Annotated in this window: 105 protein-coding genes, 3 tRNA genes and 13 pseudogenes (2 of these 121 only partly in view); 56 read left to right on the top strand and 65 right to left on the bottom strand. The window is 70.1% G+C overall.

What is annotated here, in order from left to right:
* Positions 1–302, bottom strand: partial view of an IS1634 family transposase gene (locus MTP03_RS21910; protein ID WP_248492090.1) — the start only. 1,156 nt of this gene lie to the left of the window's left edge; only the first 302 of its 1,458 coding nucleotides appear in the window; the start codon lies at positions 300–302; the stop codon falls past the left edge of the window.
* Positions 303–1,145: 843 nt separating this feature from the next.
* Between MTP03_RS21910 and MTP03_RS21905 the strand changes: the two genes are divergently transcribed.
* Positions 1,146–2,311, top strand: a protein-coding gene (locus MTP03_RS21905; RefSeq protein WP_248489951.1) for an IS3 family transposase whose coding sequence is annotated in 2 segments (ribosomal slippage) — positions 1,146–1,430 and positions 1,433–2,311 — 1,164 coding nt in all. Because the reading frame shifts where the segments join, the coding sequence is not laid out codon by codon here.
* Between the two features lie 337 nt (positions 2,312–2,648).
* Here the strand turns inward: MTP03_RS21905 and MTP03_RS21900 are convergent.
* The 5 genes and pseudogenes from MTP03_RS21900 to MTP03_RS21880 all read right to left on the bottom strand — a co-directional run bounded on the left by MTP03_RS21900 (position 2,649) and on the right by MTP03_RS21880 (position 6,926).
* Positions 2,649–3,434, bottom strand: a complete 786-nt coding sequence (locus MTP03_RS21900; protein WP_248489950.1) for a cytochrome c biogenesis CcdA family protein — start codon at positions 3,432–3,434, stop codon at positions 2,649–2,651.
* On the bottom strand, positions 3,434–4,018 hold the full coding sequence (locus tag MTP03_RS21895) for a TlpA disulfide reductase family protein (protein ID WP_248489949.1): 585 nt from the start codon (positions 4,016–4,018) through the stop codon (positions 3,434–3,436). Before MTP03_RS21895 ends, MTP03_RS21900 begins: the two co-directional genes overlap by 1 nt.
* Before the next feature lie 2 nt (positions 4,019–4,020).
* Positions 4,021–6,215 (bottom strand): annotated as a pseudogene (locus tag MTP03_RS21890) (heavy metal translocating P-type ATPase).
* Entirely contained in the window at positions 6,208–6,597 is a 390-nt protein-coding gene (locus MTP03_RS21885; protein WP_248492331.1) for a DUF3703 domain-containing protein, read from the bottom strand. The pseudogene MTP03_RS21890 and the gene MTP03_RS21885 overlap by 8 nt, the downstream one beginning before the upstream one ends.
* Positions 6,597–6,926 carry a helix-turn-helix transcriptional regulator gene (locus MTP03_RS21880; RefSeq protein ID WP_248489948.1) on the bottom strand — a complete coding sequence of 110 codons (330 nt, stop codon included), beginning with the start codon at positions 6,924–6,926 and terminating at the stop codon, positions 6,597–6,599. The genes MTP03_RS21885 and MTP03_RS21880 overlap by 1 nt, the downstream gene beginning before the upstream one ends.
* Before the next feature lie 96 nt (positions 6,927–7,022).
* Here MTP03_RS21880 and MTP03_RS21875 point away from each other — a divergent pair, with 96 nt between their 5' ends.
* On the top strand, positions 7,023–7,682 hold the full coding sequence (locus MTP03_RS21875) for a DsbA family protein (protein ID WP_371820826.1): 660 nt from the start codon (positions 7,023–7,025) through the stop codon (positions 7,680–7,682).
* A complete protein-coding gene (locus tag MTP03_RS21870) occupies positions 7,669–8,292 on the top strand; it encodes a vitamin K epoxide reductase family protein (protein WP_248489946.1) in 624 nt (207 codons plus the stop codon). Before MTP03_RS21875 ends, MTP03_RS21870 begins: the two co-directional genes overlap by 14 nt.
* 256 nt (positions 8,293–8,548) lie before the next feature.
* On the opposite strand, the pseudogene MTP03_RS21865 reads toward MTP03_RS21870, so the two are convergent.
* Positions 8,549–9,432 (bottom strand): annotated as a pseudogene (locus MTP03_RS21865) (cytochrome c oxidase assembly protein).
* A gap of 68 nt (positions 9,433–9,500) precedes the next feature.
* Here MTP03_RS21865 and MTP03_RS21860 point away from each other — a divergent pair.
* The 3 genes from MTP03_RS21860 (at position 9,501) to MTP03_RS21850 (ending at position 13,462) form a co-directional block, all read left to right on the top strand.
* A complete protein-coding gene (locus tag MTP03_RS21860; RefSeq protein WP_248489945.1) occupies positions 9,501–10,190 on the top strand; it encodes a response regulator transcription factor in 690 nt (229 codons plus the stop codon).
* A 20-nt stretch (positions 10,191–10,210) separates the two neighbouring features.
* Entirely contained in the window at positions 10,211–11,242 is a 1,032-nt protein-coding gene (locus tag MTP03_RS21855) for an ATP-binding protein (protein WP_248489944.1), read from the top strand.
* A 69-nt stretch (positions 11,243–11,311) separates the two neighbouring features.
* The gene (locus tag MTP03_RS21850) at positions 11,312–13,462 is read left to right on the top strand and encodes a bifunctional SulP family inorganic anion transporter/carbonic anhydrase (protein ID WP_248489943.1); all 2,151 of its coding nucleotides are present in this window, start codon (positions 11,312–11,314) and stop codon (positions 13,460–13,462) included.
* 232 nt (positions 13,463–13,694) lie between these two features.
* Here the strand turns inward: MTP03_RS21850 and MTP03_RS21845 are convergent, their stop codons facing one another.
* Positions 13,695–14,945: an Ig-like domain-containing protein gene (locus tag MTP03_RS21845; protein WP_371821007.1), complete on the bottom strand. Its 1,251-nt coding sequence runs from the start codon at positions 14,943–14,945 to the stop codon at positions 13,695–13,697.
* A gap of 177 nt (positions 14,946–15,122) precedes the next feature.
* On the opposite strand from MTP03_RS21845, the gene MTP03_RS23030 reads away from it, so the two are divergent.
* From MTP03_RS23030 to MTP03_RS21830, 4 genes are all read left to right on the top strand, one after another.
* A complete protein-coding gene (locus MTP03_RS23030) occupies positions 15,123–15,251 on the top strand; it encodes a hypothetical protein (RefSeq protein ID WP_256465192.1) in 129 nt (42 codons plus the stop codon).
* A 7-nt stretch (positions 15,252–15,258) separates the two neighbouring features.
* Positions 15,259–15,459: a hypothetical protein gene (locus tag MTP03_RS21840; RefSeq protein ID WP_248489942.1), complete on the top strand. Its 201-nt coding sequence runs from the start codon at positions 15,259–15,261 to the stop codon at positions 15,457–15,459.
* A 174-nt stretch (positions 15,460–15,633) separates the two neighbouring features.
* The gene (locus MTP03_RS21835) at positions 15,634–16,560 is read left to right on the top strand and encodes a cation diffusion facilitator family transporter (RefSeq protein WP_248489941.1); all 927 of its coding nucleotides are present in this window, start codon (positions 15,634–15,636) and stop codon (positions 16,558–16,560) included.
* 586 nt (positions 16,561–17,146) lie between these two features.
* A complete protein-coding gene (locus tag MTP03_RS21830) occupies positions 17,147–18,178 on the top strand; it encodes an Abi-alpha family protein (protein ID WP_248489940.1) in 1,032 nt (343 codons plus the stop codon).
* Between the two features lie 40 nt (positions 18,179–18,218).
* Here MTP03_RS21830 and MTP03_RS21825 read toward each other — a convergent pair whose 3' ends face one another.
* Both MTP03_RS21825 and helR read right to left on the bottom strand, forming a co-directional pair.
* Entirely contained in the window at positions 18,219–19,571 is a 1,353-nt protein-coding gene (locus MTP03_RS21825; protein WP_371821006.1) for a hypothetical protein, read from the bottom strand.
* A gap of 191 nt (positions 19,572–19,762) precedes the next feature.
* Positions 19,763–21,935 (bottom strand): annotated as a pseudogene (helR, locus tag MTP03_RS21820) (RNA polymerase recycling motor ATPase HelR).
* Between the two features lie 229 nt (positions 21,936–22,164).
* On the opposite strand from helR, the gene MTP03_RS21815 reads away from it, so the two are divergent.
* The 9 genes and pseudogenes from MTP03_RS21815 (at position 22,165) to MTP03_RS21775 (ending at position 30,788) form a co-directional block, all read left to right on the top strand.
* A complete protein-coding gene (locus tag MTP03_RS21815) occupies positions 22,165–22,809 on the top strand; it encodes an ABC transporter permease (protein WP_248489938.1) in 645 nt (214 codons plus the stop codon).
* 20 nt (positions 22,810–22,829) lie between these two features.
* On the top strand, positions 22,830–23,999 hold the full coding sequence (locus MTP03_RS21810; protein ID WP_248489937.1) for an ABC transporter ATP-binding protein: 1,170 nt from the start codon (positions 22,830–22,832) through the stop codon (positions 23,997–23,999).
* Positions 23,996–24,805 (top strand): ABC transporter permease, encoded by an 810-nt coding sequence (locus MTP03_RS21805; RefSeq protein ID WP_371820825.1) that lies wholly within the window; start codon positions 23,996–23,998, stop codon positions 24,803–24,805. The genes MTP03_RS21810 and MTP03_RS21805 overlap by 4 nt, the downstream gene beginning before the upstream one ends.
* The gene (locus tag MTP03_RS21800; protein WP_248489936.1) at positions 24,802–25,758 is read left to right on the top strand and encodes a glycine betaine ABC transporter substrate-binding protein; all 957 of its coding nucleotides are present in this window, start codon (positions 24,802–24,804) and stop codon (positions 25,756–25,758) included. The genes MTP03_RS21805 and MTP03_RS21800 overlap by 4 nt, the downstream gene beginning before the upstream one ends.
* 62 nt (positions 25,759–25,820) lie before the next feature.
* Positions 25,821–26,323, top strand: a pseudogene (locus tag MTP03_RS21795) (cysteine dioxygenase); the annotation flags it as partial.
* A 61-nt stretch (positions 26,324–26,384) separates the two neighbouring features.
* Complete coding sequence (locus MTP03_RS21790; RefSeq protein ID WP_371821005.1) at positions 26,385–26,702, top strand: rhodanese-like domain-containing protein; 318 nt, start codon at positions 26,385–26,387, stop codon at positions 26,700–26,702.
* 26 nt (positions 26,703–26,728) lie between these two features.
* On the top strand, positions 26,729–27,409 hold the full coding sequence (locus tag MTP03_RS21785; RefSeq protein WP_248492327.1) for a TIGR00266 family protein: 681 nt from the start codon (positions 26,729–26,731) through the stop codon (positions 27,407–27,409).
* Between the two features lie 113 nt (positions 27,410–27,522).
* Complete coding sequence (locus tag MTP03_RS21780) at positions 27,523–29,286, top strand: BCCT family transporter (protein WP_248489935.1); 1,764 nt, start codon at positions 27,523–27,525, stop codon at positions 29,284–29,286.
* 20 nt (positions 29,287–29,306) lie between these two features.
* Positions 29,307–30,788, top strand: a complete 1,482-nt coding sequence (locus tag MTP03_RS21775; RefSeq protein WP_248489934.1) for a carboxylesterase/lipase family protein — start codon at positions 29,307–29,309, stop codon at positions 30,786–30,788.
* Positions 30,789–30,836: 48 nt separating this feature from the next.
* On the opposite strand, the gene MTP03_RS23025 is transcribed toward MTP03_RS21775, so the two are convergent.
* The 8 genes and pseudogenes from MTP03_RS23025 to MTP03_RS21740 form a co-directional block, all read right to left on the bottom strand.
* A complete protein-coding gene (locus MTP03_RS23025) occupies positions 30,837–31,889 on the bottom strand; it encodes an arabinosyltransferase C-terminal domain-containing protein (RefSeq protein ID WP_256465191.1) in 1,053 nt (350 codons plus the stop codon).
* A pseudogene (locus tag MTP03_RS23020) lies at positions 31,832–34,062 on the bottom strand (arabinosyltransferase domain-containing protein); the annotation flags it as partial. The gene MTP03_RS23025 and the pseudogene MTP03_RS23020, both read right to left, overlap by 58 nt.
* A 30-nt stretch (positions 34,063–34,092) precedes the next feature.
* Positions 34,093–35,228, bottom strand: a pseudogene (locus MTP03_RS21760) (arabinosyltransferase C-terminal domain-containing protein).
* A gap of 259 nt (positions 35,229–35,487) precedes the next feature.
* A pseudogene (locus MTP03_RS21755) lies at positions 35,488–37,245 on the bottom strand (arabinosyltransferase domain-containing protein); the annotation flags it as partial.
* Positions 37,246–37,493: 248 nt separating this feature from the next.
* A pseudogene (locus tag MTP03_RS24120) lies at positions 37,494–39,333 on the bottom strand (arabinosyltransferase C-terminal domain-containing protein).
* A gap of 38 nt (positions 39,334–39,371) precedes the next feature.
* A complete protein-coding gene (locus MTP03_RS23010) occupies positions 39,372–40,061 on the bottom strand; it encodes an arabinosyltransferase domain-containing protein (protein ID WP_256465299.1) in 690 nt (229 codons plus the stop codon).
* Positions 40,062–40,184: 123 nt separating this feature from the next.
* A pseudogene (locus MTP03_RS23005) lies at positions 40,185–40,576 on the bottom strand (arabinosyltransferase); the annotation flags it as partial.
* Positions 40,577–41,122: 546 nt separating this feature from the next.
* Complete coding sequence (locus MTP03_RS21740; protein ID WP_248489931.1) at positions 41,123–41,527, bottom strand: transcriptional regulator; 405 nt, start codon at positions 41,525–41,527, stop codon at positions 41,123–41,125.
* Positions 41,528–41,646: 119 nt separating this feature from the next.
* Here MTP03_RS21740 and aroQ point away from each other — a divergent pair, with 119 nt between their 5' ends.
* A complete protein-coding gene (gene aroQ, locus MTP03_RS21735; RefSeq protein WP_248489930.1) occupies positions 41,647–42,093 on the top strand; it encodes a type II 3-dehydroquinate dehydratase in 447 nt (148 codons plus the stop codon).
* Positions 42,094–42,144: 51 nt separating this feature from the next.
* Here the strand turns inward: aroQ and MTP03_RS21730 are convergent, their stop codons facing one another.
* On the bottom strand, positions 42,145–42,720 hold the full coding sequence (locus MTP03_RS21730; RefSeq protein WP_248489929.1) for a TetR/AcrR family transcriptional regulator C-terminal domain-containing protein: 576 nt from the start codon (positions 42,718–42,720) through the stop codon (positions 42,145–42,147).
* 93 nt (positions 42,721–42,813) lie between these two features.
* Here MTP03_RS21730 and MTP03_RS21725 point away from each other — a divergent pair, with 93 nt between their 5' ends.
* Genes MTP03_RS21725 through MTP03_RS21715 form a run of 3 tightly spaced genes read left to right on the top strand, consistent with a single transcriptional unit; the run spans position 42,814 to position 44,587 of the window.
* Positions 42,814–43,320, top strand: coding sequence for a biotin transporter BioY (locus MTP03_RS21725; protein WP_248489928.1), 507 nt, complete (start codon positions 42,814–42,816; stop codon positions 43,318–43,320).
* Positions 43,317–44,012 carry an energy-coupling factor ABC transporter ATP-binding protein gene (locus tag MTP03_RS21720; RefSeq protein ID WP_248489927.1) on the top strand — a complete coding sequence of 232 codons (696 nt, stop codon included), beginning with the start codon at positions 43,317–43,319 and terminating at the stop codon, positions 44,010–44,012. Before MTP03_RS21725 ends, MTP03_RS21720 begins: the two co-directional genes overlap by 4 nt.
* Positions 44,012–44,587: an energy-coupling factor transporter transmembrane protein EcfT gene (locus MTP03_RS21715; protein ID WP_248489926.1), complete on the top strand. Its 576-nt coding sequence runs from the start codon at positions 44,012–44,014 to the stop codon at positions 44,585–44,587. The genes MTP03_RS21720 and MTP03_RS21715 overlap by 1 nt, the downstream gene beginning before the upstream one ends.
* Positions 44,588–44,618: 31 nt before the next feature.
* Here the strand turns inward: MTP03_RS21715 and MTP03_RS21710 are convergent, their stop codons facing one another.
* The 7 genes from MTP03_RS21710 to MTP03_RS21680 all read right to left on the bottom strand — a co-directional run bounded on the left by MTP03_RS21710 (position 44,619) and on the right by MTP03_RS21680 (position 52,691).
* Positions 44,619–46,088 carry a TIGR03767 family metallophosphoesterase gene (locus MTP03_RS21710; RefSeq protein WP_248489925.1) on the bottom strand — a complete coding sequence of 490 codons (1,470 nt, stop codon included), beginning with the start codon at positions 46,086–46,088 and terminating at the stop codon, positions 44,619–44,621.
* Positions 46,089–46,369: 281 nt separating this feature from the next.
* The gene (locus MTP03_RS21705; protein WP_248489924.1) at positions 46,370–47,389 is read right to left on the bottom strand and encodes an ABC transporter substrate-binding protein; all 1,020 of its coding nucleotides are present in this window, start codon (positions 47,387–47,389) and stop codon (positions 46,370–46,372) included.
* Between the two features lie 50 nt (positions 47,390–47,439).
* A complete protein-coding gene (locus MTP03_RS21700; RefSeq protein ID WP_248489923.1) occupies positions 47,440–48,267 on the bottom strand; it encodes an SDR family NAD(P)-dependent oxidoreductase in 828 nt (275 codons plus the stop codon).
* Between the two features lie 2 nt (positions 48,268–48,269).
* Entirely contained in the window at positions 48,270–50,150 is a 1,881-nt protein-coding gene (locus tag MTP03_RS21695) for an arabinofuranosyltransferase (protein ID WP_248489922.1), read from the bottom strand.
* A gap of 45 nt (positions 50,151–50,195) precedes the next feature.
* Positions 50,196–50,957: a decaprenylphospho-beta-D-erythro-pentofuranosid-2-ulose 2-reductase gene (locus MTP03_RS21690; RefSeq protein ID WP_248489921.1), complete on the bottom strand. Its 762-nt coding sequence runs from the start codon at positions 50,955–50,957 to the stop codon at positions 50,196–50,198.
* A 27-nt stretch (positions 50,958–50,984) separates the two neighbouring features.
* Positions 50,985–52,415 carry an FAD-binding oxidoreductase gene (locus MTP03_RS21685; protein WP_248489920.1) on the bottom strand — a complete coding sequence of 477 codons (1,431 nt, stop codon included), beginning with the start codon at positions 52,413–52,415 and terminating at the stop codon, positions 50,985–50,987.
* A 72-nt stretch (positions 52,416–52,487) separates the two neighbouring features.
* A complete protein-coding gene (locus tag MTP03_RS21680; protein WP_248489919.1) occupies positions 52,488–52,691 on the bottom strand; it encodes a sigma factor-like helix-turn-helix DNA-binding protein in 204 nt (67 codons plus the stop codon).
* Between the two features lie 125 nt (positions 52,692–52,816).
* Between MTP03_RS21680 and doeB2 the strand changes: the two genes are divergently transcribed.
* The 4 genes and pseudogenes from doeB2 (at position 52,817) to MTP03_RS21655 (ending at position 57,848) form a co-directional block, all read left to right on the top strand.
* Positions 52,817–53,965, top strand: coding sequence for a N(2)-acetyl-L-2,4-diaminobutanoate deacetylase DoeB2 (gene doeB2, locus MTP03_RS21675; protein WP_248489918.1), 1,149 nt, complete (start codon positions 52,817–52,819; stop codon positions 53,963–53,965).
* A gap of 40 nt (positions 53,966–54,005) precedes the next feature.
* Complete coding sequence (locus MTP03_RS21670; RefSeq protein WP_248489917.1) at positions 54,006–55,268, top strand: aspartate aminotransferase family protein; 1,263 nt, start codon at positions 54,006–54,008, stop codon at positions 55,266–55,268.
* The gene (gene doeA / locus MTP03_RS21665) at positions 55,265–56,473 is read left to right on the top strand and encodes an ectoine hydrolase (RefSeq protein WP_248489916.1); all 1,209 of its coding nucleotides are present in this window, start codon (positions 55,265–55,267) and stop codon (positions 56,471–56,473) included. Before MTP03_RS21670 ends, doeA begins: the two co-directional genes overlap by 4 nt.
* Positions 56,470–57,848: pseudogene (locus MTP03_RS21655) on the top strand (NAD-dependent succinate-semialdehyde dehydrogenase). The gene doeA and the pseudogene MTP03_RS21655 overlap by 4 nt, the downstream one beginning before the upstream one ends.
* On the opposite strand, the gene glmS reads toward MTP03_RS21655, so the two are convergent.
* Positions 57,849–59,669, bottom strand: coding sequence for a glutamine--fructose-6-phosphate transaminase (isomerizing) (glmS, locus tag MTP03_RS21650; protein ID WP_248489914.1), 1,821 nt, complete (start codon positions 59,667–59,669; stop codon positions 57,849–57,851). It abuts the pseudogene before it with no gap.
* A 15-nt stretch (positions 59,670–59,684) separates the two neighbouring features.
* The gene (locus MTP03_RS21645) at positions 59,685–59,945 is read right to left on the bottom strand and encodes a hypothetical protein (RefSeq protein WP_248489913.1); all 261 of its coding nucleotides are present in this window, start codon (positions 59,943–59,945) and stop codon (positions 59,685–59,687) included.
* A gap of 149 nt (positions 59,946–60,094) precedes the next feature.
* On the opposite strand from MTP03_RS21645, the gene MTP03_RS21640 reads away from it, so the two are divergent.
* The 7 genes from MTP03_RS21640 to MTP03_RS21610 all read left to right on the top strand — a co-directional run bounded on the left by MTP03_RS21640 (position 60,095) and on the right by MTP03_RS21610 (position 65,750).
* Complete coding sequence (locus tag MTP03_RS21640; RefSeq protein WP_248489912.1) at positions 60,095–60,310, top strand: helix-turn-helix transcriptional regulator; 216 nt, start codon at positions 60,095–60,097, stop codon at positions 60,308–60,310.
* Positions 60,300–60,824, top strand: a complete 525-nt coding sequence (locus MTP03_RS21635) for a hypothetical protein (protein WP_248489911.1) — start codon at positions 60,300–60,302, stop codon at positions 60,822–60,824. Before MTP03_RS21640 ends, MTP03_RS21635 begins: the two co-directional genes overlap by 11 nt.
* Entirely contained in the window at positions 60,821–61,258 is a 438-nt protein-coding gene (locus MTP03_RS21630) for a GtrA family protein (protein WP_305852774.1), read from the top strand. The genes MTP03_RS21635 and MTP03_RS21630 overlap by 4 nt, the downstream gene beginning before the upstream one ends.
* Positions 61,258–62,538, top strand: coding sequence for a hypothetical protein (locus tag MTP03_RS21625; RefSeq protein WP_248489910.1), 1,281 nt, complete (start codon positions 61,258–61,260; stop codon positions 62,536–62,538). Before MTP03_RS21630 ends, MTP03_RS21625 begins: the two co-directional genes overlap by 1 nt.
* Positions 62,502–62,891, top strand: coding sequence for a hypothetical protein (locus MTP03_RS21620; RefSeq protein ID WP_248489909.1), 390 nt, complete (start codon positions 62,502–62,504; stop codon positions 62,889–62,891). Before MTP03_RS21625 ends, MTP03_RS21620 begins: the two co-directional genes overlap by 37 nt.
* A 182-nt stretch (positions 62,892–63,073) precedes the next feature.
* Positions 63,074–64,543, top strand: a complete 1,470-nt coding sequence (locus MTP03_RS21615; protein ID WP_248489908.1) for an FAD/NAD(P)-binding protein — start codon at positions 63,074–63,076, stop codon at positions 64,541–64,543.
* Positions 64,536–65,750, top strand: a complete 1,215-nt coding sequence (locus tag MTP03_RS21610) for an MFS transporter (RefSeq protein ID WP_248489907.1) — start codon at positions 64,536–64,538, stop codon at positions 65,748–65,750. Before MTP03_RS21615 ends, MTP03_RS21610 begins: the two co-directional genes overlap by 8 nt.
* Before the next feature lie 25 nt (positions 65,751–65,775).
* On the opposite strand, the gene MTP03_RS21605 is transcribed toward MTP03_RS21610, so the two are convergent.
* The 5 genes from MTP03_RS21605 to MTP03_RS21585 form a co-directional block, all read right to left on the bottom strand.
* Positions 65,776–67,416, bottom strand: coding sequence for an acyl-CoA synthetase (locus MTP03_RS21605; RefSeq protein ID WP_248489906.1), 1,641 nt, complete (start codon positions 67,414–67,416; stop codon positions 65,776–65,778).
* A gap of 64 nt (positions 67,417–67,480) precedes the next feature.
* Positions 67,481–68,428, bottom strand: coding sequence for a glycosyltransferase (locus MTP03_RS21600; RefSeq protein WP_248489905.1), 948 nt, complete (start codon positions 68,426–68,428; stop codon positions 67,481–67,483).
* Positions 68,421–69,215, bottom strand: coding sequence for an ABC transporter ATP-binding protein (locus tag MTP03_RS21595; protein WP_248489904.1), 795 nt, complete (start codon positions 69,213–69,215; stop codon positions 68,421–68,423). Before MTP03_RS21595 ends, MTP03_RS21600 begins: the two co-directional genes overlap by 8 nt.
* 1 nt (position 69,216) lies before the next feature.
* Positions 69,217–70,074 carry an ABC transporter permease gene (locus MTP03_RS21590; protein ID WP_248489903.1) on the bottom strand — a complete coding sequence of 286 codons (858 nt, stop codon included), beginning with the start codon at positions 70,072–70,074 and terminating at the stop codon, positions 69,217–69,219.
* 101 nt (positions 70,075–70,175) lie between these two features.
* Positions 70,176–70,718, bottom strand: a complete 543-nt coding sequence (locus MTP03_RS21585) for a bacterial proteasome activator family protein (protein WP_371820824.1) — start codon at positions 70,716–70,718, stop codon at positions 70,176–70,178.
* A 94-nt stretch (positions 70,719–70,812) separates the two neighbouring features.
* Here MTP03_RS21585 and MTP03_RS21580 point away from each other — a divergent pair, with 94 nt between their 5' ends.
* Positions 70,813–72,045: a cysteine desulfurase-like protein gene (locus MTP03_RS21580; protein ID WP_248492324.1), complete on the top strand. Its 1,233-nt coding sequence runs from the start codon at positions 70,813–70,815 to the stop codon at positions 72,043–72,045.
* Positions 72,046–72,048: 3 nt separating this feature from the next.
* Positions 72,049–72,729: a LysE family transporter gene (locus MTP03_RS21575; RefSeq protein ID WP_248489902.1), complete on the top strand. Its 681-nt coding sequence runs from the start codon at positions 72,049–72,051 to the stop codon at positions 72,727–72,729.
* Between the two features lie 3 nt (positions 72,730–72,732).
* Here the strand turns inward: MTP03_RS21575 and MTP03_RS21570 are convergent, their stop codons facing one another.
* The 3 genes from MTP03_RS21570 to MTP03_RS21560 are packed head-to-tail and all read right to left on the bottom strand — an operon-like array spanning position 72,733 to position 75,466.
* The gene (locus MTP03_RS21570) at positions 72,733–73,515 is read right to left on the bottom strand and encodes a hypothetical protein (protein ID WP_248489901.1); all 783 of its coding nucleotides are present in this window, start codon (positions 73,513–73,515) and stop codon (positions 72,733–72,735) included.
* On the bottom strand, positions 73,512–74,507 hold the full coding sequence (locus tag MTP03_RS21565) for a hypothetical protein (protein WP_248489900.1): 996 nt from the start codon (positions 74,505–74,507) through the stop codon (positions 73,512–73,514). Before MTP03_RS21565 ends, MTP03_RS21570 begins: the two co-directional genes overlap by 4 nt.
* On the bottom strand, positions 74,504–75,466 hold the full coding sequence (locus MTP03_RS21560) for an NAD(P)H-quinone oxidoreductase (RefSeq protein WP_248489899.1): 963 nt from the start codon (positions 75,464–75,466) through the stop codon (positions 74,504–74,506). The genes MTP03_RS21565 and MTP03_RS21560 overlap by 4 nt, the downstream gene beginning before the upstream one ends.
* A gap of 78 nt (positions 75,467–75,544) precedes the next feature.
* Here MTP03_RS21560 and MTP03_RS21555 point away from each other — a divergent pair.
* The 3 genes from MTP03_RS21555 to MTP03_RS21545 all read left to right on the top strand — a co-directional run bounded on the left by MTP03_RS21555 (position 75,545) and on the right by MTP03_RS21545 (position 76,346).
* A tRNA-Ser gene (locus tag MTP03_RS21555) sits at positions 75,545–75,629 on the top strand.
* Between the two features lie 191 nt (positions 75,630–75,820).
* Complete coding sequence (locus MTP03_RS21550; RefSeq protein WP_248489898.1) at positions 75,821–76,117, top strand: hypothetical protein; 297 nt, start codon at positions 75,821–75,823, stop codon at positions 76,115–76,117.
* A gap of 31 nt (positions 76,118–76,148) precedes the next feature.
* A complete protein-coding gene (locus MTP03_RS21545; RefSeq protein WP_248489897.1) occupies positions 76,149–76,346 on the top strand; it encodes a hypothetical protein in 198 nt (65 codons plus the stop codon).
* 79 nt (positions 76,347–76,425) lie between these two features.
* Here the strand turns inward: MTP03_RS21545 and MTP03_RS21540 are convergent, their stop codons facing one another.
* On the bottom strand, positions 76,426–77,370 hold the full coding sequence (locus MTP03_RS21540) for an acyl-ACP desaturase (RefSeq protein WP_248489896.1): 945 nt from the start codon (positions 77,368–77,370) through the stop codon (positions 76,426–76,428).
* A 195-nt stretch (positions 77,371–77,565) separates the two neighbouring features.
* Here MTP03_RS21540 and MTP03_RS21535 point away from each other — a divergent pair, with 195 nt between their 5' ends.
* On the top strand, positions 77,566–78,213 hold the full coding sequence (locus tag MTP03_RS21535; RefSeq protein ID WP_248489895.1) for a response regulator transcription factor: 648 nt from the start codon (positions 77,566–77,568) through the stop codon (positions 78,211–78,213).
* A gap of 5 nt (positions 78,214–78,218) precedes the next feature.
* Here the strand turns inward: MTP03_RS21535 and MTP03_RS21530 are convergent, their stop codons facing one another.
* A complete protein-coding gene (locus MTP03_RS21530) occupies positions 78,219–78,467 on the bottom strand; it encodes a hypothetical protein (RefSeq protein ID WP_126195774.1) in 249 nt (82 codons plus the stop codon).
* 83 nt (positions 78,468–78,550) lie between these two features.
* Between MTP03_RS21530 and MTP03_RS21525 the strand changes: the two genes are divergently transcribed.
* Positions 78,551–79,717, top strand: coding sequence for a GAF domain-containing sensor histidine kinase (locus MTP03_RS21525; protein WP_248489894.1), 1,167 nt, complete (start codon positions 78,551–78,553; stop codon positions 79,715–79,717).
* A 37-nt stretch (positions 79,718–79,754) separates the two neighbouring features.
* On the opposite strand, the pseudogene ctaD reads toward MTP03_RS21525, so the two are convergent.
* From ctaD to MTP03_RS21455, 16 genes and pseudogenes are all read right to left on the bottom strand, one after another.
* A pseudogene (gene ctaD, locus MTP03_RS21520) lies at positions 79,755–81,468 on the bottom strand (cytochrome c oxidase subunit I).
* A 68-nt stretch (positions 81,469–81,536) separates the two neighbouring features.
* Positions 81,537–81,950 (bottom strand): pyridoxamine 5'-phosphate oxidase family protein, encoded by a 414-nt coding sequence (locus MTP03_RS21515; RefSeq protein ID WP_248489893.1) that lies wholly within the window; start codon positions 81,948–81,950, stop codon positions 81,537–81,539.
* A gap of 336 nt (positions 81,951–82,286) precedes the next feature.
* Positions 82,287–82,403: a helix-turn-helix domain-containing protein gene (locus tag MTP03_RS21510; RefSeq protein ID WP_248489892.1), complete on the bottom strand. Its 117-nt coding sequence runs from the start codon at positions 82,401–82,403 to the stop codon at positions 82,287–82,289.
* A 392-nt stretch (positions 82,404–82,795) separates the two neighbouring features.
* The gene (locus tag MTP03_RS21505) at positions 82,796–83,923 is read right to left on the bottom strand and encodes a CaiB/BaiF CoA-transferase family protein (RefSeq protein ID WP_248489891.1); all 1,128 of its coding nucleotides are present in this window, start codon (positions 83,921–83,923) and stop codon (positions 82,796–82,798) included.
* Positions 83,920–84,252, bottom strand: a complete 333-nt coding sequence (locus tag MTP03_RS23000; protein ID WP_256465189.1) for an SDR family oxidoreductase — start codon at positions 84,250–84,252, stop codon at positions 83,920–83,922. Before MTP03_RS23000 ends, MTP03_RS21505 begins: the two co-directional genes overlap by 4 nt.
* Complete coding sequence (locus tag MTP03_RS22995; RefSeq protein WP_256465188.1) at positions 84,249–84,752, bottom strand: SDR family NAD(P)-dependent oxidoreductase; 504 nt, start codon at positions 84,750–84,752, stop codon at positions 84,249–84,251. The genes MTP03_RS23000 and MTP03_RS22995 overlap by 4 nt, the downstream gene beginning before the upstream one ends.
* A complete protein-coding gene (locus MTP03_RS21495) occupies positions 84,745–85,890 on the bottom strand; it encodes an acyl-CoA dehydrogenase family protein (protein WP_248489890.1) in 1,146 nt (381 codons plus the stop codon). The genes MTP03_RS22995 and MTP03_RS21495 overlap by 8 nt, the downstream gene beginning before the upstream one ends.
* Positions 85,887–86,126 carry a hypothetical protein gene (locus tag MTP03_RS21490; protein ID WP_248489889.1) on the bottom strand — a complete coding sequence of 80 codons (240 nt, stop codon included), beginning with the start codon at positions 86,124–86,126 and terminating at the stop codon, positions 85,887–85,889. Before MTP03_RS21490 ends, MTP03_RS21495 begins: the two co-directional genes overlap by 4 nt.
* Positions 86,127–86,203: 77 nt before the next feature.
* Positions 86,204–87,196, bottom strand: coding sequence for an acyclic terpene utilization AtuA family protein (locus MTP03_RS21485; protein WP_256465298.1), 993 nt, complete (start codon positions 87,194–87,196; stop codon positions 86,204–86,206).
* Entirely contained in the window at positions 87,142–87,645 is a 504-nt protein-coding gene (locus MTP03_RS22990; RefSeq protein ID WP_256465187.1) for an acyclic terpene utilization AtuA family protein, read from the bottom strand. The genes MTP03_RS21485 and MTP03_RS22990 overlap by 55 nt, the downstream gene beginning before the upstream one ends.
* On the bottom strand, positions 87,642–87,776 hold the full coding sequence (locus tag MTP03_RS21480) for a biotin/lipoyl-containing protein (RefSeq protein WP_248489888.1): 135 nt from the start codon (positions 87,774–87,776) through the stop codon (positions 87,642–87,644). Before MTP03_RS21480 ends, MTP03_RS22990 begins: the two co-directional genes overlap by 4 nt.
* Positions 87,761–89,539: an acetyl/propionyl/methylcrotonyl-CoA carboxylase subunit alpha gene (locus tag MTP03_RS21475; RefSeq protein WP_248489887.1), complete on the bottom strand. Its 1,779-nt coding sequence runs from the start codon at positions 89,537–89,539 to the stop codon at positions 87,761–87,763. Before MTP03_RS21475 ends, MTP03_RS21480 begins: the two co-directional genes overlap by 16 nt.
* A complete protein-coding gene (locus MTP03_RS21470) occupies positions 89,536–90,300 on the bottom strand; it encodes an enoyl-CoA hydratase/isomerase family protein (RefSeq protein WP_248492323.1) in 765 nt (254 codons plus the stop codon). The genes MTP03_RS21475 and MTP03_RS21470 overlap by 4 nt, the downstream gene beginning before the upstream one ends.
* Before the next feature lie 96 nt (positions 90,301–90,396).
* Positions 90,397–92,028, bottom strand: a complete 1,632-nt coding sequence (locus tag MTP03_RS21465) for an acyl-CoA carboxylase subunit beta (protein ID WP_248489886.1) — start codon at positions 92,026–92,028, stop codon at positions 90,397–90,399.
* A 40-nt stretch (positions 92,029–92,068) separates the two neighbouring features.
* On the bottom strand, positions 92,069–93,652 hold the full coding sequence (locus MTP03_RS21460; protein WP_371820823.1) for a long-chain-fatty-acid--CoA ligase: 1,584 nt from the start codon (positions 93,650–93,652) through the stop codon (positions 92,069–92,071).
* On the bottom strand, positions 93,649–94,215 hold the full coding sequence (locus MTP03_RS21455) for a hypothetical protein (protein WP_248489885.1): 567 nt from the start codon (positions 94,213–94,215) through the stop codon (positions 93,649–93,651). The genes MTP03_RS21460 and MTP03_RS21455 overlap by 4 nt, the downstream gene beginning before the upstream one ends.
* A gap of 179 nt (positions 94,216–94,394) precedes the next feature.
* Here MTP03_RS21455 and MTP03_RS21450 point away from each other — a divergent pair, with 179 nt between their 5' ends.
* Positions 94,395–94,856, top strand: coding sequence for a CdaR family transcriptional regulator (locus MTP03_RS21450; protein WP_248489884.1), 462 nt, complete (start codon positions 94,395–94,397; stop codon positions 94,854–94,856).
* Between the two features lie 117 nt (positions 94,857–94,973).
* On the opposite strand, the gene MTP03_RS21445 is transcribed toward MTP03_RS21450, so the two are convergent.
* Both MTP03_RS21445 and MTP03_RS21440 read right to left on the bottom strand, forming a co-directional pair.
* Positions 94,974–95,981, bottom strand: coding sequence for an MFS transporter (locus tag MTP03_RS21445; protein ID WP_371820822.1), 1,008 nt, complete (start codon positions 95,979–95,981; stop codon positions 94,974–94,976).
* 495 nt (positions 95,982–96,476) lie between these two features.
* Positions 96,477–97,025, bottom strand: coding sequence for a MaoC family dehydratase N-terminal domain-containing protein (locus tag MTP03_RS21440; RefSeq protein WP_248489883.1), 549 nt, complete (start codon positions 97,023–97,025; stop codon positions 96,477–96,479).
* A gap of 74 nt (positions 97,026–97,099) precedes the next feature.
* Here MTP03_RS21440 and MTP03_RS21435 point away from each other — a divergent pair, with 74 nt between their 5' ends.
* Both MTP03_RS21435 and MTP03_RS21430 read left to right on the top strand, forming a co-directional pair.
* Positions 97,100–97,888 (top strand): TSUP family transporter, encoded by a 789-nt coding sequence (locus tag MTP03_RS21435; protein ID WP_248489882.1) that lies wholly within the window; start codon positions 97,100–97,102, stop codon positions 97,886–97,888.
* Positions 97,889–97,930: 42 nt separating this feature from the next.
* Complete coding sequence (locus MTP03_RS21430; protein ID WP_248489881.1) at positions 97,931–98,632, top strand: hypothetical protein; 702 nt, start codon at positions 97,931–97,933, stop codon at positions 98,630–98,632.
* Positions 98,633–98,719: 87 nt separating this feature from the next.
* On the opposite strand, the pseudogene MTP03_RS21425 reads toward MTP03_RS21430, so the two are convergent.
* Positions 98,720–99,902, bottom strand: a pseudogene (locus MTP03_RS21425) (MFS transporter); the annotation flags it as partial.
* Positions 99,903–100,009: 107 nt separating this feature from the next.
* Here MTP03_RS21425 and MTP03_RS21420 point away from each other — a divergent pair.
* The 3 genes from MTP03_RS21420 to MTP03_RS21410 are packed head-to-tail and all read left to right on the top strand — an operon-like array spanning position 100,010 to position 103,335.
* Complete coding sequence (locus tag MTP03_RS21420; RefSeq protein WP_248489880.1) at positions 100,010–100,975, top strand: GlxA family transcriptional regulator; 966 nt, start codon at positions 100,010–100,012, stop codon at positions 100,973–100,975.
* The gene (locus tag MTP03_RS21415; RefSeq protein ID WP_371821004.1) at positions 100,972–102,159 is read left to right on the top strand and encodes an acyltransferase family protein; all 1,188 of its coding nucleotides are present in this window, start codon (positions 100,972–100,974) and stop codon (positions 102,157–102,159) included. The genes MTP03_RS21420 and MTP03_RS21415 overlap by 4 nt, the downstream gene beginning before the upstream one ends.
* Before the next feature lie 3 nt (positions 102,160–102,162).
* Entirely contained in the window at positions 102,163–103,335 is a 1,173-nt protein-coding gene (locus tag MTP03_RS21410; RefSeq protein ID WP_248489878.1) for a hypothetical protein, read from the top strand.
* Here the strand turns inward: MTP03_RS21410 and MTP03_RS21405 are convergent.
* The 7 genes and pseudogenes from MTP03_RS21405 to MTP03_RS21375 all read right to left on the bottom strand — a co-directional run bounded on the left by MTP03_RS21405 (position 103,308) and on the right by MTP03_RS21375 (position 107,668).
* Entirely contained in the window at positions 103,308–103,742 is a 435-nt protein-coding gene (locus MTP03_RS21405) for a thioesterase family protein (protein WP_248489877.1), read from the bottom strand. The genes MTP03_RS21410 and MTP03_RS21405 overlap by 28 nt on opposite strands.
* Positions 103,739–104,818 (bottom strand): histidinol-phosphate transaminase, encoded by a 1,080-nt coding sequence (gene hisC / locus MTP03_RS21400; protein WP_248489876.1) that lies wholly within the window; start codon positions 104,816–104,818, stop codon positions 103,739–103,741. The genes MTP03_RS21405 and hisC overlap by 4 nt, the downstream gene beginning before the upstream one ends.
* A 281-nt stretch (positions 104,819–105,099) precedes the next feature.
* Positions 105,100–105,309, bottom strand: a complete 210-nt coding sequence (locus MTP03_RS21395) for a CsbD family protein (protein ID WP_248489875.1) — start codon at positions 105,307–105,309, stop codon at positions 105,100–105,102.
* Between the two features lie 588 nt (positions 105,310–105,897).
* Entirely contained in the window at positions 105,898–106,695 is a 798-nt protein-coding gene (locus MTP03_RS21390; RefSeq protein ID WP_248489874.1) for a hypothetical protein, read from the bottom strand.
* Positions 106,696–106,697: 2 nt separating this feature from the next.
* Entirely contained in the window at positions 106,698–106,883 is a 186-nt protein-coding gene (locus tag MTP03_RS21385; RefSeq protein WP_248489873.1) for a DUF2273 domain-containing protein, read from the bottom strand.
* A pseudogene (locus MTP03_RS21380) lies at positions 106,883–107,195 on the bottom strand (hypothetical protein). The gene MTP03_RS21385 and the pseudogene MTP03_RS21380 overlap by 1 nt, the downstream one beginning before the upstream one ends.
* A complete protein-coding gene (locus MTP03_RS21375; protein WP_248489872.1) occupies positions 107,192–107,668 on the bottom strand; it encodes an Asp23/Gls24 family envelope stress response protein in 477 nt (158 codons plus the stop codon). Before MTP03_RS21375 ends, MTP03_RS21380 begins: the two are co-directional and overlap by 4 nt.
* Before the next feature lie 114 nt (positions 107,669–107,782).
* Between MTP03_RS21375 and MTP03_RS21370 the strand changes: the two genes are divergently transcribed.
* From MTP03_RS21370 to MTP03_RS21330, 9 genes are all read left to right on the top strand, one after another.
* Complete coding sequence (locus MTP03_RS21370; RefSeq protein WP_248489871.1) at positions 107,783–108,343, top strand: RNA polymerase sigma factor; 561 nt, start codon at positions 107,783–107,785, stop codon at positions 108,341–108,343.
* A gap of 304 nt (positions 108,344–108,647) precedes the next feature.
* Positions 108,648–108,935, top strand: coding sequence for a hypothetical protein (locus tag MTP03_RS21365; protein WP_248489870.1), 288 nt, complete (start codon positions 108,648–108,650; stop codon positions 108,933–108,935).
* Between the two features lie 116 nt (positions 108,936–109,051).
* Positions 109,052–109,143, top strand: a tRNA-Ser gene (locus MTP03_RS21360).
* Positions 109,144–109,181: 38 nt separating this feature from the next.
* Positions 109,182–109,254 (top strand) — tRNA-Arg (locus MTP03_RS21355).
* Positions 109,255–109,682: 428 nt separating this feature from the next.
* A complete protein-coding gene (locus MTP03_RS21350; protein WP_248489869.1) occupies positions 109,683–110,048 on the top strand; it encodes a DUF779 domain-containing protein in 366 nt (121 codons plus the stop codon).
* A 55-nt stretch (positions 110,049–110,103) separates the two neighbouring features.
* Entirely contained in the window at positions 110,104–110,991 is an 888-nt protein-coding gene (locus tag MTP03_RS21345; RefSeq protein WP_248489868.1) for an arylamine N-acetyltransferase, read from the top strand.
* Positions 110,992–111,016: 25 nt separating this feature from the next.
* Complete coding sequence (locus tag MTP03_RS21340) at positions 111,017–111,709, top strand: hypothetical protein (protein ID WP_248489867.1); 693 nt, start codon at positions 111,017–111,019, stop codon at positions 111,707–111,709.
* Between the two features lie 113 nt (positions 111,710–111,822).
* Positions 111,823–112,068 carry an AbrB/MazE/SpoVT family DNA-binding domain-containing protein gene (locus tag MTP03_RS21335; RefSeq protein ID WP_248489866.1) on the top strand — a complete coding sequence of 82 codons (246 nt, stop codon included), beginning with the start codon at positions 111,823–111,825 and terminating at the stop codon, positions 112,066–112,068.
* The gene (locus MTP03_RS21330) at positions 112,065–112,472 is read left to right on the top strand and encodes a type II toxin-antitoxin system VapC family toxin (protein ID WP_248489865.1); all 408 of its coding nucleotides are present in this window, start codon (positions 112,065–112,067) and stop codon (positions 112,470–112,472) included. The genes MTP03_RS21335 and MTP03_RS21330 overlap by 4 nt, the downstream gene beginning before the upstream one ends.
* 316 nt (positions 112,473–112,788) lie before the next feature.
* On the opposite strand, the gene MTP03_RS21325 is transcribed toward MTP03_RS21330, so the two are convergent.
* Positions 112,789–113,199, bottom strand: the final stretch of a protein-coding gene (locus MTP03_RS21325) for an aldehyde dehydrogenase family protein (RefSeq protein ID WP_248489864.1). Its footprint extends 1,113 nt past the window's final position; the window shows 411 of its 1,524 coding nt (coding positions 1,114–1,524); its start codon lies off the right edge, out of view; the stop codon is at positions 112,789–112,791.

Genomic DNA, 113,199 nt, shown 5'->3' with positions numbered 1-113,199 from the left:
GGTTCGATGATCCGGGCGAGCACCAGATCCCGGAACACAGCATCGCCGCCGGTCGCGGTATCGAATCCGAGCCGCCGGTAGGCGCCGTCGAGGGCATCCCACAGGACGGCCATCCGCGAGGCGGTGATCGGCAACGGACCCACCTGCGGCGCCTCGCCGATACCCAGATCCAACATGGTCTGACCTGCTGCGATCTTCTCCTCACCAGCAGCGCGCAGCGCGGCGAGCTGCTGCTCGTCATGCGCGGACCCCAGATGTTCAATCTTGCGGGACCCGCGGGTCGAGGACCAGACGATCTGCACCGCCGTCGCCCCCGACGCGGTCTTCACCGTCCTCACGTACGCCACCCCAGCAGCCTACGAACCCCACAATTTAGTGCGCAGATCCGCACCAACACGACACGATCACCGCAGCTCACCGCGGTGCATGCACGCGCATGTCCGAATCGTGTCCTAAGTCAGGTTCGCTCGTTACCAATGACGATAGAACTGAACTCGGCTACATGACCGCCGTCGGCGTTGAGCCTCTTTATGTCTGCCTCGCAGAGCGTGGACTGCTTCCCGATTGTCAGGCAGAGGGGTGGGACGATTTCTGGAGTATTTCCTCGTCTGACTTTGGCGAGGAGTCGGATGAAAGCACGTAGCGGCAAGAGACCTGGTCCAGTTGCCCAGGCTGTGGCGCGGCGATGGCGCGACTCGTGTGTATGGCGGCACGGTCGCAGCCGACATCGTAGAGGGCGGGGTGGTCAACGTTGGTTTGCGTGGTCGTCGTCCTCGTCCGCTTGCTGATCGTCCGCTCGTGATTAGCGAGGATTGGTCGGCTGCGCACGAAGCCTGGTGATATATGAGTTCACGCCTCGAGGTGGGGCTCCTCTAGGTGCGCTGAGAGGCGCCTGAAGAGCGCTCTAGCCTGTCGTGCCGCAGGAGGTGTGGGACGCCGGACCTCGGCCCTGCCAGTGTTGTGAGACATATGACTTATAGGTCCTTATAACTAGGGGCGACCTATAAAGACCTATACAGTCACCGCTCGTCTGCTAGTCCCGGCCGAAGGCCAGACGTTCAGTCGCAGGTACGGAAGGGGCTGCTGCACGGATAGGTGACACCCGATCTGTGGTGCCGTAAGGGCACCGCTGGAAGGATGTCAACATGCCCAAGCCTTATCCCCGTGAGTTCCGTGACGATGTCGTCGGTGCCGCGCGTCGTCGGGAGGACGGTGTGACGATCAAGCAGATCGCCGCCGACTTCGGTGTCAGCGAGACCTGTCTGCAGAACTGGCTGCGTGCCGCTGATGTTGAGGACGGTAACCGGCCGGGGGTGACCGCCTCGGAGTCCGCCGAACTGCGCGAGCTGCGGAAACGAAACCGGTTGCTGGAGCAGGAGAATGAGATTCTTCGGCGGGCTGCGGCGTATCTGTCGCAGGCGAACCTGCCGGGAAAATGATGTACCCGCTCGTGAAAGAGCTCGCCGCGGACGGGATCCCCGTCACGGTGACGTGCCGGGTTCTTAAGCTCGCTCGCCAGCCTTACTACCGCTGGCTCAAGGACGCTGTGACCGCTGCCGATCGGGTCGCGGCCGAGCGCGCCAACGCCTTGTTCGACGCGCACCACGATGATCCGGAGTTCGGGTACCGGTTCCTGGCCGATGAAGCTGAAGCTGCAGGTCAGAGGATGAGTGCACGGACGGCGTGGCGGATCTGCTGCACCAACGGCTGGTGGTCGAGCTTCGGTAAGAAGCGCGGCCGCAATGGGAAGAAGCCGGGGCCGCCGGTGCATGATGACCTGGTCGAACGCGTCTTCACCGCCGACGCACTCGATGAGCTGTGGCTCACGGACATCACCGAGCACTGGACCGACGAGGGCAAGCTCTACCTGTGCGCGATCAAGGACGCCTGCTCCGGGCGGATCGTCGGCTACAGCATCGACGCCCGCATGCAATCGCGGCTGGCGGTGAATGCACTCAACAATGCGGTCGCCCGCCGAGACGCAGACGTATCCGGTTGTATTATTCACTCGGACAGGGGTTCTCAGTTCCGGTCACGGAAGTTCGTGTCCGCGTTGAACCAGCACGGCCTGGTCGGATCGATGGGCCGGGTCGGCGCCGCTGGCGACAACGCTGCGATGGAATCCTTCTTCTCGCTGCTGCAACGCAACGTCCTCGACCGGCAACGCTGGGCCACCCGCGAGGAGCTACGAATCGCGATCGTCACCTGGATCGAAAGGACCTACCACCGCCGACGCCGGCAAGCGGGCCTCGGCCGCTTGACCCCGATCGAATACGAGGCCATCATCAACACGGCCGCACCAGCGGCGTAACACTCCACCTGTCACCTATCCGTGCAGCAGGCCCGGTGCTGATGCCGGCCGTCGATTACCAGGCGCGGCGGTCCGCCGCTCAGACAAGCCAGATCAGATGGCACCTATCGGTACAGCAGCCCCATCAGTGCAGCAGTCCCCAGCGGTCCCCTCGAGTGGTGGCAGAGCGGTGACTGCTCCTTGCCATGGACGACCTGGCTGACCAACCGCGCGCTACCTATCGGAGAGTGATCCCGACGACCTGTCGCTGTGCTGTCCGCCGGTGTCGGGCGCGGTCCGGGTCGGCTTCACCATTTGTGGCTGCCCTATGCGGATTCGCTGACCTCCGCGGGCGTGGTTAGATCGGCATCACCGTGTTGGAGACGAACAGGCGGCGCACCAGGTCGATGAACTCGGCCCAGTACCCGGTGACCAGCGCGACGCCGACGACGATCATCAGCACACCGCCGACGACCTGGATGCGGCGCGAGTTGCGGCGCAGCCACCCGACGGCGCGGACGGCCACCGTCGACCCGAGGGCCAGGACGATGAAGGGCAGGCCGAGCCCCGCGCAGTAGGCGACGATGAGGATCGCGCCGCGTGCGGGCTCGGCGTCGGTGCCGACCACGATGGACAGGATCCCGGCGAGCGTGGGGCCGATGCACGGGGTCCAGCCGAGGGCGAAGACGCCGCCGAGCAGGGGTGCGCCGGCGAGGGTGGTCCACTGCCGCGGCGCGAACCGGACGTCGCGCTCGAGCATCGGCACCAGCCCGATGAAGGCGAGCCCCATGACGATGGTGACGACACCACCGATCCGCATGAGGGTCTCGGCGTTGAGCCGGATCGACGTGGCGAGCCCGAAGACCGACATCGTCATCAGCAGGAAAACGGCGGTGAACCCGGCGACGAAGAGGACCGCCGCCCCCATGACGCGCCAGCGCCCGGCGCGCGCGCCCGCCCGCGCCTCGTCGACGGTGGCGGCGGGCGCCTCGGCGCCGACGAGCCCGGCCAGGTACGACAGGTAACCCGGTACGAGCGGGACGATGCACGGCGAAGCGAAGGAGACGAGCCCGGCGAGCAGGCACGCGCCGAGCGCGAGCAGCAGCGGGCCCGAGACCGCGGCGTTGGCGAAGGCGTCCCCCATCAGCCCTCCCCCAGGACCTTCTCGATCGTGGAGCTCAGTTCCTTCTCACCGACGGTCGTGAGGTAGGAGGCGGCCACGCGGTGCTGCCGGTCGAGCACGAAGGTCATCGGCACCACGGTGGTCGGGTACTGCGCGCCGATGGCCAGCAGGGTCTTGCCCGGCGGGTCGTAGATCGACGGGTAGGTCAGGCCCTGCGAGCCGATGAAGTCGCGGGCGGCGTCGTCGCCGGCGGTCTCGCGCACGTTGATGCCGAGGAACTGCACGCCCCGGTCCTTGGTGGCGAGGAAGGTGCGCTCCAGCTCGGGGGATTCGATACGGCACGGCGCGCACCAGCTGCCCCAGACGTTGATGACGACGACCTTGCCGGCGTAATCGGCGAGCCGGATCGTGGTCTTCTCGTCGGTCACGCTGCGCCCGGACAGGTTCTCGACGGTGCTGCGCTGCCCGGGCTCGTAGAACTGCCGGACCTTGCCGCCGGGCGCGATGACGCCGCCCTTGCTGGCCTGGTCGGTCAACTGAACGCAGCCGGTGGTCGCCAGGAGCGTCACGAGGACGAGCAGCGTCAGCTGTGCGTAACGGCGCACCGCTACTGCTTGGACGAGGGTCGGCCGGCGGCAACGCTCTCCCCAGCGGGGTGCTCGTCGTTGCAGCACTCGCAGTCCGACTCACTCGCGTCGTTCGTTCCTGAGGGGGCGATCGTCAGGAGGTTCAGTCCCGTCGTGCCACCGTTCGAGCCCCGCGGAGTGGGCGTGCCGCTGTCGCGGCGGTCCGGTGTGGGGGCGCAGCAGGCGTCGTCGGGTGTGTGCGTTTCGGCGACGGTGACGTGGTGGCGGTCCCCGGCCTGGACTGTGGTGGTGGACAGGCCCGGGAGGGTGACGGTGCGGGCGGCGCGGATCGCATTGAGGATCACGAGGACTTCGGCGGCTTCGTGGATCAGTACGACGGTGGCGAGACCGAGAACACCGGTGGCGGCGAGCGGGATCAGGATGCCGATGATGAGCATCGCGAGGACGATGTTCTGCAGCATGATCCTGCGGGCTCGGCGGGCGTGCGCGAGAACCTGGGGCAGGTGGCGCAGGTCTTCGCCCATCAGCGCGACGTCGGCGGTTTCGATGGCGACGTCGGTGCCCATGGCGCCCATGGCGATTCCGATGTCGGCGGTCGCCAGCGCGGGGGCGTCGTTGACGCCGTCGCCGACCATGGCGATCGGACGCCCCGCGGCGATGCGGGTGACCAAGGTGGCCTTGTCCTCGGGGAGCAATTCCGCGTGGATCTTGGTGATCCCGGCCTGCTGTCCGAGGGCGGTCGCGGTCGCGGCGTTGTCGCCGGTGAGCATGACGGTGTCGATACCCAGCCGAGCGAGCCGGTCGATCGTCTCCGGTGCCTCGGGCCGCAGCTCGTCGCGGACTGCGACCGCGCCGATGACGACGCCATCGCGTTCGACCAGAACGACGGTGGCCCCGTCTGATTGCAGCGCGGTGACGCGGGAGGTGAGGGCGGTCGGGTCGATCCAGCCGGGCTTGCCCAGGCGCAGTTGGTGGCCGTCGAGGCTGCCGGTCAGTCCGTGGCCGGGGACCGCGGTGACATCGTCCGCGACGGAGCTCGGATCGGGTGCGGTGTCGAGGATCGCTCGTGCGAGGGGTGCTCGCTGCGTGCTTCCAGCGCCGCAGCTGCAGCGAGGACCTCGTCCTCACTCCGGTCGGGGGCGGTGAGGATCGCGATGACCTGCGGTGTGTTGCGGGTCAGGGTGCCGGTCTTGTCGAGCGCGACGACCCGGATCCGTCCGAGTTGCTCGAGGGCGGCGCCGCCCTTGACGAGCGCCCCTTGCCGGCTGGCAGCTCCGATTGCGGCGACCACGGTCAGCGGGACGGCTATGGCCAGGGCGCAGGGGGAGGCGGCGACGAGGACGACGAAGGCGCGTTCGATCCACACCATGGGATCCCCGAGGAGTGCACCGATGCCTGCGACGGCGGCGGCGAGCACCATGATCGCCGGGACCAGCGGCCGGGCGATCTTGTCGGCGAGCCGCTGGGCGGTGCCCTTGCGGTCCTGTGCTTCTTCGACGATGTGCACGATCCGGGCCAGGGAGCTGTCGGAGGCGGGTGTGGTGACCTCGACCTCGATCGCGCCGCCGCCGTTGATCGCGCCCGCATGCACCTGATCGCCCGGTCCTGCTTCCACGGGGACGGACTCGCCGGTGATCGCGGACAGGTCGAGGCTCGTGCGGCCGGCGCGGATCGTCCCGTCGGTGGCGGCGCGCTCACCGGGCCGTAGCACCATCACATCACCCACGCGCAGCTCATCCGGTGCCAGCGTGACCTCGGTACCGCTACGGAGGACCGTCGCGGTCGGTGGCACCAGCGCCAGCAGGGCCCGCAGGCCGCGGCGGGTCTTGACCACCGCGTAATGCTCAAGGCCCTCGGCGATGGAGAACAGGATCCCCAGCATCGCGGCCTCGGCGAACTGCCCCAGCGCGAGGGCGCCGATCGCCGCGATCGTCATCAGGGTGCCGACCCCGATGTGACGGTGGCGAAGCAGGTTGGTCACTGCCGACGGGACGAACGACAATCCTGCTACGACGGCGGCCGCAACCTCCAATCCGACCGACAGCGCCTCCTGCCCGGCGCGGCCGAGCAACCAGCCCACGGTCAGCAGCACGATCGCGATCGCCGCGTACTGCAACTCGCGGACCTGCCACAAACGCCCACCGCCCTCGGCGGTCTCGTGCTCGTCCGTCTTGCCCGCAGGGTCGGACTGCGGTCCGCAGCATGCGTCAGCCATGAGTGCCCTCCAGATGTTCGGTCAGTTCGTCGGTACCGGTGATCGCCGCGCGCAGATCGTCCGGGATGGGCATTCGCCGGCGCAGTCCCACCGACGCCCGCCCGGTGTTGCCCTCCGGGTAGCGCCCGGTCAGTGAGCCCGGGGCGGCCAGGACGATCCGAACGACCTGACCGAGCGCTTCACCCCGGTTGCGCTCCCGCACCGCGAGCACGAACATCGCGACGTGATTGCCCGTGTGCAGCCACGGATCGGGCTGCGAGAGAATGTGCGCCCGCTCCAGATGCCGCCACTTCACCGCGCCAGCCGGCGCAGCGTGCGCAGCTGCCATCTCCACGCGATACAGGTCCCGGACCGTGTCGCTCAACCGCGTCCCGGACCACATCAGCAGCACTCATCCGTCGACGCGGCCGCGCAGCAAGCGGGATCGACCGCAAGAACCAAACCCAGAAGATCGTCGAGCGCGCGACCGATCCGCGGATCGGCCAACTCGTACCGGCTTCTCCGTCCCTCCGGTACTGCGACGACCAGTCCGCATCCACGCAGGCATGCGAGGTGATTGGACAGGATCTGCCGCGAAACCCCGATCTCCTCGGCCAGCTCGGCGGGATACCCCGGCTGCTCCCGCAGGGCAAGGAGGATCTTCGTTCGGGTCGAATCCGACAACGCGTGTCCGAACCTGGTCAGAGCGTCACGACTGAGTGCAACATCCACGCACCGTACTGTACAGTGTGGGCTGTATTCACGGAAGACTGAACTATACGGTTCAGGTGGTTACGGCCTGACGGCCCTGGGAAGGTGGCTCTTCGAGTGACTCGTGCGACACAGGTGTCCGTCGGGCTGATCGTGGTCTTCGTGATCGGGCTGGGCACCGCGCTCTGGCTGAACACTCCCGACGACCGTTCCACCAGTTCCCCGGGCGCCGGCGTGGACGGGGCGAGCAGCGTGTTGGTGCGCCCGGACAGTCATCGCCTCTCATCCGTGCCCGACGGCAAAGTCACCTTCGTCGAGTTCCTCGACTTCGAGTGCGAGGCCTGCGGTGCCGCGTTCCCGTCGATCGAGCGCCTGCGCGCCCAGTACGGGGATCGCGTCAGTTTCGTCGTCCGCTACTTCCCGATTCCATCACACTTCAACGCACAACGCGCCGCCCGAGCTGTCGAATCCGCTGCCAGGCAAGGCCGATTCGAGCAGATGTACAAGAAGATGTACGAAACACAGACCCAGTGGGGCGAGCAACGCACACCCAAAGACGAGCTTTTCCGTTCCTTCGCCACCGAGCTCGGCCTCGACCTCGCCCGCTACGACCGCGACTACAACGATCCGGCGACAGCGGCGCGCATTCAAGCCGATGTCGATGACGGCAAGACACTGGGCGTTCAAGGCACCCCCACCTTCTTCGTCAACGGGAAGCAGCTGACCCCCAACAGCTACGACGATCTCACTCGTGCCCTCGACGATGCCCTCGCCTGACTCATCTACACAGGCACCGCCCGAAGGGCCTGGTACGTTTCCCCGGCTGCTGCCCTGGCTGCTGCTCCTCGGCGGCATCGCCGGAGCACTGGCTTCTCTGGTCCTGACGATCGAGAAGCTGCAACTCGCCGCCGACACGACCTACGTCCCCTCGTGCAGCCTGAACCCCGTGCTCAACTGCGGCTCCGTGATGACCACACCCCAGGCCGCCGTCCTCGGATTCCCCAACTCCCTGATCGGCATCGCCGGGTTCACCGCCATCAGCACCATCGGCGCCGCACTCCTCGCCGGAGCCCGGTTCCGCCGCTGGTTCTGGCTCTGCCTCCAGATCGGCCTCACCGCAGCCCTGGGATTCGTGCACTGGCTCATCACTCAGAGCCTCTACACCATCAACGCGCTCTGCCCGTACTGCATGATCGTCTGGGCCGCCACGGGGCCGATCTTCTGGTACGTGACCCTCGCCAACCTCACCCGCTTCGCGCCGGTCCGCTCACCCGCCGTCAACACGCTCCTCAAGTACCACTCCGTGCCGCCGACGATCTGGTTCCTCACGATCATCACTCTGATCGTCGAACGGTTCTGGTGGTACTGGTCATCGCTCCTACCCTGACCCGGGACCGCTGAGTGGCTGAGACAATGAACCGCAGTACAAGACCTGCGGTGTAGAGCTTCCGCGCCCGGCGATCCGGGCTTACCGTCTCGTCGCCAGCGAGTCGTCCTGCTGCGCGACTCTTGTTTTTCTTGGCTTCACCAGCGAAATAGAGCCGCCTTCGGCCGAGGTGGCAGATTGGGGCGGTAGCGATGACGATCACTGTGCTGCTCGTGCCTGCCAATAGGATGAGTTGGGTGCGGCGCATGGCCTTGCGCTATCGAGAGCGGAGTTCGCGCAGGTAGGCGTTGTACGCCTCGCGTTCGTCCTCTTCCCGACGGTCCGCGCCCGCCCGTTCGGCGTCGCGCCGCTCGGACCGGCGCCAGCGCAGCGCGAACAGACAGGTGGTGATCATGGCGATCGGCTCGCCGTAGGACCATGCGAGGGCGCCAGCGATGGACTGGTCGCGCAGCGGGTCGATCCCCCACGACGCCGGTGGTGCGGAGAAGAGCGTGACCATTGGCGTGGTCGCCATCATGAGGATCACGCCGATGAAGACGTGCAGCGGCATCTCGATGAAGATGTCGAAGAAGCGCATGAGCCAGGAGTCGCGGCCGGGGAGCGGCCCGATCGACAGAATGGGAATGATGAACAGCAGCCCCGCGCCGAGGAAGAAGACCTGCAGCGCGGTGTGGCCGAGCCAGGTTCCGCCGATCGCGTCGACGACGCCGCCGAGGTAGACGCCGTAGTAGCTCATCAGGAACAGCGGGATGGTGAAGCCGGAGTGCAGCACGATCCGCGGCAATCGGCTGCGCAGGAGCCCGAGCGCCGCGGCCAGCACGACGCGGCCGGGGCCGCGGTGCGGTGTTGCTCGCAGTAGCAGCACGCCGGGCGCTCCGCCGACGAGCAGCGGCGGTACCAGGATCGACAGCGTGAGCTGCTGGAACATGAACGCGCTGAACAGGTGCCAGGAGTAGGCCTCGATCCGTAGGCCGGTGACTCCCGCGAGAACGAGGCAGCCGAGCAGGAAGCTCACGACGCGCGCGGCCGGCCACCGTCGCCCTTTCCGGCGCACGGTCCGCACTCCCAGCAGGTACAGTGCGGCCGCGATCGCCGCCGCCAGTGGTAGCACCGGAAGCGGGGTGGGGCCCAGCCGAGCATGCCCAGGATCGACGGTGCGTCGACCGGCGGAGCAGTAGTGAGCACATGCGCATATTACTATATAGTTCATGGACTCTCACAAGGTGCTGGTGATCGAGGACGAACCCGCCCTCGCTCGGCTCGCGCAGGAGTACCTCACCCGTGACGGATTCGAGGTGACGACCGCCGCCGACGGCGAGCGCGGATTGGCCCTCGCGCGCGAGATCGAGCCGGCGGTGATCCTGCTCGACATCGGCCTGCCGCGCCTTGACGGATTGGAGGTCTGCCGTGCCGTGCGCTCCTTCAGCGATGCGTACGTCATCATGCTCACCGCGCGCGGCGACGAGCTGGACAAGATCGTCGGTCTCTCGGTTGGCGCGGACGACTACCTCGTCAAGCCGTTCAGCCCGCGTGAGGTGGTGGCGCGGGTCCGGGCGATGCTGCGCCGTCCGCGCAGCCTGCCCGACGGCGCCGGCGCGGCCCGCCGGTTCGGTGAGCTCACCGTCGATCCGCTCGGGCGCGAGGTCCGGGTGGGGAGCCGGGTCGTCGAGCTGACGGCCACGGAGTTCGACGTGCTCGCCACCCTCGCGCGCAGCCCGAACGTCGCCTTCTCCCGCGCGCAGCTGATCGAATCCATCTGGGGCGCGGGTTGGGTCGGCGACGAGCGGCTCGTCGACGTGCACGTAGGCCGCGTGCGACGCAAGCTCGGCGACGATGCCGGCGACCCGCGGTACGTGCGCACGGTGCGTGGCGTGGGCTACCGGATGGGCCCCGGATGAGGCGGGTGTACGACATCGGGATGGGCGGACGCATGGGCGGCATGCTCATGGCGGTCTCGCTCGGCACGCTCGGCGTGACTGCGGTGGTCGACTTCGTGGTGTGGCCGCTGATCCTGGGGCGCACGGGCATGGTGTCGGTGAACGTGCTTGCCGTGGTCCTCGGATTCGGCTGCGCGGTAGTCTTCTCCGTCGTGGCGAGCGTCTTCATCGCGCGCCGGCTGGGGCGCACGATGGCGAAGTTGGAGGGGGCCGCGCGGCAAGTGGCCGACGGTCGTTCGGGGGTGCGGGTCGCGCCGGTCGCGCTGGGGCCGGAGGCGGACGGCCTGGTGTCGGCGTTCAACGAGATGGCGGTGCAGCTGGAGTCCAGCGATCAGTCGAGGCGCCGGCTGCTCGCCGACCTCGCCCACGAGATCCGCACGCCGGTAAGTGTTCTCGACGGCTATCTGGAGGGCATCGCCGACGGTGTCGTCGAGCCTAATGCCGCGACCCTCGCCATGCTGCGCACGCAGACCACGCGCCTCGCCCGGCTCACGGACGACGTGCTGTCCGTCTCCCACGCCGAGGAGGGCGCGTTGAATCTGCGGCCCAGCCCGGTCGACGTCGTGGAGGTACTCGAGGCTGCCGCCGCGGCGGCGGGGCGGGCGTACGCGGACAAGGGGGTCCGGCTGCACGTGCGGATCGGCCCGGGAGCCCGCCGGAGGATCCAGGCCGACCGCCAGCGGCTCGACCAGGTGCTCGCGAATCTGCTGTCGAACGCGGTGCGGCACAGCGACGCGGGTGGATCCGTCGAACTGGAGGCGGATGTGCAGCCGCACCGGCGGATCCGGATCGCGGTGGTCGATCATGGTGACGGTATCGCCGCTGAGCACCTGCCGTGGATCTTCGAGCGCTTCTACCGCACCGACGTCGCCCGGGATCGCGATCACGGCGGCAGCGGGGTGGGACTGACCATCAGCCGCGCGATCATCTCCGCCCACGACGGGCACATGTGGGTGGAGTCCGAGGGGCCCGGCCGCGGCGCCGCCTTCGCGTTCACGCTTCCGACGCCCTGACCGCCGGCTTCACGGAACCTTCACGTCCTCGCGGTGGATCGTCCACACCGAACCCCCACAGTGGTGGGCATGCAGGAGAAACTCAGAGACATAGCGCGTTTCGACGGGCCCTCGTCGATCGTCGTCTTCCTCGTCGCGTTGCCGCTGTCTCTCGGGATCGCGTTGGCCTCGGGCGCGCCGCTCATGGCGGGGCTCATCGCGGGCGTGGTCGGCGGCATCGTCGGCGGCCTGATGGGCGGTTCGCCGCTGCTCGTCAGTGGCCCGGCCGCGGGCCTGACGGTGGTGGTCGCCGAGCTCATCGCGACTTTCGGTTGGAAGGTGACCACCGCGATCACCGTGGCCGCCGGCCTGGTGCAGATCGGCCTGGGGCTCAGCCGGATCGCGCGTGCGGCGCTGGCGATCTCGCCGGTCGTGGTGCACGCGATGCTGGCCGGTATCGGCGTGACGATCGTGATCCAGCAGGTCCACGTCCTGCTCGGCGGCTCCTCGCGCAGCTCGGTGCTGCAGAACCTCGCGGAGTTGCCCTCGCGGATCGGCGCTCTGCACTGGCCGGACCTCGCCGTCGGTCTCGTGGTGATCGTCGTGATGGTCGTGTGGCCGAAGCTGCCCGCGGCTTGGCGGCGCGTCCCCGGCGCGCTCGTCGCGGTGACGGCGGCGACGATCCTGTCCCTCGTCGTTCCGATGAACGTCGAGCGGATCCGCTTGAACGGCTCGATCATCGACGCCATCGGCCTGCCGGCCATGCCGACCGGCAACTGGGGCGCCGTCGCTCTCGGCGTCCTCACCGTCGCGCTCATCGCCAGCGTCGAATCCCTGCTCTCCGCGGTCGCCATCGACCGCATGCACGACGGCACGAAGACGAACCTCGACCGCGAGCTCGTCGGTCAGGGCGCCGCCAACACCGTCTCCGGCCTACTGGGCGGCCTGCCCGTCACCGGTGTCATCGTGCGCAGCGCCACCAATGTGGCAGCCGGGGCCCGCACCCGCTGGTCCGCGGTGCTGCACGGGGTATGGCTGCTCCTGTTCTCCGTCGCGCTGTCGGGTCTCGTCGAGAAGATCCCCACCTCCGCGCTCGCCGGCCTGCTCATCGTGATCGGCGTGCAGCTGGTGAAGATCTCCCACATCCGCACCGCCCGCCGCACCGGCGACCTGCTCGTCTACGCCGTCACCATCGGCGGCGTCCTGTTCCTCAACCTCCTCGAGGGCGTGCTCGCCGGGCTGGTCGTCGCGCTGGTCCTCGTCCTGTGGCGCGTCGCCCGGGCCCACATCGAGACCGCGGTCGACGGTGCCGGACGCTGGCACGTCACCATCGACGGGACGCTGTCCTTCTTCTCACTGCCGCGCCTGACGCGGGTGCTGGCCACGGTCCCGCCGGGGCAGGACGTCGCGATCGAGCTGACCGTCGACTTCCTCGACCACGCCGCGGCCGAGGAGATCCAGGAGTGGGCCCGGCGCTACCGGGCCGCGGGCGGCACCGTCACCGTCGACGACCTCGGCGGCGCGGCGCTTGACGCGGCCGCGACCGTCACGCCGCGTCGGGCCACCGAGCGCCCGGCCGAGCGCGGCCTGCTGCCCTGGCGCGCGCACGCCCGCGGCGGCCTCGCCGACGGCATCGCCAGGTATCACCGGCGGCACGCGGCCCTCCTCAGCGACGACTTCGACCAACTCAGCGGCGGCCAGAAGCCCGAGGCCCTGTTCCTCACCTGCGCGGACTCGCGGGTGGTGCCGAACGTCATCACCGGCAGCGGCCCGGGCGACCTGTTCACCGTCCGCAACGTGGGCAACCTGGTCCCGCCCGCCGGCACGGACCCGTCGATCGAGGCCTCGCTCGCCTACGCCGTCGACCAGCTCGCGGTGCGCCAGATCATCGTGTGCGGGCACTCGGCGTGCGGGGCGATGGGCGTCGCGCTCACCTCGCCCGCGGTGCCCCCGACGATCGAGCGGTGGATCGAGCACGCGGCACCGTCGACCACGGCCTTCCGCGCCGGGCATCCGGTCCGCGCCGCGGCGGCGGACCTGGGATTCGGCACTGCTGATCAGCTCTCGCTGGTCAACGTCGCCGTGCAGGTAGCGGCGGTCGCCGAGCATCCACTCGTGCGGGACGCGGTCGCCGCGGGGCGGGTCGAGGTCATCGGCCTGTTCTTCGACATCGCCTCGGGGCGGGTGCTGCGCGTGACGGACTCGGCGGTCGTGGAGGCGGACACCCTCACCCACGCCTGAACGGCGCGCCGGCGCGGCGCTGCGGAGCTCACCCCCGCAGCGCCGCGCATTGTCCGCGGAACTGACGACACTCGCGCTTCACATCGCTGTGAACCACCGCAAAACCATCACTAGCTAGTCCCCGCAGGACCTGAATGTGAAGGCGATGATCGATCCCGCAACGGGAGATGACCTTTCACTCACCGCGAAGTAACGCAGCTCGGGCATGCTCCTGGGCAACGCCCCACACATGTCAGTTGTCATCTGGGAGCGCGCTGCCAGCTACCCAGGACTCCCACGGGACTGACCAATCGCCGTTCTGCCATTGCTCAAGCGACGGCCCGCCGGTGTTGCGGACTTCCACGACGTCGCCCGGCTGGCTGATACCGAAGAACCACTGTGCATTGTCGGGGCTGAGGTTGAGGCAGCCATGGGATTCGTTGCGCACGCCCTGGGCGGCGATGTTGTCCAGGGCGTGCAGATAGATGCCGTCGTTACTGATCCGGGTGGCCCAGCCAATGGTCTGCCTGTATCCGAGCCGTGAGTTGATCGGCAGCCCGTAGGTCGACGAATCCATGACAACCGGGTTGGCCTTGTCGAGCACGGTGTAGATGCCGCGCTGGGTCCAGAAGTGCAGGGTCTTACCGTTGACCGTCTCAGTCCCGCCCTGCCCCATGGACGTGGGCATGGAGCGTACAACCTGGCCGTTGATGTACACTAGGACCTGTTTGGTGGCGTCGTCGGCGATCGAGATGTGCGACTCTCCGATGCTGAATGAGAGCGCGGTGTCCTGCTGCCCCCAGAGTCCTGGGCTGACTTCTTTGCCGAAGACGTTTGCCTCGATCGTGACTTTCGTGCCCGACGGATAATACCGCTTGGGGCGCCAGGCCACGGTCTTGTTGGTGGTCCAGCTCCACGCGCCCTCTATGGGTGGGTCCGTGGTGATGTTCAGTGTCCTCTGGGCGGCAGCGCGATCGGTGATTGGCTCATCGAAGTGGACGACGGCGACCTGACCGACGCCGTAGACGGCGTTGTCGTTCAGTGCGAGCCCTCCGGTGCTCTCGAAGTAGGGCAGAGTCATGTTCTGCGGGGTGATCGTGGTGAAACTGCTGCTGGCCTCCCGCTCTTGCCCGAGAGCCTCGTACTTGACTATTACGGTGTAGGCGGTGGCATAGGAGAGGGGATTCTTGGCCTTCCAGGTGAGTCCATCCGGCGAAGGCGCCAGAGTGCCTTCGATCGGTTCGCCGCTCGCGTCGGTCAGTGTCACGGCCCGCGGAGCGGCGTTGATCGCCTTAACAGAGACCTCCGTGGTGGGGGCGACGCCTTGATCGGTATCCGCCGGAGTAAAGATGATCTGCGCAGGCCCCGGCGGACCGCTGTCGATAGGTTTGGTCGATGACGCCGCCGGGTCACCCGAGACCGTCGTGCTGGCACCGCATGCGGCGACGACCAGCGGCACGGCCCCGACAGCCCCGATCAGCGCGATTCGTCGGCTGCAGCACAGCGCACCCGATTCGCGACCCCACTGGTCTCGGATTGCCACGCAAACACTCCTTTGTCGTCGATGTCTGCCCAAGGTCCGTGGGCAACGAGGCCCTCTTCCGACCCCGTATTCTCATTGTAATATTCGCATATCACCATGCCTTCGATAGAGCCGCCGACCGCACCTGGAATGCTCCGGATGGCTACCGCCGTGCACGTCGTCGGACGATCATGGGCAGGGCAGGCGGTGATACAGCTGATCTTCCTGGTGTCCGGCAGCTGGTTCGTGCTGCCGATCATGTCCCGTGGGGCCACGCCGATGCGATAGTCGGCTGATGCGGTTCTCCGACGCCTTCATCGGGATGTCCCGGCACGTCTTCGTGGGGATGATCGTGATGGTGCCACAACCCTATGGTCGCTACAGCGCCGTGGACGTGTTGAGGCCTGTCGAGGGCCAAACGATTGCAGGCGCCGCGGCCTGGTCGTCCGGCGAGCCAATCGCAGTGGTGGCGATCTGCGCGTTCGCCCTGCGATGAGGCGAAGCGGAGCGGTGAGATGCCAACCTGCGGGCGCAAACCGGCGGGAGGAAGAGGAACGCGCCTCCTGCAACGCTGCTTACCTCGAGCAACTCCGTAGCTGAGAGCATTGATTAATGCGAATATATGCATGTATTGTTGAGTCGCCGAAGACGCGAACGAGGAGGCCTCACGATGGGCGCAGGACACAGTCACGGTTCGACACACGCGGAGGATCACCGACGGAAGCTGGCAATAGCGTTCGCCATCACTGCTTCCATCGTCATCGCTCAAGCAGTGGGATCATGGATCACGGGCAGCCTGGCTCTACTCACCGACACCGCGCACGCGTTCACTGACGCAGCCGGGTTGGCAGTCGCGCTGATCGCCGGCACGCTCGTCCTACGCCCGTCGTCACCGAAACACACCTGGGGATACCGACGCCTTGAGGTCATCGCGGCCCTCGGGCAGGCGACGCTCCTACTCATCGTCGGTGCGTACGCGGCCGTCGAAGGTGTCGGCCGGCTGTTCGAACCCCCCACGATGCCGGCAGGAGAGTTGCTGATCTTCGGAGTCATCGGCTTGGTGGCAAACCTGATCGCGATCGGGATCCTCGCATCGAACCGCGCCGCAAACTTCAACATGCGTGCCGCTTTCCTTGAAGTTCTCAATGATGCCTTAGGATCCATCGGCGTTATTGTCGCGGCCATCACGATCGCGACAACAGGCTTCCAGCAGGCGGATGCTATCGCAGGTCTCTTCATCGCCGCACTGATCGTGCCCCGAGCGGTCAAACTGATCCGAGAGACACTTCACGTACTGATGGAGTTCACCCCGCGCGAGCTCGATCTTGCCGCCGTGCGCGCCCATATCCTCGAGAATCAACACGTCCAAGACGTCCACGACCTACACGCGTCGACCGTCGCCACCGGGCTGCCCGTGTTGACCGCACACGTAGTCGTCGCTGACGAGTGCTTCACCGACGGCCGTGCAGCAACTCTCCTTGATGAGATCAAACAATGTGTGGCAGAACATTTTTCGATATCCATCCACCACACAACCATCCAGATCGAGAACGAGACTACCCGGCTGCACGAATCAGATATCGGGAGTACCCACTAGCCGAAGGACCAGCCCGAAGAACCCGAGTCACTTGACGATGGTTACCACGCCGCGCCAATCCGCTCGAGGGGGGTGCGCTCGCCGGACCGGTCCTCGTGCTGTGGCGCGTGGCTCTCTCCTCGCTGACCGCATCGTGGACAGTCGCCGGCAGTGGACGACTCAGATCTTGATGCGGGGCCAAGTGCCTGATCGCACATACTCGTTCAGGGTGCACAGACTTCGACGATGTGTACGTGGCGCGGTCCTGCCCGTCGGGGGTGCATAGAACATGCATTGTCACAGTGACGAAGGATGGCGGCGTCCCTGGAGATCGGCATCAGATACGTAGGTCTAGGAGGCTCTCGAATCAAGAGCGTTGTAGGAAATGCCATGTCTGTGAGACTGGCGAGTGGACAAGTCCGTGAGACAACTTGCATCGCCGCAGGTCAGAAGACTGTGAGATGTCATGCAGCGTGAGACCCTACAACCGCGGCGGCGCGCGCGAGCGGGTCAGACCGGGGCGTGAACGCTCTGTGCGCTGATCGCGCCACGTCAGTGCTGCAGATGGATAGGCTGGACCCGTCGGGTCGTCGACGATCGGAGCGCCATGTCGGGCAAGAACAAGAAGCACAAGAAGGGCAAGTCCGCGGAGCCGGACGAGCCGCGTCGGCCGCAGCGCGGCGGTGGCTTCGGGATCCCCCTGTTCGATCAGCTCGCGGAGAACCTCACCGCCCCCATCGAGCAGCTGACGGGTGGGCTCGGCACCGTCGGGCAGCACAAGGGCGAGGACGACGAATCCCGCACGCGCGGGGAGGGACTGGGGCTGCCCGTAGTCGACGAGTTGCTGAGCGCGTCACCGCTCGGCGCGCCGGTCGCGAAGCTGTCGGAGACGGCCGGGCCCGTCCTGGAGCCGGTCCTCGGACCGGTCGGCGAGATGGCCACCGCCGCCGCGGCGCCGCTGGAGCAGAGCGCGTCGTCGTTCGGGCTCGGTTCCGTCGCCGGCAGTGTCACGGGTCTGCTCGGCGGCGGTCTACTCGGCGGCATCGGGTCGAAGCAGCGGTCCTCGTCCGCGGGGCTGCGTAAGCGCGGCATGGCGCTGATCAGGTTGTCGCAGCGTCAGGTCCCGGTCCTCGATGACCTGCATCCGTCGTACGGCCGCATCGTGGACGAACTGCTGCCGGACGAGGCGCGCATCCTGCGCTTCCTGGGACGGGCCGGGACGCAGCCGCTCCTGGACGTCCGCACCAAGACGCTGTTCATGGTGGGCTCCGAGCTCCTGGCCGGCGACGTGTCGATGGTGGCGCTGCAGGCGGGTTGCGCGCACCCGGACCAGGACCGGGCGTACTTCGCGAACCTGCACCGCCTCGGCCTGGTGGAGCTGAGCGACGAGCCGGTGGACGACTACCGCCGCTACGCGCTGCTCGAGGTGCAGCCGGAGGCGATCCACGCGATCGAGAGCGTCAAGAAGGCGCACACCGTGTTCCGCAGCGTCCGCGTCACGGCGTTCGGCGCCCGGTTCATCGAGATGGCGTTCGATATCGACGGCTACGACGCGGGCGGGTGGGCCGACGACGGCCGCAATGACAAGTACATCGGCAAGCGCGGCCCGCACGGCAAGAAGCTCGCCAAGGCGGGGTGACCGCGTACCGTCGGTTCGGCCGGCGGTGCCGGGCGTACCGTCAGGCCCCGAACAGGAAGACGTGGGCCGCGCCCACGATGATCCCGAGCAGGCCGCCGTGCGCGTACAGCAGCCAGGCGTCCTGCTCGATTGCGGCGTAGAGCATCTCGCTGAACTCCGACGGCTTGAGCTCGCGGAACTTCTTCGTGGAGAACGCGGCGATCTTCTTCGCCTTCTCCTCGTTGAACTCCTTGTCGTAGAAGACTTCCGGCGTGAGGTCGACGATCTCGGCGCTGACCTTCCGCTCCAGGGCGTCCAGGTCGGCGACGCCCAGGGTCCGGCCCACGGTGGTCGCGACGGGGGTGAAGATCCGGTCCAGCTCCTCGGAGATGACTTCCGCGATGTAGGCGGCCGTCTTGTCGCCGCTGGCGCCGAACAGCAGCTCGTGCGTGAAGTTGGAGACGGTGAGCACCTTCTCGGACATCATGTCGGCGACCTGTGCGGCGGCCTCGTGCTGGCGCTTGGGGAAGATGCCCTGCTTCCACAGGTACTTGTACCGGGGCTGCGGATCGCCGGGTTCGAAGACCACCTTGATCGCGAGGATGTTGACGACGATGCCGATGAGCGCCGAGCCGACGAGCACCACGAGCCACCCGGGGATCGCGCTGAGGACGGGCGGGTGCGCCAGGTGCACCCAGCCCAGGTACAGGGCGAGCGGGATGCCGAAGAAGAACCCGGCGGCGCCGATCTTGACCATGAACCGCAGCTCGGGCTTGCCCATGCCCTGGAAGATCTCGCTCAGCACCGCGGGGTTGCGGCGCAGATGGTTGACGGTCATCAGCTTCACGTCGAGCAACTCGTCGATGTGGTCGCCGACCTTGGCGAACGCGCGCTGCGAGATCTCCGGGACGCGGTCGTCGATCGTCGAGATGATGCCGTCCTGCACGCCGGACGGCATGGTGTCCCACAGCCACTTGTACTGCGTGTCGATGGCGTCGACCGCGATGCGACGCACGTGCGGCCTGGCCTCGCGGGCCATGAACTCCGCCATCTTGTCGGGCTCGAGCTCCTGGTAGAACGTGGCGACGCTGCCGATCCGCGCGATCGACATGTCTACGAGCAGGCTGGCCATCTTCTCGGCGCGACAGGGGATGAAGCCCTGGAAGCCGAGGATGCCGCCGGGCGCGAAGATCGGCAGGATCTGGATCTTGCGCGGCAGCAGTCGGAACAGGGCCGCGAGGCCGGGCACGTAGAAGCCCGTGAAGTTGCTCGGCGAGAACAGCATGATGACGCCGGTCCAGTTGGTGATGAGGCCGGCGATCGCGGCGAACACGGGGACGCTGATCAGGTCGATGATGAACTTCGACTGGCCCGTCAGGGACTCCCAGTCGATGATCCCCGACACAGCTATCATCTCTGTCTGCACCGTGCCAACTCCCGCCTGACCACGTTCCGAAGTGCGAAGGCCGTGCTAGTCGCGCCGCTGCGCACCCGATCCGACTTGAGTGCGAATGCCTGCCAACTCAGAAGTTAGCCGTGGGACGCGGCCGGTGTCCGGCCTTTCGCCGAAGCGGCCCGTGGAGCGGGACGTTTCACCCGTCCCCGTCAGGACGCCGCGACGGGGCTTTCGAGCCCGGCCAGACACTCCGGCAGCGGCGCGCGGTGCAGCACGCCGAGCCGCTGCGTCGCACGGGTGAGCGCCACGTAGAGCTCGGCCGCGCCGCGCTCGCCGTCGGCGAGGATCTCCTGCGGGTCGACCACCAGCACCGCGTCGAACTCGAGCCCCTTGGTCTCGGACGGCGGGACCGCGCCCGGCGTACCGTCGGGCCCGATGACGACGCACGTGCCCTCCCGGCCCGCCTCGTCCTCGGCGAACTCCTCGATCGCGTCGGCGAGCCCCTCGTCGGTCACCCGCCGCGCCCACGGCCGGAGGCCGGAGGCGCGCACCGACTCGGGCGGCACGGTGCCCGGTGCGAACTCGGCGAGCACGTCCGCGGCCACCGCCATGATCTCCGACGGGGTGCGGTAGTTCACCGTGAGCGCGGTGTACGCCCACCGGTCGGCGACGTACGGGTCCAGCATCTCGGCCCATGAGCGCGCGCCCGCGGGGCGCTGCGCTGGGTGAGGTCGCCGACCACCGTGAACGACCGGGACGGGCAGCGCCGCATCAGGACCCGCCAGTCCATCGCCGAGAGCTCCTGCGCCTCGTCGACCACCACGTGCCGGTACACCCACGTCCGGTCCGTCGCGGCGCGCTCCACCAGGTCGCGGGTGTCCCGCTCCTCGAACCGTCCCGCCAGGTCGTCGGCGTAGAGCAGGTCGGTGGCGAACAGGTGGTCCTCGTCGTCCATCGAATCCTGCCGCGAGACCAGTGAATCCAGCACGCCCTCCGCGAACTCCGCCTGTTCCTTCCGGGCCGCGGCGGCGGCCGCGTCGTCGGGCGCCTCGTGCGGGCCGAGGAGCTCGGCGAGCTCGTCCAGCAGGGGCACGTCCGAGACGGTCCAGGCGGCACCGTCGGGCCGCAACAGCGAAGGGTCCGCGCCCGCCGCGACCAGCCGCGCGGGCGAGCTCAGCAGGTCCGCGAGCAGGGTTTCGGGGAGAGCACGGGCCACAACCGATCGACGGTGCGCCGGAAGGTCCCGTCCACCGCGAGGTCGGCGAGCATGCTGCCGCGCATCTCCTCCCACGCCCGCGTGTCCTCGCGGCGCAGCCACTGCTTCCCGATCCGGCCCAGCGCCCGCTCGGTGATCGCCCAGGTCAGCACGTCGAGGAAGACGGCTCGCGCCTGGTTGTGCGGCTGCTCGCTGTCGCGCGCCTCGTTGCGGGCCCAGCCGACCACGTCGGCCTCGATCCGCACTTCGGTGTCGCCCAGCCCGATGGAGACGGGCGTCTCCGGCAGAGTCCGACGGTCCGCCACCGCGGCGGCGAGCACGTCGGCCATCGCGGCCGCGCCCTTGATCCGCGCCACCGCCGGCGTGTCCTCCGCGCGGGCCGTGACGCCCGGGTACAGCGTCGCCGGGGTAGCGAACACCACGTCCGACTCGCCGAGCGAGGGCAGCACCCGTCCGATGTGCTGCAGGAACGACGTGTTCGGGCCCACCACCAGCACTCCGTGCCGCTCGAACCGCGCCCGCTGCGTGTACAGCAGATACGCCACCCGGTGCAGCGCCACCACGGTCTTGCCCGTGCCGGGCCCGCCCTCGATCACCGTGACGCCGGGGTTGTCGGACCGGATGATCCGGTCCTGGTCGGCCTGGATGGTCGCGACGATGTCGCGCATCGAATCGCCGCGCGGCGCGTTCACCGCCGCCAGCAGCGCCGCGTCGCCGCGGGCGTCGGCGCCCGGCCGGCCCAGCATCTCGTCGGTGAACGCGGTCAGCTCCCGACCGTCACTGAGGAACTGCCGCCGCCGGTGCACGCCCTCGGGATGCGCCCCGGTGGCCGTGTAGAAGGGCCGCGACGCCGGCGCCCGCCAGTCCAGGAGGAGCTCCTTCTCCTCGTCGAAGAGCCCGAGCCGGCCCACGTACCGCGTGCCGACGGTGCCGCCCGGCTCACCGTCGAGCCTGCCGAACGCGAGGCCCTCCTCGGCGACGCTCAGTCGCCGCACCTCCCGCGCGGAGGTCATCACGTCGCCCTCCCGGTCCACCGCCCGGCCCTCATGGTCGCGCAGGGCGTCCGTGTAGCGTCGCCGCGCCCGGTCCCGCTCCGCGTCCAGGCGCGCGTACAACCCCGCCACGTACTCGCGCTCCGACCCCAGGTCGTTCTCGTACTCAGTCATGCACCCTCGCCTCGCTCGAAACCCGATCCGGCCAGCGAGTATGCGCCTACTACGGGCCTTGCGGCAAGCCCCGGGGTGCGTTATAAGTTGGAGTGGGAAGGAAACGTCGCCGGCGATCTCGCTCGAGAGTCCGGGCGGGCGATGACCCGGGTTCGCCCGCGATGGCGAAGTTTCAGTCCATCTGACGCGAACCGCGCGCATCTGCTCGAACATATGTAGGTTCGGACGAGTGGACCTCCGAAGATTTCTCGACGGTCGTTCCGGTCAGCTCGCCTTCCTCACGTATCAACACGCCTCGCTCGTGATCCAGTGCGTGCTGGCGGGCGTGGTGATCGCCCTGGTCGTCGCGGCGCTCGTGTACCGCTCCCGGGCCGGGGCCGCGTTCGCCACGGCCATCGCGTCCGTGGGTATGACGGTGCCGTCCCTCGCCCTCCTCGCACTGTTGCTCATCGTGTTCGGGCTGGGGGTCACCCCGTCCGTCACGATGCTCGCGTTCTACGCCACGCTGCCCATCCTGACCAGCGCGATCGTGGGGCTGCAGGCCGTGCCCGCGGCGCTGGTCGAGGCGGCGCGCGGCCTGGGGATGCCGCGCTGGCGAGTGCTGGCCACCGTCGAACTGCCCAACGCGTGGCCGGTGATCCTGACCGGCATCCGGGTGAGCACGCAGCTGGTCGTCGGCGTCGCCACCGTGGTGGCGTACGTGCTCGGCCCCGGCCTGGGCTCGCTGATCTTCGCCGGTCTCGCCCGCCTCGGGGGCGCGGGCGCGCTCGAATCCGCGCTGGTGGGTACCGCTCTGGTGGTGGTCATCGCGCTCGTACTCGACGGTCTGCTGGTGCTGCTCGGCCGTTTCACCGTCTCGAAGGGACTGCGATGAGACCGAATCCGGAGGATCGAATGTCAGAGACGACAGGCGTATCGATCGAGCTCGAGAAGGTGGTCAAGCGGTACCGCGGGCAGGACAGGCCCGCGGTCAAGGAGCTGTCCATAGCGATCGAGGCGGGGGAGACGGTGGCGATCGTCGGGCCGTCGGGCTGCGGCAAGACCACGACGCTCAAGATGATCAACCGGCTGATCGAACCCACCTCGGGCACGGTGCTGATCGGCGGCACCGATGCCACCGCGGCCGACGCCGACGACCTGCGCCAGGGCATCGGCTACGTGGTGCAGGCGGGCGGGCTGTTCCCGCACTGGACCGTGGAGCGGAACGTGGCCGCGGTGCCCGGGCTCCTCGGCTGGGACAAGGAGCGCACCCGTGACCGCGTGACGGAGCTGCTGGAACTGGTCGGTCTCGACCCCGAGCAGTTCCGCGGCCGCTACCCCAAGGAGATGTCCGGCGGCCAGCAGCAGCGCGTGGGCGTGGCCCGCGCGCTCGCGGCCGACCCGCCGGTGCTGCTGATGGACGAGCCGTTCGGCGCCGTCGATCCGATCACCCGGGTGCGCCTGCAGGACCAGTTGCTCGCGATCCAAGAGGAACTGCACAAGACGATCGTGATCGTCACGCACGACGTGGACGAGGCGATCAAGCTGGCCGATCGGGTGCTGATCCTGTCCGAGGGCGGACAGGTGGAACAGTACGGGACCCCGGAGGAGATCCTCGCCGCGCCGGCGAACGAGTTCGTCGAGGAGTTCGTGGGATCCGGTGCCACGCTGCGACACCTGTCGCTGACCACGGTCAGCGACATCCCCAGCGCCCCGGTTGTGCTTGCCCGCCCCGGCGATCCCTCCGACGAGGTGGCCGCCCGCGCCCGCGAGTCCGGACTCAACTGGGTGGTGGTCGTGGACGCGGACGACCGGCCGCGCGCCTGGCCGTCGGTGTCCGAGGTACTGAGCAAGCCCGTCGTCTCGGACTACGTCGACCAGCGGCTGCCGGTGGCCGAGCGCACCGCGACGCTGGCCGACGCGCTGGACGTGATGCTCGCCGCCAGCCAGGGCGGCGTGCTGGTCACGCAGCGCGGCAAGGTGATCGGATCGCTCACCATCGAGCAGGTGGCCAACCGGATCCGCGAGCGGCAGGCGCTCGCGAACCCGGAGCAGGCCGCCGACACCTACCGGGCGGCGCCGTGACGGCCGCGAGCCGGCAGCCCGGTGCGGCGCGCAGGCCGGCGAGGGCGGAGCCCACGCCGCGGTTCGCGGGCGGCGTGCCGGTGGACCTGATCATCGAGCCGCTGCTGGTGGTGGTCGGGTTCGTGGGCTACCTGATCTGGCACGCCTCGCAGACCTTCTCGGAGGTCGAGGCGGTCCAGTTGCAGTGGTCCGCCCTGAGCGAGTCCGTGTGGCAGCACGTGTGGCTGACGGTGGTCTCCGCCGTGATCGTGCTGGTGATCGCGATACCGCTGGGGATCCTGGTGACCCGCAAGCGGTTCGCGCGGATCTCGCCGGTGGTGGTGGCCCTGGCGAACGTGGGACAGGCCGCACCCGTCATGGGCATGGTGGTGCTGTTCGCGATGTGGCTGGGCACCGGGCGGTGGACGGCGGTCGCGGCGCTGGTGGTGTACGCCGTCCTCCCGATCCTGCAGAACACCGTGACCGGCCTGCGCCAGGTGGACGACCGGGTGATCGAAGCCGCGCGCGGTCAGGGCTTCTCGACGGTGACCACGCTGGTGCGGGTGGAGCTTCCGCTGTCGATTCCGGTGATCCTGCACGGCGTGCGCACCGCGCTCGTGATCCTGGTGGGCACCGCCACCCTGGGCACCTTCATCGGCGCGGGCGGCCTCGGCGTGCTGATCACCACCGGCGTCACGCTGTACCTGCCGAAACTCCTGTTCTCCGGCGCGCTGCTCGTGGCCCTCCTCGCTCTCGGAATCGACTGGCTGGCGCGCCTCGCCGAGTACCTGCTCGCGCCGCGCGGCCTGAGGGGAGTGACCGCATGAGGCGTGCGCTGATCCCCCTCCTGACGGTGCTGGCGTTGGTGCTCGGCGGTTGCGGGTTGGAGAGCAGCTCCGGCCATTTCGTGCACGCCGAGCCCGCCGACGGCGAGCGCCCCCTGGCGGGTGCGAAGATCTCCGTGACGTCGAAATCGTTCTCCGAGGGCATCCTCCTGGGCAAGATCACCACCACGATGTTGCAGGCCGCCGGTGCCGACATCACCGACATCACCAACGCGCCGGGCTCGATGTCGTCGCGGCAGGCGATGACGAGCGGCGCCGCCGACGTCTCGTGGGAGTACACCGGCACGATCTGGGTGAGCTACCTCGGGCAGACGGAGACGATCAGCGATTCGAAGCAGCTGTGGGATCGCGTGCGGGAAGCCGAGCGTGCCAACGGGATCGAGGTGCTCACCCCGGCGCCCTTCAACAACACGTACGCGTTCGCGGTGACGCCGCAGCAGAAGGCGCAGCGGAACTTGCGCACCCTGAGCGATCTGTTCGCCCTGCCGCCGGCCGAGCGCAAGCTGTGCGTGGACCCCGAGTTCCAATCCCGCCCCGACGGATTGGGCCGGTTGCTGGAGAAGTACCAGGTGCCTCTCGGCAGTGGTACCCCGCCGGACTCCGTGATCACCATGGACGCGGGTGTGGTCTACTCGGCGATCTCGGGTGGCACCTGCCTCGCCGGCGACGTGTACGCCACGGACGGGCGCATCCGCAAGCTGGGGCTCGAGCTGCTCGAGGACGACCGGAAGTTCTTCCTGCCCTACGACGGTGTGCCCGAGGTGCGCTCGGACGCGCTGAAGAAGTACCCGCAGATCGCCGACGTGCTGGCGAAGGTGAGCCGACTGCTCACCAACGAGACGATGCAGGAGCTCAACGGGCAGATCGACATCGAGGGGCGCGACCCCGCTGACGTGGCCGCGACGTGGCTGAAGAAGGTCGGCCTGGTGCGCTGACGTTCGGTTCGTCCTGAGCGCAACGCTTCCGGCGGCGGTCCGCCCGGGCGAACACTGGCCGTATGACCGAGAACGTGCCGGACCTGTTGGCCCTCACCGCCACCGAGGCGGCGCGGGTGCGTGCGGGCGAGTACTCACACCTGACTCCGGAGTCCTGGCCCACCGACGAGCGGTGGGCGGCCCGGTTGTGGGGCGACGACGAGGTGGACGTCTGGCTCATCAGCTGGGTCCCCGAGCGGTCGACGGAGCTGCACGACCACGCCGGGTCGCTCGGCGCGCTCACCGTGGTCGACGGTGCCCTGTCCGAACTCCGTTGGGACGGCGGGGCATTGCGTGAGCGGAGGATCGGCCCCGGTGGGCAGGCCGCGTTCGACCGAGGCTGGGTGCACGACGTGACCCGGCACGCGGACGCGCACGACGCCGCCTCGGGTGAGACGGCGACGCCCACGCTCTCCGTGCACGCCTACTCGCCGCCGCTCACCGCGATGTCGTACTACGAGGTCAGTCCCGAGGGCGGCTGCGCCGGACCCGCAGCGAAGTGACGGACGTGCCCGAGGCACCGTCGAACCGGGTGACCGAGCGGGGTATCGACGCGCTCGGCGGCGGCTCGGGCGCGGATCGAGCGTGTGCCCGCCGCGGCGGTCGGGGACGAGCTCGCGGCGGGCGCGCGCCTCGTGGACATCCGCCCGGCGGCGCAGCGCGCCGCGGAGGGCGAGGTGCCGGGCGCGCTGGTGATCGAGCGGAACGTGCTGGAGTGGCGGCTCGACCCCACGTCGGACGCACGGATCCCGCAGGCCCGAGACTGGGACGTGCGGTGGCTGGTGATCTGCTCCGAGGGGTACACGAGCTCGCTCGCGGCGGCCGCACTGCGCGACATCGGGCTGCGCCGCGCGGCGGACGTCGAGGGCGGCTACCAGGCCCTGAAAGCTGCGCTGGTCGGCTGACCGAATCCTCGGTTACGCTCGGTCCCATGCAGGTACAGCTCCGTCACAACCCGTCGTTCACGATGGCCCGGTGCCAGCTGGCGCCGAATGAACCGATGACCGTGGAGTCGGGCGCGATGGTCGCGCACTCCGCCGGCATGAACCTCCAGTCGCAGGCGCAGGGCGGCATCATGCAGGGCCTCAAGCGGAGCCTGCTCTCCGGCGAGTCGTTCTTCGTCTCCACGTTCACCGCCCCGCCGCAGGGCGGTTGGGTCGACGTCGCCGGCACCCTGCCGGGCGATATCGCCGTGCTGCAGATCCAGCCGGACCGGCCGTACTACATCACCCGCGGCGGGTGGCTCGCCAGCTCCTACGGGGTGCAGACGGCCACGCAGTTCGGTGGCGCCAAGACCTTCTTCGGCGGCGAGGGCGCGTTCGGCCTGCAGGTCTCGGGCCAGGGCGAGGTGCTGGTCGCGGTGTACGGCGCGATCGACGTGATCGACCTGCAGCCGGGCGAGCAGGTGGTGATCGACACCGGCCACGTGGTGGCGTACGACCTGAACATGCAGTTCTCGATGCGCCGCGCGGTGCAGGGCAAGTGGATCCAGTCGATGAAATCCGGCGAGGGAATGGTGTTCGAGTTCACCGGCCCCGGGCGGGTGCTGTTGCAGACCCGCAACCCCCGTGGCCTGGAGGGATGGATCCGATCCGTGGCGCCGTCGGCCTGATCCACTGCCGCCGTGGACCCGGCGGCGAGGCAGTCTAGTTCGCGCCCGGGAACCCCGGAGGGGTTCCCGGGAGATTTGACCAGTGCCATGACCACTGTGATCTAGTGGGGATCATGGCTACTGTAACTAAACCGACAGGAGACCATCGCCGGACCGACTGGATCGTGTTCGGCGTGACGGGCGTCGCGGTTGTCGCGTTCGTCCTCTGGGGTTTCCTGGATCCGGATGGGTTGAAGACGACGACCTCCGGTGTACTTGACTGGATCATCACTGATTTGGGCTGGCTGTTCCTGATCGCAGCCAGCTTCTTCGTGCTCTTCGCGGCCTTCCTGGCCTTCTCCCGCTTCGGTCGCATCCCCCTGGGGCGCGACGGCGAAAAGCCCGAGTACAAGACCGTGTCGTGGATCGCGATGATGTTCAGCGCGGGCATGGGCATCGGCCTGATGTTCTTCGGCGCGGCGGAACCGATCTACCACTTCGTGGGTGCGCCGCCCGGCATGTCCAGTCACGACGTCGCGGTGGCCATGGCCACCACCATGTTCCACTGGGGATTCCACCCGTGGGCCATCTACGCCGTCGTGGGCCTGGCCATCGCCTACAGCACCTACCGGTGCGGGCGCAGCCAGCTGATCAGCTCCGTGTTCGCCCCGATCTTCAACAAGACGGGCGGGCAGGGCGTGGGCGGCCGCGTCATCGACATCCTCGCGATCTTCGCCACGCTGTTCGGCACGACCGCCTCGCTCGGCCTCGGTGCCGCGCAGGTGGGTGCGGGACTCGAGCGGCTCGGCTGGGCCGAGGACGGATCGAGCAAGCTGCTCCTCGTGGCGATCATCGCCGTGCTCACGCTGTGCTTCGTGGCATCCGCGGTCTCGGGCGTGGCGAAGGGTATTCAGTGGCTCTCGAACACCAACATGGTGCTGGCGCTGGTGCTCGCGGTGTTCGTGTTCGTGGTGGGTCCCACCGTGTTCATCCTGAACCTGCTGCCCACCTCGATGGGCGCGTACGCGGCGGACTTCATGGACATGTCGGCCCGTTCCGCGGCCAACGAGCCCGAGGCCGGCAAGTGGCTGTCCACCTGGACCATCTTCTACTGGGCCTGGTGGGTCAGCTGGACGCCGTTCGTGGGCCTGTTCCTGGCGAAGATCTCGAAGGGCCGCACCATCCGCGAGTTCGTGATCGGCGTGATGGCCGTGCCGACTCTGGTGTCGCTGGTGTGGTTCGCCGTGTTCGGCGGTACCGCGATCAACCAGGAGCAGGCGGGCATGGGCGTCAGCAAGGCGGAGAACGAGGAGGTCATGCTGTTCGACGTCCTCGGCAACCTGCCGTGGCCCACGATCACCGCGTTCCTCGTGGTGCTGCTGGTGGGGATCTTCTTCGTCTCCGGCGCGGACTCGGCCTCCATCGTGATGGGGACGCTCTCCCAGCGCGGCGCGGAGGAGCCGAACCGCCTGATCACCATCTTCTGGGGTGTCCTCACGGGAACAGTTGCAGCCCTACTGCTCTCGGTCAGCGGAGACGACGCGCTCACCGGCATCAAACAGATGGCGATCATCGCGGCCGCGCCGTTCCTGGTGGTGATGATCGGGATGTGCGTGGGCCTCATGATGGACCTCTGGCACGACCCGCTGATCGTGGCGGAGCGCACGCACCGCGAGGAGCTCGGCGAGCGCATGCGCTGGCACGCCAACACCCTCGCCGTCACCGACGACACGTCCGACGTGCTCCCGTCGGACGACGTGCCGGTGTACTCCGACGGCACCGTGCCCGAGGACCTCTACCACCCGCCGGTCACCGGCGAGCTGGTGACGGTCGAGGCGTACGACGCCGACCACTCGGGGCCGATCGAGATCGTCGTGAAGCCCGGCGCGAAGGAGTAGCCGGACGGTAGACAGGAGGCATGAGCGCCTCCGTCACCGTCGACACCCCGTCCGGCCGCGTGCGCGGCACCGTCGAGCGGGGCGTGGCCCGGTTCCTGGGCCTGCCCTACGCCGCCCCGCTCGACGGTGCCGGCTGGTTCCTGCCCGCCGAACCCGTCGTGCCGTGGACCGGTGAGCGCGACGCCACCGGCTACGGCCCGACGGTGCCCAAGCCGGGCTATCAGGGGCCCGTCGCCGAGCTGCTCGCGGACGAGCCCGACTTCCCCGGACCCGAGTGCCTCAACGTCAACGTCTGGTCGCCGGGCGTCGACGGCGCGGCGCCCGTCGTGGTCTGGATCCACGGGGGCGCGTTCCGCAACGGCAGCAACCGGTCCGGCACCTACGACGGTGCCGCCTTCGCACGCGACGGCGTGGTGTTCGTGGGCGTCAACTACCGGCTCGGCGCCCTGGGCTTCCTGGACACCGGAGACGAGCACACGAACCTGGGGCTGCGCGATCAGCTCGCCGCCCTGCAGTGGGTGCGCGAGAACATCGCGGCGTTCGGCGGGGACCCGTCGCGGGTCACCGTGATGGGTGAGTCCGCCGGCGCGATGAGCGTGGCATGCCTGCTCTCCTCGCCGCTGTCGGCCGGGCTGTTCTCCCAGGCCGTGATGCAGAGCGGCGCAGGACATCACGCGCTGCGCCGCACTACCGCGCAGACCGTCGCGCGGGAGCTCGCCGCCCGCCTCGGGATCGAGCCCACCCGGGAGGCCTTCGCGGGCGTGCCGATCGCGCGGGTGATCGCCGAATCCCAGGCGATCGACCTCGAGGTGCGCAGCGCGCCGGACCCGAAGTGGGGCGAGATCGCGCTCAACACCATGGTCTTCGAGCCGGTGGTCGGCGACGACGTGTTGCCCGCGCTGCCGATCGACTCGATCCGGGCGGGCGCGGGCGCCGATGTGCGCGTGCTGATCGGCCGCAACGCCGACGAGGGGCGATTCTTCATCGTGCCCGGCGGGGTGATCGACCAGATCCCCGAGCCGATGGCGCTGGGGATCGCGGCGGCCTACGGCTTCGCCGATCCCGCCGCGACGGTCGCGGCCTACCGGGGGAGCGAGAACCTGTCCGCGGGTGAGGTGTTCACCGCACTCCTCGCGGACTACACCTTCACGCTGCCGGCCCTGCGGCTGGCGGAGGCGCGGGACGGTGCACCGTCGGATACCTACGTGTACCGGTTCGACCAGCCCTCCACGGCCTTGGACGGGCGGCTCGGCGCGACGCACGCGGTGGAGATCGCGTTCGTCTTCGACACCCTCGCCGCCGCCACCGCGCTCACCGGACCCGGTGCGCCCCAAGCGCTGGCCGACGAGATGCACGCCGCGTGGGTCCGATTCCTGCGCGGCGAGGACCCGGGCTGGGCGCCCTTCGCCGAGGCCCGTGCGGTCCGCGTGTTCGGCGGCGCCGGGGGCATCTCGACGGACCCCGACGCCGCGGCGCGCGCCCTGTGGGACGGCGTGCGCTGAGTCGTCCCACAGGTCAGGCCGCCCCACGGGGCGGTACCGCGCCATCGATCAGTAGGGTGCCGAGCGCATCGGTCCGGGCGTGTACCAGCCGCTGCGCGTGGTGGTCCCGATCTCCAGCTTCGCCGGCTCGGCCTTCGTCCACGGCTGGAACCGGGTGATGGTGCCCCAGTCCATGGCCCACTTGCCCTTCAGGTAGCTGGGCACGATCTGCTCGTGGTACATCGCATCGGTCACGCCCAGCGGGCCGCCGGTCTTCCACCCCTGCCACGTGTTCGACGTCGACACGGTGGCACCGAAGTCCGGCGAGATGCGGAACTCGGGCCGCTCGAACACGCCGTTCACCGCGCGCATCTGGTGCTGGCACGGGAACGCGAACGCCACCATGAAGTCCATCGACACCACCGTGTCGCGGCCGAACACCTCCTGCGCGGTGCGCATGGAGGTCATCCGCGGCGGCGTGAGGGCGATCGCGTCGGGCGAGGGCACCCGGTCGTCGACCACGACGCGCACCGTGTTCGTGCCGCGCGGCAGATCGGCGGTGGGGAAGCGGAGGTTCCGCCAGTTGTTGTTGCTCCACGCGTCGATCGGAACCAGCCTGCCGAGCGGCTGGACGGCGCCGTTCCCGGACCGGTGACCGGCCTCGAGGAACAGCGTGCGGCCGTCGCGCTTGATTCCGTTGAGCCCGGTGGCGGCGACGGGACCGACCACCGAGAGCGTGACCAGCGGCGTGCGGTCGGTGATGGCGCCCAGCGCGTACCAGTCGGTCGTGACGTTCGCCAGCCCGGCGGCCCCCGCGGAGCCGATCACCGGCGTCGTCGCCGGATTCAGGCCGAACGGCAGCGGCACCCCGTCCTTCTTGAAGTCGGGATTGGGCTTGCCGCCCACCGCTTCCGGCTGATCGACGTTGGTGACGTCGTTGTTGTGGCCGGGGTTCGACTTGGTGGGCGAGGCCCACGACGGTACGCCGGTGGGGGTGAAGCCCGTGGACCGCCCGGCGAGCGCCTGCGCGGCGGAGGGGACGGCACCGTCGGGCCGGGGAGCGGGGAGAGCTGCCCGGCGTTCGGGTCCTCCTCCATCAGCACGTAGTCCGCCATTGAGCACGTATCGCCTTGCAGCGCACGAACGTTGGAGGCGGTCCAGGAGAAGCTGCCGCGCTGTGCGTATGCGCCCTTGGCCATCGTCGCGACGTCGAAGAAGACCATGAGCATGGTGAGTATCGCCAGGGTGGGTAGCGTGCGACCACCGCGCCGGGTGGGCTCGGGCGCGTAGTCGCGGCGGTAGTGCAGCCACAGCCCGTAGAGGGCGGTGAGCACCGATGCGGCGAACAGCACCCACGAGAACTTCACGCCGAACAGCTCCGGCGGCATGGTGTTCCAGGGGATCCCGTACGTGCCGACCCAGTAGTAGCCGACCCGGGCGGCGAACGAGATCGCCGCGATGAACAGTGCGGCCGCGGCGAAGAACACCCGGTTGCGCTTGGACCGCATCATCGGCGCCATCGTCATCGTGGCGGCCACGGCGGCGATGCCCGCCGCGTAGCCGGCGAACAGGCCCAGGTGATGCGTCCACTTCGTCGGAGTGAACGCCAGCAGCACGATGGTCGCGAAGAAGACCGCCATCAGGCGCCATACCGGGCCCGCCGAGATGCCCGCGGGGCGCTTGCGCCGCAGCATGAACGTGAGCACCGTGAGCAGGCACAGGAACGCAGTGAGGACGCCGATGCGGCGGACCGCCGAGCCGTCCTCGGTCTCGAGCATCAGGTAGTAGTACCGGACGCCCTCCTCGTACCAGTCGAGCGTCGGGCCGGTGACGCCCTTGACGGTGATCGCCTCGCGCAGCGCGGCTGCGGTGGGTGTGTAGAACGCGTAGAACAGGTACGCCATCCCCGAGGCGAGGATCGGGGCGATCAGCGGCAGCAGCCCGTCGCGCTTGCGGCGCTTCACGATGCGGGTGACGATCTGGCGCGACGCGGCGAGCAGCGCCGCGACGGCGATGAGGCCGCCGGGGGCGGCGCCCACGCACAGCGCCGCGCACGGCACCGCGATGGCGACCGGCAGCAGCCGCCCCGTGGCGATCGCGCGCTCCACCGACACCCAGGTGAGGAGCGAGAAGAACACCACGGCGGGCTCGGGCCGCAGCCCGTTGTTGAGCGGCAGCCAGATCAGCAGGAAGCCGCCCGCGCCGGCCCACAGTGCGGCGGGGTTGTTGCGCACCGCGCGGCCGAGCCGCGGGATCATCTCGCGGGAGATCACGAGCCACGTGAGTAGCCCCATGATGAGGCCGGGGACGCGCATGGCGGGCGCCGCGGTCGTGACGTGGGAGATCGCCGTGAACAGGTAGTCGTTCCACCCGACCGGGTTCTCGGGCACGCCGAAGCTGCGGAAGTAGTTGATCATGTAGCCGCTGTACTTCGCCTGCGTGGCCATCGTGATCTGGTAGCCGTCGTCGGACGTGTTGGGCCCGATCAGCCACCAGATCCCGAGCACGCCGATCACGGTGAAGTCCACCGGCCGCGGGCGCAGCCAGCCCGGCGGCATGATCCGCACGTGGCCGCGGCCGTCCCGCAGGTCGAGGAAGCCGAGCGCCACGAGCGAGAGGATCGTCGCCGCGATGCCGACGACGATCGCGATCAGCTTGATCGTGGACGGCGAGGTGTTGAACCGGGTGTCGACCTGCGTGGCGACGTCGATCCCGGCGGCGGAGGTGCCCGCGGGGAGGTCGGTGTAGAAGCCCGTGATCTGCGGGCGCAGGTTCGGGTCGTTGACCGAGACCGCGAGCTGACTCGGCGTCTGCGCATCGGCCGGCATGCCCGTGAAACGCGCGCTCGTGGTCTCCGGCGTCGAGACGAACCGGATCGCGCAGTCGGCGCCCGCGCGGGAGACGTCCGCCCGGTTCGCCGTCGCCAGAGCCACGTCGCGGTCGGCGATGATGACGTTGCGGGCGTCCGCCCGGATCACCAGGCCCTGCAGGCCGGGGCGGGGGCCGTCCTCAGGGAGCGTGCGCAGCAGGGCGCCGCCCCGGCGGGCAGCTCGTTCACCAGCGCGCACGGTATCGAGACGTCGAGCCGGACCGGCGTGTACGAGACCAGGGGCAGATCCACGTTCGCGACGCGGCCGTCCTGCGGCCAGTGCACCGCGGTGGTGGTCTCCTTGACCGGCAGGAAGGGCGTGAGGATCGCCAGGGCGAATCCCAGCAGGCCCGCCACGGCGGCGACGATCCGCCACTTCCCGTAGCGCCGCTCGGGCGGCACGGTCGTCGAGTTCTCGCTGCTCATCGGATTCCTAGCTCTTCACGGTCTGGTTCGTCAGCGCCCGGATCGGGCCCGGCGCCACCATCCCGACCGTGTCTGCGTTCCCACCGTCAGGGTGGCCTCGGGCGCGTCGTCGGCGATCGGCGTGTACTTCTGCAGGTCGCCCCAGTCGCGCGTGAGATCGCCGGTCATGTACGTGGGCAGGGTCGTCGTCCGCAGCAGCGTGTCCGGCACCGTCAGGAGGCCGCCGGCCTCGCGGGCCTGCCACGTCGACGACGTCGACAGCGCGTCCTTGCGGGTGGGCAGCACCCGCCACTTCGGCACCTCGTACGTCCCGTTGTGGATGCCCATCGGACGTTGGCACGGGAACTGCTGGCCCACCAGCAGGTCGAGCAGCACCGGGTCCTGCTCGCCCACCACGTCCTGCAGGGTCCGCAGCCGCGGTACCCGCGGCGGCGTCACCGCGACCCACTGCTGCGGCCCCAGGTTGGGGTCGCGCACGTGGATGCGCACCACGTTCGCGGTCGGCGGGATCGCGTCCATCGGCACGCGCAGGTTCCGCCACGGCTTGTTGGGCCCGGGATCGATCGGATCCAGCACGCCCTGGGCGCCCAGCGACCCGTCGGGGCGGCGCTCGGCCCACTCCAGGGTCACGGGCTGGCCGTACTCCTTCTTGCCGGTCGGGCCGACGGACGAGATCGCTCCGGCCGCGGAGAACGCGACGAGCGGGCGGTCCGCGGCGCGCGGCGGCAGGGTGTACCAGTCACTGAACAGTTCGGCCGGAACCGTGTTCTGGCCGAACGAGCCGACCACCGGGGTGCGGGCGGGGTCGAGGCCGTAGGGCAGCGCGGCGGTGCTTCCGTTGATCGTCTCCGGCCCCGGGCCGCCCCCGTCCCGGCCGTGGCCGCCGTCGAGGTGAACGGCGAGGTGATCGGCGAGGCCATGTTGATCTGGCCGGGCGCCGAGCTGATCGCCAGTGGCTTGAGCTCGTCGGGGATCCCGTCGGGCAGGAAGCCGCGCGAACCGGGCCCCGTCAGCGCCCGGGCCGCCGGGCGGCCCTCGGCGGACGTGAGCAGGTCGGCGCTCGGGTCGGTCTCCACCAGCACCTTCTCGGCCATCCCGCAGTCGTCGCCGCGCAGGGTGTTCACGTTGCCCTTGGCGACGGTGAACGTGGCCGGGTTGGAGACCATCGCCTTGGCGAAGATCGCGCCCTCGCCCAGCACGAGCATGCCGAGCACCACCACGAGCGGGAGCGAGGCGAGCTGGAGGCGGCGACGGGCCCGTCGGGCCTGGTCCTGTTCCGCCCTTGTGTGCGTGGCGAGTTCGGCGTCTCCGGCGTCGACGAGCTCGTCGTCGGCCAGGCCCCTCACCGCGCCGGCGGAAGTCGATGCGGAAGTGCTGCCACGCGGCGAGCGCCCCGGCCAGCCCCGCCAGCACCAGGAAGACCTTGCTGAACGTGAGGCCGGCGAACTCGGGCTGGCGGTCGAACCACGGTACGCCCCACAGGTACGGCCACGGCCACGGGTTGAACCCCGCGAACGCCGCGGCCAGGGCGAACAGCATGCCGCACAGGAAGAAGGTGAAGTTGCGGACCGAGGTGCGGGCGGCCTCCACCACCGCCACCGTGGTCACCGCCGCGAGCGCGGCCGCGAGCCCGGCGTACACGCCGAAGTGGATGGTCCACTTGGTGGGGGTGAGCGACAGCAGGGCCGCGGCGATGAACACCGCGCCCACGAGCCGCCACACCGGGCCCGGGTCGATCCGCTGGATCCGCTTGCTGCGCAGCATCACGAACAGCGTCACGAACACGCACATGATGAACAGGTACACCGGCACGCGGCGCACCAGCGAGCCGTCGGTGGTCTCGACGGTGAGGAAGAAGTACCGCAGGTACTCCTCCGTCCAGGGCGCTGCGGGTCCCACCTCGAGGCGGATCCGGATCGCCTCGGCAACCGACGCCAGCGACTGGTCGCGGAACGCGATGGGGACGATCACCGCGGCGGCCGCGAGGACGGGCAGCACCAGCGCGGCCAGGCCGGCCTCGCGCCGCCGCGCGACGAGCACGCGCAGCACCGCGGCCGACGATGCCAGGAGCAGCGCGACCGCGATGACGCCCTGCGGGGCGAGGCCGAGCGTCAGACCCGCCGCCATCGCGGCGACGGCCGCCGGCAGCGCGCGGTGCGTCGCCACGGACCGCTCCACGGCGGCCCAGGTGACGATGGTGCCCAGCACGATGATCGGCTCTGAGCGCAGGCCCGAGTTCATCGGGAACCAGAACGCCAGCAGCATCGCGCCGGCGGCCCAGACGGCCACCGGGTAGCGCCGGATCCCCGGGCCCAAGCGCGGGAGCAGGACGCGGCTCAGTAGCAGCCACACGACGATGCCCGCGGCGAGGGCGGGGATCCGCATCCACAACGCGTTCGCCGTGACGGCGGCCCAGTGCGAGAGGAACGTGTAGTACCAGTCGAACGGCGCTTCGGGGGCGCCGAAGAACCGGTAGTAGTTGGCCGTGTATCCGGCCTCGGGCGCGACCTTGCCCATCGACAGGATGTAGCCGTCGTCGGAGCTGCCGCCGCCGAGGAAGGTCCACAGCACCAGCCCGCCGACCACCGCCACGTCCACCGGCCGCGGCCGCAATACCTGCCATGCGCCGCGGTGCGGTGCCCGCCGGTGGTAGCCGTGCGCGCGGTCCAGCGCCCACAGGGCGATCAGCGAGACCAGCACGCACAGCAGGCCCACACCGATCGCGGCGGACTTGACCGGGGAGGGGGACAGCTCGAAGCGGGTGTCGACATCGGCGTGCAGGCGCAGGCCCGGGCCCGCCGCCGCGACCTGCGCGGGCGTGAGCGAGGTGAACACGCCACCCATCACCGGGCGGTTGTCGGTCGACGTCGTGCCCGCGACGTCGATGCCCTCGAACCGGGCGCCGACCTCGGCGACGTTCGACCACAGTCGCAGCTGGGAGCACGCGCGCACGCGGTCCATCGGCGCCGCGGCGAGCACGGTGTTGCGGGACGAGACGGTCACCGTCTGGCCCGGGCCGGGGGCGCCGACGGTGACGTTCAGCCCGAGCTCGCGGGCCTCGCGCGTGCCGCCGGGCAGGGTGGACAGCACCGTCCCGCCCGTCGTGGCGAGGTTCGCGATCGCCGAACACGGCACCGTCGCCGTGAGGTCGGCGGGGGACTGCGAGACGAGGGAGGCGGTCACGTCGGCGCTCTCGGCGGCCGGCCGCAGCTGCGGCCAGTCGACGGCGGCGGTCGCCTGCTGCACCGGCAGCAGCGGGGTCAGCAGGCACAGCAGGAGGCCGACGGCGCCGGTCACGATCGCGGCGATGCGCAATCCCGCAGCACGGCGATTCGATTCAGGCACGGACACGGGTGCTCATGGTATTCGAGAGACCCGTGCGGGCTGAGGTGCGACCCCCTCACCTGCGGAATCGTTCAGCGGATTCTCAGTCAGGAGTCAGTCCGGTCCTTGCGGATCGGGGCCTCGACGTGCGTTCCCCAGACGGTGCGGGTCCCCAGTGTGAGGTCCGCCGCACGTGCCTCGACGTAGGGCACGAGACGCATCACGTCGCCGAAGTCCTGGCCCAGATCTCCCTTGAGATAGGCGGGGATCTTCTCCTGCTGCAACAGCATCTGCGTCCAGCCGAGCGGTCCTCCGCCCAGGGTGCCCTCCACTCCGTGGTGACCGGGGACAGGTTCTGGTCGGGGGTGATCCGCCACTGCGGCACCTCCGCGACTCCGTCGCGGTGGGTGAACGGCCGCTGGCAGGGGAACGCCAGGCCGGAGGTCCAGTCGAGCAGCACGGGCTCGGTCGATCCGATCAGTTCCTGCACAGTGACGGTCTTCGACATGCGCGGCGGGGTCACCGCGAGCCAGTGGTCGATCGCCAGGTCGTCGTCGACGGCGACGAGCCGGATCGCGGTCGCGTCGGCGGGCAGGTCGGTGCGGGGCAGCCGCAGGTTCCGCCACGCGGGCTTCGGGCCGATGTCGATGAACGCCTTCTCCCCGGCCGTCTTCGGTGCGGCGCCGGGCGTGATCGTGTCCGTCGAGTACTCCAGGTACAGCTCGTCGTCGGTGAACCGGCCGGCCGCCGACAGGGTGATCAGCGGCAGGTCGTCGGACGCCGTCGGTAGGGGTACCACTGCGAGACGACCTTGGCGGGCGTCTGCGAGTCTTGCGAGTACGAGCCCAGGACGGGGGTGCGGGCCGGGTCCAGCCCATAGGGCAGCCGCATGTGGGAGCCGTTGATGCCGGCGGTCTCCGTGCGCCCCGAGGTGGTGTCCTGCGGCAGCCGCGCCATCGCGTCGAGCGAGGTACTGGAGTCGTCCGTGGCGGAGCTGGTGGTCGCGTTGATGATCGTCGGCACGCCGTCGGGCGAGACCCCGACGGTGCCGGGCCCCGCGAGCCCGTCGCGCGTGTTCCCGCCGATGGGCAGCAGCAACCCGGACGTGGGGTCCGGCTCGGTGAGCACGAAGTCGGCGAGGTTGCACTCCTGGCCGGCGAACGCCCGGAGGTTGCCCTTGCCGATGGAGTACGACGAGAACTGGGTGAGGCTCACCGTCGCCGTCATGGAACCGATGCACAACAGCACGACGAGGCCGGAGGCCCAGGTCAGCGGAGACTGCCGGCCGAACAGCCCGACGGTCCGCCGGGCGACGGCGGGCACGGGCGCCGCATCCGGTTCGTAGAAGTGCAGCCACCCCGACACGAGGACCGCGACGCCCGCGGCCACGAAGAAGACCGTGCCGAGTGCGAGCACCGTCGACTCGCCCCACGGGACGCCGTAGTTGCCGGCGTACCACCAGCCGTTGGGGCCGCTGAACGAGAGCCCGAGCACCAGCAGGATCACCGCCGCGGAGAGCGCCCGGTTGCGGGCGCCGCGCAGCGCGACTGGGGCGATCGCGACTGCCGTGAGCGCGGCGAGCGCGCCCGCGAGGCCGGCGAACGCTCCGAATTGGTGCGTCCACTTGGTGGGCGTGAACATCAGCAGCAGCAGGCCGCCCAGGGTGACGACCACGAGCCGACGGCTCGGGCCCATCGATGTGCCGGGGACGCGGCCCTTGCGCAGCAGCATCGCGCCGGCGAGCAACAGGCACAGGATCGTGACGAGCACAGCGAATCGCCGGGCCACTCCGCCGTCGGCCGTGAACGTGAACAGGGCCGAGTACCGGTCGATCTCGTTGTACCACTTCTTGGTGTCGACCACGGTGCCCACGTCGGACTGCATCAGGGTCTTCGCCACGAACGCCGACGCGGTGAGCTTCGAGAAGATGATCGGCACCAGCAGCACCCCGCCGGCCACGACGGGGGCGATGTACGCGGTCGCGGTCAGCCGCGGGTGGCGCTCGCGCGCGCTCGGGCCAGGATCCGTCGGCCCACGGGGCGCACGCCCGCGAGCAGTGCCGCGACCGTCATGATGCCCGTCGGGCCCGCTGCCACCGTCCAGCCCGCGGCGATCGCGGCGGCCGCGAACGGGAGCACCCGCCCCGTCGCGATCGCGCGCTCCACGGAGCACCAGGTGAGCAGTGCGCCCAGCGCGATCACGGGCTCGGGGCGCAGGCCGTTGTTGAAGGCGAACCAGTAGACCAGGAAGACGCCGCCGGCCGCCCAGAGAGCGAACCGTGAGTGCGCGGCGCGGCCCAGCCGGGGCACCACCTCGCGGCTGATGATGAGCCAGGTCGCGATGCCGCAGATCAGGGCGGGCAGCCGGACCCACGGGCTGGCCGTGGAGACGTGCGCGAGCCACGCGAACGCCTGGTAGTACCAGCCGAAGGGGGTCTCGGGGGCGCCGTACCAGCGGTAGTAGTTGGCCGTGTAGCCCGCCTCGGAGGCCGTTCTGGCCATGGTGAGGATATAACCGTCGTCGGAGGTGTTCGCGCCGATCAGGTGCCACGTCACCAGCAGGGCGATGACGGTGCTGTCGACCTTCGTCGGTCGCCACCACCCGTCCGGCAGGATCCGACGGTGCCGCCGCCCGTCGGCCGCGGCGTCGAGGCGGTGCAGCGTGATCAGGCTCATCACGATCAGCACGACGGCGACCACGATCGCCGCCCACCGCGCGGGCGACGGAACGGTCGAGTATCGGGTGTCGATGGCCGCATGGAACTGAATTCTCGTGCGGTCCGTAACCGACCCATGCAAATCGGTAAATACGCCGACGACCTGCGGGCGGTAGTCGAAGCCGTTGTCCTTGCCGCCCTCGAGGCCACTGCCGTCGGACGTCGTGACCCCGGTGATCTGCGCGCGCACCGCCTTCGCGTCGCCCGTGACGACGATCGACTGGCATTCGGGGGCCGCGAGCGCGGCGGCGTCGACCACGAGCAGCGGGGTGTTGCGGACGATCACCTCGAGGTTCCGCCGCTGATCGGTGGCGGGGTTCACGGCGACCGACAGGCCGCGTCGGAGCGTATCGGCCGAGCCCTTCGGGCCCGTCGCGACCAGGGTGCCGGTACCGCCGGGCAACTCCGCAGCGGCGGAGCAAGGATCGTCACGTCGATCCGGTCCGGCACGTACGACACGAGCGGGGCGGCCACCGCCTCGAGCGATCCGCGCTGCGGCCAGTCGAGCGCCGCGGTCGTCTGCGTGACCGGAAGGAACGGTGTGAGCAGCGCGAACAGCACGCCCAGGACGCCGGTGACCGCAGCGGTCCGGGCGGTGGTGCGAGCGGCGCGGGCCGCAGCGGACGGTTCGGGCACCCCGCGAGTCTAGACGCCGGTCGTTCGGCGGACGTGTGAGAACCACCCCTAACGACAGCTCGATGTACTACGAAGCGGCACCGGTGCCGCCACGTTCGAGCAGACCCTGGCCCACGAACTCGGTCACCTGGCGCTCGGTCACGAGCCGAGCACTGCGATCGCGCCGGCGGTGATGGTCACGCAGTGGCTCGTGGGCCGGGGCGTGCGCGAGCTGGAAGTGGGCACTGGTCTACAGCTGTCTCGGGGTCACGGCGCTGATCGCGGCGAGCTCCGCGTGGCGGGTGTCCCAGCGGACCCGGGGACGGCCGCGGTGACCAAAGGGCCCAGCACACCCCGTCCCCTTTGCTGGAGCGTGTGCGCTGAGCCCGTGCGGTGCCGTGCGGGCTACTTGACCGCGCCCTCCTGATCGTCCGCCGCCTCGAGCTCCGCGAGGAGCCCGGCCAGAGCGGCGCGACGGTCGGCGGACAGCTTGGTGGAGCGGCGCGCCATGTCGAGCATGCCGGACTCGCGGAGCTCGCGGGTGAGCTCGAGATCGCTGAGGACCTCACGCTCGTACAGCGGGTCTGAGAAGTACTCCGCACGCACTCCGAAGGTCTGCGCGATGGAGGCCACCATGTCGTACGCCGGGCGCGAGCTGCGGCCGGAACGGAGCTGCGACAGATAGGGGACGGACAGCTTGCCGCCGCCCTCCTCGACCATCCGGCAGAACTCGGACGAGGTGTAGGGGCCCCGGTCCGCTGGATGCACGACCTCGAAAAGTCGGTTCAACTTGGCCGCGAACGTAGTCATCATGCCTCCCTTCCGGATTGCGAATACACCGCAGGTTACATGATCTGCGCGACATTCGCGCACGCCGTGAGACATCCATCCCATACCGTGCGCACCGGTTCGGACTACGCTGGTGCACCATGGGACCCCGCATTCTGGTACTCAACGGCCCGAACCTGAACATGCTGGGAGTCCGCCAGCCGGAGGTCTACGGCGACAATTCGTACGCCGATGTCGTCGATGTCTGCGCCGCGGCCGCCGCCGCGCGCGGAGCCTCCGTGGAGGTCCGTCAGACCAACGACGAGGCCGAGCTCCTGGGGTGGATCCACGACGTCGCGCGGACCAGGAACTTCTCCGCGATCGTGATCAACCCGGCCGCGTGGACCCACACCTCGGTTGCGATCGCAGACGCTTTGGTGATCCCTGAAATTCCCATCATCGAAGTTCACATATCGAATGTTCACGCGCGGGAGTCGTTCCGGCATCACTCCTACGTCTCCCCCATCGCCGCGGCCGTGATCGCGGGCTGCGGACTCGCCGGGTACCGCTACGGCGTCGATCGGGCGGTGGATCTGTCCGGCGCGTAGCCGCGGCTCGGTTCGTCCGACGGTGCCGTCCAGCGGGACGGTGCTGTACCTCTACGCCGGTAGGCGGGTCCGCAGACCATCGACGACGAGGTCGACCCCGCCCGCGAAGGCGCGGTCGGTGGCGATGCGGTCGAGCTCGCCGGCCGCGGCGCCGGCGCGCGCCATCGCCTCGCGGGTCTGCTCCTCGAACGTGAACCCCACGACGAAGTGTGTGAGCGTGAGCGCCGCGGCGTTCGCGTCCGCCGCCGCCACGCCCGCGGACGCGGCGATGTCGGCGATCTGTGCCTGCAGGTTGCTCGTGCCCAGCTGCGAGGCCAGCGACGCGGACACCACCTCGGCGCCGTCCCGGTGCCGGCGCAGCACCTTCCGCAGGGCGTGCGCGTACCCGGTGAGCTGCCGGTCCCACCGCATCCGCGACTTCGACGCCGCCGCCGCGAGGGACGGGTCCGCGAGGATCGTGTCGGCGATGCCGGCGAGCAGCGACTGCTTGTTCGGGACGTGCCAGTACAGAGCGCCGGGCGCGACCCCGAGGTCCGCGGCCACGCGGCGCATCGTCAGGTCCGGGAGGCCCGCCTCGTCGAGGACGGCGATCGCGGAGGTCAGCACGTCCGAACGGTTGATGGCCACGGATTTGACTCTAGCCCAGCCCCGATACCAGGCTTGAACCGTGTTCAAGGCCTCCACCTATCGCGCGACCCTCGTGACCTCGCGCTGATCGCGGTGTTCACCGCCCTCACCGCCGTGCTCGCGATGCCCACGATCACGATCAGCGGCATCGCGCCGATCACCCTGCAGACCCTGGGGTTCATGCTGGCCGCGTCGCTGCTCGGCTTCCCGTGGGGCGGGGCGTCGGTGGCGCTGTACGTGCTGCTCATCGTGGTGGGCCTGCCGATCGGCGCCGGCGGGCGCGGCGGCCTCGCCGTACTCACCGGTCCCACGGGAGGGTTCCTCATCGGCGGCATCCTCGGCGCCCTGGTGACGGGCTGGCTCGTGGACAGGTGGGGCCGCACCAACCCGCTGAAGATCGGCCTGGCGAACGTGCTCGGGCTGATGGTGGTCGTCTACGCGGTGGGCCTGCCGTGGCTCGGCTGGCGCACGGGCTCGGGCCTGTTCGCCAAGCTCACGCTGGGGTTCCAGTTCGTCCCCGGCGACCTGATCAAGGTCGTCATCACCTCGCTCGTCGTGGTCACGGTGGCGCGGGCGTACCCGGCGATCACCAAGAGATGATCGTCCTCGACGGCGTCAGCCACTCGTTCGACGACCGGCCCGTGCTGCGCGGGATCTCGGCCGAGCTGTCCGAGCGGCGCATCGGCATCATCGGCGCCAACGGCTCGGGGAAGTCGACGCTCGCGCGCACGTTCAACGGCCTCGTCGTGCCGGAGCACGGCACCGTCGAAACCCTGGGCCTGGACGTGCGGCGCAAACGTTCGGAGGTGCGCCGGCGGGTCGGGTTCATGTTCGCCGACGCGTCCGCGCAGATCGTGATGCCCACGCCCGCCGAGGACGTGGCGCTGTCGTTGCGCCCGCAGGGCCGCCGCAGGCGGGGCGGGCCCGACGATGCCGACATCACCCGTCGGGCGGCCGAGATCCTCGGCGAGTTCGGCCTGGGCGATCACCTGGATGCGCCGGCGCAGCTGCTGAGTTCCGGGCAGAAGCAGATGTTGGCGTTCGCGTCGGTGCTGGTGACCGATCCGGAGATCCTGGTGTGCGACGAGCCGACCACCCTGCTGGACCTGCGTAACGTGCTGCTCGTGAGGCGCCGGCTCGCCGCGCTGGAGCAGCAGGTGATCCTGCTGACCCATCACCTGGAGATGCTCGACGATTTCGACCGGGTGCTGGTGATGGACGACGGCGCGATCGTGTTCGACGGTGCGCCCGCCGACGCGATCGGCTTCTACCGGGAGCTGGCGGCGCGCTGATGCTGGGCCAGTACGTACCGCGCGCGTCGCCGCTGCACCGGGTGCCGGCGGCGGCGAAGCTGGTGGCGATGCTGGCGCTCGTGACGTTCCTGGCCGTGTTCCCGCGGCCGATCCCGCTGGCGGTGTCCGCGGTGGGCGTGGCCCTTCTGTTCCCGGTGGCGCGGCTGCGCCCGGTGCACCTGTGGCGCGCGCTGCGCCCCGCCCTGCTGTTCGCGGTGGTGCTCACCGCGTTCTACCTGCTCAGCCAGGGGATGTCCGACGGTGCCCGCGCCGCCGTCGGGCCGGTGGGCCAGCTCGTGGTGGGCGTGCTCGCTGGCAACCTGCTGGTGTTCACCACGCGGGTGAGCGATCTGGCGGCGCTGGCGGGGCGCGTGTTCGGCCGGCGCGTCGAGCTGCTCGTGGCGCTCACGATCCGCTCCATCCCGGCGGTGATCGCGGTGGTCCGGCAGACCCGCGAGGCCGCCTGGGCGCGCGGGCAGCGAGCCTCCCTCGTCCGGGTTCTCCCGACGGTGCTGGTCCGGCTCATCCGCGACGCCGACCTGCTGGGCGAGGCCCTGGTCGCCCGCGGCCTGTAGGTCCCGGTCTGGAGCGGCTGCGGCTAGCTCCTCAGCGCAGGGGATGGGTGAGGAGCAGCTCGCAGTTCCGGTCCGCTTCGGCGCCGAGCAGGGTGTCGTCGCGGTGGATGTCGTTGTAGGCCAGCTCGCGATAGAGGCTGGCCAGGCCGCGCGAGCTGAGGTCGGACGCGTTCGCGGTGGCCGGGCTCGCGGCCTCGATCAGCGGGGTGAACAGGCTCAGCGTGCCGTCGCGGTTGTCGGCCACCTCGATGATCCTCGCCAGCTGCGGGAAGTCGACGTGGCTGGCGGTGTTGATCTCCCAGAAGCTCTGCTTCGGCGTCGGCCCAGCGTGCGCGATCATCTCGTTCTTGTGGGTGTGCCCGTTCACCCACGCGATCACCTGCGGATACTGCGCCAGAGTCGCGACCAGCGTTCCCCCGTCGTACTGCTTCTCGCCGGGCTCCTCCGGGTCGGGCAGCTTGGCGGTCATGCTCCTGGACGTGTGGTGGCTGAACACGATCGTCAGCTGGTCCGGATGCGCCTTGAGCTGCGCCACCAGCCACGCCAGCTGCTTCTCCCCGATCGACCCCTCGGCGATGCCGAGGTTGTTCGTGGTGTCCAGGCCGATCCCGAGCACCCCGGGCGCGAGCTGGAAGGTGTACCAGGTCGGACCGTCGGGACTGGAGAAGCCGTGGCCCTCCGGCCCGGGCCCGGTGATCGCGGGATCGAAGTGCCGGCGCACGAACTCCCGTGGGCTGAACGGAGTCCGCTTCGCGTCCACGGTCGCGGGGATGACGGGGCCCGACAGCTTGAGCTGCGTCAGCATGGGGCCGAGCTGCGACGGGTCCGTGGTCAGCGCGCGGGCGATGGCGAGCGCCGCGGGATCGGTGTGCGGGATGTCCAGCTTCACGGGCGAGAGGTACAGCCAGTCGGCGATGCCGTTGGGCAGCGTGCCCAGCAGACTGTCGTCGTGATTGCCGACCACGGCGTACCAGGGCGTCCGCAGGCCGGGGCTGGTGTGCGCGCCGATCGCCGCGCGGAGGAATCCGGGGATCTGCTGGAACCCCTTGTCCTTGTACATGTCCCAGTACGGGGATTCGGGCTGCCAGTACAGCGCCGCGCCGTGCGCCTGCAGGCCCTCGAACCGGTCCGGCGCGCCCGTGTTGGGCACGATGGTGCCGCCGGAGAGCACCGTCTGGAACCAGTTGAGCTCGGCCAGCTCCCGGTTGTCGGTGTTGTCGCCGGTGGTGATCACGCAGTCGAAGGCGCGGCCGGTGATGGGGCCGCCGGGGAGCGCGTTGATGCGCTCCACCAGCGAGACCGCGCCCTGCGTCGTGAGCGTCTCCTGCGGCCGGAAGGCCGGCGCCTGGAACGGGTGCACGAACTCGAATCGCGCCGGACTCTGCGCGTCCACGATGTGCATGTCGGTCAGCTGCACGAACGACGCGAGCGCCTGCCGGGTCGACTCCCGCCCACCCGCGCCGGCCGCGAGCTCGGCGCACGTACAGCGGCCAGGGGGCACCGTCGACCAGCGGACGGTACCCGCCCGCCCGGGCCGCCCCGGGCACGCTCACCCGCTCGAGGGTGGTGCCCGTGATGTTCGCGGCGGCCGCGGCCCCGGGGAGGGCGTGGGCCGCGCGGGTGGTCGCGGCACCGGCCGCGGCCGCCGTGAGGGCGGCCGCGCCGGCGCGGAGGAACGCTCGACGTGTGGTCACGAAGGACACCATAGAACCCGGGTGTCCCATTTGCCCCTAGCGACACATGAACAACAAGTGCCTCACCGTTAACAGGCGGTGCGGGAGGTCACTTCGCGAGGAACTCGCCCAGCTGCTGCACGATGAGATTCGCGCCGATCGGACCCAGCCCGAGGTACCACACGTCGTCGTCCACGCGGAACGCCTTGCCGCGCTGGACGGCTCCCAGCTGCCCCCACGCGGGGTTGGCGAGCGCCGCGGTCTCACCCGTGACGTCGGGCTTGCCGTAGCTGGAGTAGAACAGGTAATCGCCCTCGGCCTTGGGCAGGTTCTCCAGGGAGATCTCGACGGCCAGTTCGTCCACGTCCTGGTCCTTGGGCCGCGGCAGCCCGGCGTCCTTGAGGATGACGCCGATCAGCGACTTGTTCGCGTACAGCCGGATCTTTCCGGGCATGAAGCGCACGAGCGAGATGGTGGGCTTGGCGCCGGTGAACTTCGCGCTGAGCGCCTTCGCGTTGTCGGCGTACTGGTTCAGCTGCTCGACGACCTTGTTCTCCTCGCCCACGGCATCGCCGACGAGGCGGAAGTTCTCCTTCCACGGGAAGCCCGGGCGGATCGAGAACACGGTGGGGGCGATCTGCGAGAGCTGCTGGTACAGCTTGTCCACGCGCAGCTTGCTGCCCAGGATCAGGTCGGGCTTGAGCTTGGCGATGGCCTCGACGTTGACGCTCTGGATCTTGCCGACCCGCTCGATGCCCTCGGTCTTGTCGGCGAGGTACGTCGGGACGGGGCTGCTGCCCTCGGTCTCGACCATCCCGACCGGCTTGAGTCCCAGGCTGAGCACGGCGTCCAGCTCGCCGGTGTCGAGCACGATGATGCGCTCCGGCTTCTTCGGGATCTCCGTCACGCCGGAGGCGTGGGTGACGGTGCGCGGGAACACGCCCGGCGCGGCGTCGGAGCCGAGCTTCGCGGTCTCGGTGTCCGCGGTGCCGAACCGCTCGCCGCCAGTGGCGACCTCGGCGTTGCCGGAGCCCTTCGAGTCGGTCGTGGACGAGCAGGACACGGCGCCGACGGTGGCCGCCAGCAGGACGACCGCGGGCGCGAGCCGGCGGACGAGGGATCGTTTCATCACGCGCCGTAGCGTACGCCAGAACTTAGGTGAGGCGAACCACACTTAGGTCAGGTAAGCGATGAGATCGCGCGATCGGACGCCGTCGGCGAGAGCAGATCGACCACGGGGAGCAGGGCGCGCAGCGCCGCGGGGGACACCTCGACGGGCTGGTGCGTCACCGCGCGCACGATCCAGCGGCCGGCCTCGTCCGGTTCGAGCGCACCGACGGCATCGTATTCGGCTGTGGGCGTGATCATCTCGGTCCGCACCAGCGGGAAGTGCACGTTGGTCGCGTGGACGCCGGGGTGCGGCTTCTCGGCGTTCAGGCTGCGCCCGAAGATCGCCAGCGCGTTCTTCGACGCCGCGTACGCGGAGAACTTGGGGAAGGTGTTGGCCAGCAGGCCCCACGTGCACACGTTCACGATCTGCCCGCGCCCGCGCTCGATCATCCCCGGAAGCACGCCCAGCGACAGCTGGACCGCGGCGAAGTAGTTCAGGTTCATCGTGCGCTGGTAGTCGTGCAGGCGGTCGGTGGAATCCACGATCGTCCGCCGGATCGAATGCCCCGCGTTGTTGATCAGCACGTCCACTTCGCCGAGCCCGCTCAGCAGCCCGTCGATCGACGAAGTGTCGGTCAGGTCGCACACCCGGTACTCGCCGCCGGTGATCGCACAGAGTTCCTCGAGCTCGGACTCGCGCCGCGCGACCGCGATCACGTGGGCGCCGCGCGCCGCCAGCTGTACCGCCGCCTCGCGTCCGATGCCCGACGATGCCCCGGTCACCACGATCCGCAGGCCGCGCAGCGTGCGGCCCGGTCCGGAGAGCGCGGCGTCGAGCGGGGCCGGCAGCAGGCTCCGGCGCTGCAGCAGTTCCTGGACGGTGCGGGACAGCGACATGCTCATTTCCTCACGACGACGACGAACGGACCGGTCTCGGTCACCACGAACCGCGGGTCCTCGAACAGCTTCTCCGGGAATGTCACCGTGTACCGGCGCACGTTCGGGTCGTTGGGGTACACGTCCTCGGCGAGGCGCAGCGCGAGCCCGTCGGCGGACCGTCGGAACACGAACGCGTCCGGGGCGCGCCACGGAGCGGCGTCGAGGGCCTGTACCAGCTCGTCGGTCGACTCCAGCTTCGCCCAGGCCTCGATCGCCGCGGAACGCTCGCTGAACTTGGCGAGTGGGTTGGCGTAGTTCGAGGTGAGGTTCTGGAAGCCCCAGTACGGGTAGATCGCGAGGAAGCCGTAGTCGGCGGTCAGCACGACGGTGTCGGTGCGCGGCCGCCCGGTGGCGGCCAGGATCGCGGCGTCCACGTCGCGGTACGACGATTCCGCCCCCGCCGGCCGGCGGTCGCCGCGGTCGCCGGCACCGTCGGTGTCCGAGTACGCGACGGCGATCTCCCCGGCCAGCTGCGCGGGGATGGTCTGCGACACCCCGACGGCCGCGATCGCGCCGAGCACGATCCCGGCCTGCCGGTACCGCGGGTAGCCGTCGCCGAGCGCGCCGACGAGCGACACCGCGCCGAGCGCGCCGGCGGCGGCGAGCAGGATGTGCAGGACCGGCTCGGTGCGGAAGCCCAGCAGCGTGGTGCCGATCGGCGTCAGTGTCATCGACAGCAGCGCCCACAGGTACACGCCGGCGATCGCCAACCCCAGCGCCTGCGCGTGCAGGCAGCTGCGCAGCCGGACCAGGATCCAGACGGTGCCGATCAGCGCCAGAGCCCCGAGCAGCGAGAAGTGCAGCATCGGCAGCGGCAGGACGGAGCCCTGCTCCGGCAGGTAGTGCATCGCCGAGCCCTCGGCGTCGGTCCCGTCGCGCGCGGCGCGCAGCAGGAACGGCCCGTAGGCGGGCAGCCCGATCAGAAAAGCGATCACGCCGATCACCGCCACCCGCACGGGGTAGCGCCATTCCACGCGGCGCTCGCGGATCCAGGCCGCGATCAGCGCGACGACCCCCATCAGCACCACGGTGAACGCCGCGACGCCCAGGTACAGGGTGTAGAACCACACCGCGAATCCCAGGTAGAGGCCCACCAGGACCAGCGCCCCGCGGTGCCCCCGCAGGATCGCGTACCAGGCGATGATCAGCACGGGCGGCATCAGGATCGCGACGGCCGCGCCGTACGGCTCGGCGGAGCCGTAGAGCAGCATCGCGACGGTCGTGGCCAGGGTGGCGGCCACCGCGCGGGCGGGCGACCAGACCGTGAGCCACAGCGCCAGCGCGACGCTCGCGGCGACCGCCAGCGAGATGATGGACCACGGCTGGAACGCGGCCCAGCCCTCGAGGCCGAAGACCTTCGCGAACCGGCCGCCCAGCCAGAACCAGCCGGGGGAGTAGAACGGCGGCAGGTCCACGTACGTCATGTCCGCGAGCCGCGGCGAGCTGGTCAGGCGGGTGAGGTACTCCGTGCGGAACTGCTGGTCGACGGAGATGCCGCCCAGGTACAGCTTGGTGCCGCCCAGCGGCAGCGCCAGGGTGACGGTGACGAACCCCGCCACTGTCGCGAACGAGACGAGCCGGGCCGCGCGGGCGGCGGACCGTCGGGCATGGGTCAGGACGAGGGCGCACGCCGCGAGCACCGCGATCGCGCCCACCTGCCCGACGGTGGCCAGGGCCCGCGTGACGTTCGAACTGCTGTAGGCCGGCCACTCGACCGACTGGACGGCGAACCAGCCGATGACGCCGACCGCCGCCGCGATGATCGCGGCGGCGGCGAGGTCGACGGCCAGTCGGCGCGCGCTCGGGGCGTTCAGGGCGTCGACGGTGCGCGGTTCGGTCACGCGGGCCAGACTAGATCGAATGGTTCGAGGACAGCCACATCGGTGCTAGATCGGCAGCTTGCGGAAAATCGGCTGGGGGATGTTCTTCAGGCCGAAGCTCACGAATCCCCACGGTGCGGGTGCGTACACCAGCGACTTGCCCTTGATCGCGGCGTCGACGGCGAGCGTGCCGATGACGTCCTTGTCGATCGTGAGCGGTGCCTCCTTGACGTGCGCCGAGAACTTGGTGCGCACCATGCCGGGGCGGACCACCAGCACGGAGCCGCCGAACGGCTCCAGTGCCTGACCCAGGTTGAGGTAGAAGCCGTCGAACCCGGCCTTGGACGAGCCGTAGACGAAGTTGCTGCGACGCGGGCGCAGGCCGGCCACCGAGCTCATCGCGATGATCTGGCCGTGGCCCTGCTCCTTGATCTTCTCGCCCAGCAGCACGCCGACGGAGACGGCGCCGGTGTAGTTGACCTGCGCGAGCAGCACGGCCTTGCGCTGGTTCTGCCACAGCTCCTCGGCGTCGAAGTCGAGGGCGAAGGCCACGATCGCGACGTCGATGTCGCCGCCGGCGAACGCGGCGTCGATGGTCTTCTGGTGGCCCTCGAAGTCGGTCGCGTCGAAATCGACGACCTCGACCGACGTGGCGCCGGCCGCCTTCACCTGGGCGACGGCCTGCTCGCGCAGCGGGTCGTTCGGGAGCGCGGCGAGCACGATGCGGGTGGTGCCCTTGGCGAGGTACTCCTCGACGATGGCGAGGCCGATCTCGGAGGTGCCGCCGAGCAGCAGGATGGACTGGGGGACGCCCACGGCGTTCTTCATGTGATGTGTTCCTTGCAGTCGGGAGGCTCAGGCGAGTTCGAGGCGGCGGCCGAGATCGGAGATGAAGACCCCGGTCGGGTCGATGCGGCGGCGGGTGGCGATCCACTCGTCGATCCGCGGGTACATGGCGTGGAAGCGTTCCGCGGTGGTGCGCGAGTCCTTCGCCGTGTACAGGCGGCCGCCCATCGCCATGATGCGCTTGTCGAGCTCGTTGAGGAACTCGGCGAGGCCCCGCTTGACGGGGAAGTCGAGGCACACGTTCCAGCCCTTGAACGGGAAGCTCAGTGGCGCCTGGTTGCCGTCGCCGAACAGCTTGATCACGTTGAGGAAGCTGACGTGACCGGATGCCTGGATGTCCTCGATGAGCTTGATGAACTCGGGCTCGTTGCCGGTGGGCACGATGAACTGGTACTGGCAGAAGCCGCCGGTGCGCCCGTACGCGTTGTTCCAGCCGCCGAACGCGTCCAGCATGTGGTAGAAGCCGGCGAGGTTCTTCACCTTGCCCCGGCTGGGCGGCCCGGCACGGTAGTACGCCTCGCCGACCAGCGAGAAGTCGAACTTGTTCGCCAGCCCGTTCGGGAAGACGTCGGGGAAGCTCAGCAGCGGCTTGTTGTTGAAGCTCAGCGGGTTCTTGCGGTACTTCTCGGGCAGCTCGTCGAGCGTGGCGAGGTTTCCGCGGGAGAAGGTGCCGCGACCCAACTTCGGCGGCGCGCTGATCGCGTCGAACCAGCCCGAGGCGTACTCGTAGCCGTCCTCGAAGCCGTCCTGCAGGTGCAGGTCGATCGTCTCCTGGAGCGAGCCGGTGCGCTCGGTGTCCGCGATGAAGTAGGCGCTCTCGGTGCGCTTCATCTGGATCTTCGCGCGCAGGATGATGCCGGTCATGCCGACGCCGGCCACCGTGGCCCAGAACAGCTCACCGTCGGGATCGTCGGACGAGCCCTTCGGCGTGAGCGTGAGCACCTTCCCGTCGGCCGTGAGCAGCGTCATCTCGAGCACGTGGTTGCCGAACGAGCCCTGGCTGTGGTGGTTCTTGCCGTGGATGTCGTGCGCAATGGCGCCGCCGATCGTCACCTGGCGCGTACCCGGCAGCACCGGGACCCACAGGCCGTAGGGCAGCGCCGCCTGCATCAGCGTGTCGAGGTCGACGCCGGCGTCCACGTCCACGATCGCCGTCTCGGCGTCGATCGCGTGGATCGCGTTCAGCGGCGTCATGTCGATGGTCAGGCCGCCGGTGTTCTGTGCCGACTCGTTGTACGAGCGGCCCAGCCCGCGCGCGATGACGCCGCGGCGCAGGTAGGCGGGCTTGTCGGCCTCGGCGTCGGCCACGACGCCGACCGCGCGGGCGATCTGTTCCACGTCGGGCGTGGAGAGCACGTGGCCCTGGATCGGCGTGGTGCGCGACCAGCCCACCAGCTTGCGCGTGGAGATGGGCAGATAGGGAAGAGTTGTCTCGGACATCGCAGGCCAGGATACCGCTCGGCACCTGAGACCAGGCTGAACTGTGACGTGGTGGTTGCGGTCGTGAACGACTCAGGCCACCGCCAGCTCCTCGCGGAGGATCCGCATCGCATGGTGCTGGCGCAGGCGCACGGCCTGCGGCGTGATCCGCAGCAGCGCGGCCGTCTCCTCGACGGTGCGCCGCTGCACCACGCGCAGGTGCAGCACGCGATACAGCTCGGGCGGCAGCGCCGCCCGGAGCCGCGCGTCGGCGCCGCCGCCCGATTCCTGTCCCATATTTCTCGAACCTAAGCAGCGGCGCGCCCCGACACATCCGCCGTTCGGTTGATGTTCGCTCCGCTATTCGGTCGATCGCGGTACGTTGAAGGTGGCCGAAACGGACACCGATCCGAGGAGGTCCGATGAACGCTCCGTGGGTCGAAACCGTTGCCCGGGCCAGAGAACTCCGACACCAACTTCATCGCCGCCCCGAGTTGGGTTGGGCGGAGCACTCCACTGCTGCGGTCGTCCGCGCCGAACTCGACGCGATCGGCATCGGCTGGCGCGCCTGCGCGGGCACCGGCACCGTCGGGCTGCTCGCCGAGGGCGCCTCCGGGCGGCACGTGGCGCTGCGTGCGGATCTCGACGCGATGCCGATCACCGAGGTCACGGGCCTGCCGTACGCCTCACGGGCCGACGGCGTGATGCACGCGTGCGGGCACGACGGGCACACCGCGACGCTGCTCGCAGTGGCGCGGTGGCTGCAGGCCCACGAATCCGACCTGCCCGGCCCCGTCACGCTGTTGTTCCAGCCGGCCGAGGAGGGCGGGCACGGCGCCCGCGGGATGATCGACGACGGTGCCTTCGACGGCGTGGACGTCGTGTTCGGGTGGCACAACTGGCCCGGCCTGCCGCTGGGCCGCGCGCTCTGCCCCGACGGTGCCGTCATGTCCGCGAACGGTGTGTTCGAGGTGGAGCTCCGCGGGCGGGGCGGCCACGCATCGCAGCCCGAGGCCACGCGCGATCCGGTGCTCGCGGCGGCGGCGGTGACCGTTGCGCTGCAACAGATCGTTGCCCGCCGCACCGCGCCGCAGGAGGCGGTGGTGGTCGCGGTGACCTCGCTGCACGCCGACAGCGCGCCGACGGTGACCCCCGAGCGGGCCGCGCTCGGCGGCAGCGTCCGTGCCGCCGACGATGCCGCCCGCGCCCGGGTCTTCGCCCTGATCGAGGAGATCGCGGGCGCCACCGCGTCGGCACACGGCGTGCACGCGCACGTCCGGACCGTGCCGCGGTACGGCGCCACCGTCAACCACCCCGGCCCGGCGGCCGAGCTGCGGGAACGCCTTTCGACGGTGCTGGGGTCGGCCTGGACGGAGCCCGCGGTGCGGACGCCGGTGCTCGCCTCCGAGGACTTCAGCTACTACCTGCAGCAGGTGCCGGGCGCCTTCGCGCTGCTCGGCTCGGGCACGTGCGCGCCGCTGCACAGCCCCGACTACGACTTCGACGATGCCCTGCTCGATCCGGCTGCGCGCCTGCTGCTGGGCCTGGCGGGGGCGCCGGAGCCGCCCTGACCGCAATCGAGAACAGCACGGAACGAGAGGAATCCAGCGCATGACGTCGTCAGCCACTGCACCGTTCGAGAACTGGGAATCGGAAGTCCGCGGCTACTGCCGTGCGTTCCCCACCGTGTTCGCCTCCGCGTCGGGGGCACGGCAGGTGGATGAGGACGGCAAGAGCTACATCGACTTCTTCGCCGGCGCGGGCGTTCTCAACTTCGGGCACAACAACCCGAAGATGAAGCGGGCGATGATCGACTTCCTCGAAGCCGACGGCATCGCCCACAGCCTGGACACCTACACGACCACCAAGCGCGACTTCATCACCCGGTTCCGGGAGGTGATCCTCGAGCCGCGCGGCATGGACCACCGGATGCAGTTCACCGGGCCCACCGGCACCAACGCGGTGGAGGCGGCGCTGAAGCTGGCGCGCCTGGCCACGGGGCGCCGCGAGGTGGTGGCGTTCAGCCACGGATTCCACGGCATGACGCTCGGCGCGCTGGCCGCCACTGCCAACGAGGCCTTCCGGCAGTGGGCCGGCGTGCCGCTGCGGGACGTGGTGCGGCTGCCGTTCGAGACCGCGCCGGGCGGGAAGACCGCGCTGTCGGACTACGCGGCGGCGCTGGCGGACCCGTCGAGTGGGCTCACCCCACCGGCCGCGTTCCTGGTGGAGTCGGTGCAGGCCGAGGGCGGCGTGAACGTGGCGAGCGCGGACTGGCTGCACGCGGTGCAGGACCTGGCCCGGGAGACCGGCGCGCTGTTCATCATCGACGACATCCAGGCCGGGTGCGGGCGCACGGGAAGCTATTTCAGCTTCGACGGCTACGGCCTCGACCCCGACGTGATCACCCTGGCGAAGGGGCTCGGTGGGTACGGCACCCCGATCGCGATGAACCTCAACAAGCCCGCGGTCGACGCGCACTGGTCGCCCGGCGCGCACACCGGCACGTTCCGCGGCCAGGGACTGTCGATGGTCGCGGGCACCGTCGCACTCGACTACTTCACCGATTCGACGCTGATGGACGCGGTCGCCGAACACGGTGAGACGATGCGCGCACGGCTCGCGAGCATCGCGGCGGCGCACCCGGACCGGGACTGGGAGGTGCGGGGCAAGGGCATGATGCAGGCGCTCGACACCGGCGACGGTGCCTTCGCCAAGGCGGTGCAGTCGGCGTGCTTCGACGCGGGCCTGCTGGTCGGGCCGTGCGGCAGCGGCGGCCGGGTGCTGAAACTGATTCCGCCGCTCACGATCCCCGCCGACGATCTCGCGGCCGGCCTGGACATCCTGGAGGGAGCGATCACGGAGGTGGCGCGATGAGGGCGCGCGACGACATGACGTTCCCCACCACCGAGTACGAGCGCCGCCTGGGGGAGCTCCGCGAGCGGATGGAGCGGCGCGGGCTGGACGCGGTGGTGATCACCGATCCCGAGAACCTGATGTACCTCACGGACTACCAGACCACCGGCTACTCGTTCTTCCAGGCGCTGGTGGTGCCGCTGGACGACGAGCCGGTGATGATCACGCGTGCGATGGAGGAGTCCAACGTGATCGCCCGCACCTGGGTCGAGCGCACCCGTCCGTACCCGGACACCGGCGACGCGATCCAGGAGCTGGTGCTCACGCTCAAGGAGGGCGGCCTCGGGACGCGCCGGGTGGGCTACGAGCGCAACAGCTACTTCTTCCCCGCCTACCAGCAGGACCGGGTGCACACGTCGTTCCAGCAGGGCGTGCTGATGGACTGCTTCGGGATCGTCGAGGCCGGGCGGGCGACGAAATCGGCGGTCGAGATCGAGGTGATGCGCAAGGCGGCACGGGCGGCGGAGGCGGGGATGGCCGCGGGTCTCGAGGCGGCGGTCCCGGGCAACACCGAGAACGATGTGGCGGCGGCGATCAGCGCGGCGATGTTCAGAGCCGGTGGGGAGTTCCCGGCGGTCATGCCGTACGTCGCGTCGGGGCCGCGGTCGATGATCGGCCACGCCACCTGGGAGGGCCGCACCATCGAACCCGGCGAGCACGTGTTCCTCGAAGTGGGCGGCTGCTACCGCCGCTACCACGCGGCACTGATGCGCACGGTGGTGAACGGGGAGCTGTCCACGACGATGCGCGAGGCGCAGGAACGCATGAAACTGGCCCTGTCCGAGTTGAAGTCGTTGATGCGCCCGGGGATGACGGTCTCCGACGCGGACTCGCTGGTGCGGCGCATCATTTCGGACAACACGGTGGGTGCCCGCCTGGTCACGAGGTCGGGATACTCGATCGGCATCGCCTTCCCACCGTCGTGGGACGAGGGCTACATCCTCAGCCTCAATCCCGGCGACTTCACGGCGCTGGAGCCGGGGATGACGTTCCACGTGATCCCGTGGATGTGGGGCGTGGACGGCGACAAGACCGTGGGCATCTCGGACACGATCCGGATCACGGAGGACGGCTGCGAGTCGTTCTTCACCCTCGGGGAGGACTTCACCGTCCACGACGGCGGTGTCGCGCAACGGGAAACGACGGATACGGAGGTGGAATCATGACGGCGATGCTGACCGCGACCGACCCGGCGACGGGGAACGAGGTGCGATCGATGCCGGCGGCGGGACCGACGGAGGTGGAGGCCGTGCTCGCCCGCGCCGAATCGGCGTTCCCGGAGTGGCGCGACGCCGGCTTCGAGGCCCGGGCGCGGCTGTTGCGCGCGGTGGGCGCCGAGTTGCGCCGCGGTGTCGACGATTACGCGATGATGATGACCGAGGAGATGGGCAAGCCCATCACCGAGGCCCGGGGCGAGGTGGTGAAGGCCGCGTGGGCTGCGGAGCACTACGCGGAACACGGTGCCGACTACCTGAGCCCGGACGTGGTCGAGTCCGACGCGACGCTCAGCTACGTGCAGTACCTCCCGTTGGGCCCGGTGCTCGGCGTGCTGCCGTGGAACGCGCCGTTCTGGTTGGCGTTCCGGTTCTGCGCGCCGGCGCTGATGGCCGGGAACACCTGCGTGATGAAGCACGACCCGCACGTCCCGGGTGCGCCGCCGCCATCGCGGGTGCTTTCCGCACGGTCGGGGCCCCCGACGGTGTCTTCTCCTCCCTCCCGGTGACCACGCCCGACGTGGAGTCCGTGATCCGCGACCGCCGGATCCGCGCGGTCTCGTTCACCGGTTCGGACCGCGCCGGCGCCGCCGTGGCCGCGATCGCGGCGTCGGAGATCAAGCCCGCCGTCCTCGAGCTCGGCGGGTCCGATCCGGCGATCGTGTTGGCGGACGCCGACATCGAGGCGGCGGCCGAGGTGCTGGCGCTGTCCCGCATCATCAACGCCGGCCAGTCGTGCATCGCCGCGAAGCGGATCATCGTGGAGCGGCCCGTGCACGACGCGTTCGTCGAGGCGCTGCGAGCCCGGTTCGCCGCGCTGCGGATGGGTGATCCGCGCGACGAGACCACGCAGGTGGGCCCGATCGCCCGCGCGGACCTCCGCGACAACCTGCACCGTCAGGTCACGGACACCGTTGCGGCCGGCGCGACGTGCCTGCTCGGCGGCGAGATCCCCGACCGGCCCGGGTTCTTCTACCCGCCTACCCTGCTCACCGGCGTGCGGCCGGGCATGGCGGCGTGTGTGGAGGAGACGTTCGGACCCGTCGCCGCCGTGATGACGGCCGTCGACGCTGAGCACGCCGTCGATCTGGCGAACGCCACGCCGTACGGCCTCGCCGCGAGCGTCTGGACCGACGCCGCGCGCGGCGAGGCGATGGCGCGGGAGCTCGAGGCCGGGCAGGTCAGCGTGAACGGCATCGTCAAGACCGACCCGCGCCTGCCCAGCGGCGGCATCAAGCGCTCCGGCTACGGCCGCGAACTCGGCCGCGCCGGCATCCACGAGTTCGTCAATGCCCAGCAGGTGTGGGTGGGTCCCAAGCGGGAGTGACTACTCGACGGTGACCGACTTCGCCAGGTTGCGGGGCCGGTCGATGTTCAGGCCCAGGCTCAGCGCCGCGTAGTAGGCGAGTAGCTGCGTCGGGATCATGAGCAGGATCGGGTCCAGCTCGGGCTCGTTCTTCGGGACGGTCAGCGTGACCTTCGCCTCGGGCAGCTCGACGCCGGGGTTGGTGATCGCCACGATGTCGCCGCCGCGGGCCGAGATCTCGTGCAGTGCACCCACGTTGCGGTCCAGCAGCTCGTCGTCGGGGACGATCGCGACGGTGGGAAGCTCCGGGCTGATCAGGGCGAGCGGGCCGTGCTTGAGCTCGGACGCCTGGTAGGCCTCCGCGTGCCGGTAGCTGATCTCCTTGAACTTCTGCGCCCCCTCGCGGGCGGTCGGATAGCCGCGCACGCGGCCGATGAAGAACAGGCTCGGTGCCTCGGCGAGCAGCTTGGCCGCCTTCTCCACCTCGTCGGGCGCGCTGATGATCTGCTCGATCTGTGCCGGGAGAGCCTTGAGGCCCTTGACGATCCGCGTACCGTCGGTGATGGAGAGGTCGCGTACGCGGCCCAGCGCGAGCGCGAGCAGCGCGAACCCGACGGCCATATGCGTGTTGGCCTTGGTCGAGGCGACGGAGACCTCGGGGCCGGCGTGCAGGTAGATGCCGCCGGAGACCTCCCGCGCGATGGTCGAGCCGACCACGTTCACCAGGCCGACGATGGTGCCGCCCTTGCGCTTGACCTCCTGTACGGCGAACGCGGTGTCGGCGGTCTCGCCGGACTGGCTGACCGCGACGTAGAGGGTGTCCGGCTCGACGATCGGGTTGCGGTAACGGAATTCGCTGGCGGGCTCCGCATCGGCGGGGATCCGGGCGAGCTCCTCGATCAGCGAGGCGCCCAGCTGGCCCATGTAGTACGCGCTGCCGCAGCCGAGGATCTTGACGCGCTTGAACCGGCGCATCGCCTGCGCGTCGAGGTTCAGGCCGTCGAGGCGGGCCGTGGCGAAGCGCTCGTCGAGGCGCCCGGACAGCATGCGCTCCAGCGAGGACGGCTGCTCGGCGATCTCCTTGAGCATGAAGTGGCTGTGGTTGCCCAGCTCCAGCTCGTCGGGCGAGATGTCCACGGTGGTGGCGGACTTGGCGACGGCGCGGTTGTCGTCGGCGCTGAACATGCGGAAGCCGGAGGCGGTCACGGTGGCGCACTCGCCGTCGTCGAGGTGCACGACCTGGCTGGTGTGCCGGACCACGGCCGAGATGTCCGAGGCGACGAACATCTCCTTGTCGCCGACGCCCAGGATCAAGGGCGAGCCGTTGCGGGCCACCACGATCCGGTCCGGGTGCTCGGTGTCGATCACGGCGAGGGCGTAGGTGCCGCTCAGCCGGTGCAGGGTCTGGCGCACCGCGTCCTCGAGGGTCTCGGCGCCGGTCCGGGCGATGAGGTGCGAGACGGCCTCGGTGTCGGTGTCGGAGGTGAGCTCCACGCCGTCGGCCTCGAGCTCGAGGCGCAGGTCGCGGGCGTTGTCGATGATGCCGTTGTGCACCACGAAGATCCGCTCGGCGGAATCGGTGTGCGGGTGGGCGTTCTCCTCCGACGGTGCGCCGTGCGTGGCCCACCGGGTGTGGCCGATGCCGGTCTTACCGGCGAGGCGCTTGGGCAGCGCGGCCTCCAGGTCGCGCACACGGCCCACGCTGCGCACGCGCTTGGCGCCGGACGGTCCGAGGACGGCGATACCCGCCGAGTCGTACCCGCGGTACTCGAGCTGGGTGAGCCCGTCGACGAGGATGTCCACGGCTGTCTGGCCACCGATGTATCCGACGATTCCGCACATGCTCCGGTGGTGCTCCTAGCTGTAGATGAGGCGGCGCAGCTGCCGCTCGGTGAGGTCGGGGGCGGCGACGAGCCGGCTGCGCAACTCGTCGGCGAGCGTCGCGAATATCTCCGCGTTGCGCGCGCCGCGTCCCTGCAGATCGCGGTGGCGGCGACGGACGAAGTCCTCGACCGGCTCCCGGTAGTAGGCCGTGACGTCGTCGATGACACGCACGGCCTCGGTGGCGGAGAGCCCCGTGGTCCGCGCGATGTGATCCACGAGCTCGCTGTCCGGCACGCCCTCGATCTTCCGGTCCCGACGGTGCCGTGTCAATTATCTGCCCGTAATCGGGCAGGAATGAGACCAAATCGGGCGACGCCGACTGTAGAACCGGCGAAAGACAAGTATTCTTGACGTTAAATGTCAAGAATGCTTGACTTGACGACGTGGAGGACGAGAACCCGGTCCGGGCGCGGCGACGCGCCCGGCGCATCACCCAGGCCGAGCTGGCCGCCGCCGTCGGCGTGAGTCGGCAGACGGTGGTGTCGGTCGAGAAGGGCGACTACGCGCCCAGTGTGTACCTCGCGCTGAAGGTGGCGCGGGCACTGGAATCCACCGTCGAAGAGCTGTTTCCCCTGAAGGAGGACGATCATGTCGGCTGAGAGTCGCGTCGAGGACTTCATTCTCGCCCCGTCGGACCCCGCCTGGGGCGACGAGCGGAACCGCGAGGAGTACTACCGGGCGATGTCGGTGGGCTACTACTGGGCCGGGCCCGCTGCGCTCGTGGCCTCCCTGATCGCGGCGGCGGAGGGCGCCCGGATCACCGCGATGGCCGTGCTCCTGCTGCTGCTCGCGACGCAGCTCGCCGCCTACCGGTATTGCAGCAGGCACAACGTGCCGCTCGCGTCCATCACCCGTGCCTTCCTGACCCCGAAGCGCAAAGCCGTGATGGCGGCGCTCCTGATCCCGTACCTCGCGGTGTGGTGCGCGCTCCAACTCGACCGCGACCCGAGCACGCTCGTGGGCGCCGCGGTCGGGGGCTGGTGGGCGCCGGCGTCGTCGGCGGCGCCGCTCTCCTGGCCGCCCGGACCGAGCGCCGCCGCGAGGCCGCTGCCGCGGACGATGACGACGTATTCGAATGACGAACGATCTCTCAAGTACGCTGTGACCTCGTGACCACCTCCGAAGCCGCAGATCGGGAACACCTCGATCTCAAGACGCAGCTGATCCGGTTCGTGCTGACCGGCGGCTTCTCGGCGGTTGTGGACTTCGGAACCCTGCTGGTCCTCACCAAGGCCTTCGGAGTTGACGAGGCACTGGCCAAGACCATCGGCTTCATTCTCGGCACCACCACCGCGTACCTGCTCAACCGCCGGTGGACCTTCCGGGCCGAGCCGTCCACCAAACGGCTGATCGCGGTGTGGGCCCTCTACATCACGATGTACGGCGTCCAGCTGGGCCTGTACATGGCGTTCTACACGCTGTTCCCGCCGCCCGAGGACGGCCTCGGCAGCTACCTCAATCGCCTCTTCGCCTTCGTGATCGCCCAGGGCACCGCGACGGTCGTCAACTTCATCGTCCAGCGCACGGTGATCTTCAAGCTGATGTGATGGCCCTGGCAACTCGGCCGCAGGTGCGCCGGGTCCGGACCGGGCACTGGCCGCGGCCGACTCTGCTCGTGCCCTGGGTCTTCGGGATCGCCGGATTCCTCCTGTCGCTGTGGCACGGCGGGCGGCCGTCCGTCTGGTTCGACGAGCTGGCCACCGTCTCGGCGATCGACCGCTCCCCGGGCGAGCTCTGGCACCTGCTGACGAACATCGACGCCGTGCACGGCCTCTACTACTGGGCGGTGCGCACGTTCTCCCTCGTGTTCGGGCTCGACGCGGGCGCTCTGCGGGCCTTCTCCGCGCTCGGGGCCGGTGTCGCGGTCGCGGCGTGCCACGCGCTCGCCCGTCGCCTCGGGGGCGAGAACTTCGCCCTGGTCGCGGGCGTGATCGCGCTGATCCTGCCGCGGCTCACGTGGTCCGGCGTCGAGGCCCGCTCCTACTCCTGGGTGATCGCGAGCGCGGCGCTGGTCCTGATCGCCGCGCATCGCGCCGTCATGTCCGGCGACGGCGCCGGCCGCCGCCCGTGGGTCGGGTACGGGGGCGCCCTGTTCCTCGCGACGGTGCTGTTCCTCTACTCCGCGACCCTGGCCTTCGCGGTAGCGGCCGTGGTCGCGGGGAGCGCCGCCGGCTGCCGGCGCGCGCAGTTGCGCCGCGTCGGGATCTCGTCCGCCGCGGCGATCGCCCTCGCCGGCCCCGTCGCGATCCTCGCCGCCACGCAGCGCGATCAGGTGTCGTGGCTGCGCTGGCCGGGCTGGCGGATCTTCCAGAACGTGCTGGTGGACCAGTGGTTCGACCACTCCTACCTGTTCGCTGCGGCGGCCTGGATCGTGCTCGCCGCGGCCGCGCTGCTGTGGTGGCGCGGCGCACCGTCGAACCCGGAGGCCGTGCGGTGGGGCCTGGCCGGGGCACTGGTCCCGCTCGTGGTGATCCTGCTGGTCTCGCCAATCGTGCCCTCGTACGTGGGGCGGTACGTGAGCTTCACCGTTCCGGGCCTGGTCCTGGTGCTCGCGGCCGCGGTGTCGACGGTGGCGCGGCTCCTGCCGCGCCCCCGGGTGGCGGGAGCGGCGGTCCTGACGGTGCTCGTCGTGGCTGCGATCCCGGGGTACCTGTGGCAGCACAGCCCGCTGTCGAAGCCCGGGGGAGCGATTTCAGCTACGCGGCGCGGTACATCCACGACCACGCGCGGCCGGGCGACTGCGTGTTCTTCCAGGTGCAGCCGAGCTGGGCGTGGCCGTCGTTGCAGATCGTGTTCGACGGTCTCCCGAACGAGTTCCGCGGCGTGAAGGACATGGGGAACGACGGAGATCGGCGCACCGAGGGGCGCCTGTGGGACAAGGAGCGGGGCGTCAACCAGTGGGCCTCGTGGGCCGCGGACAACTGCACCGCCGCTTGGGTGCTCGCGGACGCGGATCGCGCGGACGACGACTTTCGCCAGGAGAACGGGAACCTCTGGTGGACGTTCCGGCAGTTCCAGTTCATGGGCACCGATATGCAGGTGTCGCTCGACTACGGCGGCCTCGCGGTGGTGCACCAGGAGCAGTTCCACGTGCTACAGGTGGTGCACCTGGTACAGCCCCCGCCCGCCGAGGGGCCGGATCCGCAGCCGATGCCGCGTACGCGGCATTCCCACTGGTGAACGGGGCGGCGCAGTTCGTTAGGCGTATATACGAAATTACCGGTCATGTCCAGCCTTGTCCGATGTGACGTATCCACCATTGCCCCGCGGTGCAACGCTTCGCGACCATCGTTACGCGTAAGTAACGAGCGAGGGAGAGATGTCGTGGTGTCAGTCGGGATCGTCGGAGGGGTGCCGCGGCCGTGAGCCTGCTGCGGCAGCTTCCGGTGAGCGACGATCTGTCCGTCTCCGTCTACGCCGACCGGGTCATCGGACCGGGCCGGGCGTATGCGGAGGAGTCCGATTCCGCGCTGCTCAACCGGCAGGCGTTCGCGATGTCCATCTCCGCGGAGGAGCCCGACGAGTTCGTCGATTGGTGCCGGATGAACGAGCCGGAGCTCCTCGTCGACGGCGGGCACAGTTTCGTGCCGCGCTGGGCGTACGGCCGGTACCTGCGCCAATCCACCCAGGCCCGGGCGCTCGACTTCGGTGACTCGCTCACCAGGATCACCGGCCGGGTCACCGACGCGGCGCGCGAAGGCGACGTCTGGCGGCTCGTGGTGCAGCGCCCGGGGCACGCGCCCGAGACCCACCGGCACGACGTCGTCGTGCTCGCACTCGGCTCGAGTCCGCCGGCCGACCCGTACCGACTCGAGGGGACCGAACGCTACACCCAGGACCCGTATCCCGTGGACGGATGGCTGCCGAGCGTCCTCGCCGGAAACACGGCCGCGGTCATCGGCACCGGCCTGAGCGCCATCGACGTGGCCCTGGCCGTGCGCGCCCGGAACTGGGCGGGGCGGCTGCTCATGGCCTCGAGGCAGGGCGTGCTGCCCGACGTGCGCAGCGACCTCGAGCCGATGGACTTCGACCCCGACGTTGGCGCCCTCATCCGCCGGGTGCGGCTCAAGCACGGCGGCCTCGAGTGGGAGGACGTCACGAACATCGTCGACTACCTGGCGGTGGGCGAGGGGCTGCGGCGGTCCGAGGTCCGCGCCGCGTTCCGGGCGATCTCCGAGCCGGCCGGCGCGCGGCTCGCCGGCTTCTCCGGCCGACCTGCGTCGATCGCGCCCGAGGTGCAGCGCCTCGTGATCTGCGTGGCCCAGTACTACGCGAACGACCTGTGGTCGGCGATGACCCGATCCGCCCGGTCCGCGATGGTCGCGACCGCGCACGTGCCGTTCCAGGCGCTGGCGAACCCGCTGCCCGCGCGGAGCGCTCAGGTGCTCGGGGACATGGTGGTCGACGGTGCGCTGACCGTGCGGCACGGCGTCCGGGACGTGGCACCGTCGGCGACCGGGCTGGTGGTCAGCAGTGCCGTCGGCGACGAGGCGGTCGAGTACGTGGTGAACGCGACTCGCACCCCCGCAGGCGCCCCGTCGGGGGCGGCGGCGAGCCTGGTGTCCTCGCTCGTCTACGCCGGGACGGCGCGGCGCAACCCGTACGGCGGGCTGCGCGTGAACGTCGATGACAACGCGATCATCGGGCGCGACGGCGCGTCGGTGCCGGGGCTGTACGCGCTCGGCGAGATCGCCTCCGGCGACCTGTACTACATCAGCAGCATCGCCAAGATCCGCCGGCGGGCCCGCGCGGTGGCGCGGTCGATCGCCGAGCAGGTGGGACCCGTGCCCGTGCCGGTCCCGGCGGCTCCGGTGGCGGTGTCCGGTGGCTGAGACGAGCGCGGTCGCGGAGCCGCGGGAGGCTGCGACGGTGCGCGAACCCGGCCGGTGGACCACGGTGATGCTGCTGGTCGCGGTGACAGCGCCGCAGCTGGGCCTGAGCCTGCTCAATCCATCGACGCCGCAGATGGCCCTGGACCTGCACACGAGCGTGGCTGCGGTGCAGCTCACGCTGTCGTGCTACATGGCCGGGTACGCGGTGTCGATGTTCGCGGCCGGCGTGCTGGCGGACCGGTTCGACGCCCGGACACTGCAGGCGCTGGGCCTGCTCCTGTTCGCCCTGGGCGGGCTGGTGGCGGCGTCGGCGCCGAACGTCGCCGTGCTCGGGGCGGCGCGGTTCGTGCAGGCAGTCGGCGGTACGTCTGCGACGGTGCTGTGCCGCTTGGTGATCCAGCGGAGGTACCCGGCGGACGCCCGGATGCACCTGCTGACCTCGCTGTCGATCGTGATCGCCGCGACGCCCGCACTGTCGCCGTTCCTGGGTTCGGCGCTGGTGCAGGTGGCGCCGTGGCGCGGGCTGTTCGTGGGGCTCGCCGCAGTGGGAGTCGTTCTCGCCCTGGCGTTCCTGCAGTTGGTGCCGCGTGCCAGGCCGGCGGTGCCGGTGCCGCCCACACCGCGAGCGGTGGGCCGTGGCATCGCGGAGGCCTTGTCGCGCCGCGGGTTCCATCGCCATGCGGTGGTGATCTCACTGGCGTGGATGGGCTACTTCCTGTTCATCGAGCAGTCCGCCTTCATCCTGCAGGGCCTGTACGGGGCCACCGAGATCCAGTACGGGCTGCTGTTGATCGTCCCGGCCCTGGGGTACATCGCGGGGAGCATGCTGATCCGGCGGTCGGCGTCCGCGCGCACCGCCGTGCGGCTCGGCGCCGCGGGCTCGGCGGTCGGCGCGGTCGCGCTGGTGGCACTCGCAGCGGCCGGCGCGCCCACGGCCGCAGTCGTGGTCGTCCCGCTCGCGATCGGTTTCCTCGGCGTCGGTGCTGCGATCCCGTTCGCGCAGAACGGATTGCTGGAGCTGGACCTGCAGGCGCAGGGCGTGGGCGCGGGGTTGTTCTTCTTCATCCAGATGGCGGCCGGCGCCGCGTACTCCGTGGTGATCGAGGCCCTGCACCTGCGGTCCGCGCTCTCCACGTCCATCGCCATCGGCCTGCCCCTGCTCGCCCTCGCCACGATCATCTGGGCGACCACGCGCAAGCGGCGGTGAGCCGCCTCATCGGCGGCTCCCGTCCTCAGTCCTTCGGGAGCTCGCGCTTGACCATCTTGCCGGTGGGGTTGCGCGGCAGGCGGTCGAGGTAGACCACGTCGCGCGGCACCTTGAAGCGGGCCAGGTTCGCCCGGACGAAGTCCTTGAGCTCCTTGGTCAGCTCCTCGACCGCATCGTCCGCGGGCGCACCGCCCTCGAGCACCACGAAGGCGCGCAGGCGCTGTCCGAACTCGGGGTCGGGCACGCCGATCACGGCCGCCTCGACCACGTCGTCGCGGGTCACCAGCAGGTTCTCCACCTCGAGCGGGTACACGTTCTCGCCGCCGGAGACGATCATGTCGTCGTCGCGGCCGTCGATGTGCAGCAGGCCGTGCTCGTCCCAATGGCCCATGTCGCCGGAGGAGAGGTGGCCGTCGATGATCTGCTTCGTGCGGCCGTCGCTGTAGCCCTCGAACGGCGCGCCGGCGCGCACGAACACGCGACCGCGCTTGCCGACGCCCTCGACCAGGCGGTCGTTCTCGTCGTACAGGCGGACCGTCGTGAGGACCGGGGGCCGCCCGACGGTGCCGGGCGCGGCCCGGAGGTTCTTCGGGGTGGCGACGGTGGCGACGGCGACCTCGGTGGAGCCGTACACGTTGTAGAGCACGTCGCCGAAGACGTCCTGGAACTTCTCCGACAGCTCGGGCGAGACGGCGGAACCGGCCACCACCACGGCGCGCAGCGAACGGGTGTCGTACTTCGCGAGCGTCTCGGCGGGCAGGCTCAGCATGCGGGTCAGCATGGTCGGGACGGCCACCAGCATGTCGGCCTTGTTGTCGGCGATCAGCTTGAGCGTGTTCTCGGGGTCGAAGCGGCGCATCGTCACGGTGGTGCACCCCACGGACATGCCCGCCGACCACATGGCGAAACCGGTCGAATGGAAGATCGGCGAGGCGATCACGATCGTGCCGCGGCGGCGGAACGGGATCCGGTCCACGAGCATCGCGGTGGCGAGCGAGGGCACTTTGCTGCGGGTGGCGCCCTTGGGCAGGCCGGTGGTGCCGGAGGTGAGGATGATGAAGCCGCCCTGCTGGGCAGGCGGCGGCACGCGGCTCGCGTCGCGGCCGGCGCCGAGCTCCTCGATGGTGACCGCGCCCTCGGGCACCGCGTCGGCATCGTCGACCCAGGTGAGGTACCGGGGCATCTCCTCGGGCAGGGCGTCGAGCAGTGCCGTGAACTCGCCGTCGTGGAAGACCGCCTGTACCTTCTCGCGTTCGCAGACCTCCGCGAACTGGGGCTTGGCGAAGCCGGTGTTCATCATGGCCAGACGCAGACCGGCGCGCGCGGCGGCGCTGATCACGAGCATCAGCCCGCGGTGGTCCCGCGCGAGCACCGCGATCACGTCGCCCGCTTTGAGGCCGGAGGCGCGCAGGCCGCGGGCCAGGGCGTTCGACTGCGCCTCGTACTGGGCGTAGGTCAGCGTTCCGCGCTCGTCGACGATCGCGACCCGGTCGGGGCTCTCCGCCGCGCCCTTGATCACGAGCGCGGCCTGGGGGCCGTACTTGCGGTTGTAGCCGAGCGCGCGGAGCGCGACGTCGGGGCGGGCGGGATCCACCACACGGCGCTGCAGCATGCGCAGGAGGGCGTGCCCCTGCGGGAGGAGATCGGAGACCGGGCTCGTGTCCATGACGACGATGATAGGCCCAGCGCCCCGAGTCTGTTGAGGGGGTCTCAATAAGGCGCGCGCGAGGTCAGGGGCGGGTGAACCGCTCGTCCCGGCCGAGCTTGCGCAGGTGCAGCCATTCGCGGAAGCCGGCCACGTCCCGCCGCTGGATCAGGAAGAACCAGCCGAACCGCGCCCACTCCTGCGGGATCAGCCGCCGCATGCCCGGTTGGGACTGCAGATAGCCGCGGTTGCGGTAGGTGAAGAAGCGTTTGGTCTCGTTGTCCGGGTACTGCGTGTGCATGCGCCCACCGAGGATGGGCCGGAACTCGTCGGCGCCGTTCGGGTGCAGGTACGCGGCGGTCAGACAGGTGCCGAACGGCAGGCCGGAGCGCACCAGTCGCCGGTGGATCTCCACCTCGTCGCCGCGGATGAACAGCCGCAGGTCCGGCACGCCCACGGCCGCCACGGTGTCCTTGCGGAACAGCGCGCCGTTGAACAACGAGGCGATCCCCATCAGCACGTCGTCCGACGGTGCGCCGGGGTCGATCAGTTCGGAGCGCTTCCGCCGCCACACCAGACCGCGGCGCAGCGGGAATGCGAGCGTCTCCGGGTCGTCGATGGTCGCCACCACGGGCGAGACCTCGGCGAGGCCGTGACGTTCGGCGGCCTCGAGCAGCGTAGCGAGCACCTGCGGCCCCTCCGGGCGGCCGTCGTCGTCGGCGAGCCAGATCCAGTCGGCGCCGAGCGCGAGGGCGTGCAGCATGCCGAGGGCGAAGCCGCCGGCGCCGCCCAGGTTGAACTGCGACGGCAGGTAGGTGGCGGCCACGGGTTGCGACTCGACCAGCGCGCGCACCTCGTCCTGGGCGGCGTTGTCGACCACGATCAGGTGGTCGACGGGGCGCTTCTGAGAGCTGAGTACGTCGAGCGACTTCGCGAGCAGCTCCGCGCGGTCGTGCGTGACGACGACGGCGACGATGCGGTCACCGTCGGTCCCGGAGACGGGATCGGGCGTACCGGGCCGGGGGTCAGCCATCCTCGCGCTCCAGCTTGTCCATGACCTTGCGGACCTGGGCGCCGGCGTCGGGGCCCTCGTAGGCCGTGACGACCTCCTCGATCCCGCCCTCCTGCCGGATCTCGCCGTGGTCGATCCACATGGCGCGGTCGCAGAGCTGGGCGAGGAACTCGTTGGAGTGGGAGGCGAACACGAGGATGCCGGATCGCTCCACCAGCGCGGCGAGCCGCTTGCGGGCCTTGCGCATGAACTCGGCGTCGACGGCGCCGATGCCCTCGTCGAGGAGCAGGATCTCGGGGTCGATCGACGTGACCACACCCAGGGCGATACGTACCCGCATGCCGGTCGAGTAGGTGCGCAGCGGCATCGACAGGTAGTCGCCGAGCTCGGTGAACTCCGCGATCTCGTCGGCCTTGCGCAGCATCGACTTGCGGGTCTGCCCCAGGAACAGGCCGCGGATGATGATGTTCTCCATGCCGGAGATCTCGGGGTCCATGCCGACGCCGAGGTCGAAGACCGGGGCCACGCGGCCCTTCACCAGCGCCGAGCCGCGGGTGGGCTCGTAGATCCCGGCCAGCAGGCGCAGCAGCGTCGATTTGCCGGCGCCGTTGTGACCCACGAGGCCCACGCGGTCGCCCTCGCTGAGGTTCATGGTGATGTTGCGGAGCGCCTCGACCACGACCACGTTGTCGTCGGCCATCACCTTGCCGCCGGCGGAGCCGATGACCGCGCGCTTGAGGGAGCGCGATTTGGCGTCGAACACCGGGAAGTCGACGCAGGCGTCCTGCGTCCGAATGGAAACGCTCATCTCACACCCAATACGCGACTCGGGAACGGAACTGCTTCATCAGCACCAGGGTCAGCCCCAGGCCGACGATCGTGCACCCGATCACCACGTACCAGTGCTGTGGGTCGAAGGGCTTGCCGGTGAGGGGCCCGCGCACCATCTCCAGGTAGTGGTACAGCGGGTTCAGCTTCACCAGCTGCGCGCGCTCGCTGTTGCCGCCGGGCACGGTGTCCAGCGTCCACACCACGGGGGTGATGTAGAACAGCAGCTGCGTCAGGGCCGTGAGCAGCGGCGCGATGTCGCGGAATCGGGTGGCCAGGATGCCGAAGAACATCGAGACCCACACGCCGGTGATCGCCAGCATGGCGACCCCGGGGATCAGACTCAGTTGCGTCCACGACCACTGCTTCGGCGGGAAGATCGCCAGCACGACCACCACGATGATCATGTTGTGGGCGAGGAACAGCATGTGCCGCCACACCAGCCGGTAGACGTGCACCGACAGGGGCGCGGGCAGCTGTTTGATGAGGCCCTCGTTGGCGATGAACACCTCGGCACCGTCGATGATCGAGCTCTGGATGAACGCCCACAGCACGAAGCCGACGGTGAGCTGCGGCAGCAGCGTCTTCACGTCGGCGCCGAGCAGCACCGACCACAGCAGCGCGAGGGCGCTGGCGGTGACGCCGGTGGCGATGGTGATCCAGAAGGGGCCGATCACCGACCGGCGGTAGCGCTGCTTGATGTCCTGCCAGCCCAGCTCCAGCCAGAGCTCGCGGTGGAAGGTCGCGCCGTCCACCAGGTCCTTGATCGCGCGTCCGAACGTGCGCGAGTCCGAGACGAGGGGTGCCGGCTGGGCGGCGTGGGGGCTATCGACGGGCACGGTAGGCCAGGGTACTCGTCCCGACGGTGCTCCCGGCGCACGTCGTGCGCGCGGCGCACCGTCGTGGATCGCGCGAACGTGCGGAGGGCCCGAGGCGCCCGTCACAGGTACTGGCCGTGGCCGGTCTGCGCCTCCGGGCCGGGGGTCATCCCCGGCGGGAGGGCGCCCTGGCGCATCTGCTCGAGCTGGGCCCGGGCGGCCATCTGCTGCGCGAACAATGCGGTTTGAATGCCGTGGAACAGGCCCTCGAGCCAGCCGACGAGCTGTGCCTGGGCGATGCGCAACTCCGCGTCGGAGGGGGTCGACTCGTCGGTGAACGGCAGCGCGAGGCGTTCCAGCTCGGCCTGCAGGTCGGGGGAGAGACCGTCCTCGAGCTCCTTGATCGACGTGCGGTGGATGTCCTTGAGCCGGGCGCGACTGGCCTCGTCGAGAGGCGCGGCGCGCACCTCCTCCAGGAGCTGCTTGATCATCGTTCCGATCCGCATGACCTTCGCGGGCTGCTCGACCATGGTGTGCAGCTCCTCGTCGGCACCGTCGGCCCCGCCCGGCCCGGAGGCCCCCGACACGGCACCGGCGGGGGCCCCTGGGACGGTTCCCGAACCGGCCCCGGCCGGGATGATCTCCACCTCGTTGCGATCGTTCATAACATCATTCTGGCAGTTCGATTCGGGCGGGCCATGAGGTTGTGGGCGGGTCGGTGTAATCTGCGTGCCAGTGAACACGTTCTCAGGGACCCAGGTGGAACCCGGGCGGGCCTCCACGTCGGTTGCGGTATCCGCATTCGACGTTGCCCGCGTCCGGGGGCTCTACCCTGCCCTGGGCGACGGCTGGATCCATTTCGATCCGCAGGCCGGGGCGCAGATCCCCGGTGCCGTCTCGTCGGCCGTGGCGAACGCCTTCCGAGGCTTCGTGAGCAATCCCGCCGGGGTCTACGCGGGGGCGGCGCACACCCGCGGGATCGTCCAGGCGGCGCGGATCGCGGTGGCCGATCTGGTGAACGGCAAGCCCGAGGGCGTGGTGCTGGGGCCGAGCCGTGAGCAGCTGCTGGACGGCCTCGCGGAGTCGCTGAGCGCGCGCCTGGGGCTCGGGTCCGAGATCGTGCTGTGCCGTCTCGACGACGATGCCAACCAGGCGCCGTGGCTCCGCGTGGCGGACCGCGGCGGTGGCCGCGTCCGGTGGGCCGAGGCCGATATCGAGACCGGCGAGGTGCCCGAATGGCAGTTCGCCGAGCTGGTGAGCCCGGCCACGAAGGTCGTAGCTGTCACGCTCGCGTCGTCGATCATCGGCACGGTGATCGACGTGGCGCAGGCCGCGCAGGCCGCGCGCAGCGTGGGCGCGTTGCTGGTGGTCGACGCGACGAACGCAGCCCCGTACGAGCTGCTCGACATCGAGCGCCTCGGCGCCGACGTGCTGGTGGTGAGCGCCAACCGATGGGGCGGGCCGCAGGTGGCGGCCATGGCGTTCCGCGACCCGTCGGTGTTCGGCCGGCTGCGCCCGATCAACCTGGACCGCACCGCGGTGGGGCCCGAGCGGCTCGAGCTCGGCGAGCACCAGTACGCCATGCTCGCTGGCCTGATCGCGTCGATCGACCACCTCGCGGGGCTCGATGAGTCGTCCGTGGGCACCCGCCGCGACCGGCTGGAGCAGTCGATGTTCGGCCTGCGTCAGTACCAGCAGAGGCTGCTGTTCTACTTGCTCAATTCGCTGGCCTCGGCGCCGCAGGTGGCCATCATCGGTCGGGCCGAGCGTCGCGTGCCGACGGTGTCCTTCACGCTGCCCGGCGTGCCGGCCGCGAAGGCCGCCAAGCGCCTCGCCGACAACGGCGTGTGCGCCCTGTCGAACGTGCCGAGCCGCTACTTCGCCGGCCTCGGCGTGCCCGAGTACGGTGGCGCGGTCACCGTCGGGCTGGGGCCGTACTCGACTCCGTACGACGTGGACCAGCTGGTCCGCGCGCTCGCCTCCCTGGGATAGTCGGTGGACCCGGCGGCCCTTGCCGGTGCGTTCGGCACGGGAATCGCCGCGGGGCTGGGTGCCGTCCTCCCGCTGGGCGCCATCGGGATCATGCTGCTGCACGAGGGCGCCTCGCGCGGCTGGCGGCGCGGCGTCCCCGCCGCCGCAGGGGTGGGCACCGCCGATCTGCTGTTCGCCGTCCTCGCCCTCGCGGCCGGGTCGGTGCTCGCGCCGCTCGTCGCGCAGTGGGGGAGGTGGCCGGCCGCCGTCGGCGGGGTGCTGCTGCTGGTGGTGGCGTTCCTGATGGTGCGCAAGGCCGTCCGGGTGCCGTCGATCGGGCCCGACGGTTCCGCCGCCGAGGCCGACGGTGCCGTGGGCCCGAGGCTCGACGGGGCCGTGCGTGGCGGCGCGGGGTGGGGCCGGTTCGCGATGTTCTTCGGGCTGACGGCGGTGAATCCGTTCCCGCTGGTCTACTTCGGCGCGATCGCGGTGGGACTGGGGGACGGGCTGCACCGACCGCCGGTGGCGACCGCGTTCGCGGTCGGCGTGGGTCTGGCGTCGCTCGGGTGGAACCTGGTGCTGGTGGGTCTGGGCGCGGTGCTGCGCGCGCGATCCACCGCGCGGGTGCAGCGGCTGGTGACCGCGGCCGGCGGTGCGATCGTCGCGGTGTTCGGTGCGGTGGTGCTGGTGGCGGCGTTCGTGTGAGTGTCAGTCCGCGCGCAGCATCGTCTCGACCCCGGGCTTGAGCAGGTCGGAGATCCTGTTCCACGGCACAGTGACCGGAACGTAGTCGCCGATCACGTGGGGCACGGATACGTAGATCTCGAGGCCCGCGGGGGTGGGGAGCCAATCGTCTGCGAGCGCATCGCTCGAGAGCCGTTGATGCGTCAGCCGTCCCGTGATGTCGAGTTCGGGCAGGAGCGTGCGCAGCCGTTCCAGCGCCGTGGCCCGGTCGCGGTAGAGGTCGTCGACGGTGACGGGTTGTGCTGTGCGCGTATCGATCACGACAGTGCCCAGGCTCAGGTTCGGGTGTGCGCCGCCGCCGTCCCAGTAGAGGACGACGCGCCCGGCCACCGCGCCGGACCCGATGCGCGTGACGCCGCTGCGGTAACCGCCGTCGAGTCCGCCATCGTTGACGACGGCCGCGCCGGTCAGGGTCCGGATGCCGGCCACGGACGCCTGCATGGCGGCGTTGAAGCGTGCAGTGACGGCGGCGTCGCCGCCGCGTACCTGCGGCGTCGTGATCACGCGGCCGGGCTGCGTCGTCGGCGTCGTGATCGCCGTCGCGGTGTACCCGTGCGCCGCCGTGGCGAGGGGTGCGGCGGGAACCGGGCTGCGGTAGGGGCTGGAGGCCTCCGCGCCCTGCTTCGCCGACGTCGGTGTCGCAGACGACGCGGTTGGAGCGCCAGTGCTGTTCGGGCCGGCGGCATTGGTGGCATCGCAGCCGGCCAGGAGAAGCAGTGCAGCGGCGGTGGCGATCCGCGTCCTCACTGCAGCCCCTCGATCGCTGTGCGGTACTCCTCGGACTCGTAGAACGGGGTGAGGCGGCGGCGCAGGAGGTCCTCGATCACGCCGCGCTCGTCCAGGGTGGCGAGCACGGGCGGCCCGAATCGTAGGGCCTCCTCGATCATGTCCTCTCGACCCACGCCCAACTCGGCGAGCAGCTCGAAGAGCGAGGCGTCGCCGTACTTGTCGAAGACGTGGTCGATGCCCTCGTCGATGAGCGAGCGGAGGTAGTCGGTATCGCGGAAGCCTCGCCAGAACTCGAAGATCAGCACCACGATGTCTTCGATGTCGGCGTCGGTGACCACGCCGCGGAACTCGGCGACCGAACGGGCACGGTTCTGCCGCCAGAAGTCCCGGATCGCGTCGGCGAGGGTCTCGTCCCCATCGTCGGCGGCCCACCGCAGAGCCAGCCGCACGCCGCGTCGCGTGGCCTCGTCGGCACGCTGGCCCAGGGCGGGGAGCGCGGGCGAGGCGGCGCGCCGGATCGCTCCGAAGACGGTGCGCGTCACCGCGTTCCGGGCCAACACGCGAGTGGCGTCGTCGGCGGCGTTGGTGGCCGCGGCGTGCAGGACGGAGGCCACCGCATCCTCCGTGATCGCGCTCTCGGACAGTAGCGTGAGCACCCGGGAGGTGAGGTCCATCTCGGTGACGGTGGTCAGGAGCTTCTCGAAGCTGTGGTTGTCGACCACCTCGTCGAGCCGGGTGGCGGTGTTCACCGAATGTGCGTGCAGGCGTCCGGCGATTTCGCCGACCAGCTCGGGGATCGCGCCCTCCACCGGCACCTGCACCGCGTACTTGGCGGCGACGGCCTTGATCATCGCGGGCGTGACGGCCTCCGCGAGGGTCAGTTCCGACGCCACCGCCAGCGCGTGATCCACCTCGTCGATCACGAGGGAGTGGAAGGCGGTGTCGCGCAGCTGCGCTCGGGCGAACGCCACCTGCGCGTCGAGCAGGCGCGCTCCGAGTTCGTCGATCATGGTGTCAGGAGCACCTTTCCGACCGAGTCGGCCGAGTTCAGTAGGTCCTGCGCGGCGGCGGCCTCGGCGAGCGGCAGGCGCGTCGAGACGACGGGGCGGACCGCGCCGGCGGCGACGAGCGGCCAGACGTTCTCGCGGACGCCCGCCACCACCTCGGCCTTGCTGTGCGGCCCCGTCGCCGGACGGTTCCGCAGGTTGGTGGCGCTGACCCGCCCCCGCTTGCCCAGCAGCGTGGCGATGTTGAGCGTGCCCTCGACGCCGCCCTGCATCCCGATGATCACCAGGCGGCCGAGCGTGGCCAGCGCCCGCACGTTGCCGGGCAGGTACTTCGCGCCCATGATGTCGAGGATCACGTCGACGCGGTTCTCCAGCACCTCCGCGTAGTCCTGCTCGCGGTAGTTGATCACGATGTCGGCGCCCAGCTCGCGGCATCGCTCCGCCTTGAACTCCGAGCCCACGGTGACGGCCACCGTGGCGCCGAGCGCCTTGGCCAGCTGGATGCCGTGCGTGCCGATGCCGCTGCCGCCGCCGTGGATCAGCAGGGTCTCACCGGGCTGTAGGCCGGCCTCGGTGACGATGTTGGAGTACACGGTGCACGCGACCTCCGGCAGCGCCGCCGCGTCGATCAGGCTGACGCCCGCGGGAACCGGAAGGCATTGTGCGGCAGGCGCGATCGCGTACTCGGCGTAGCCTCCGCCGGCCATCAGCGCGCAGACCTCGTCGCCCGGCTCGAGCTCGACGCCCGGCCCCACCGCGTCGACGGTGCCCGACACCTCCAGCCCCATGATCGGGCTCGCGCCCGCCGGCGGCGGATAGAGGCCCTGGCGCTGCATCAGGTCCGCCCGGTTCACCGCCGCCGCGGCGACCTTGATCCGCACCTCACCCGGACCGGGCTCGGGCGTGGGCAGATCGATCACCTGCAGGTCCTTGGTGGTTTCATCGACTCCGATGGCCCTCATGGTTCCAGGGTGGCACACCCACGGGTTCGACGGTGCGCGGCGGTCGTCCCGCGCGGATTCCGGTACGATTCCGCGCAGGGAAGTGTGGCAGAGCGGCCGAATGCACTCGCCTTGAAAGCGAGCGTGGGTGAAACCACCGGGGGTTCAAATCCCTCCACTTCCGCAGGTGGGAGGGGGTTTCGTCGCCGGAGACGGCGCCGGGACCCCGAAATCTGCCACAGTTTGCCACTTTCGCCCCGGCTCCCCGACTACATCACGCGCGTCGAAGGCGCTCGTGGACCGCGCTACGAGGCGCGGATCAACGCGTCCCTCCCCGGCGGCAAGCGGCTGCAGCACCGGCGCCGGCTCGCGAACGTGGACGCCGCGAAGGACAGGCATGCGAAGACGACGTCGGAACTCGCGGCCGGGACCCACACCGCTCCCAGCGACCTGACAGTGAATGAGGCGGTCGAAGCCTGGCTCACTGCGAAGGCTGCGCGGACGAAGCTGAGCACGGCTGCCGCGGACAAGTTCTCCTTTGCACCCGTGGTCGCCGTATACGGGGACACGAAGGTGCGGAGGATCAGCAAGGCGAAGGTCGAGCGGCTTGTCATCGACCTCCGTACCGGCTGCATGCGGAGGGAGTCGTCGCTCGGAACGTGGCATCGGTAGAGCGCTGCGCAAGCCGCGTGGCGAGCCCGCGATGAAGGTCGACGACAGTCTCTCGGAGGCTGAGGTGGAGCTGCTGGTGAAGGCTCACGGCGAGGGCACGGACAGCTACGCGCGACGGCGTGAACCGTTCGTCCACCTAGCGCTGCTCGGTCTTCGCCGGGGCGAACTCAGCGGGTTGCGATGGAGCGCAGTCGACCTCGGTGCGGACGTGCTCACGCCTGGGCTCTGACAGAGACCGCGGTGGCTCCGGTTGTCGGGTGGCAAGGGGATTCGATCGCTTTGGTTGTGCAGATCACCCGGCGGACCGGTCAGCCCGCGAGCCGCTCCCGGCGGCGGGCGTCGCGCTCACGCGCACGATCGCGGGCGGCCTCGAACTTCCGCGCGCGGACGTCCAGTTCGTCGACGAAGTCGCCGATCAGGTCGCGCATGCGCGCCGCCTCGCCGGTCAGGTCGGTGCGGTCGAGGAGCCGCCACGTGCGCAGCACCGGCACCACCACGACGTCGCGGTGCTGGCGCAGGTCGTAGATGCCGCTCTTGGCCATGAGGACGGCGTCGCGCCGGAAGTGCGGCAGCGCCGCACCGGGCATCTGGAAGTTGGTGAGCACGGCGTGGATCGCGGCCAGGGCCTGCGCAGGCGCGACCTCGATCGCAGCGCCGAGGATGTTGCGGTAGAAGAGCATGTGCAGGTTCTCGTCGGCCGCGACGCGGGCCAGCATCCGGTCGGCGACGGGATCATCGCAGACCGCGGCGGTGTTGCGGTGGCTGATCCGGGTCGCGAGCTCCTGGAAGGTCACGTAGCTCACCGACAGCAGCATCGAATTCATCCCGGGGGCGAAGCCGTGCTGCATCTGCGTCATCCGCAGGTCCTCGAGTTCGACGGGGTCCACGCCGCGGGTGACGGTGAGATAGTCGCGGAGCACGATCGAGTGCCTCGCCTCCTCCGCGGTCCAGCGGTGCACCCAGAAGCCCCACGCCCCGTCGAGGGTGAAGTTCTCGGCGATCTCGCGGTGGTAGCTCGGTAGGTTGTCCTCGGTGAGCAGGTTCATCACCAGCGCGGCCCGTGCGACCGGCGACAGCGCGGAGTCGTTCTCCTGGAAGTCCTCGCCGCCGAGCGCTGCGAAGTCGCGGCCGCGGCTCCATGGCACGTAGTCGTGCGGGTGCCAGTCGACCGCCTGCCGCAGGTGCCGGTCGACCTCCCGCTCGGCGGTCTCCGAGAGCTCGTACAGCAGTTCCAGGTCGGTCAGATCACTCATGGTTCCCAGCCTGGTCCGGCGCCGCCGGAACGGGCAGTGGCGATGGTCCCCGAGGGCGTCCCGCATCGGGGCCCGGCACTGCGTCACCCCTGGTGAGGACGTGCGTACCGGTGCGCCCGGGACGTATGTCCCGTCCTCGTCCGCCGACGGTCCGCCGAGGACGAACCCCGCCCCGGACGGGCCTACGCTGGGAGCATGTCCTCGGTATTCCTCGTCGACGACCACGAGATCGTCCGGCGCGGCCTGGCCGACCTCCTCGCCTCCGACGGCAGCCACGCCGTGGTGGGCGAGGCGTCGACGGTCCGCGAGGCCCTCGCCCGCATCCCCGCCGTGCGCCCGGACGTCGCGGTGGTCGACGTTCGCCTGCCCGACGGGTCGGGCATCGACCTCGTCCGCAACCTGCGCGAGCAGCTGCCCGATCTGCCCTGCCTCGTGCTCACCTCGTACTCGGACGACGAGGCCCTGCTCGACGCGATCACCGCAGGGGCGCAGGGCTACGTGCTCAAGCAGATCCGCGGCACCGAGCTGGTCTCCGCGATCCGCACCGTCGCGGCCGGCGGCTCGCTGCTGGACTCCGCGAGCACCGCCCGGGTGCTGCAGCGCATCCGCAGGGACCAGGCCGCGCCGCCGGCCCCGTCGGGCTTGACCGGGCAGGAGGAGGCTGTGCTGGAGCTGCTCGCCGAGGGGCTCACGAACAAGCAGATCGCGGAACGGATGTTCCTGGCGGAGAAGACCGTCCGCAACCACGTCACCGGCATCCTGGCCAAGCTCGGCGTGGAGAACCGGGTGCAGGCGGCGCTGCGCGCGGCGCAATGGCGCGAGGCCGGCGGGGCGCGCCGATGAGCGGCTCAGGCGAGCGCGGCGCGGGCCTGCCGCCACGCGTCGACGGCGGGCGTTCCGCGCTGCACGGCCCGCTCGGCGAGCAGGCGGCCGAGCAACCGGCACACCAGGTACTCCCAGTCCAGCTCATCGAGCGCAGCGGTCGTGCGCACCTCGTTCCAGCGGGCGAGCCGCCCGGTGTAGGCGGCCTCGGCGAGGTCCACGACGAGGGTGCGCACGTCGGACCGGTCCAGGGGGTCGATGTCGATTCCGTTCACGCCACCCAGCGTGGTCGCCGGAAGGCCTCCGCGCCAGGGACGTTCGTCCCGACGGTGCTCCCGCGTCGGCGGGGAGCGGTCCGGTGACGGCGGAGCACGGCGACGGCGCGGCGCGGCCCGACGCCGACCTGCAGGACATCCTCAGTGCGGTGATGGTCGTGGCGCAGGGCCTGGACCTGCCCGCGACGGTGCGCCGCATCGTCACGTCCGCGATGGCGCTGGTCGACGCGCGGTACGGCGCGGTGGGCGTGAGCAGCGACGACGGCTCGCTGCAGGAGTTCATCTACGTCGGCGTGGACGCGGAGACGGCGGCTCTGATCGGCGACCCGCCGTGCGGCCGTGGCCTGTTGGGGTATCTGCTCGAGGTGCAGCAGCCGGTCCGGATCGCGGAGCTCTCCGAGCACCCGTCCTCGGTCGGCTTCCCGCCGAACCATCCGCCGATGCACAGCTTCCTGGGCGCGCCGATCATGGTCGGCGGGAACCTGTTCGGATGCATCTACCTGGCGGAGAAGGCGGACGGTGTCGCGTTCACGGCCGGCGACGCGAAGGCCATCGAGATCTTCGCCGCCGCCACGGCGGTCGCCATCGACAACGCGCAGATGCACGCGGAGACCCTGCGCCAGCAGCAGCGCCTCGGCGAGCTGCAGGTGATCGAGGAGCGCGAACGGATCGGGCGGGACCTGCACGACCACGTGATCCAGCGGATCTTCGCCGCGGGCCTCGGGCTGCAGGTGGCGCGCTCCGCCGCGGCCGACGAGCCGGTGCGCGAGCGGCTCGACGCCGCGATCGGGGAGTTGGACCGCACGATCGCCGACATCCGCGCGACCATCTTCGAGCTGTCCACGGACGGGAGCGGGCTCCGCAGCCGCCTGGTGCGCGCGGTCCGCGCGGTCTCCCACGGCGGCGAGACGTCGGTCGACGTCGGTTTCTCCGGGCCGGTGGAGAGTGCGGTGGCCGACGACGGCCTCGCCCGCGACCTGGAGGCCGTCGTAACGGAGAGCGTGTCGAACGCGGTGCGCCACTCGGGCGGCACGCGGGTCGCCGTGACGGTGATCGCGAGCGGCGAGGCGGTCACCGTCGAGGTCACCGACAACGGCAAGGGCGTCCTCGACGGCGGTCGGCGCAGTGGCCTGCGGAACCTCGCCACCCGAGCGGCAATCCGCGGCGGCACCGTTGAGCTGATGCCCGCGAACGAGGACAAGGAGCGTCCCGGCACCATCGTTCGATGGTCCGTGCCGCGTGAGGCGTAAGTGTGGCACGTCTGAGCGGCAGAGAATTCCGCACGGTTCACGCTGTGTGCGCGGTGTGCTTCTCCGCCCGCATGCGCCCGACCATGTGCGGGTAGTGCAGCTCGAACGCGGGGCGCTCGGAGCGGATCCGGGGCAGCTCGGTGAAGTTGTGCCGCGGCGGCGGGCAGGTGGTGGCCCACTCGAGGCTGTTGCCGAAGCCCCACGGGTCGTCGACCGTGACGACCTCGCCGAAGCGGTAGCTCTTGAACACGTTCCACACGAAGGGCAGGACCGAGGCGCCCAGGACGAACGCGCCCACGGTCGAGATCCGGTTCAGGCTCGTGAAACCGTCGCTCGCCAGGTAGTCCGCGGACCGACGCGGCATGCCCTCGGCGCCCAGCCAGTGCTGTACGAGGAACGTGGCGTGGAAGCCGATGAAGGTGAGCCAGAAGTGCCAGCGCGCGAGCCGCTCGTTCAGCATGCGGCCCGTGGCCTTCGGGAACCAGAAGTAGATGCCCGCGAAGGCCGCGAAGACGATGGTGCCGAAGAGCGTGTAGTGGAAGTGGGCGACCACGAAGTACGTGTCGGACACCGCGAAGTCGAGCGGCGGCGACGCGAGCAGCACGCCGGTCAGGCCGCCGAAGAGGAAGGTCACGATGAAGCCGATCGAGAACAGCATCGGCGACTCGAAGGTCATGTTCCCCTTCCACATCGTGCCGATCCAGTTGAAGAACTTCACGCCCGTGGGCACCGCGATGAGGAAGGTCATGAAGCTGAAGAAGGGCAGCAGCACCGCGCCGGTGGCGTACATGTGGTGCGCCCACACCGCCATCGAGATCGCGGCGATCGCGAGCGTCGCCAGGACCAGGCCGCTGTAACCGAAGATCGGCTTGCGGCTGAACACCGGGAAGATCTCCGAGACGATGCCGAAGAACGGCAGGGCCAGCACGTACACCTCGGGGTGACCGAAGAACCAGAACAGGTGCTGCCACAGGAGCGTCCCGCCGTTCGCCGGATCGAAGAGGTGCGCACCGAACTGCCGATCCACCTCCAGCCCGACCAACGCGGACGCCAACAGCGGGAAGATCATCAGCGCGAGGACGCTCACCACGAACATGTTCCACGTGAAGATCGGCATCCGGAACATCGTCATCCCGGGCGCACGCAGGCAGAGCACGGTGGTCACCATGTTCACCGAGGCGAGGATCGTCCCGAGCCCGCCGACGGTCAGCCCCATCAACCACAGGTCGCCGCCGACGCCCGGACTGTGCGCGGCGTTGGACAGCGGGGTGTACGCGGTCCAGCCGAAGTCGGCCGCGCCGCCGGGGACCATGAAGCCCGCGGATGCGGTGAGGCCGCCGAACAGGTACAGCCAGTAGCCGACGGCGTTGAGCCGGGGAACGCGACATCGGGTGCGCCGATCTGCAGGGGCACGAGGTAGTTGGCGAAGCCGAACGCGATCGGGGTCGCGTACAGCAGGAGCATCACCGTGCCGTGCATGGTGAACAACTGGTTGAACTGCTCGGTGGAGAGGAACTGCAGTCCTGGCTCCGCGAGCTCGCCGCGCATGACCAGCGCCATGAGGCCGCCCACGAAGAAGAACAGCATCGAGGTGACGATGTACATCACGCCGATCGTCTTGTGATCCGTGGTGACCACGAGGTCCGGATCCATCCGCCGGCGGGCCTGCCTCGCGCGGGTTCGGGGCGCGCGGCGCGCAGCCGCCGCTCGGGTGCCACGTCCGTGGCGGTCGTCTCGGTTCTACCGTCCATGGATCGATCGTCGGCCGCGACGTGGCTCTCACGGGAGCGGCGGACGTCCCGACCGATGTCCCGGTGGTTCAGGACCAGGTGCGGCCGAAGCCGCGGGCGCTGACCCGCTCGGCGAGGACTTCCACGACCTCGTACTTGCCGTCGTCGATGAACGGCCGCAGGGACAGCGCGTCGGTCACCGACAGGGCGGATGAGTCCGTGCGCACCCGGGCGGGCCCGCGCACGATGACGCTCCAGGCCTGGTCGCCCCCGACCTCGTCCACCTCGAAGGTGACCTCGTGCGCCACGACGGCGGAGGCGAGCTTGCTGCCGGGGCCGGTCCGGAACAGGATGTTGCAGCCCTCTCCGAGGACGTAGTTCACGGGGAAGATCTCGGCGTCGCCGCCGAGTGCGATCACGATGCGCCCGACGTCCTTGCGGCGCAACAGCTCGGTCGCTTCCTCGCGATCGAGGACGGTGGTGCCGGAGGTGAATCGTTCCATGGCGCGCTCCTGGGGTCTGGGGTGGGAAGATGCCCGCCGCCCACTCTCACCCCGTCCGACGGCGGCCGCTAGGGACCTTCGTCGGGTCGCACGTCCCGACCTGACGGGGCACTCCAGTGGACGGTGCTCGTTGAGCACGCACTGGGGTTAGTGGTGCGTTGCTCTCGATCGCGATACCGGCGAGACGGTACCGCCGCTCGCGACCGGCAACGGCCACACGGCACGGGCCAGAAAACGTTGCAGGAGGGCTCGGCCATGGTCAGGCACCCGTAGTCCGTGCGGCGGCGATCAACCGGTCGAGTTCGGTGGCTTCGACCAGCGTGCGCCGGCCGAACTTCATACCGTCAGCTGACCGTTCTTCCGCATGCGGTACAGGTATTCACGCGAGACCCGGAGATGCTCCGCGGCCTCCTCCATAGTCAGCAAGGTCGACGTTGCGGTGTTCTCGGTCATGCGCCGATCGTCTCTTGAGCGTGGGACATGTTCCACTGAGACGGCTGAGGAGCCTTCGGCGTGTCGCGGTGCACTGTGCGACGATCGGGAGCACGTTCAGCCACAGGAGCACCCCGCTGTTCGGCCTGGGATCGCGCTCGAAACCTGCCACAGTTCTGCCACTATCCGGTCCTGTGGGAACGTGGGCGTGTGCTCCGAAGTGCACGTCAGGACACGTCGGTGAGATCAGCTACGATCAGGTTTACCCAGTTAGCGGTGACTTCAAAGCGAGCGTGGGTGAAACCACCGGGGGTTCAAATCCCTCCACTTCCGCAGCTCAGAGGGAGTTCCGGAGCCATCGATGGCGCCGGAACCCCTGAAATCTGACACAGTCAGCCACTGTCGCGTGGCGTCTACTCGGAGTGACCCGGCCGAGTCCATCGGGCGAGGACCTCCGCGGCATCTGATTCGATGCCCGGGGCACGGGGATCCGACGTGGGGGTGCGGGAGAAGCGGGGCGCAGGCGCGGCCTGGGTGACCCCGGCGACGTCGATGATGGTGCCACGGTCCCGGAGGTACGAATCTCCGGCGACCTCCTCGAAGTCGAGAACCGGAGTCACGCACGCGTCCGTGCCCGCGAACCTCGCCTCCCACTCCGCGCGCGGCCGTCGAGAGAACTCCCGAGCGAAACACTCGCGCAGCGCCGGCCACTGCGCGCGGTCGTCCCGATCGGGTACGTCGGACTCATCGAGCTCGAGCCCGGCGAGCAGAGCCCGGTAGAACTGCGGTTCGAGTGCACCGACCGCGACGTATCCGCCGTCGGCGCATCGGTACGTGCTGTAGAACGGGGCGCCGCCGTCGATGAGGTTCGTTCCGCGCCCGGCGCTCCATTCGCCGTAGCCCCGCATCGCCCACATCAACTGGGTGAGCAGTGCAGCGCCGTCGACCATGGCGACGTCGATCACCTGGCCGCGCCCCGAGGTCTCCCGCTCGTGGAGCGCAGCGAGCACGCCGATGACCATCAGCATCGAACCGCCGCCGTAGTCGCCGACCAGGTTGAGGGGCACGGTCGGGGGCTGCGCCGGCGTTCCGATCGCTGCGAGTGCCCCGGTGATCCCGATGTAGTTGATGTCGTGCCCGGCCCGCGCGGCGAGGGCTCCTTCCTGGCCCCAACCTGTCATGCGGGCGTACACCAGCCGGATGTTCTCGGCGCAGCACTCGTCCGGTCCGAGGCCGAGACGCTCCATCGTTCCGGGTCGCATCCCCTCGACGGCCACGTCGGCCTGTGCGAGGAGCTCGCGCACAGCGGCGAGGTCTCGAGGAGCCTTCAGGTCCGCACGAACGACGCTGCGGTTGCGCAGCACGTGGTCGGGCCGTCCGCCCGCGAGGTCCAGCGCCCGGCTGCTGTGGGGAACTACGAGCACGACGTCCGCGCCCAGGTCGGCGAGGATCATCGCGCCGTGGGGCACGGGCCCGAGTCCGGCGAACTCGACCACCCGGAGCCCGGTCAGCGGACCTCCGTGAGATTGACAGTTCGTCATCGCCAGCCCCGATCGCGGCTCTCCGTCGGCGAGACTTCCGCGTCCGCGTACTGGCCCTGCGGCCAGGGGCCGTACCAGTTGTCGCGGGCACCGTCGACGGTGATGACCGTGCCGGTGATGTAGGCACCGGCGGGCGATGCCAGGTAGGCGACCATCCATCCGAACTCCTCGGCGCGTCCGAGGCGTTGCGCGGGCATCCAGGTCTGCGCGGTGCGTCCCACGACCTCCGGGTACTTGTCGTGGAGCACGTCGGTGTCGAAGTGGCCCGCGGCGATCGCGGCCACCTGGATGTTGTACCGCGCCCACTCGACGCCCAGCCCACGAGTCATGTTCTCGACAGCCGCGCGCGCCGCGCCGCGTGGAACAGACCGGGGAAGCCGTTGTGCGGCGACAGCGTGACGTTGATCACACGTCCGCTCCGGTTCGGGATCATCGACTTGAGTGCGGCGGCCCGGGTCATCTGCCAGGTTCCCTGGGCGTTGAGCTCGACGACGGTGCGGAACCCTTTGGGGGACACCTCCTCCGCGGGGGCCATGAACTGTCCGCCGGCGTTGTTGACGAGCACGTCGATCCGGCCGAACCGTTCGACCACCTCGTCCATCAGAGCGTCGACGGCGTCCTCGTCGCGGATGTCGAGCGGGTGCACGGACGCGCGGGCGCCGATCCGGGCGGCGGTGTCCTCAAGGCGGTCCCGCCGCCGTCCACACAACACGACGGTGGCGCCCAGGCCGGCGAGCTCGCTCGCCGCGGCACGGCCGAGGCCGGTTCCGGCGCCGGATACGATGCACACCCGATCGGCCAGGAGATCGGGTGCGAAGATGCTAGACATCGACGAATCCGTCCATCTGGCTGAGGACCCGCAGCATGACCTCGTCGGCCCCGGCGCCGATCGAGAGCAGACGCTGGTCCCGGAGGAATCGCGACGTCCAGGTCTCCTCCATGTAGCCCATGCCACCGTGGACCTGGAGGCACCAGTCGGCGACCTCACGAATCAGGCGGCCCGCGGTCAGTTTGGCGATGGTCGCGGGGCGGGTCACGTTCTCGCCCGCGACGTGGCGGGCCGCGACGTCCCGGTTGTAGGTCTTGAGCATGTCCGTCTGCGCGGCGTACTCGGCGTAGCGGTAGGCGAGGTACTGATTCGCGGACTGCGCGTGCCCGAACATGCGGCGGCCCCGCGCGTAGTCGCGGGTCCTGTCGAGCGCGCGCTGCGCCGCGATCGGGATGTTGTACGAGCCGAACATGCGCTCCATCACGAACTGCGACATCTGCTGTTGGAAACCGCGCCCGGTCTCGCCGATCGTGTTGCGGACGGGTACCCGCACACCCTCCAGCGTGATGACCCCGGTATCGGAGGCGTGCATGCCGAGCTTCTCGAGCGGGCGGACCGTGAAGCCGGGGGTGTCGGTGGGCACGATGATCTGGCTCATGCCCGCATAGCCGCCCTCATCGGACGTCCGGACCAGCATGCACAGCCAATCGGCCTGCAGCGCATTGGTGATGAACATCTTCGCGCCGTCGATGATCCAGTCGTCCCCGTCGCGGCGCGCCGACGTCTTCACGCCGGCCACGTCGGATCCGGTATCGGGCTCGGTGACCGCGACCCCGGCCACCATGTCCCCCGCCATGGCCGGCGCCAGGTAGCGCGCCTTCAGTTCGTCGGAGCCGTGGGCGGCGAGCGACGGAGTCGCCATCGACACGTGCACGCCGAACGCCATCGGGAAGGCGCCGTTGTCCACGCGTCCCAGTTCCTCCGCGAGAACGAGCGTGAACAGGTGGTCAGCGCCCTGACCGTTGTACTCGGGCTCGTACTCGAGGCCGACAGCGCCGAGTTTCGCGAAATCCTTGATGATCTCGTGGAGGGGCATGCGCTTGTCCCGCTCCCATTCGTCGACGTGCGGGTTGATCTTCTCGTCGATGAAACGCCGCACGGACAGGCGGAACTGGTCGTGCTCGCCGGTGAACATCATCGTCGTCCTTCGGTTCGGGGAATGGTGATGGGGAATTCGAGGAGTTGCTGGGCGAGCGCCTTACCCTGCGGATCGATCCGGGTGGACGCCGCGCCCGAGGTGCCCAGGCCGCCGGTCAGCAGGAAGTTGACGGCATGCAGGCCGGGGAGGGCGAAACGCTCGACCGTGGTCGCGCCGAGGTGCTCGAGCCAGGCTTGAACAGCGGGCGCCGTCAGCTGATCGGCGATCAGCGGCACCCATCGCGGGTCGCGTGCGATGATGCCGATGTTCGAGCTGGACCCCTTGTCGCCGCTGCGCCCGTAGGCGATGTCGATCAGGGGGACGGTGCGTCCCCCAGCGGGTACGTGACCTGCGCTGGGGAGATCGGGACCGCGTGCGGCGACGGGCGCGCAGTCGGCCGGTGAGACGTCGGTGAACGGGACTGGGGCACCGTCGACCTCGACGGACGCGGGAACGAGTTCCCGCGGTACCGGAATCTCCTGGATCCGAAGTACTGGTGACGGTTTCGGTAGGCCGGCGCTGGCAGCGCCCCGGTCCCGGGCGCTCCCGCCAGGCCGATGGAGGGGAACTCGCGGACAGCGAGCCGCAGCGCGGCGGCGTCGTCGTGGTGCGCGCTCACCCACACGAGGGACTCGCGACTGGGCGTGGCGCGGGCGTGCGCGCCGTACGCCTGCTCGCTTCCCACCGCGTACGCGGTGACGGCACGGAAATCGCCGTATCCACGCGCGGCGAGGAGGTGTCGCCACCGCGTGACGATGTCGTCAGCAGTACGTTGGGCTTTCGCGACGGCGTCGCGACCGCCGACGAAGTACTGGACGGCGACCCGGAAGCCGTCCGGGATCTGTGCGCACGCCTTCAGAGTGGGGACTGGGGCACGCCCTCGCGCTCCGCGGACGAGGACCCTGTTCGGGCCCGTCTCTTCGAGCTCCACCCCGGACCAGTCGCACGTGACGTCGGGGAGGAGGTACGCCGTGGGGTCACCGATCTCGTAGAGCACCTGCTCCGCGACGGAGCGGTGGTCGACCAGAGCGTCGGTGCCCGTGGCGCAGGTGATCTCGAAGGTGCCGTCGGCCTGCATGATCGCAAGCGGGAAGCCCGGATCGGCCCAGCTGGCCGTGGCGGTCCAGTCGGTGAGCAGGCCGCCGGTCGATTGGGGCCCGCATTCGAGGAGGTGGCCGGCGAGTGATCCCGCAGAGAGAAGATCGAATTGATCTGGAGACCAACCGAACTCATGCATCAGCGGGCCCAGGGTCAGTGCGCTGTCGACCACGCGGCCGGTGAGCACGATGTCCGCACCCGCGTCCAGCGCGGCGGCGATCGGGCGAGCACCGAGATAGGCGTTCGCGCTGATCGCGTCGGATTCCAGCCGGTGCCCCCGCCCAGGTCGGTGCGCAGCACATCGTCCCCCGTCACGACGCCGATCGAGCAGCGCACACCGGCCCGCGCTGCGGCCGCGCGTAGGACCGCTGCGGCCGCGTGCGGGTTCACCCCACCGGCGTTGGTGACCACCTTCGTGCCGGTGTCCGAGAACGCCCGCAGGTTGTCCGCGATCGTGTCGATGAGATCGCGTGCGTAGCCCTGGTTCTCGTCACGGGCCCGCGCCTTGGTGAGGATCGCCATCGTGATCTCGGCGAGCCCCTCGTAGATGAGGTAGTCACATCGGCCGTCCGCCAGCATCTGGGGCGTGGCGAGAACGGAGTCCCCCCACATTCCCGCTGCGCCACCGATGATGACGGTCCTTCTTCCGGTTGTCACTGGGCCTCCTCGGGATCGATCAGGACGACGGGATCACCGCTCGTGACCTGCACGCCCGGTTCTGCTGTGAAACGCACAGTCCCACTCGCATCCGCGATGATCCGGTGCTCCATCTTCATCGCCTCCACCACGGCGACGGGGTGCCCGCCGGGACGTGATCGCCGACCGCGACGAGGACTCCGGCGACGGTGCCGTGGAACGGGGAGACGAGCCGCCCCGAGCCCTGCGCCGCATCACCGTCGATCCGCGGCGCCATCGTCGTATCCGTCAGCTCCAGATCGAGGTCGGGGAACGCGAGCAGGACACGGTTGCCGTCGAACGCGATTCCCGTCGGCCGTGCGGGATCGGGCACGAGGTCGCCCGAGATCCACACGCCGATTTCCCCGGCGTCGTCGATGACGACGGCGTCGAACTCGGTGCCGGCGGCGCACAACGTCATCCGCGAGCTGAGCACCCCGGCGCTACTCCAGCCGGCCAGATCCGGGGAGCGCTCGGAGGCACGGTCCCGCGACCGCTGGTACTGTGCGAGCGCGGCGGCGGCCACATGACGTTCGGTGAACACCGGTGGCGCCGGCAGCGCCTCGGCCAGCATCGCGGTGCTGAAATCGCTCGAGACGAAGCGCTCGTCGGCGAGCACTGCGAGTAGGAACGACCGATTGGTCGATACTCCCAGGGCCACTGTCTGTTCGAGTGCGCGGACCAGCCTGCGCCGGGCCTGCTCGCGATCCTCGCCGAAGGCGACGACCTTGGCGAGCATCGGGTCGTAGTACGGCGGAACCGCATTGCCCGAACGGATCCCCGAGTCGACGCGGATCCCGGCTCCGGCCGGTGGCTGGTAGGCGACGATCGTGCCCGAGGACGGAAGGAAATCCGCGCCCTCGGCGTACAGGCGGGCTTCCATCGCGTGGCCCCGCGGTCCGTTCGGTTCGGCCGTGGGAAGGTGGTCGCCTTCGGCGATGCGCAGCTGCCAGGAGACCAGATCGACGCCGTGGACCAGTTCGGTCACCGGGTGTTCGACCTGGATGCGGGTGTTCATCTCCAGGAACGCGAACGAGCCGTCGGTGTCCAGGAGGAATTCGACGGTGCCCGCGCCGACGTAGCCGATCCCGGCTGCTGCGGAGATCGCGGCGGCCGCCATCCGCGAGCGAGTGCCCGGTGTGAGTGCTGGGCTCGGTGCCTCCTCCACGACCTTCTGGTGCCGGCGCTGAACGGTGCAGTCGCGTTCGCCGAAGGCGAGGACGGTGCCGTACTGGTCCGCCAGGACCTGGATCTCCACGTGGCGTGGAGCGAGCACGGCGCGTTCGAGGATCAGGGCATCGGACCCGAAGGCGCCGAGGGCTTCGCGGCGCGCGGCGGCGATGGCCTCGGGTACGTCGCCGGGTTCGGTGACCAGCCGCATCCCCTTGCCGCCACCGCCCGCGGCGGCTTTGACCATGAGGGGCACGCCGATGTCGGTGGCGCGGGCGAGCAGCGTCGCGTCGGACGAGTCCTCGCCCTGGTACCCCGGGAGGATCGGGACTCCCAGCTCGGCCATCTTGCGTTTCGCGGCGGCCTTGTCACCCATCAGGGCGATCGACTCGGGGCTCGGCCCGATGAAGGTCAGCCCGGCCTCGATGCAGGCCGCCGCGAAATCCGCGTTCTCGGCGAGGAAGCCGTATCCGGGGTGAACCGCGTCGGCCCCCGATGCCTGCGCCGCGGCGATGAGCGCCGGTACGTTCAGGTACGACTCGCGCACAGGTGCCGCCCCGAGCCGCACGGCGTGGTCCGCCGCCCCGACGTGCATCGCGTCGACGTCGGCATCCGAGTACACGGCAACGGCGTCGTGTCCCTCCGCGTGTGCCGCCGCGATGATCCGGACGGCGATCTCTCCGCGATTGGCGACCAGGATCCTCATTGGGGTGCCACCTCCTCCGTCGCCGCGCGACTCGAATCCGTGGCCCAGCCGGGCGAGCCGCCGGAGAGGAAGGCATCGACACCGGTGCGCGCCTCGGCGCTGAGCATGACCTTGCCGAACAGTCGTGCGGCATCGTCGAGAACGGTGGTCATGTCCACAGACGTGCAGTCGGTGACGAGGCGTTTGGTGAGGGCGTTCGCTCCGGGCGCACATCGTCTGATCCGGTCCACCAGGGTGTCGACGGCTGCATCGAGGTCGTCCACGACCTCGTCGACGAGGCCCAAGCGGTACGCCTCCGGTGCGCGGAACCGCGCCGCGGTGAGCATCAGCCGGCGGGCGGTGTGGGCACCGAGCCGATCGACGACGAACGGGCAGATCTGTGCCGGGACGAGACCGAGAGTGGTCTCGGTGAGGGAGAACGCCGTGTCTGCGGTGGCGAGCGTGATGTCCGCCGCGGCGGCGAATCCCATCCCGCCGCCCATCGCGGCGCCGTGGATCGCGGCGATCACCGGTACGGGCGCCCGGGTGAGGCGTTGCAGGATCGTTCCGAACCGCCTGTTGTAAGCGGCGATCGTCGCTGGATCCGCCGATTGCAGGTCCCGAGCGAACTGTTTGATGTCGCCGCCGGCACAGAAGGCGGTGCCGTTGCCCCGGATCACTACGGCGCGCACCCCGTCGAGAGGTGCTTGCGTGATCCGGTCGAGCGCGGACAGAACCTCATCGGAGAGGGCGTTGCGCTGTTCCGGCCGATTGAGGGTGATCGTGAGGACACCGCGCGCAAGATCCGTCAGGACCGGTGCGGCGGGGTTATCGGGGGAGGTGCAGTGGTGGTCATCGTTCTCTCGTCTCGTTCCGGATCAGTGGCGTGCCACGCCGAAGGTGATGGGGCGCAACTCGATCTCCTCGGCCTCACGGATCGTCTGCAGCAGGAAGGCCAGCGCCCGCCGCGTGTCTCGGGGATCGATGACACCGTCGTCGAGGAGGCGCCCCGAGGTGTAGAAGGCGTCGGACTGCCGCTCGATCAGGTCGGCGATGCTGCGGTGTCGTTCGGTCATCTCCGCCTCGTCCGGTTCCACGCCGCGACGGCGGGCGGACGCCTCGGCGACTGTGCGCATCGTCACCCCGGCCTGCTCCGGCCCCATCAATCCGATCCGGGCGTTCGGCCAGCTGAGAACGAACCGCGGCGCGTACCCGCGGCCGCACATGCCGAAATTGCCTGCACCGAAACTGGCGCCGATCATCAGCGTGATCCGCGGGACGGTGGCGGTGGCCACGGCCTGGATCATCTTGGAACCGTTCTTGATCATGCCGCCCCGTTCATGCTCGGTGCCCACCATGTAGCCGGTCGTGTTCTGCAGGAAGATGATCGGTGTCCCGATGTGGCAGCAGTGCTGGATGAAGTGGGAGATCTTCGTCGCCCCGGCGTTGTCGATGGGGCCGTTGTTGCCGATCATCGCCACCGGGTGGCCGTGCACCGCGGCCTCGACGCATACCGAGGCCGAGCCGTAGCGGGCACCGAATTCCACGAACTCGGAACCGTCCACGATGCGGGCGATGACCTCGCGCACGTCGTACGGCGTGCGGTAGTCGATCGGCACGATGCCGGCGAGCTCGTCGACCGGGTACCGCGGTTCGGTGTAGTCCCGCGGTGCGGTGCTGATCGCGTCGGACCAGTGCAGTCGCGCGATCACGTCCCGAACGATCCGGATCGCGTCCGCGTCGTCTTGCGCCAGGTGCTCGACCAGGCCCGAGACGTCTGCGTGCATGGTTGCGCCGCCCAGCTCCTCGTCGGTCGCGATCTCGCCGGTGGCGGCCTTCAGCAGCGGAGGCCCCGCGAGGAAGGCCTTCGCGCGATCCTTCACCGCCACGACCACGTCCGAAAGCCCCGGCATGTAGGCGCCCCCTGCGGTGGAGGAGCCATGGAGCACGGTGATGACCGGCACGCCCGCCGCCGACAGGCGCGCGAGGTTCGCGAACATCTCCCCGCCGTTGACGAAGCCGTCCACGCGGTACGACGCGATGTTGGCACCGGCACTCTCGACGAGATGCACGAACGGCAGCCGGTTCTCCAGTGCGATCCGCTGCGCGCGGAGCAGCTTCCCGATACCTGCGGTGTTGTAGGCGCCGGCGTTGATCCCTGAGTCGGTGATCACGACGACGCACCGAGTCCCCGCGACGAAGCCGATGCCCACGATCTGGTTGCCACCGGGTATCGACTGCTCCCGGTCGAGATCGGATCCGTTGTCCGTCATGGCGAAACCCGCGAGGGACTGCAGCTCCAGGAAGGGCGCGCCGGGATCCAGGAGGAGCGCCTGGCGGTCGCGGGGAAGGAGCTGGCCGCGCGAGGCGAATCGGGCCGCCGCTCGGTTGGACGTGTCCACCGCGCGCCGCTCCAGCGCACGCAGCTCCTCGATCCGTGAGAGCATGCCCGCACGATCGGTGTCGAACGCTTCGCCCTGCGCGATGGCGTTGCTGGTGTACACGGTCATGGCAACCTCCTCGGTACGGGTTCGCCCCGGTTCATCGCGATCAATTCACTTGCCGTTCGGCGGCGGACCAGTGCGCCTCCCGCAGACTCCGCTTGAGCACCTTGCCCGCGCCGGTGGTGGGAAGGGCGTCCACGAAGTCGACGGACCGCGGCGCCTTGTACGCGGCGATCAGACCGCGGACGTGCTGCCGCACCGCAGCGGCGTCGATCGTCGAGCCCGGCCGCGCAACGACCACCGCGTGGACGCGTTCGCCCCAATCGGCATCGGGAATCCCGATCACGGCACACGCGAGGACGTCGGGGTGGGTGGCCACGGCGTTCTCGACCTCGGCCGAATAGACGTTCTCGCCGCCCGTGACGATCATGTCCTTGAGGCGGTCGACGATGTAGATGTACCCGGACTCGTCCATGTACGCCCCATCACCGGTGTGCATCCACCCGTCGCGGAGCACGGCCGCAGTGGCCTCGGGGTTGTTCCAGTACCCCGCCATCACGTTGCCGCCGCGGACGACCACTTCGCCGACGGTGCCGCGGGGTACCTCGTTGTCATCGGGGTCGACGATCATCACCTCGTTGTGCGGGAGCGCGCGGCCCGCCGAGCGTCGGAACGCGTCGGAGGCGCGATCGAGATCGGCGCGCAGCATGGTGCAGGCGGCGGCGAGCTCCGTCATCCCGTAGCCCTGGATGAACGTGGTGCCCGCGAACCGCACCATCGCGCGATCCAGAAGGGCGGGCGCCATCGGCGAACCGGCGTAGAGCACCGTCTCCAGCGAGCCGGTGTCGTACTCGTCGATCGCCGGGTGGTCGACGAGGAGCTGCACCATGGTGGGGACGAGCAGCGCATCGGTGACGCGGTGCTCCTGGACGGCTTCGAGCGTCCGGACGGGGTCGAAGGAGGGGATGATCACGTGCGGTCCACCGAGTACCAGCTGCGCACCCCACCCGGCGAGGTCGGCGAGGTGGAACATCGGCGCAGCGTGCAGGTAGACGCTCCCGGACCGGAGGTAGCAGCGGGAGGCGAGGATGCCGTAGTACTGCGTCATCATGTTGCGGTGCGTGAGGGTGACACCCTTGGGGAAGCCGGTCGTTCCGCCCGTGTAGAAGATGCCCGCGACCTCGTCGCCGCCGCGGCGCGCATCCGCGACCGGAGCGTGGGCGGCGATCAGGTCCTCGTATCCGACGGTTCCCTCGGGCGGCTCGCCGTCGCCGCAGTAGACGACGGTGCGGAGCCCTCCCGGGTACGAATCGCGCAGCTGAGGGAGCATTGCGACGTACGCGTCGTCGATGAACAGGACCGCCGTTTCGGAGTCCCGGAACGAGTACGCGATCTCTGCGGCACTCCACCGGATGTTCACCGGGTTGATCACCGCGTCCGCCCACGGCACGGCGAGCAGGTACTCGAAGTACCGGTCCGAGTTGAGTGCCAGCATCGCGACCCGGTCACCGGCCTGCACGCCCACTGAACGGAGGCCGGCCGCCAGTCGTGCCACCCTGTCGGCGACCTCGCGGACGCTGCGTATCCGCGTCCCGAAGACGGTGAGCGGCGCCTCGGGGAGGCCTGCAGAGCCTGGTGCAATGGTTGTGTGAGGTGCATGACAAAAGCCTGCGGATATGGTGCGTATCACACCATATGCCTGGCCCCAAGATTCGAGCACATCCGCCTGTGACGGATTCCAAGCTCCAGGCAGTGACGCGGAGAGGAGGGTCCACCGTGACCCAGACCAGTGCGGAAGTGGCCGCGGCCATGTTGGCCCGGCGTGCTGAGATCGCGGACCGGATCACGGCCGAGGTCACCCGCCGGCTCGATTCGTACGCATCGGTCGAGCGGTCCACGGTGGAGGACATGTCGGCCCGTGCCGTTGACATCCTCATCGAGGCCGTCGGCGAACGGCGTCCGCTCTGCGCGGCGGACCGCGCCGCGCTGGTCGACTACGGGGCGTTGCGCGCGGCCCAGGGGGTCGCGCTGGAGGACGTGTACCAGGCGTGGCGGTGCGCGGTCCGGACGCTGATCGACGAGCTGGTCGCATTGGCCGAATCCGACCTGATCGCGTTGCGGCTGACCAGGGAGATCCTCGACCGGGTCGACGAGGCGACCGTCTCCTACACTCGCGGGTACCATCAGGCCGATCGTGAGCAGGTGCGCGCCGATGAGCAGTTGCGGAGCCGGTTCGTTCTCGATCTCCTGCACGGCCGCCTCGGGGCTCAAGAGATCAAGCGCGGCGCGGGGGCGTACGGGCTGGACACGGGTGCCGAATACTGCGCGATGAGCGCTCCCGCGCCGAGCGGCCCCGGCCGCACCGCGCTTCGTGACGCGCTGACCCGCGCCACGGCGATCACCTGGCCACTGATCACCGTGGAGGAGACACGGTGGTGGGGGTCGTTCCTCCTGTCGACTTCCTTGACGTGCCCTTCACCGTGGGGCTGGGGCCGCAGGTGGTGTTGGCCGACCTGGCGCTCTCCTACCGCCTTGCCTCGCGTGCGCGCAGCACCGGCGAGGCCTACGGATCGACTGGTGTACAGCGATTCGAGGCTCTGGGCCTCCGGCTCGCGGTGGCGGGCGACCCCGACGTCGGCGAGGGCTTCGCCCGGACCGTGTTCGCGCGGCTCGACGCGGCCGAGAGTGCCACAGCGCTCATGGAGACCGTCCGGTGCCATCTGGAACTGGGGGCACGAGTCGAGGATACGGCGGCAGCGCTGTTCGTTCACGCGAACACCGTCCGGTACCGGCTCTCGAGATTCCACGAGCTCACCGGACTCGATTTGCGCCGGCCCGCCGACGCTTTCCGCGCGTGGTGGGCCATCGAGGCCGAGGTGATGAGGAACAGGTGAACGGACGGCGTTACCGGGAGCAGTCACCGGGTCGGGTCGGTCGCGGGTAACGCGTATCCGCGTGTACCCGGGACGCCACTCGCCACGGCGCGCTTCTCGCCGCTGGCGGCCCTGCCCTCAGCGGTGTTCTCGCTGTGGCACAACATTTCCGGCGCGATCGTCGCCGCGTGGCTGGCCCGCAGGCCGATCCGCGACTGACCGCTCGTCGCGCGCCACCCGATCCGTCTGATCCAGCGCGCACGCGATCGCGATGCACGCGCCGGACGCGATGAACAGCACCGAGACCCCCACGGTGGAGTGCGACTCCGACGCCGTCACCAGCGACAACGCGATCAGCGGCACCACGCCACCCGCTGCGGCAGCGGCGATCTCGCGCCCGGCGCCGGCCCCGGTGGAGCGGACGGATGCGGGGAACTGCGCCGCCATGAACGATGACGAGCTCGCCAGGATCAGCGGGATCAGCACGCCCGAGGCCACGATCAGCGCGAACCAGATGTACGCCGGCCGCCCCGTGTCGAGCAGGACGAAGAACGGGAACGCGATCAGCGCGATCCCCGCCGCGCCGATCAGCATCAGCCGCCGCGCGCCCACCCGGTCGGTCAACCACCCGGACACCGGGATCACGACCAGCGCAACGGCACTCGCCAGCGCGACCCCGAACGTCCCGACGTTCGCCGGTACGTCACGGAACTCCTTGAGGTACGAGATCGAGAACGTCTTGAACGTATAACTGGCGCCCAGGTAGCCCACCGTCATCACCATCACGGCGACCAGGCCCCGCCAATGGGTGCGCACCAGCGTCCTCGCCGTCCCCTCGTCCGGCCGTGCGCCGGAAGCGAACTCGGGTGACTCGGGCAGGCCGCGGCGCACGAGCAGACCCAGGCCCACGAGGGCGAAGCTCAGCACGAAGGGGATGCGCCAGCCCCAACTGTAGAGGTCGGCATCGTCGAGGGAGGTGACCGCGGTGACCGTGAGCGACGCGGCCAGCAGCCCGATGCTCGACCCGAGGGCCGGCCAGGCGGCCTGCCGGCCGCGGGTGGCACCGTCGGCGTGCTCGTACGCGAGGACGGCCGCCGTGCTGCCCTCGGCCCCGGCGCCGATGCCCTGGAGGATCCGTAGGATCACCAGCAGTACGGGCGCCGCGACGCCGATCGCGGCGTACGAGGAGGAGCCCGATCAGCCCCGTCGAGACGCCCATGAGGACGAAGGTCAGGTACAGGACGGTGCGCCGGCCCACCCGGTCGCCGAGGTATCCGAGCACGACGCCGCCGAGCGGCCGGACGACGAAGCCCACGGTGAACGTGGCGAACGAGGCCAGCGTGGCGAGGGCGGGGTTCCCGCTCGGGAAGAACACGTGGCGGAACACGAGCGCCGCCATCGACGCGTAGAGGTAGAAGTCGAACCACTCGAGCGCCGTTCCCACGATGACGCCGTACTTGATCCGCCGCAGGTCGCGCGTGCGGTCGGGCGTCGCTCCGAGGGCGAGGTCGGGCACGTCGGTCTCCTGAATCGATAGCGCGGCAGGAGAAGAGAATACGACACTCGAAAGTATGCAAGAGTGACGAAGCATCCGAGTGGGCCGTACCCGCGGTCGCCGGTCGGTCGCGCCCGGGAGGCGGGTCAGACGATGCCGTGCATGACGATCTTCGCGGCGACCTTGGAGAAGTCGGGCGTGTCGTCGGGGGAGCCGCCGATCAGGGTGGTGGAGAAGGTCGCCAGGTGTTCGTCGTCCTGCGAGTACAGCTCGTTGCGCAGGGTCACCATGTCGTACCCGCCCACCCGGCGGTAGTTGTCCACGTGCACGTGACACGTCAGTTCGTGCCCGGCCACCACGGGACGGTGGTAGACCATCGACTCGTCGGCCTGGATGAGCTGGCTCGCGCCGTACCCGATGATCCCGTCCTCGAACAGGTGGCGGTTCGCGACGATCCCGGCGATGCTGACGAACATCGGCGGCGCCACGAGGTCGGCGTGGCCGGCGGCGCGGGCGGCCTCGAGGTCGAAGTGAATGGGATCGGTGAACTGGCTGGCGCGGGCGTACTCGCGGACCTTCTCCCGCCCGACGAGGTAGGTGTCGGGGTGCACGTGGTGGTACCCGACGGCGGCCGCGGCGCGCGCGCTGGCCTCGTCGGGGGTGAGGGAGGCGACGTCTGTCCGCGAATTCGTCATGCGTCGAAAATACGCGACGGGCTCATTGCCACAGGAGTTGATACCGGCAAGGCCGGTACAGCACGATCCATCCCGTGCCGGATATATCCACGACAGTGCTGCTCCTCCTGCTGCTCGCGGCCCTCATCGCGGGCTGGGTGGACTCCGTCGTGGGCGGGGGCGGGCTGATCCAACTCCCCGCGCTGCTCATCGCGTTCCCGACCGCGGCGCCCGTCCATCTGCTCGCCACGAACAAGATCGCCTCGATCGCCGGCACCACCACCAGCAGCGTCACGTACTGGCGGCGCGTCCGCCCCGACGCGCGGACCGCCGTCGCGCTCGCGGTCCCGGCGTTCGCGGGCGCGATCGTGGGCTCGCTCATCGCCTCGCACATCCCGCGCAGCGCCTTCAACCCGATCATCCTGGCCGCCCTCATCGCCGTCTTCACGTACACGCTGCGCCAGCCGGACCTCGGCGACGAGACGAATCTCAAGTTCCGCGGCCACCGCCACCTGGTGACGGCCGGGCTGGCCGGGTTCGCCATCGGGGTGTACGACGGGGCCCTCGGCCCCGGCACCGGATCGTTCCTCGTGTTCGCGATGGTCGGGCTGATGGGCTACGCGTTCCTCGAGGCGTCGGCGAAGGCGAAGGTCGCGAACTTCGCGACCAACCTCGCCTCGCTGGTGGTGTTCCTGCCGCAGGGCGCCGGGTACTGGAAGCTGGGGATCGCGATGGCGTGCGCGAACGTCGCGGGCGGCTATCTCGGCGCCCGCACGGCGGTCGCGAAGGGAAGCGGCTTCGTCAAGGTGGTCTTCCTCGTCGTGGTGACCGCGTTCATCTGCAAGATCGGATACGACGTGGTGACGCAGTTCACGCGCGGCTGAACGGTTTGCGTTGCACCCCATGGCTCGCCGTAAAATGTGAGGGTGAGTGACGCCGGCGCCGCCCCCGAAGACCCGATCGACCTCGAGGCCTGGCGCACCGCCAACGAACTCTCCGTCCCCTTCTCCGAAGCGCTGGATCTGTGGGCCGTTGCGGCGCATGCGGCGCTGGTCGAGCTCGCGGGCCGGTACGGCGCATTCATGAGCAACGCCGAACTCGCCGCTCGCGCCCAGGCCGACGTCGGCATCGCCACGCGTGCGCCTGTCCGTACGTGGATCGCCGCGCTCCAGCGCCGCGTGACGGACCGATGCCAGGCCGCCGACGAGCCGCCGCTCGTCTCGTTGATGGTCGCGCACGACCACACCGTGGGCGAGGGCTACGCGTACGCCGTGGCCGCCGCGGGCCTCCCGGTGCCCGCCAACCTCGACGAGCACGCCGCCGCCGCCCGGTTCGCCTGCTACCTGCACTTCGGGGCGACGGTGCCCGCCGGCGCCGGCCCGCAGCTCACCCCCAAGCTCGAGGAGGCACGCCGCGCCGCTGCGGCGAAGGCGTCCCGGATCAAGCCCACCAAGGCCGTCGCGAAGGGCCGCGTCGTCAAGGCGCGCCCCGCGGCCGAACCGAGGACGAAGGCACCGTCGGCCCGCCCGACGAAGGCCGCTGCACCGGCCAAGCCCGAGCCCAAGCCGAAGCTGTGCCCGAACTGCTTCACCCAGCTCGCCGCCAACGGCGAGTGCGGGTTCTGCTGATTCTTCGAACCCGGTGTCCCGACGTCTGTGATCCGCGGACTCAGGCGGCCACCGGCTCCGGGGTTGCGGCCCGGGCGCGAGCCCGGGGACCGCCCAGCACATGACCGCGGCCGCCACGCACAGCGCGCCCGCGGTGTAGAACGCGGGGTCGTAACCCCCGACGCGTCCCGGATGTAGCCGGCGCCGAACGCGGCCACCGCGGCGCCCAGCTGGTGCGAGGCGAAGATCCAGCCGAACACCACCGGTGTCGACTCGCCGAAGTGCTCGCGGGCCAGCGCCATCGTGGGCGGCACCGTGGCCACCCAGTCCAGGCCGTAGAACAGGACGAACACCATCAGCCCGGGCGCCACGTCGGGGGTGAGCAGCGACGGCAGCAGCGCCAACGCCAGCCCGCGGCCGAGGTAGTAGATCACCAGCAGGATCCGCGAGTCCACGCGGTCGGTGAGCCAGCCCGACGCGATCGTCCCGATCACGTCGAACACCCCGATGAACGCCAGCAGCGAGGCCGCGGCGGTGGCGGGCATGCCGTGATCGCCCGCCGCGGGGATGAAATGCGTCTGCAGCAGCCCGTTGGTCGTCGCGCCGCAGATCGCGAAACTCCCCGCGAGGAGCCAGAACGCGGGGCGCCGGGCGCCGAGAACCAGGCCGGAGAAGGCCGCCTTCACCGCGCCGCCGGCGGGCGCTGCCGGGGCTACCACCTCGGTCGCGCCGAAGGGCGCGATGCCCTTGTCGGCGGGCCAGGACCGCAGCAGCAGGCCCGCCACCGGGATCACGGCGACCGCCACCGCCGTCACCACGAGGACAGCCGTCCGCCAGCCGTGCGCGGTCGCCATCAGCGCGACGATCGGCAGGAAGATCAGCTGGCCGGTGGCGCTGGCGGCGGTGAGGACGCCGGTCACGAGGCCCTTCGGGCGACGAACCAGCGCATCGCGATGGTCGCGACGAACGCCGTCGAGAGGGAGCCGGTGCCCAGCCCCACCAGGACGCCCCACAGCAGTACCAGCTGCCATGCGTCGGTCATGAACACCGCGAGCCCGGTACCCGCGGCCACGAGCGCGAGTGCGCCCGTCACCACGGGCCGCACGCCCAGCTTATCCATGAGCGCCGCCGAGAACGGCGCGGTCAGGCCGTAGAGGGCCATATTGACCGACATCGCCGCGCCGATCGTCGCGTGCGACCAGCCGAATTCCATGTGCAGCGGGTCCATCATGACGCCGGGCACGGACCGGAAGCCGGCGGCGCCCAGCATCGTCACGAAGGCGATGCCCATCACGATCCACGCGTAGTGCGGAAGTCTCAGTTTCACGCGACTCAGGTTTCCCGAATCTCGACCCGCGAACCAGTGGCATCAATGACAAGATATGAAAGAATCATGCCATGCATACGGTGGCCGTCCTGCTCCTGGAACCGATCGTCGGCTTCGACGCGGCGATCCCGCCGATGTGCTTCTCCGAGGCCACCACCGAGACCGGTGAGCCGCTTTACCGCGTGATCACCTGCGGCCTCGACCGCACGCCCGTCACCGCCACGGGCGGCTACGCGATCACGCCGCAGGCGGGGAGCGAGGCCCTTGTCGAGGCGGACACCGTCATCGTCCCGGGCACCAAGATCGCGGGTCCGCGCTGCGACGGGACCATGTCTGCCGAGCTGCGCGCCGCGCTCGACACCATCCGCCCCGGCACCCGCCTCGTCTCCATCTGCACCGGGGCGTTCGTGCTCGCCGCCGCCGGCTTGTTGGACGGACGCTCGGTGACCACGCACTGGAAGTACGGGGCCCAGCTGCGGCGGCTGTACCCCCGGGTCGGGCTCGTCGAGCACGTGCTGTTCACCGACGACGGTGACGTGCTCACCTCCGCGGGCCTGGCCGCCGGGCTCGACCTGTGCCTGCATCTCATCCGCTCTGACCACGGCGCTGCGGTCGCCAACCGGGTGGCGCGGCACTGCGTGATCCCGCCCGGCCGCGCGGGCACGCAGGCCCAGTTCGTGGACGTCCCCGTCCCCGCGAGCGGGGCGGGCAGCACCGTCGGGGTGCGGGAGTGGGCCGCGGCGCACCTGGGCGAGAACCTCGCCGTCGACCAGCTGGCGCGGCGCGCGGGACTCTCGGTGCGCACGTTCAACCGACGGTTCCGCGAGGAGACCGGGCAGACGCCCGGGGCCTGGATCCTGCGCCGCCGGCTGGACCGGGCGCGCGAGCTGCTCGAGACCACCGACCTGTCGGTCGACGTGGTGGCCGACGAATCGGGGCTCGGCACCGGCGCCAGCCTGCGCGCGCACCTGCGCCGGGACACCGGGATGACCCCGCTCGGGTACCGCCGGATCTTCCAGGTGGCCCCGGGGGCCTGACGGTGCCGCTGCCGCACCCGGGTGCCGCGGGGCAGAATGGATGGGTGCACGCGGACGGCAAGACCCGGGTGGCGCCGCTCACCGGCCTGCGGGCGGTGGCGGCGGGCGCGGTGTGCCTGACGCATGCCGCGTACTGGACGGGGCACTACACCGACGACTTCGTCGGCCACCTGTGGGCGCGGTTCGAGATCGGCGTGCCGATCTTCTTCGCCCTCTCGGGCTTCCTGCTGTTCCGGCCGTGGGTGCGGCTGCTGATGGACGGCACCGGGCACCAGCCCGACTTGCGTCGCTACGCCTGGCACCGGTTCCGCCGTGTCGTGCCCGCGTACTGGGTGGTCGTGGTGTTCGTGTACCTGCTGGGGCTGGTGCGGCCGGAACCGAACCCGTCGGGTGCGGGCGTCGACGGGCTGGTGCGGAACCTCACCTTCACGCAGATCTACGGGTTCGGGCACCTGCGGGTGGGGCTCACCCAGGCGTGGAGCCTGGCGGTGGAAATGGCGTTCTACCTGGCGCTCCCGGTGATCGGCTGGGCGCTCACCGCGCTCGTGTGCCGGTATCGCTGGCGGCCGGCGCGGCTGCTCGTCGCGCTCGGCGCTCTGGCGGCGGTGAGCCCGGCGTGGGCCGCGGTCGCCCCGGACATCGAGCTGACGGCGCGCATGTGGCCGCCCGCCTACCTGTGGTGGTTCGTAGCGGGCATGGCGCTGACGGTGCTCGCGCAGCTGGTCCGGGACTGGCCCCGCTGGGCGACCCCCGCGTGCCTGGCCGTGGCGCTGGCCGGGTTCCTGGTCGCGGCGCTGCCCGCGCTCGCCGGGCCGCCGACGATGGTGCCGCAGAACGCGGCCGAGGCGATCGTGAAGTCGGCGCTGTACCTCGTGGTCTCGGCCGCGTTGATCGCGCCGCTGGCGCTCGCGCCGGCAGCGCACGGCCGGTACCACCGCCTCCTCGGCGCGCGACCCATGGTGTGGCTGGGGGAGATCTCCTACGAGTACTTCCTGGTGCACCTGATTGTGATGGACGTGCTGCTCATCGACGTCCTCGGATGGCACGTGTTCACCGGGAACATCCCCATCGCGTTCCTGCTGACCAGCGTCGTGAGCATCCCCGCGGCCTGGCGCTGCGCGCGGCGCTGCCGTTCGGGGATGATGGACCACGGACGACGGAGCCGAAGGAGCGGAAGGGGGTGACGGGTGAGGGAACCGGAAGTGCACATCGAGGCCCCGGTGCGCCGGTGGTGTGACGCGCGGGCCATCCCCATGCCCCGCCGGGAGCTGTCCGACGAGGCCGCGCTGCTGATCGCGGCCGGGCACCTGTCGCCCGCGGCGCGGGAAGTGGTGCTCAACCGGTTCGACACCGAGCGCGCGTTCCCCGACATCGGCGGTTACTCGAAGCTGCGCCGACTCAGCCGGATCGCCGAGCACGAGCCGCCGGAATCGGCGGCCAGCCGCCCTGTCTCCGCGGAGGGCCCGCCGCAGAACCCGCTGGCGCAGGCCAAGGCCGCCGCCGATGCGGTGCGCGCCGCCGACGCGCGCCGCAAGCTCGCCGGATTCCGGCACGCGTTCACGCTGAACCGGATCTCCTTCGCCGCGGGCGTGCGCGCCGTGCGCCGCGCGCGCAAGGACGCGGTGCACCTCGACCTCGACGAGCGGGACGCCCTGTTCGACGCACTGTGCCTGACCCCGCTGCCCGTGACACCCTCGGCCGCCGCGGTGGCGGCGCGCACCGTCGCCCGGGTGGCCGGGCCCGTGCTGCGGCTCGCACCCCAGGTGGCCGGGTGGGTCGACGGGCACGGCGCCCCCGACGAGCGGCTGCTGATCTTCGAGGACCGGTACGACGTGCTGCTGTTCGTGGCGGGGCTGGTGTACGACAAGGTGACCTACTCGCGGTCCGTGAGCGCCGGCGAGTTCGACGAGCAGCTCGGCCAGCTGGACCTGCCGACCGACCTCGTGCAGATCTCCGCCGACGTCGCGCAGCTGCGCGCCGTCTGGGGCCAGCTGCGGTACGCTCCGGGCCTCGCCGACGGTACGCGGTCGGGCGAGCTCGACAAGATGTGGGACGAGCTGGTGGAGCGCGTCACGGCGCTGACCCGGGTGGGCGACCTGGTGGACGTCGCGGATTCCAAACGGCCCCGGCGCATGTCGGTCGAGTCCATCGACCAGCAGATCCACGAGCTCGTGACCCGCTCCGGCGAGCGCGAGATCTCCACCCAGAGCGCGCGTCGCGTCGCGGGCCAGATCCTGGGCGCGCGTGGGGAACTCGGCGCCCGTCCCGCTCTGCCCGACGGTGCCCGCCCGGCTCTGCCCGACGGTGCGCCGCGGGCGTGGAAGCCGACGCCTCAGCCGCGCGACCAGGACGCGAGGTAGGTCTTCTCCTCATCGGTGAGACGGCGCAGGCTGCGCTTCTCGATGTCGACCACGGCCATCTGCGTGCTGGCGAGGATGGCCGGCTTCGATTCGGGCGCCGCGTCTTTCGCCCGCACCTCGTAGCCGATCGTGAAGTCGACGCTGCGGTTCGACGCGATGTACATGCCCACCTGCACGGGCGAATCCTCGTGGTACAGCTGCGCCTTGTATTTGATCGCGACGTCGGCGATGAACGCGCTCTTGATCAGCGGCGCGTACTTCTCCCCGGCGGAGAGCAGCCACTGAATCCGAGCTTCCTCCAGCAGCGTTACCATCCGCGCGTGGTTCACGTGGCCGAGTGCGTCCATGTCGGACCAGCGCACGGGAACGTGTGCGGTGAAGGCGAATTCATACTTGCCGAGGCTCATCGCCGCCACTCCGTTGCGAAGGCGAGGAAGGCGTCGTTCTCCTCGGGCACGGTCACGGTGACGCGGACGCCGGCACCGTCGAACCCGCGGACCAGCAGGCCGGCCTCGGCGGCGTCGGCGGTGAACCGCAGCGCGTCGGCTCCGACAGGGAGCCAGACGAAGTTCGCCTGCGTGTGTGGGACGTCGAATCCGGCCTGCAGCAGTGCCTCCCGGACGCGGGCGCGCTCGGCGACCACGGTCTCGGTGCGGGCGAGCAGTTCGTCGTTCGCCCGCAGTGAGGCGATCGCGGCGGCCTGGGCCGCGGCGCTCACCGAGAACGGCAGGTGCACCTTGGTGAGCGCGGTGATGAGCTCGGGATCGGCGATCGCGTAGCCAACCCGCAAGCCCGCGAGTCCGTACGCCTTGGAGAACGTGCGCAGCGCGATCACGTTGCGGTGCCGGGAGATCAGGGCGGCACCGTCGATCCGCTCCCCGGTCACGTCGTTGCCGCGGTGGTACTCGTAGTAGGCCTCGTCGAGGGCGACGATCACGTGCGGCGGCACCTTCTGCAGGAACGCCTCGAGGGCCTCCTCGGAGACGGTCGTGCCCGTCGGGTTGTTCGGGTTGCAGACGAAGATCAGTCGCGTGCGGTCGGTGATCGCCGCGGCCATGGCGTCGAGGTCGTGCGCGTGATCGGTGGTGAGCGGCACCTGGACGGGCGTCGCGCCGACGACGCGGGTGACGATCGGGTAGGCCTCGAAGCTGCGCCACGCGAACAGCACTTCGTCGCCGGGCCGGCAGGTGATCTGCACCAGGTCCTGGCAGAGCGCGACGGATCCGCAGCCGGCGTGGATCTGCTCCTCGGTGGCGCCCGTCAGCTTCGTCAGCTCGGCCCGGAGCGCGACGGCCCCGTTGTCGGGATAGCGGTTGGCGTCGCGCAGCACGTCGGCCAGGGCCGCGGCGACGGACGGCAGCGGACCGTCGACGGTCTCGTTCGAGGCGAGCTTGATCGCGCCGGGCGCGGATTTGCCGGGGACGTACGCGGGCAGCGCGTCGAGGTCGTCGCGGAGGGCGAGAGGCGATTCGGTCGTGGCCACCTCGTCAGCCTAGCGCCGAGGGCCCGAAACGCCCCGTTCCGCGCAGCGGTACGGACGAATGCGGCCGAATACCCCGGAGACGGAGTCGTCGCAGTCCCCGTCGACGCTGCTGGCCCGGAGCCCACGAGCGATGCGTCGGACAGCACCGGCTCCGCGTCGGCGGGTGATGACGCGGGGACCGGCGCCGCGGCATGATTCGACGGGGCCGCCTCGCGGCGGCCCCGTCTCAGTCCGACCCCCGGCCGTTCACCAGGTGCTGGAACGCGGCGCCCGGGCGCGGGTCAGTTGCCCGAGAGCTTGTTCTTGACCGCGTCGACGCCCTCCTTGACCTTGTCCGCGGCGTCGGCGAGCTTCTCCTTCGCGGCGGCGAGGCCCTGATCGGCTTGGCCCTCGGCCTTCAGGTCGTCGTTGTCGGTGGCCGCGCCGGCGGCCTCCTTCGCGCGTCCCTTGAGGTCCTCCGCCTTGTTCTTGGCGTCGTCTGCGATTCCCATGGCTACGTCCTTTCGATGTTCGGTCGATCTTCTTCTCGGGGTGCTCCCCAAGTCTTCTGTCGTCGCGTCGGTCGTTCACCAGTAGCTGGAACGTGACGCCCGGGCCGGCCGCCGCGGCCACATCGCGGCGCGCGCCCTCCGCCAGGCCGGACAGGTCCGCGGCGGAGGCGCCGGGCGAGACCGTGACGGCCACGCGAATAACGGGGTGGCCCTTCTCGATCCGCGTCGAGGCGCGAGCCTTGCGGATCCACGGGCTCCGGCCGAGGTCGGCGGCGACGGCGTCGGCCACCCGGCCCATCTCGACGGTGCCGCCGCCGGGCACGGGCACGGTGCGAGAGCCCGCCGTGTGCAGGTGCCGCACGAGGAGCCAGAGCGCCCCGAGCACCAGGACCACACCGCCGGCGCCCACCGCGGCGGGCCACCACGGCTGGTCGGGCAGGCCGGTGATCGTCGGCACGGAAACCCGGTCGGCGGCCGCACGCGCGTTCCGCTGGCCCAGCCGGTCACCGAGCGCCCACACGCCGCCGGCGAGCAACAGCACGCCCACGAGGCCGGTGATCAGGCGATCGATCACCCGAGTGGAGCCTCTCATCGGGTCACCTCCTCGGAGCTCCGCGGATCGGTGGAGACCCGCCGCCGGAACCAGAGATCGTCGGAGTAGGGGGTATGGCTGTGGCGGCGCGGCTTGAGGGCCGTCACGACGAGGGCGAGGCCCACGACGACCGCGCCCACGGCGCCCGGCCAGGTCCACCACTGCCAGCGCGTATCGGCGACGCCGGGCACAGCGTCCAGCCAGCGGCTTCCAGCGATCCACCCGAACGAGACCGCGGTGTCGCGCAGTGCGATCACGCCGAGCGCGAGGACCGCCAGCAGCAGCGGCACCGCCGCGATGCTGGCCCCGGCCGTCCGGCGCGGAACGTGGCGCCGCGCACCGTTGGCGGTGGTGTCGGTGGTGTCGGCAGTGGGGCTGGTGCCCGCCGAGGCGAGTGCGGGCGCGCTGTGCAGGTGCGCGATCGGGGTGCCCCGGCGTTCCTCGCTGACCCGGGCGATGTGCACGGCCACATCGTCGGGTGCGGCGCCGAGGCTGCGCTCAAGCTCCGCGTCGACCGCATCCCGGACCGATGGCACCAGCCGGACCGTGTCGAGCGGCCACTGCGCGGCGACGTGCACCTCGACCTCGGTGCGGGAGGCACCGGTGAACCGCACGGCGGGGAACTGCCGCGAAGCCAGGCCTCCTGCCCGCTCCGTCCCGGGGACCGATAGCACCGCGTGCTCGATCAGCTTGCGGCGCACGCGATCATCGATCACGGTGCGACCCCGGTTCGAGAGGTCGGTGCGCCCGGGCGCGCGGTCCGGTGCATCGTCGATCACCGATTCGGTGGTCATCGTCAGCTCCGGCCGCGCTGCCGCAGTGCGGTGAGGTCGATGAGGCCGTCGAAGTGCGCGCCGACCGCCATCCCGGCCGTCCCGAGGACGATCGCGAGCAGGAGACCGAGCAGGCCGCCGGTCACGATCGCGATGGTGACCAGCAGGCCGATCACGCCTCCCCACACGGTGAAGTGTCCTGCGTTCATCAGATGAACTCCTTCGGTGATGCGGTGTGCGGCACCGCGATATCGGATACGACGACCTCGATGGGGACCCCCGCTGCGGCGGTGGCCGCGCGGCGCACCCGGTCCGCGAGATCGACGAGGTCGGTGTCGCGACGGAACTCGAGCACGACGGCCACCGGCCGCCGTTCGCGTCGAGCCGGACACCGCGCACCGTCCTGCCCGGGAGGTGGGTGGCCGGCGAGCCCGGGCCCCGGCGTGCACGCCGGCGACCCCGTCGACCGCGGTCACCGCGGCGACCACGCCGTCGATCAGCGCGGCCCGTTCGCCGGTCACTGGACCCGCGACTCCGCCGCGGACTCGTCGTCGGCGGCGTCGTCGTCATCGAAGTGGACGTCGTGGACCGTGACGTTGACCTCGGTCACCTCGAGACCGGTCATGGACTCGACGGCGTCGATGACGTTGCTGCGGATGCCCGCGGCGAGGTCGTGGATCGCGACGCCGTAGTCGGCGACGATCGTGACGTCGACCGCGGCCTGCCGCTCACCGACCTCGACCGTCACGCCCTGCGTGAGGTCCGGTGCGCCGGGCAGGGTCTCGCGGATGCGGCCGACCACGCGGGCGGCCTGGCCGCCGAGGTCGTAGACGCCGTCCACCTCGCGGGCGGCGATGCCGGCGATCTTGGACACCACGACGTCGGCGATCGTGGTGCTGCCGCGCCCTACCGCGGTGGACAGCGCGGAGCCAGGCTTGTCGGCCTTCGCGTCGTCGGTGGTCGCAGTGGCGGGCTTGGTGACCGTCGAGCTCATGTTCCGTCTCCTCATCTCATCCTGTGCGCCGGGATCTGTTCCGGCACACTGGGTGAGTCGCCGTCTCCCGAAGATCGGCACGCGAATGTGATCCATCTCACATCAGGAGGGTGGTTGTTCGACGAAGAGCTGCTGCCGTCGCTATCCGACGAGACGCTGACCCGCCGCGCCCAGCGCGGCGACGCAGTGGCCTTCGACGTGCTCGTCGCGCGCCACGCGCCCGCGTTGCATCGTTTCGTCGCACAGACGATGCCCGAGCGGAGCGATTGCGACGACATCGTGCAGGAGTCGCTCATCGCCGCGTGGAAGGCGCTCCCGAACTTCGCGTTCCGCTCCAGCCTGCGCACGTGGCTGTTCTCCATCGCCGCCCGTAAGACCGCTGACGTGCTGCGTCGCCGTGCGCCCGTCGTCGATTCGGAGGCGGTGGACGAGGCCGTCGCGAGTGGGCCCGGCCCCGTCGAGCAGGCGACCGACAAGGACTTCCTGGCCGCTCTGTCGCGCGAGCTGGGCCGGCTGCCCTACCCGGCGCGCGCGGCGTGGTGGCTCCGCGAGGTCGACGGGTTGTCCGTGGCCGAGATCGCGAGCGTGCTGCGGACCTCCGAGGGATCGGTGCGCGGGCACCTGCAGCGCACACGGCGCCGCCTCGCGGAGGCACTGGGGGAGTACTGGCCATGAGCGATCCGACGCGGCCCTCGGAGGCGAGGGCGTTGTGCATTCCTGCGCGACGTGGTCACACTGGGGGAGCGATGAGTTTCAGGCGAGTGGAGAGCGGCGACGCCGAACCGGCGCAGGCCACTGATTGGATAGCCGACGCGACGCGTCGGCTGGCCGGGCTGGCCGGACCCGATCAGGAAGCGCCCGAGGTCGATCCGCGTTGGGGGCCGGACGCGATCGATCGGCTCCGCGAGGTCGTGGCCCAGCAGATCGCGGTACTGCCTCGCCGATCCCGCCCCATCGCCACCGCGCGAGCGGGGTCTCGGTGACCGAGCTGGCCCTCTCGAAGGCGATCACCGCCGAGATCTCCGACAGTGCCGCCGCCGAGTCGGCCGCCGTCGCCGATGTGGAACTCGACCTCGCTGACGGTGCCCTCGCCGGCGTCCACGTGCATCTGGTCGCAGTCGGTGCAGACGGGCGGGAGCGCACGATGCTCGACGGTGGCGAGCGCTTGCGGGGGCTGGCCGGCGGCGTCGTCCGGCGGATGATCGGGGCCGATGACGTGCGGATCGACCTGACCTGGGAGGAACTGCTCACCCCGGCGGCGCAGTGACAGCGCGGCGACCGGCCATCACCTGGGGTTTTGTGAAGCGGGAGCCGGTTGTGTAATGTAGCTGCTCGGCGGTTGCGCGTGACCCGCAAGGTTCGCCCGCGCATCGCGTCCGATTTGGAGGCGTGCCAGAGCGGCCGAATGGGACTCACTGCTAATGAGTTGTCCGGCCAACACCGGACCGGAGGTTCAAATCCTCTCGCCTCCGCCACGCCGGTCTTCGGACCGGCGAGAATTGAATATGGGTATGCGCCCGTAGCTCAGTGGATAGAGCATCTGACTACGGATCAGAAGGTCAGGGGTTCGAATCCCTTCGGGCGCACAGAAAGTGCAGGTCAGGGCCGGTTTCCAGAGATGGGAACCGGCCCTGACTTCATCCACCCACCCGAAACCCGACCGAATCAGCGCGCGAGCCGGTAGTCGGGCGCGACCTCGCAGTGAGCTGACGCGATCCCCCAGTGGGGAGCCGGCTGGGGTGCGATCCCGCTCCCCAGTGGGAGCTGGCTTCCCTGGCCTGAGCTGGTCTCCCCCTGACTGCAGCTGGTGGGACGCCGGATTTCGCCGGGGACACCGCCTCCCTGGTGGGAGCAGGCCGGTGTTGACTCCGCTCCCTGCGTGTCAGTGGGCGCGTCGGGGGCCCGTCGATTGCGAGGATCTCGCGGGGTCGAGCCGCGATGTCAACGCGCCCGTCTACCGCGGTGCGCTGAGTTACCGTCGAAGGAGACGACGGGAGCGGGAATGGACGAACGAGTGGAATCGACGCAGGCGGCGCGGGAGATGCTGGCCGAGCTGTGGGACTCGAACGGCCCGCTGCTGATCCACCAGAGCGGCGGCTGCTGCGACGGCTCCGCGCCCATGGTCTTCACCGTCGACGAGTTCCGGGTGGGCGATGCCAACGTGCGGCTGGGCACCGTCGAGCTCGGGGACGGGCGCGGCGTGCCGGTCTGGGTGTCCGACGGCGAGGCGCGGGTGTGGGACAACAGCGTGCTCGTCCTGGACCTCGAGCCGGGCCGCGCCGCGGGCTTCTCGCTGGAGGGTTCCACGGGCAAGCGGTTCGTCTCCCGGGTGCGGATCACGGGCGCCGACGGTGCCGCCTGCTCGGTCCCGCAGGCCTGATCGGAGCGCCGCGCCCTCTTGACCTCGACCGAACTCGAGGTCGTACGTTGGTGGCATGGCGGTCGCTGAGCGGTATCTGGAACGTATCGGGTTCGACGGTGCCGTGCGCGCCGACGCGGCGACCCTCGCGGAGATCGTCGCGCGGCACGTCGCGTCCATCCCGTTCGAGAACGTCGCGAGCTACGGCACCGTCGGCGCCGTGGAGGCCCCGGTTTCGCTGGAACCTGGCGCGCTCGCGGACAAGCTGCTCGACCCGGACCGCCGGCGCGGCGGGTACTGCCTGGAGCACGCGGGCCTGCACGTGGACGTGCTGCCGCGGCTCGGATTCACCGCCCGGCACGCGCTCGGGCGCGTGTATCTGGCCGGAGACGGGCGGCCGACGGCGCGGACGCACAACGTCGCGATCGTCACGCTGGGCGGCGTCGAGCACATCGTGGACACCGGCCTCGGCGGCCTCACGCCGACCGCGCCGCTGGCGCTGAATCGGAGCGATCCGCAGCAGACGCCGCACGGAGACTATCGCGTGATCCCGTTCGGCGAGGCGGGTGTCGACGCATCGGCCGCCCCCGACCTGGACGTGATGGTCCAGGCCCGCCTGGACACCCCGGACGGTGCCGTGTGGAAGGACCTCTACGGGCTAGACCTCCGCGGCGTCGTCGAGAAGGACCGGATCGTGGCGAACTGGTTCATCTCCACCGCGCCGGATTCGGTCTTCGTCGCCGGCTTCGCCGCGGCGCTCGCGCCGGCCGACGGCTCGCGGATCACCATCGGCGACACCACGGCCCGGCACCGCAGCCCGGACGGCGACGTGACCAGGACGGAGCTCGATTCGCGCGCAGGGCTCGCGGCCGCGCTCGAGACGGTCCATGTCGACCTGGGCGACGCGCAGCTGGACGACCTCGCCGGACGGCTCGGCATCGCCGGCACAACCCGAGACGAGTGACGGTTCCGCGGGTAGCGTTCCGCCCATGCGGAAGAGGCTGAGGCGGGCGCGCGCGGCGCGGCTGCAGCGCGACACCCTGTACGCGGACGTCTCCGAATGGCAGCCGCCGCTGCCCGAGAAGTACCCGTACCGGTGGGTGGCGATCCGGTCCAACGACGGCACCTACCGCGACCGCCGCTTCACGGAGAACTGGGACACCGTGCGGCGGATGCTCGACGACGGGCGGCTCATCGGGGCGATCGTGTACGCGGTGGTGCGGCCGAACTGGGAGGAGAGCCTCGCCGTGCACCTGGAGATGCAGGGCGAGGACCGGCCCGACGTGGTGACGATGGTGGACGCGGAGTCGTGGGGCGGGCAGATCGTGGGCGACCATTCGCACGCGTTCAACGGGTTCGCCCGGGGCGCGGCCGAGTGGCGCGGCGGTGGCGAGCGGCTCACCCGGTGCATCGGCTACCTCAACCCGAACGACATCGGCATCTGGCCGGCGCTGCCCGACATGCCGTTCGTGGTCCCCTCGTACGGCGCGCCGCCGGACTTCACCCGCGCCCCGGAGTTGAAGCGGCGCTTCGTGATCCACCAGTACACCGACGGCAGCGGCTACGGGAACGGGCTGCCCGAGGGCTACGGCCGGGTGCGGTGCGACATGAACGCCGCCAACGGCCTCGACCCGTGGCAGCTCGGCGACGTCCTCGGCACCACCACCATCCCGGTGGACTGAGTCAGTCACCGTACGCGGTCCGGCACGAGCGGGGAATCGGGCATTCGCCCAGGGTACTTCCGCGAGTGTGCGAACGCATCGAAACATGGCAGGAAAGATGGTAGAAAAATGGTATGAGAACCACCATTGACGGCGCGGGGCGGATCGTGGTGCCGAAGGCGATCCGGGATGCGATGGGGCTGACTGCGGGGAGGGCAGTGGACGTGACGTTCGCAGACGGGCGCATCGAAATCGAGATCGCACCGGCCAAGGTGCACGTGGATACGAGTGGGCGGCTTCCGGTGATACGCGCAGAGGAGCCGATGGAACCGCTCACGGACGAGATCGTCCGCACCACGCTCGAGGCCGTACGACGGTGACCCTGCTGGCACTCGACACGAGCGTGCTGGTCCCGCTCTTGTCGGATTGGCACGAGAGCCACAGTGCTGCGCGCGCCGCTGTCGGGGATGAAGATCCTGCGGTTCCGGCGCACGTGCTGCTCGAAACATTCTCCGTGCTCACCCGGATTCCTGCGCCCAATCGGATCTCGCCGGCGGCGGCCGCTGGTGCCGTGGAGGCCCTGCGCCTCCCCGTGATCGGGCTGCCTCCGCAAGAAGTACAGAGCGTGATCGGCGCGGTGGGGGCGCGCGGCGTCCGCGGTGGCGCGATCTACGACGCGCTGGTGGGAGCGACCGCGGCGAAGCACGGATTGATCCTGCTCACCCGGGACCGGCGGGCGATTCAGACCTACGAGGCGGTCGGGGCCACCTACCGGGCGGTGTGAGGCGGCACCGTCGGGCGGCAAAGCGATACCGCGGCACCCGCTCGCGTCGAGCGCCCGAGGGCTCATCCGGCTGGATCGGGCGGCGGCGGTGCGGGGTATGCGCAGGACGCATCGCTCGCTCTCAGGAAACGGCTGTGACCTGCACATTCATGGGTATGCGCGGGGCGCATAGCTTGCGTGAACAACACGGCACCGTCAGCGTGCCGCTGCCGCCGACCGCCCGGTGGGCAGAAGTACCCGGACATGCGTGCGGCGCCGCCCCGGAGAACCGGGACGGCGCCGCGGACACCCTCACCTGGTGCCGGTCAGTGCGGGATCAGAAGAACCCCTGCGCCGTGGGCGCGTACGAGACCAGCAGGTTCTTGGTCTGCTGGTAGTGGTCGAGCATCATCTTGTGGTTCTCACGGCCGATGCCCGAGTCCTTGTAGCCGCCGAACGCCGCGTGCGCGGGGTACTGGTGGTACGTGTTGGTCCACACGCGGCCGGCCTGGATGTCGCGGCCCGCGCGGTACGCCACGTCGCCGCTGCGCGACCAGACGCCGGCGCCGAGGCCGTAGCGGGTGTCGTTGGCGATGTCGATGGCGTTGTCGTAGCCGTCGAACGAGGTGACCGCGAGCACCGGGCCGAAGATCTCCTCCTGGAAGATCCGCATGCTGTTGTCGCCCGAGAAGATCGTGGGCTGCATGTAGTAGCCGCCCGACAGGTCGCCGCCCAGGTCGGCCGCCTC

The organism is Tsukamurella sp. PLM1 (assembly GCF_023168325.1).
In the GTDB taxonomy this organism is placed as follows: Bacteria; Actinomycetota; Actinomycetes; order Mycobacteriales; family Mycobacteriaceae; genus Tsukamurella.
Note: the sequence above shows the minus strand (reverse complement) of the source record. Positions and strands in the feature narration are given on the sequence as shown.

What these genes read in the sequence shown, in the direction of transcription:
- MTP03_RS21785 (WP_248492327.1), top strand. Translation starts at nt 26,729, where the DNA reads ATGCAGGTACAGCTCCGTCACAACCCGTCGTTCACGATGGCCCGGTGC.
- MTP03_RS21585 (WP_371820824.1), bottom strand. Translation starts at nt 70,718, where the DNA reads ATGAACGATCGCAACGAGGTGGAGATCATCCCGGCCGGGGCCGGTTCG.
- MTP03_RS23010 (WP_256465299.1), bottom strand. Translation starts at nt 40,061, where the DNA reads ATGAGCCTGATCACGCTGCACCGCCTCGACGCCGCGGCCGACGGGCGG.
- MTP03_RS21420 (WP_248489880.1), top strand. Translation starts at nt 100,010, where the DNA reads ATGCATACGGTGGCCGTCCTGCTCCTGGAACCGATCGTCGGCTTCGAC.
- MTP03_RS21390 (WP_248489874.1), bottom strand. Translation starts at nt 106,695, where the DNA reads ATGACCACCGAATCGGTGATCGACGATGCACCGGACCGCGCGCCCGGG.
- MTP03_RS21405 (WP_248489877.1), bottom strand. Translation starts at nt 103,742, where the DNA reads ATGAGCCTCGGCAAGTATGAATTCGCCTTCACCGCACACGTTCCCGTG.
- MTP03_RS21600 (WP_248489905.1), bottom strand. Translation starts at nt 68,428, where the DNA reads ATGGCTGACCCCCGGCCCGGTACGCCCGATCCCGTCTCCGGGACCGAC.
- MTP03_RS21340 (WP_248489867.1), top strand. Translation starts at nt 111,017, where the DNA reads ATGCGGAAGAGGCTGAGGCGGGCGCGCGCGGCGCGGCTGCAGCGCGAC.
- MTP03_RS23030 (WP_256465192.1), top strand. Translation starts at nt 15,123, where the DNA reads ATGGCTACCGCCGTGCACGTCGTCGGACGATCATGGGCAGGGCAGGCG.
- MTP03_RS22995 (WP_256465188.1), bottom strand. Translation starts at nt 84,752, where the DNA reads ATGTCTAGCATCTTCGCACCCGATCTCCTGGCCGATCGGGTGTGCATC.
- glmS (WP_248489914.1), bottom strand. Translation starts at nt 59,669, where the DNA reads ATGTGCGGAATCGTCGGATACATCGGTGGCCAGACAGCCGTGGACATC.
- MTP03_RS21840 (WP_248489942.1), top strand. Translation starts at nt 15,259, where the DNA reads ATGCGGTTCTCCGACGCCTTCATCGGGATGTCCCGGCACGTCTTCGTG.
- MTP03_RS21345 (WP_248489868.1), top strand. Translation starts at nt 110,104, where the DNA reads ATGGCGGTCGCTGAGCGGTATCTGGAACGTATCGGGTTCGACGGTGCC.
- MTP03_RS21495 (WP_248489890.1), bottom strand. Translation starts at nt 85,890, where the DNA reads ATGATGTTCACCGGCGAGCACGACCAGTTCCGCCTGTCCGTGCGGCGT.
- MTP03_RS21835 (WP_248489941.1), top strand. Translation starts at nt 15,634, where the DNA reads ATGGGCGCAGGACACAGTCACGGTTCGACACACGCGGAGGATCACCGA.
- MTP03_RS21685 (WP_248489920.1), bottom strand. Translation starts at nt 52,415, where the DNA reads ATGTCCGAGACAACTCTTCCCTATCTGCCCATCTCCACGCGCAAGCTG.
- MTP03_RS21870 (WP_248489946.1), top strand. Translation starts at nt 7,669, where the DNA reads ATGCCCTCGCCTGACTCATCTACACAGGCACCGCCCGAAGGGCCTGGT.
- MTP03_RS21545 (WP_248489897.1), top strand. Translation starts at nt 76,149, where the DNA reads ATGAAGGTCGACGACAGTCTCTCGGAGGCTGAGGTGGAGCTGCTGGTG.
- MTP03_RS21700 (WP_248489923.1), bottom strand. Translation starts at nt 48,267, where the DNA reads ATGTCGCTGTCCCGCACCGTCCAGGAACTGCTGCAGCGCCGGAGCCTG.
- MTP03_RS21535 (WP_248489895.1), top strand. Translation starts at nt 77,566, where the DNA reads ATGTCCTCGGTATTCCTCGTCGACGACCACGAGATCGTCCGGCGCGGC.
- MTP03_RS21395 (WP_248489875.1), bottom strand. Translation starts at nt 105,309, where the DNA reads ATGGGAATCGCAGACGACGCCAAGAACAAGGCGGAGGACCTCAAGGGA.
- MTP03_RS21900 (WP_248489950.1), bottom strand. Translation starts at nt 3,434, where the DNA reads ATGGGGGACGCCTTCGCCAACGCCGCGGTCTCGGGCCCGCTGCTGCTC.
- MTP03_RS21780 (WP_248489935.1), top strand. Translation starts at nt 27,523, where the DNA reads ATGGCTACTGTAACTAAACCGACAGGAGACCATCGCCGGACCGACTGG.
- MTP03_RS21860 (WP_248489945.1), top strand. Translation starts at nt 9,501, where the DNA reads ATGGACTCTCACAAGGTGCTGGTGATCGAGGACGAACCCGCCCTCGCT.
- MTP03_RS21885 (WP_248492331.1), bottom strand. Translation starts at nt 6,597, where the DNA reads ATGTGGTCCGGGACGCGGTTGAGCGACACGGTCCGGGACCTGTATCGC.
- MTP03_RS21670 (WP_248489917.1), top strand. Translation starts at nt 54,006, where the DNA reads ATGACGTCGTCAGCCACTGCACCGTTCGAGAACTGGGAATCGGAAGTC.
- MTP03_RS21510 (WP_248489892.1), bottom strand. Translation starts at nt 82,403, where the DNA reads ATGACCGAGAACACCGCAACGTCGACCTTGCTGACTATGGAGGAGGCC.
- MTP03_RS21335 (WP_248489866.1), top strand. Translation starts at nt 111,823, where the DNA reads ATGAGAACCACCATTGACGGCGCGGGGCGGATCGTGGTGCCGAAGGCG.
- MTP03_RS21505 (WP_248489891.1), bottom strand. Translation starts at nt 83,923, where the DNA reads ATGACGAACTGTCAATCTCACGGAGGTCCGCTGACCGGGCTCCGGGTG.
- MTP03_RS21740 (WP_248489931.1), bottom strand. Translation starts at nt 41,527, where the DNA reads ATGACTACGTTCGCGGCCAAGTTGAACCGACTTTTCGAGGTCGTGCAT.
- MTP03_RS21605 (WP_248489906.1), bottom strand. Translation starts at nt 67,416, where the DNA reads ATGGACACGAGCCCGGTCTCCGATCTCCTCCCGCAGGGGCACGCCCTC.
- doeA (WP_248489916.1), top strand. Translation starts at nt 55,265, where the DNA reads ATGAGGGCGCGCGACGACATGACGTTCCCCACCACCGAGTACGAGCGC.
- MTP03_RS21560 (WP_248489899.1), bottom strand. Translation starts at nt 75,466, where the DNA reads ATGAGGGCCATCGGAGTCGATGAAACCACCAAGGACCTGCAGGTGATC.
- MTP03_RS21465 (WP_248489886.1), bottom strand. Translation starts at nt 92,028, where the DNA reads ATGACCGTGTACACCAGCAACGCCATCGCGCAGGGCGAAGCGTTCGAC.
- MTP03_RS21385 (WP_248489873.1), bottom strand. Translation starts at nt 106,883, where the DNA reads ATGAACGCAGGACACTTCACCGTGTGGGGAGGCGTGATCGGCCTGCTG.
- MTP03_RS21375 (WP_248489872.1), bottom strand. Translation starts at nt 107,668, where the DNA reads ATGAGCTCGACGGTCACCAAGCCCGCCACTGCGACCACCGACGACGCG.
- MTP03_RS21680 (WP_248489919.1), bottom strand. Translation starts at nt 52,691, where the DNA reads ATGGGACAGGAATCGGGCGGCGGCGCCGACGCGCGGCTCCGGGCGGCG.
- MTP03_RS21705 (WP_248489924.1), bottom strand. Translation starts at nt 47,389, where the DNA reads ATGAAACGATCCCTCGTCCGCCGGCTCGCGCCCGCGGTCGTCCTGCTG.
- MTP03_RS21810 (WP_248489937.1), top strand. Translation starts at nt 22,830, where the DNA reads ATGTCAGAGACGACAGGCGTATCGATCGAGCTCGAGAAGGTGGTCAAG.
- MTP03_RS21720 (WP_248489927.1), top strand. Translation starts at nt 43,317, where the DNA reads ATGATCGTCCTCGACGGCGTCAGCCACTCGTTCGACGACCGGCCCGTG.
- MTP03_RS21830 (WP_248489940.1), top strand. Translation starts at nt 17,147, where the DNA reads ATGTCGGGCAAGAACAAGAAGCACAAGAAGGGCAAGTCCGCGGAGCCG.
- MTP03_RS21715 (WP_248489926.1), top strand. Translation starts at nt 44,012, where the DNA reads ATGCTGGGCCAGTACGTACCGCGCGCGTCGCCGCTGCACCGGGTGCCG.
- MTP03_RS21625 (WP_248489910.1), top strand. Translation starts at nt 61,258, where the DNA reads ATGGCCCTGGCAACTCGGCCGCAGGTGCGCCGGGTCCGGACCGGGCAC.
- MTP03_RS21690 (WP_248489921.1), bottom strand. Translation starts at nt 50,957, where the DNA reads ATGAAGAACGCCGTGGGCGTCCCCCAGTCCATCCTGCTGCTCGGCGGC.
- aroQ (WP_248489930.1), top strand. Translation starts at nt 41,647, where the DNA reads ATGGGACCCCGCATTCTGGTACTCAACGGCCCGAACCTGAACATGCTG.
- MTP03_RS21565 (WP_248489900.1), bottom strand. Translation starts at nt 74,507, where the DNA reads ATGATCGACGAACTCGGAGCGCGCCTGCTCGACGCGCAGGTGGCGTTC.
- MTP03_RS21825 (WP_371821006.1), bottom strand. Translation starts at nt 19,571, where the DNA reads ATGATAGCTGTGTCGGGGATCATCGACTGGGAGTCCCTGACGGGCCAG.
- MTP03_RS21540 (WP_248489896.1), bottom strand. Translation starts at nt 77,370, where the DNA reads ATGAGTGATCTGACCGACCTGGAACTGCTGTACGAGCTCTCGGAGACC.
- MTP03_RS21515 (WP_248489893.1), bottom strand. Translation starts at nt 81,950, where the DNA reads ATGGAACGATTCACCTCCGGCACCACCGTCCTCGATCGCGAGGAAGCG.
- MTP03_RS21440 (WP_248489883.1), bottom strand. Translation starts at nt 97,025, where the DNA reads ATGACGAATTCGCGGACAGACGTCGCCTCCCTCACCCCCGACGAGGCC.
- MTP03_RS21475 (WP_248489887.1), bottom strand. Translation starts at nt 89,539, where the DNA reads ATGAGGATCCTGGTCGCCAATCGCGGAGAGATCGCCGTCCGGATCATC.
- doeB2 (WP_248489918.1), top strand. Translation starts at nt 52,817, where the DNA reads ATGAACGCTCCGTGGGTCGAAACCGTTGCCCGGGCCAGAGAACTCCGA.
- MTP03_RS21635 (WP_248489911.1), top strand. Translation starts at nt 60,300, where the DNA reads ATGTCGGCTGAGAGTCGCGTCGAGGACTTCATTCTCGCCCCGTCGGAC.
- MTP03_RS21775 (WP_248489934.1), top strand. Translation starts at nt 29,307, where the DNA reads ATGAGCGCCTCCGTCACCGTCGACACCCCGTCCGGCCGCGTGCGCGGC.
- MTP03_RS21595 (WP_248489904.1), bottom strand. Translation starts at nt 69,215, where the DNA reads ATGAGCGTTTCCATTCGGACGCAGGACGCCTGCGTCGACTTCCCGGTG.
- MTP03_RS21855 (WP_248489944.1), top strand. Translation starts at nt 10,211, where the DNA reads ATGGGCGGACGCATGGGCGGCATGCTCATGGCGGTCTCGCTCGGCACG.
- MTP03_RS23000 (WP_256465189.1), bottom strand. Translation starts at nt 84,252, where the DNA reads ATGACTCGTGGGCTGGGCGTCGAGTGGGCGCGGTACAACATCCAGGTG.
- MTP03_RS21850 (WP_248489943.1), top strand. Translation starts at nt 11,312, where the DNA reads ATGCAGGAGAAACTCAGAGACATAGCGCGTTTCGACGGGCCCTCGTCG.
- MTP03_RS21800 (WP_248489936.1), top strand. Translation starts at nt 24,802, where the DNA reads ATGAGGCGTGCGCTGATCCCCCTCCTGACGGTGCTGGCGTTGGTGCTC.